This is a genomic window from Paenibacillus sp. J22P59 (genome assembly GCF_059383895.1).
Map to the genome: position 1 here is coordinate 115,343 of NZ_JBXENX010000006.1, position 115,343 is coordinate 230,685.

Annotated in this window: 108 protein-coding genes and 1 riboswitch (1 of these 109 cut by a window edge); of the genes, 78 read left to right on the forward strand and 30 right to left on the reverse strand. The window is 45.7% G+C overall.

All coding sequences use genetic code 11. The features are described 5' to 3' along the window. Window positions 1-477: 477 nt before the first annotated feature. The 7 genes from AC50YO_RS12030 to AC50YO_RS12060 all read left to right on the forward strand — a co-directional run bounded on the left by AC50YO_RS12030 (window position 478) and on the right by AC50YO_RS12060 (window position 6,174). On the forward strand, window positions 478-654 hold the full coding sequence (locus AC50YO_RS12030; RefSeq protein ID WP_494847090.1) for a hypothetical protein: 177 nt from the start codon (window positions 478-480) through the stop codon (window positions 652-654). Between the two features lie 42 nt (window positions 655-696). Then, the gene (locus AC50YO_RS12035; protein ID WP_494847091.1) at window positions 697-1,566 is read left to right on the forward strand and encodes a hypothetical protein; all 870 of its coding nucleotides are present in this window, start codon (window positions 697-699) and stop codon (window positions 1,564-1,566) included. A 177-nt stretch (window positions 1,567-1,743) separates the two neighbouring features. Further along, a complete protein-coding gene (locus tag AC50YO_RS12040; protein WP_494847093.1) occupies window positions 1,744-2,769 on the forward strand; it encodes an ABC transporter ATP-binding protein in 1,026 nt (341 codons plus the stop codon). 4 nt (window positions 2,770-2,773) lie between these two features. Continuing rightward, window positions 2,774-3,562 carry an ABC transporter permease gene (locus tag AC50YO_RS12045; protein WP_494847095.1) on the forward strand — a complete coding sequence of 263 codons (789 nt, stop codon included), beginning with the start codon at window positions 2,774-2,776 and terminating at the stop codon, window positions 3,560-3,562. Between the two features lie 25 nt (window positions 3,563-3,587). Next, the gene (locus AC50YO_RS12050) at window positions 3,588-4,379 is read left to right on the forward strand and encodes an ABC transporter permease (protein ID WP_494847098.1); all 792 of its coding nucleotides are present in this window, start codon (window positions 3,588-3,590) and stop codon (window positions 4,377-4,379) included. 190 nt (window positions 4,380-4,569) lie between these two features. Continuing rightward, window positions 4,570-5,421: a helix-turn-helix domain-containing protein gene (locus AC50YO_RS12055; RefSeq protein ID WP_494847099.1), complete on the forward strand. Its 852-nt coding sequence runs from the start codon at window positions 4,570-4,572 to the stop codon at window positions 5,419-5,421. 81 nt (window positions 5,422-5,502) lie between these two features. After that, entirely contained in the window at window positions 5,503-6,174 is a 672-nt protein-coding gene (locus AC50YO_RS12060) for an SOS response-associated peptidase (RefSeq protein ID WP_494847102.1), read from the forward strand. 69 nt (window positions 6,175-6,243) lie between these two features. Here the strand turns inward: AC50YO_RS12060 and AC50YO_RS12065 are convergent, their stop codons facing one another. Together AC50YO_RS12065 and AC50YO_RS12070 are read right to left on the reverse strand one after the other, a co-directional pair. Then, window positions 6,244-7,239, reverse strand: coding sequence for an electron transfer flavoprotein subunit alpha/FixB family protein (locus AC50YO_RS12065; protein ID WP_494847105.1), 996 nt, complete (start codon window positions 7,237-7,239; stop codon window positions 6,244-6,246). A 101-nt stretch (window positions 7,240-7,340) separates the two neighbouring features. Next, window positions 7,341-8,159 (reverse strand): electron transfer flavoprotein subunit beta/FixA family protein, encoded by an 819-nt coding sequence (locus AC50YO_RS12070; protein WP_494847549.1) that lies wholly within the window; start codon window positions 8,157-8,159, stop codon window positions 7,341-7,343. 253 nt (window positions 8,160-8,412) lie between these two features. On the opposite strand from AC50YO_RS12070, the gene AC50YO_RS12075 reads away from it, so the two are divergent. The 8 genes from AC50YO_RS12075 (at window position 8,413) to AC50YO_RS12110 (ending at window position 20,153) form a co-directional block, all read left to right on the forward strand. Then, complete coding sequence (locus tag AC50YO_RS12075) at window positions 8,413-10,704, forward strand: (Fe-S)-binding protein (RefSeq protein ID WP_494847551.1); 2,292 nt, start codon at window positions 8,413-8,415, stop codon at window positions 10,702-10,704. A gap of 110 nt (window positions 10,705-10,814) precedes the next feature. Further along, window positions 10,815-13,226, forward strand: a complete 2,412-nt coding sequence (locus AC50YO_RS12080; RefSeq protein WP_494847107.1) for a 3-hydroxyacyl-CoA dehydrogenase/enoyl-CoA hydratase family protein — start codon at window positions 10,815-10,817, stop codon at window positions 13,224-13,226. 576 nt (window positions 13,227-13,802) lie between these two features. Then, window positions 13,803-15,017 (forward strand): acetyl-CoA C-acyltransferase, encoded by a 1,215-nt coding sequence (locus tag AC50YO_RS12085; RefSeq protein ID WP_494847108.1) that lies wholly within the window; start codon window positions 13,803-13,805, stop codon window positions 15,015-15,017. Between the two features lie 23 nt (window positions 15,018-15,040). Beyond that, window positions 15,041-16,834 carry an acyl-CoA dehydrogenase FadE gene (locus tag AC50YO_RS12090; protein ID WP_494847109.1) on the forward strand — a complete coding sequence of 598 codons (1,794 nt, stop codon included), beginning with the start codon at window positions 15,041-15,043 and terminating at the stop codon, window positions 16,832-16,834. A gap of 14 nt (window positions 16,835-16,848) precedes the next feature. Continuing rightward, the gene (locus tag AC50YO_RS12095) at window positions 16,849-18,993 is read left to right on the forward strand and encodes a long-chain-fatty-acid--CoA ligase (RefSeq protein ID WP_494847111.1); all 2,145 of its coding nucleotides are present in this window, start codon (window positions 16,849-16,851) and stop codon (window positions 18,991-18,993) included. Window positions 18,994-18,999: 6 nt separating this feature from the next. After that, window positions 19,000-19,437 carry a PaaI family thioesterase gene (locus AC50YO_RS12100; RefSeq protein WP_494847112.1) on the forward strand — a complete coding sequence of 146 codons (438 nt, stop codon included), beginning with the start codon at window positions 19,000-19,002 and terminating at the stop codon, window positions 19,435-19,437. A 134-nt stretch (window positions 19,438-19,571) separates the two neighbouring features. Next, window positions 19,572-19,775: a hypothetical protein gene (locus tag AC50YO_RS12105; RefSeq protein WP_494847113.1), complete on the forward strand. Its 204-nt coding sequence runs from the start codon at window positions 19,572-19,574 to the stop codon at window positions 19,773-19,775. 189 nt (window positions 19,776-19,964) lie between these two features. Further along, complete coding sequence (locus tag AC50YO_RS12110) at window positions 19,965-20,153, forward strand: hypothetical protein (RefSeq protein WP_494847114.1); 189 nt, start codon at window positions 19,965-19,967, stop codon at window positions 20,151-20,153. Window positions 20,154-20,298: 145 nt separating this feature from the next. Here AC50YO_RS12110 and AC50YO_RS12115 read toward each other — a convergent pair whose 3' ends face one another. Next, a complete protein-coding gene (locus tag AC50YO_RS12115; RefSeq protein WP_494847116.1) occupies window positions 20,299-21,177 on the reverse strand; it encodes a cation diffusion facilitator family transporter in 879 nt (292 codons plus the stop codon). A gap of 247 nt (window positions 21,178-21,424) precedes the next feature. Here AC50YO_RS12115 and map point away from each other — a divergent pair, with 247 nt between their 5' ends. The 3 genes from map to AC50YO_RS12130 all read left to right on the forward strand — a co-directional run bounded on the left by map (window position 21,425) and on the right by AC50YO_RS12130 (window position 24,980). Further along, window positions 21,425-22,171, forward strand: a complete 747-nt coding sequence (gene map / locus AC50YO_RS12120; protein WP_494847118.1) for a type I methionyl aminopeptidase — start codon at window positions 21,425-21,427, stop codon at window positions 22,169-22,171. Between the two features lie 140 nt (window positions 22,172-22,311). Further along, entirely contained in the window at window positions 22,312-23,205 is an 894-nt protein-coding gene (locus tag AC50YO_RS12125; RefSeq protein ID WP_494847119.1) for a sulfurtransferase, read from the forward strand. Between the two features lie 656 nt (window positions 23,206-23,861). Continuing rightward, window positions 23,862-24,980, forward strand: coding sequence for a GTP pyrophosphokinase (locus AC50YO_RS12130; protein ID WP_494847120.1), 1,119 nt, complete (start codon window positions 23,862-23,864; stop codon window positions 24,978-24,980). Window positions 24,981-25,568: 588 nt separating this feature from the next. Here AC50YO_RS12130 and AC50YO_RS12135 read toward each other — a convergent pair. Further along, on the reverse strand, window positions 25,569-26,072 hold the full coding sequence (locus AC50YO_RS12135; protein WP_494847122.1) for a hypothetical protein: 504 nt from the start codon (window positions 26,070-26,072) through the stop codon (window positions 25,569-25,571). A 332-nt stretch (window positions 26,073-26,404) separates the two neighbouring features. On the opposite strand from AC50YO_RS12135, the gene AC50YO_RS12140 reads away from it, so the two are divergent. The 4 genes from AC50YO_RS12140 to AC50YO_RS12155 all read left to right on the forward strand — a co-directional run bounded on the left by AC50YO_RS12140 (window position 26,405) and on the right by AC50YO_RS12155 (window position 30,764). Continuing rightward, window positions 26,405-27,076 (forward strand): response regulator transcription factor, encoded by a 672-nt coding sequence (locus tag AC50YO_RS12140; protein WP_494847123.1) that lies wholly within the window; start codon window positions 26,405-26,407, stop codon window positions 27,074-27,076. A gap of 72 nt (window positions 27,077-27,148) precedes the next feature. Next, on the forward strand, window positions 27,149-28,885 hold the full coding sequence (locus tag AC50YO_RS12145; protein ID WP_494847126.1) for a DUF885 domain-containing protein: 1,737 nt from the start codon (window positions 27,149-27,151) through the stop codon (window positions 28,883-28,885). Between the two features lie 19 nt (window positions 28,886-28,904). Beyond that, on the forward strand, window positions 28,905-30,191 hold the full coding sequence (locus AC50YO_RS12150) for a sensor histidine kinase (protein WP_494847129.1): 1,287 nt from the start codon (window positions 28,905-28,907) through the stop codon (window positions 30,189-30,191). Window positions 30,192-30,407: 216 nt separating this feature from the next. Continuing rightward, the gene (locus tag AC50YO_RS12155; RefSeq protein ID WP_494847131.1) at window positions 30,408-30,764 is read left to right on the forward strand and encodes a hypothetical protein; all 357 of its coding nucleotides are present in this window, start codon (window positions 30,408-30,410) and stop codon (window positions 30,762-30,764) included. A gap of 290 nt (window positions 30,765-31,054) precedes the next feature. Here AC50YO_RS12155 and AC50YO_RS12160 read toward each other — a convergent pair whose 3' ends face one another. The 4 genes from AC50YO_RS12160 to AC50YO_RS12175 form a co-directional block, all read right to left on the reverse strand. Then, entirely contained in the window at window positions 31,055-33,340 is a 2,286-nt protein-coding gene (locus tag AC50YO_RS12160; protein WP_494847133.1) for a preprotein translocase subunit SecA, read from the reverse strand. 213 nt (window positions 33,341-33,553) lie between these two features. Next, window positions 33,554-34,594, reverse strand: a complete 1,041-nt coding sequence (locus AC50YO_RS12165) for an NAD(P)/FAD-dependent oxidoreductase (protein WP_494847135.1) — start codon at window positions 34,592-34,594, stop codon at window positions 33,554-33,556. 139 nt (window positions 34,595-34,733) lie between these two features. Further along, window positions 34,734-35,438 (reverse strand): purine-nucleoside phosphorylase, encoded by a 705-nt coding sequence (gene deoD / locus AC50YO_RS12170; protein WP_494847136.1) that lies wholly within the window; start codon window positions 35,436-35,438, stop codon window positions 34,734-34,736. A 185-nt stretch (window positions 35,439-35,623) separates the two neighbouring features. Next, window positions 35,624-36,340, reverse strand: a complete 717-nt coding sequence (locus AC50YO_RS12175; protein WP_494847138.1) for a Crp/Fnr family transcriptional regulator — start codon at window positions 36,338-36,340, stop codon at window positions 35,624-35,626. Window positions 36,341-36,482: 142 nt separating this feature from the next. Between AC50YO_RS12175 and deoB the strand changes: the two genes are divergently transcribed. From deoB to AC50YO_RS12205, 6 genes are all read left to right on the forward strand, one after another. Beyond that, entirely contained in the window at window positions 36,483-37,682 is a 1,200-nt protein-coding gene (gene deoB, locus AC50YO_RS12180) for a phosphopentomutase (RefSeq protein ID WP_494847139.1), read from the forward strand. A 20-nt stretch (window positions 37,683-37,702) separates the two neighbouring features. Further along, on the forward strand, window positions 37,703-38,749 hold the full coding sequence (locus AC50YO_RS12185) for a BMP family lipoprotein (protein ID WP_494847141.1): 1,047 nt from the start codon (window positions 37,703-37,705) through the stop codon (window positions 38,747-38,749). A 69-nt stretch (window positions 38,750-38,818) separates the two neighbouring features. Further along, window positions 38,819-40,354, forward strand: coding sequence for an ABC transporter ATP-binding protein (locus tag AC50YO_RS12190; RefSeq protein WP_494847142.1), 1,536 nt, complete (start codon window positions 38,819-38,821; stop codon window positions 40,352-40,354). After that, window positions 40,347-41,417, forward strand: coding sequence for an ABC transporter permease (locus AC50YO_RS12195; protein ID WP_494847143.1), 1,071 nt, complete (start codon window positions 40,347-40,349; stop codon window positions 41,415-41,417). The genes AC50YO_RS12190 and AC50YO_RS12195 overlap by 8 nt, the downstream gene beginning before the upstream one ends. A 3-nt stretch (window positions 41,418-41,420) precedes the next feature. After that, the gene (locus tag AC50YO_RS12200) at window positions 41,421-42,374 is read left to right on the forward strand and encodes an ABC transporter permease (RefSeq protein WP_494847145.1); all 954 of its coding nucleotides are present in this window, start codon (window positions 41,421-41,423) and stop codon (window positions 42,372-42,374) included. A 14-nt stretch (window positions 42,375-42,388) separates the two neighbouring features. Continuing rightward, entirely contained in the window at window positions 42,389-43,675 is a 1,287-nt protein-coding gene (locus AC50YO_RS12205; RefSeq protein ID WP_494847146.1) for an NCS2 family permease, read from the forward strand. A gap of 119 nt (window positions 43,676-43,794) precedes the next feature. Here AC50YO_RS12205 and AC50YO_RS12210 read toward each other — a convergent pair whose 3' ends face one another. The 3 genes from AC50YO_RS12210 to AC50YO_RS12220 all read right to left on the reverse strand — a co-directional run bounded on the left by AC50YO_RS12210 (window position 43,795) and on the right by AC50YO_RS12220 (window position 45,678). Further along, window positions 43,795-44,466 carry a DUF1129 family protein gene (locus tag AC50YO_RS12210; protein WP_494847148.1) on the reverse strand — a complete coding sequence of 224 codons (672 nt, stop codon included), beginning with the start codon at window positions 44,464-44,466 and terminating at the stop codon, window positions 43,795-43,797. Continuing rightward, window positions 44,435-44,782 carry a PadR family transcriptional regulator gene (locus AC50YO_RS12215; protein ID WP_494847150.1) on the reverse strand — a complete coding sequence of 116 codons (348 nt, stop codon included), beginning with the start codon at window positions 44,780-44,782 and terminating at the stop codon, window positions 44,435-44,437. Before AC50YO_RS12215 ends, AC50YO_RS12210 begins: the two co-directional genes overlap by 32 nt. 188 nt (window positions 44,783-44,970) lie before the next feature. Next, window positions 44,971-45,678 (reverse strand): pentapeptide repeat-containing protein, encoded by a 708-nt coding sequence (locus AC50YO_RS12220; protein ID WP_494847152.1) that lies wholly within the window; start codon window positions 45,676-45,678, stop codon window positions 44,971-44,973. A 163-nt stretch (window positions 45,679-45,841) separates the two neighbouring features. On the opposite strand from AC50YO_RS12220, the gene AC50YO_RS12225 reads away from it, so the two are divergent. Beyond that, window positions 45,842-46,015: an iron chelate uptake ABC transporter family permease subunit gene (locus AC50YO_RS12225; RefSeq protein WP_494847154.1), complete on the forward strand. Its 174-nt coding sequence runs from the start codon at window positions 45,842-45,844 to the stop codon at window positions 46,013-46,015. Window positions 46,016-46,114: 99 nt separating this feature from the next. Here AC50YO_RS12225 and AC50YO_RS12230 read toward each other — a convergent pair whose 3' ends face one another. Beyond that, window positions 46,115-46,447, reverse strand: a complete 333-nt coding sequence (locus AC50YO_RS12230) for a DUF1904 family protein (RefSeq protein ID WP_494847156.1) — start codon at window positions 46,445-46,447, stop codon at window positions 46,115-46,117. A 98-nt stretch (window positions 46,448-46,545) separates the two neighbouring features. Then, window positions 46,546-47,322, reverse strand: coding sequence for a DUF817 domain-containing protein (locus AC50YO_RS12235; protein WP_494847157.1), 777 nt, complete (start codon window positions 47,320-47,322; stop codon window positions 46,546-46,548). Here AC50YO_RS12235 and AC50YO_RS12240 point away from each other — a divergent pair. Beyond that, window positions 47,309-47,473, forward strand: coding sequence for a hypothetical protein (locus AC50YO_RS12240; RefSeq protein WP_494847158.1), 165 nt, complete (start codon window positions 47,309-47,311; stop codon window positions 47,471-47,473). The genes AC50YO_RS12235 and AC50YO_RS12240 overlap by 14 nt on opposite strands. Window positions 47,474-47,633: 160 nt before the next feature. Next, the gene (locus tag AC50YO_RS12245) at window positions 47,634-48,890 is read left to right on the forward strand and encodes an MFS transporter (RefSeq protein ID WP_494847160.1); all 1,257 of its coding nucleotides are present in this window, start codon (window positions 47,634-47,636) and stop codon (window positions 48,888-48,890) included. Window positions 48,891-49,054: 164 nt separating this feature from the next. On the opposite strand, the gene AC50YO_RS12250 is transcribed toward AC50YO_RS12245, so the two are convergent. Further along, the gene (locus AC50YO_RS12250) at window positions 49,055-49,687 is read right to left on the reverse strand and encodes a nitroreductase family protein (protein ID WP_494847162.1); all 633 of its coding nucleotides are present in this window, start codon (window positions 49,685-49,687) and stop codon (window positions 49,055-49,057) included. 34 nt (window positions 49,688-49,721) lie between these two features. Continuing rightward, window positions 49,722-50,669 (reverse strand): DMT family transporter, encoded by a 948-nt coding sequence (locus AC50YO_RS12255; RefSeq protein ID WP_494847164.1) that lies wholly within the window; start codon window positions 50,667-50,669, stop codon window positions 49,722-49,724. Between the two features lie 177 nt (window positions 50,670-50,846). Here AC50YO_RS12255 and AC50YO_RS12260 point away from each other — a divergent pair, with 177 nt between their 5' ends. The 3 genes from AC50YO_RS12260 to AC50YO_RS12270 all read left to right on the forward strand — a co-directional run bounded on the left by AC50YO_RS12260 (window position 50,847) and on the right by AC50YO_RS12270 (window position 54,092). After that, window positions 50,847-52,190, forward strand: a complete 1,344-nt coding sequence (locus AC50YO_RS12260) for an aminotransferase-like domain-containing protein (protein ID WP_494847166.1) — start codon at window positions 50,847-50,849, stop codon at window positions 52,188-52,190. Window positions 52,191-52,310: 120 nt separating this feature from the next. Continuing rightward, the gene (locus AC50YO_RS12265; RefSeq protein WP_494847552.1) at window positions 52,311-52,889 is read left to right on the forward strand and encodes a TMEM175 family protein; all 579 of its coding nucleotides are present in this window, start codon (window positions 52,311-52,313) and stop codon (window positions 52,887-52,889) included. 750 nt (window positions 52,890-53,639) lie between these two features. Beyond that, window positions 53,640-54,092, forward strand: coding sequence for a helix-turn-helix domain-containing protein (locus AC50YO_RS12270; RefSeq protein ID WP_494847554.1), 453 nt, complete (start codon window positions 53,640-53,642; stop codon window positions 54,090-54,092). 206 nt (window positions 54,093-54,298) lie between these two features. On the opposite strand, the gene AC50YO_RS12275 is transcribed toward AC50YO_RS12270, so the two are convergent. After that, on the reverse strand, window positions 54,299-54,739 hold the full coding sequence (locus AC50YO_RS12275; RefSeq protein ID WP_494847168.1) for a hypothetical protein: 441 nt from the start codon (window positions 54,737-54,739) through the stop codon (window positions 54,299-54,301). Next, complete coding sequence (locus tag AC50YO_RS12280) at window positions 54,739-54,945, reverse strand: helix-turn-helix transcriptional regulator (RefSeq protein WP_494847170.1); 207 nt, start codon at window positions 54,943-54,945, stop codon at window positions 54,739-54,741. The genes AC50YO_RS12275 and AC50YO_RS12280 overlap by 1 nt, the downstream gene beginning before the upstream one ends. Before the next feature lie 650 nt (window positions 54,946-55,595). Here AC50YO_RS12280 and AC50YO_RS12285 point away from each other — a divergent pair. Beyond that, window positions 55,596-55,844 (forward strand): M23 family metallopeptidase, encoded by a 249-nt coding sequence (locus AC50YO_RS12285; protein WP_494847172.1) that lies wholly within the window; start codon window positions 55,596-55,598, stop codon window positions 55,842-55,844. Window positions 55,845-56,005: 161 nt separating this feature from the next. Here the strand turns inward: AC50YO_RS12285 and AC50YO_RS12290 are convergent, their stop codons facing one another. Then, window positions 56,006-56,311 carry a hypothetical protein gene (locus tag AC50YO_RS12290; RefSeq protein WP_494847173.1) on the reverse strand — a complete coding sequence of 102 codons (306 nt, stop codon included), beginning with the start codon at window positions 56,309-56,311 and terminating at the stop codon, window positions 56,006-56,008. Window positions 56,312-56,582: 271 nt separating this feature from the next. Here AC50YO_RS12290 and AC50YO_RS12295 point away from each other — a divergent pair, with 271 nt between their 5' ends. From AC50YO_RS12295 to AC50YO_RS12315, 5 genes are all read left to right on the forward strand, one after another. Continuing rightward, the gene (locus AC50YO_RS12295; protein WP_494847175.1) at window positions 56,583-57,650 is read left to right on the forward strand and encodes a DUF4037 domain-containing protein; all 1,068 of its coding nucleotides are present in this window, start codon (window positions 56,583-56,585) and stop codon (window positions 57,648-57,650) included. Window positions 57,651-57,814: 164 nt separating this feature from the next. After that, window positions 57,815-57,894, forward strand: a riboswitch (ZMP/ZTP riboswitch). 58 nt (window positions 57,895-57,952) lie between these two features. Continuing rightward, a complete protein-coding gene (locus AC50YO_RS12300; RefSeq protein WP_494847181.1) occupies window positions 57,953-58,531 on the forward strand; it encodes a DJ-1/PfpI family protein in 579 nt (192 codons plus the stop codon). Window positions 58,532-58,703: 172 nt separating this feature from the next. After that, window positions 58,704-59,411: a DNA alkylation repair protein gene (locus AC50YO_RS12305; RefSeq protein ID WP_494847186.1), complete on the forward strand. Its 708-nt coding sequence runs from the start codon at window positions 58,704-58,706 to the stop codon at window positions 59,409-59,411. A gap of 231 nt (window positions 59,412-59,642) precedes the next feature. Continuing rightward, window positions 59,643-60,563 carry a methyl-accepting chemotaxis protein gene (locus tag AC50YO_RS12310; RefSeq protein WP_494847189.1) on the forward strand — a complete coding sequence of 307 codons (921 nt, stop codon included), beginning with the start codon at window positions 59,643-59,645 and terminating at the stop codon, window positions 60,561-60,563. 422 nt (window positions 60,564-60,985) lie between these two features. Continuing rightward, window positions 60,986-61,720, forward strand: coding sequence for a glucose 1-dehydrogenase (locus AC50YO_RS12315; protein WP_494847190.1), 735 nt, complete (start codon window positions 60,986-60,988; stop codon window positions 61,718-61,720). A gap of 56 nt (window positions 61,721-61,776) precedes the next feature. Here the strand turns inward: AC50YO_RS12315 and AC50YO_RS12320 are convergent, their stop codons facing one another. Beyond that, window positions 61,777-62,382 carry a TetR/AcrR family transcriptional regulator gene (locus tag AC50YO_RS12320; RefSeq protein ID WP_494847192.1) on the reverse strand — a complete coding sequence of 202 codons (606 nt, stop codon included), beginning with the start codon at window positions 62,380-62,382 and terminating at the stop codon, window positions 61,777-61,779. Window positions 62,383-62,685: 303 nt separating this feature from the next. Between AC50YO_RS12320 and AC50YO_RS12325 the strand changes: the two genes are divergently transcribed. The 11 genes from AC50YO_RS12325 (at window position 62,686) to AC50YO_RS12375 (ending at window position 74,039) form a co-directional block, all read left to right on the forward strand. After that, the gene (locus AC50YO_RS12325; protein WP_494847193.1) at window positions 62,686-63,960 is read left to right on the forward strand and encodes an MFS transporter; all 1,275 of its coding nucleotides are present in this window, start codon (window positions 62,686-62,688) and stop codon (window positions 63,958-63,960) included. Window positions 63,961-64,040: 80 nt separating this feature from the next. Continuing rightward, on the forward strand, window positions 64,041-65,099 hold the full coding sequence (locus AC50YO_RS12330; RefSeq protein WP_494847194.1) for an LLM class flavin-dependent oxidoreductase: 1,059 nt from the start codon (window positions 64,041-64,043) through the stop codon (window positions 65,097-65,099). An 87-nt stretch (window positions 65,100-65,186) separates the two neighbouring features. After that, on the forward strand, window positions 65,187-65,582 hold the full coding sequence (locus AC50YO_RS12335; protein WP_494847195.1) for a hypothetical protein: 396 nt from the start codon (window positions 65,187-65,189) through the stop codon (window positions 65,580-65,582). Between the two features lie 199 nt (window positions 65,583-65,781). Continuing rightward, a complete protein-coding gene (locus AC50YO_RS12340; protein ID WP_494847196.1) occupies window positions 65,782-66,663 on the forward strand; it encodes a hypothetical protein in 882 nt (293 codons plus the stop codon). 356 nt (window positions 66,664-67,019) lie between these two features. Beyond that, window positions 67,020-68,006, forward strand: coding sequence for an aldo/keto reductase (locus AC50YO_RS12345; RefSeq protein WP_494847556.1), 987 nt, complete (start codon window positions 67,020-67,022; stop codon window positions 68,004-68,006). Window positions 68,007-68,019: 13 nt separating this feature from the next. Further along, the gene (locus AC50YO_RS12350) at window positions 68,020-69,387 is read left to right on the forward strand and encodes an LLM class flavin-dependent oxidoreductase (RefSeq protein ID WP_494847198.1); all 1,368 of its coding nucleotides are present in this window, start codon (window positions 68,020-68,022) and stop codon (window positions 69,385-69,387) included. 46 nt (window positions 69,388-69,433) lie between these two features. Continuing rightward, window positions 69,434-70,210 carry an ABC transporter permease gene (locus tag AC50YO_RS12355; RefSeq protein WP_494847199.1) on the forward strand — a complete coding sequence of 259 codons (777 nt, stop codon included), beginning with the start codon at window positions 69,434-69,436 and terminating at the stop codon, window positions 70,208-70,210. A gap of 39 nt (window positions 70,211-70,249) precedes the next feature. Then, entirely contained in the window at window positions 70,250-71,263 is a 1,014-nt protein-coding gene (locus tag AC50YO_RS12360; protein ID WP_494847200.1) for an ABC transporter substrate-binding protein, read from the forward strand. Between the two features lie 18 nt (window positions 71,264-71,281). Next, entirely contained in the window at window positions 71,282-72,055 is a 774-nt protein-coding gene (locus AC50YO_RS12365; protein ID WP_494847202.1) for an ABC transporter ATP-binding protein, read from the forward strand. A gap of 34 nt (window positions 72,056-72,089) precedes the next feature. Further along, window positions 72,090-72,932 carry a sulfurtransferase gene (locus tag AC50YO_RS12370; protein WP_494847204.1) on the forward strand — a complete coding sequence of 281 codons (843 nt, stop codon included), beginning with the start codon at window positions 72,090-72,092 and terminating at the stop codon, window positions 72,930-72,932. Between the two features lie 528 nt (window positions 72,933-73,460). Further along, window positions 73,461-74,039, forward strand: a complete 579-nt coding sequence (locus AC50YO_RS12375) for a hypothetical protein (protein ID WP_494847206.1) — start codon at window positions 73,461-73,463, stop codon at window positions 74,037-74,039. A gap of 283 nt (window positions 74,040-74,322) precedes the next feature. On the opposite strand, the gene AC50YO_RS12380 is transcribed toward AC50YO_RS12375, so the two are convergent. Together AC50YO_RS12380 and AC50YO_RS12385 are read right to left on the reverse strand one after the other, a co-directional pair. Beyond that, window positions 74,323-76,653, reverse strand: coding sequence for a transglutaminase domain-containing protein (locus AC50YO_RS12380; protein WP_494847557.1), 2,331 nt, complete (start codon window positions 76,651-76,653; stop codon window positions 74,323-74,325). A gap of 260 nt (window positions 76,654-76,913) precedes the next feature. Then, the gene (locus AC50YO_RS12385; protein WP_494847207.1) at window positions 76,914-77,645 is read right to left on the reverse strand and encodes a suppressor of fused domain protein; all 732 of its coding nucleotides are present in this window, start codon (window positions 77,643-77,645) and stop codon (window positions 76,914-76,916) included. Between the two features lie 311 nt (window positions 77,646-77,956). Between AC50YO_RS12385 and AC50YO_RS12390 the strand changes: the two genes are divergently transcribed. The 3 genes from AC50YO_RS12390 (at window position 77,957) to AC50YO_RS12400 (ending at window position 80,089) form a co-directional block, all read left to right on the forward strand. Further along, complete coding sequence (locus tag AC50YO_RS12390; protein WP_494847209.1) at window positions 77,957-78,709, forward strand: MerR family transcriptional regulator; 753 nt, start codon at window positions 77,957-77,959, stop codon at window positions 78,707-78,709. Between the two features lie 162 nt (window positions 78,710-78,871). Next, entirely contained in the window at window positions 78,872-79,072 is a 201-nt protein-coding gene (locus tag AC50YO_RS12395) for a hypothetical protein (RefSeq protein WP_494847211.1), read from the forward strand. Between the two features lie 561 nt (window positions 79,073-79,633). Next, complete coding sequence (locus tag AC50YO_RS12400; RefSeq protein ID WP_494847212.1) at window positions 79,634-80,089, forward strand: hypothetical protein; 456 nt, start codon at window positions 79,634-79,636, stop codon at window positions 80,087-80,089. Window positions 80,090-80,152: 63 nt separating this feature from the next. Here the strand turns inward: AC50YO_RS12400 and AC50YO_RS12405 are convergent, their stop codons facing one another. Further along, window positions 80,153-81,067, reverse strand: a complete 915-nt coding sequence (locus AC50YO_RS12405) for a class I SAM-dependent methyltransferase (protein WP_494847213.1) — start codon at window positions 81,065-81,067, stop codon at window positions 80,153-80,155. Between the two features lie 203 nt (window positions 81,068-81,270). Here AC50YO_RS12405 and AC50YO_RS12410 point away from each other — a divergent pair, with 203 nt between their 5' ends. From AC50YO_RS12410 to AC50YO_RS12425, 4 genes are all read left to right on the forward strand, one after another. Next, window positions 81,271-82,044: an SDR family oxidoreductase gene (locus AC50YO_RS12410; RefSeq protein WP_494847215.1), complete on the forward strand. Its 774-nt coding sequence runs from the start codon at window positions 81,271-81,273 to the stop codon at window positions 82,042-82,044. Between the two features lie 117 nt (window positions 82,045-82,161). Further along, complete coding sequence (locus tag AC50YO_RS12415; RefSeq protein ID WP_494847559.1) at window positions 82,162-82,347, forward strand: CsbD family protein; 186 nt, start codon at window positions 82,162-82,164, stop codon at window positions 82,345-82,347. A gap of 270 nt (window positions 82,348-82,617) precedes the next feature. Further along, window positions 82,618-82,950 (forward strand): ArsR/SmtB family transcription factor, encoded by a 333-nt coding sequence (locus AC50YO_RS12420; RefSeq protein ID WP_494847217.1) that lies wholly within the window; start codon window positions 82,618-82,620, stop codon window positions 82,948-82,950. Between the two features lie 52 nt (window positions 82,951-83,002). Beyond that, a complete protein-coding gene (locus AC50YO_RS12425) occupies window positions 83,003-83,539 on the forward strand; it encodes an SRPBCC domain-containing protein (protein ID WP_494847218.1) in 537 nt (178 codons plus the stop codon). Window positions 83,540-83,639: 100 nt separating this feature from the next. Here the strand turns inward: AC50YO_RS12425 and AC50YO_RS12430 are convergent, their stop codons facing one another. Both AC50YO_RS12430 and AC50YO_RS12435 read right to left on the reverse strand, forming a co-directional pair. Continuing rightward, a complete protein-coding gene (locus tag AC50YO_RS12430; protein ID WP_494847220.1) occupies window positions 83,640-89,342 on the reverse strand; it encodes a carboxypeptidase regulatory-like domain-containing protein in 5,703 nt (1,900 codons plus the stop codon). 208 nt (window positions 89,343-89,550) lie between these two features. After that, complete coding sequence (locus tag AC50YO_RS12435; protein ID WP_494847222.1) at window positions 89,551-90,393, reverse strand: ROK family protein; 843 nt, start codon at window positions 90,391-90,393, stop codon at window positions 89,551-89,553. A gap of 211 nt (window positions 90,394-90,604) precedes the next feature. On the opposite strand from AC50YO_RS12435, the gene AC50YO_RS12440 reads away from it, so the two are divergent. Next, window positions 90,605-91,360: a YheC/YheD family protein gene (locus AC50YO_RS12440; protein ID WP_494847224.1), complete on the forward strand. Its 756-nt coding sequence runs from the start codon at window positions 90,605-90,607 to the stop codon at window positions 91,358-91,360. 81 nt (window positions 91,361-91,441) lie between these two features. Here the strand turns inward: AC50YO_RS12440 and AC50YO_RS12445 are convergent, their stop codons facing one another. Both AC50YO_RS12445 and AC50YO_RS12450 read right to left on the reverse strand, forming a co-directional pair. After that, entirely contained in the window at window positions 91,442-91,774 is a 333-nt protein-coding gene (locus tag AC50YO_RS12445) for a DeoR family transcriptional regulator (RefSeq protein ID WP_494847225.1), read from the reverse strand. 248 nt (window positions 91,775-92,022) lie between these two features. Then, window positions 92,023-92,763, reverse strand: a complete 741-nt coding sequence (locus AC50YO_RS12450; protein ID WP_494847227.1) for a LytR/AlgR family response regulator transcription factor — start codon at window positions 92,761-92,763, stop codon at window positions 92,023-92,025. A gap of 282 nt (window positions 92,764-93,045) precedes the next feature. Between AC50YO_RS12450 and AC50YO_RS12455 the strand changes: the two genes are divergently transcribed. The 11 genes from AC50YO_RS12455 to AC50YO_RS12505 all read left to right on the forward strand — a co-directional run bounded on the left by AC50YO_RS12455 (window position 93,046) and on the right by AC50YO_RS12505 (window position 100,453). After that, window positions 93,046-93,330: a PqqD family protein gene (locus tag AC50YO_RS12455; protein WP_494847228.1), complete on the forward strand. Its 285-nt coding sequence runs from the start codon at window positions 93,046-93,048 to the stop codon at window positions 93,328-93,330. Continuing rightward, a complete protein-coding gene (locus tag AC50YO_RS12460) occupies window positions 93,327-93,785 on the forward strand; it encodes a lasso peptide biosynthesis B2 protein (RefSeq protein ID WP_494847231.1) in 459 nt (152 codons plus the stop codon). The genes AC50YO_RS12455 and AC50YO_RS12460 overlap by 4 nt, the downstream gene beginning before the upstream one ends. Then, the gene (locus AC50YO_RS12465) at window positions 93,782-95,614 is read left to right on the forward strand and encodes an asparagine synthetase B family protein (protein WP_494847232.1); all 1,833 of its coding nucleotides are present in this window, start codon (window positions 93,782-93,784) and stop codon (window positions 95,612-95,614) included. Before AC50YO_RS12460 ends, AC50YO_RS12465 begins: the two co-directional genes overlap by 4 nt. After that, window positions 95,611-96,075 carry a hypothetical protein gene (locus AC50YO_RS12470; protein ID WP_494847233.1) on the forward strand — a complete coding sequence of 155 codons (465 nt, stop codon included), beginning with the start codon at window positions 95,611-95,613 and terminating at the stop codon, window positions 96,073-96,075. Before AC50YO_RS12465 ends, AC50YO_RS12470 begins: the two co-directional genes overlap by 4 nt. Before the next feature lie 9 nt (window positions 96,076-96,084). Further along, window positions 96,085-96,525 (forward strand): MauE/DoxX family redox-associated membrane protein, encoded by a 441-nt coding sequence (locus tag AC50YO_RS12475; RefSeq protein ID WP_494847234.1) that lies wholly within the window; start codon window positions 96,085-96,087, stop codon window positions 96,523-96,525. Further along, the gene (locus AC50YO_RS12480; RefSeq protein ID WP_494847236.1) at window positions 96,510-98,297 is read left to right on the forward strand and encodes an ABC transporter ATP-binding protein; all 1,788 of its coding nucleotides are present in this window, start codon (window positions 96,510-96,512) and stop codon (window positions 98,295-98,297) included. The genes AC50YO_RS12475 and AC50YO_RS12480 overlap by 16 nt, the downstream gene beginning before the upstream one ends. Before the next feature lie 15 nt (window positions 98,298-98,312). After that, window positions 98,313-98,618, forward strand: a complete 306-nt coding sequence (locus AC50YO_RS12485) for a hypothetical protein (protein ID WP_494847237.1) — start codon at window positions 98,313-98,315, stop codon at window positions 98,616-98,618. Further along, a complete protein-coding gene (locus AC50YO_RS12490) occupies window positions 98,618-99,301 on the forward strand; it encodes a DsbA family protein (protein WP_494847239.1) in 684 nt (227 codons plus the stop codon). The genes AC50YO_RS12485 and AC50YO_RS12490 overlap by 1 nt, the downstream gene beginning before the upstream one ends. Before the next feature lie 70 nt (window positions 99,302-99,371). After that, entirely contained in the window at window positions 99,372-99,560 is a 189-nt protein-coding gene (locus tag AC50YO_RS12495) for a hypothetical protein (protein WP_494847241.1), read from the forward strand. 198 nt (window positions 99,561-99,758) lie between these two features. Continuing rightward, window positions 99,759-99,938 carry a hypothetical protein gene (locus AC50YO_RS12500; protein ID WP_494847243.1) on the forward strand — a complete coding sequence of 60 codons (180 nt, stop codon included), beginning with the start codon at window positions 99,759-99,761 and terminating at the stop codon, window positions 99,936-99,938. 98 nt (window positions 99,939-100,036) lie between these two features. Then, complete coding sequence (locus AC50YO_RS12505; RefSeq protein ID WP_494847561.1) at window positions 100,037-100,453, forward strand: vitamin K epoxide reductase family protein; 417 nt, start codon at window positions 100,037-100,039, stop codon at window positions 100,451-100,453. Between the two features lie 13 nt (window positions 100,454-100,466). Here the strand turns inward: AC50YO_RS12505 and AC50YO_RS12510 are convergent, their stop codons facing one another. Both AC50YO_RS12510 and AC50YO_RS12515 read right to left on the reverse strand, forming a co-directional pair. Beyond that, window positions 100,467-103,043 (reverse strand): ABC transporter permease, encoded by a 2,577-nt coding sequence (locus AC50YO_RS12510; protein WP_494847244.1) that lies wholly within the window; start codon window positions 103,041-103,043, stop codon window positions 100,467-100,469. After that, entirely contained in the window at window positions 103,040-103,798 is a 759-nt protein-coding gene (locus tag AC50YO_RS12515) for an ABC transporter ATP-binding protein (protein WP_494847245.1), read from the reverse strand. The genes AC50YO_RS12510 and AC50YO_RS12515 overlap by 4 nt, the downstream gene beginning before the upstream one ends. Window positions 103,799-103,974: 176 nt before the next feature. Here AC50YO_RS12515 and AC50YO_RS12520 point away from each other — a divergent pair, with 176 nt between their 5' ends. Both AC50YO_RS12520 and AC50YO_RS12525 read left to right on the forward strand, forming a co-directional pair. Then, the gene (locus tag AC50YO_RS12520; protein ID WP_494847247.1) at window positions 103,975-104,673 is read left to right on the forward strand and encodes a response regulator transcription factor; all 699 of its coding nucleotides are present in this window, start codon (window positions 103,975-103,977) and stop codon (window positions 104,671-104,673) included. Next, window positions 104,654-106,102 carry a sensor histidine kinase gene (locus AC50YO_RS12525; protein WP_494847248.1) on the forward strand — a complete coding sequence of 483 codons (1,449 nt, stop codon included), beginning with the start codon at window positions 104,654-104,656 and terminating at the stop codon, window positions 106,100-106,102. The genes AC50YO_RS12520 and AC50YO_RS12525 overlap by 20 nt, the downstream gene beginning before the upstream one ends. Before the next feature lie 182 nt (window positions 106,103-106,284). On the opposite strand, the gene AC50YO_RS12530 is transcribed toward AC50YO_RS12525, so the two are convergent. Further along, a complete protein-coding gene (locus AC50YO_RS12530; protein ID WP_494847250.1) occupies window positions 106,285-106,944 on the reverse strand; it encodes a hypothetical protein in 660 nt (219 codons plus the stop codon). A gap of 138 nt (window positions 106,945-107,082) precedes the next feature. Next, window positions 107,083-108,408, reverse strand: a complete 1,326-nt coding sequence (locus AC50YO_RS12535) for a hypothetical protein (RefSeq protein ID WP_494847253.1) — start codon at window positions 108,406-108,408, stop codon at window positions 107,083-107,085. Window positions 108,409-108,768: 360 nt separating this feature from the next. Between AC50YO_RS12535 and AC50YO_RS12540 the strand changes: the two genes are divergently transcribed. The 6 genes from AC50YO_RS12540 to AC50YO_RS12565 form a co-directional block, all read left to right on the forward strand. Continuing rightward, window positions 108,769-108,963 (forward strand): DUF2188 domain-containing protein, encoded by a 195-nt coding sequence (locus AC50YO_RS12540; protein WP_494847257.1) that lies wholly within the window; start codon window positions 108,769-108,771, stop codon window positions 108,961-108,963. Between the two features lie 124 nt (window positions 108,964-109,087). Continuing rightward, window positions 109,088-110,089, forward strand: coding sequence for an ABC transporter substrate-binding protein (locus AC50YO_RS12545; protein ID WP_494847258.1), 1,002 nt, complete (start codon window positions 109,088-109,090; stop codon window positions 110,087-110,089). A gap of 124 nt (window positions 110,090-110,213) precedes the next feature. Then, window positions 110,214-111,836: an ABC transporter substrate-binding protein gene (locus AC50YO_RS12550; RefSeq protein WP_494847260.1), complete on the forward strand. Its 1,623-nt coding sequence runs from the start codon at window positions 110,214-110,216 to the stop codon at window positions 111,834-111,836. Window positions 111,837-112,025: 189 nt separating this feature from the next. Further along, a complete protein-coding gene (locus AC50YO_RS12555; protein WP_494847262.1) occupies window positions 112,026-113,063 on the forward strand; it encodes an NAD(P)/FAD-dependent oxidoreductase in 1,038 nt (345 codons plus the stop codon). A gap of 25 nt (window positions 113,064-113,088) precedes the next feature. Further along, window positions 113,089-114,804, forward strand: a complete 1,716-nt coding sequence (locus tag AC50YO_RS12560; RefSeq protein ID WP_494847264.1) for an ABC transporter ATP-binding protein — start codon at window positions 113,089-113,091, stop codon at window positions 114,802-114,804. Window positions 114,805-114,886: 82 nt separating this feature from the next. Beyond that, a protein-coding gene (locus tag AC50YO_RS12565; RefSeq protein WP_494847266.1) for a FecCD family ABC transporter permease crosses the window boundary here: on the forward strand, window positions 114,887-115,343 show its 5' portion. The gene runs 569 nt beyond the window's last position; only the first 457 of its 1,026 coding nucleotides appear in the window; it begins with the start codon at window positions 114,887-114,889; its stop codon lies off the right edge, out of view.

Here is a 115,343-nt window from a genome sequence, read left to right on the forward strand (position 1 = left end):
ACTAATGTGTGAGGCTATGCTCACTCATAAGAGCGCCTTATCATGAATGACAAGCATTCTATGATGCCAGACTCACAGCTCGGGAGGATAGCTTCCCGAAGGATGAGGTTCACCTCCTACATCCAAGCCATCTTTGCTAACCGCGACTATTATAGGAGCATATCCTCACATTGGTATGAGTATGCCGCATAAGAGCTCACATTTTCAGCATTGGGCTTTTTAAAACACCTGCTGGATAGTTGGAAATGGGCTAAGAAAAGAACGTAAGGATTAAAAGTTGACTTTATAGTTGAGAATCGTTATCATATACATATAATTGATAATGATTATCAGTGAAAATGAATAAAACATAACTGAAGTGACCGCAGCTAACTGTAATGATTGCAATGAAAGCCATAGTAGGATGACTAAAAAACTGTATTTTCGGTTATTAATGATAAGAGATTCTATCTATTATGAGGAGGAGATTTACTAGATATGGGCTTGTTATATGAGATGGTTATTAAGAAGAAGCAATCGTTAAGGAATAAGCATGAGAGTAGATTAGCGATCGAGTCTATCAAAAAAGGAGCTGCTGGAGCAGCGGTGGAGTCAAGAGCTGCTAGAGCACTGGCTACACGGCTTACTGCAGCCCAGCCACTAATAGAATCCTAACTAAAATAACAAATAACGTGGAGATATGGAGTTGATTAAGCTATGGGGGAAGGTTCATTCAATAAGCGAGAGGGCCAGCCTGAGGGCCAACTGGAGAAGAAGGAAGACAACGGAAGGCCATGGAACTGGCTGCTGTTCCCATTCTCATCCGTTAGGGTTGGAGAAGATTCTTTGTTTGCCTCGTCAGTTGGCCATGGTATTTATGAAATAACGAGCGATGGTCATTGGCACAAACTGGATAAAGGGATATCTGAAGCAGCTGGCGTTAATCGTCTGCAATTGCATAGCGGCATTCTACATGCTTGCACGAATGAAGGACTATTCCAATTCGAGGATGGACAATGGAAAGCCGTGCTGGATTCCCCCTGTTATCAGTATAGATTGCTTGGAGGCACAGGCTATGCAGCTACCGATTCAGGTCTGTGGTCGCAAACAAGAGGCAGATGGGAGATTACAGCCTCCGAGGGCCAGAAGGTATATGATTTCATCAACCTTCCGCAATATTTAATAGTAGGTCATGATAGCGGAATCTCGCTCTACGACCGATTCATGGATGACTGGGCAGAATTCAAGCTCAATCGGGTGATAACGAGCCTAGCCGTATACAAGGGTCATTTGCTTGGCGTATCGGATAAAGGCGAGCTGCTCGTAGGAGACAAACAAGGTAGATTTGATCGCATAAGATTCGGGAATCATTTCATCTTTTCCATAGTAACGATAGACAGAACGGTCTATGTCTGTACGGATCATGGCTTGTTCCGGTTAACCCATATGCGAGGACAGCTAACGCTCTTCTCCATTAAGCCTGGGCTTCCAGTTACGGATGTTGCAGCACAGGGAGATGACCTGTTTCTGGCAACCTTATTCCAAGGTGTAAAAAGGATTAGTACGAACGGGGATAGCCAGGAGTAGCATAGAGAATATGAAGTTGAATGGCTTCGCCCTATATACAGGGGCGAGGCCATTTGTTGTTAAAAAATGCTTCTTTTAGTAGGAAGAAGATGCTATTATGAGTTTCATATGTGTTGTAAAAGTTTGTAAGAAGAGTATTATTCCATCAAATATTTGATCTATAAGGAGTTGTAATAGATGATTCACGTCGAAGCCATCTCGAAGGAATATAAGCAATTCACAAGATCATCGGGCGTCTTTGGATCGATGAAAAATCTGTTTTCAAGAGAGCATACGTTAATTCAAGCGGTGAACCAGATCTCTTTTTCGCTAGAGAAGGGGGAGGCTGTCGGTTATTTGGGTCCTAATGGGGCGGGAAAATCTACGATGATCAAAATGCTTACAGGGATTCTAGTCCCCACCTCCGGGAGCATCACAGTCAATGGCCTTGTTCCGCATAAGCATCGCAAGGAAATTGCCAAAAAGGTCGGCATTGTCTTCGGCCAACGTAGTCAGCTATGGTGGGATCTTCCTGTACAAGATTCTTTCGAGCTGCATAGGCGTATTTATAAGGTTCATGATACGGACTTTCGGAAGAATATGAATATTTTTCTAGAACTGCTCAATTTGAAAGAATTCATTACTCAGCCAGTAAGGCAGCTAAGTCTAGGCCAACGGATGCGGGCAGAGATTGGGCTCGCGCTTCTGCACAATCCAGACATCGTATTTCTGGATGAGCCCACCATTGGATTAGATGTTATTGCAAAGGATAATATTCGAGCCTTCGTCAAGCAAATGAATCGTGACCGCAAAGTATCTATTCTATTAACCTCCCATGACCTAAAGGATATTGAAGAGATATGTCCTCGCATGCTTATTGTGAATAAAGGGGAGCTCATCTTTGATGGGACGGTAGATCACTTGAAGGCGAATCTATCAACGGGAAAAATTATAACGATTGAATTCGAGGATGATCCTGGCGATTATGTGAAATTAGACAATGCGGTGCAAATCGCGGATCACGGAATTAGAAAGACCTTCCGAATTGATAAAGGGCTGGACTCAGCTATAGATTTCATTCAAGGCGTGTCGCGCCGTTACCCTATTAAAGATTTTGTTCTGCAGGATGCGGATATCGAGGATATTATTCGCCTGTACTATAGAAGCTTGGAAGATCAGCCTCAGCCTGCATTAACCAAACAAGAGAGATTGAGCGTGATTTAATATGATGAGAACGTATTATACGATCACAAGTAAAGCTTTTTTCCGCAATACGGCTTATCGCTCTGAGGTATGGCTGCGGATTTTCGGCAATATTACGATCGTCTTTATGCAGATTGCCATATGGACTGCCTTGCTTGGCACAGGTTCGTTGAATGGGATTGATATAGGGACGATGATTACCTATGCCCTTATTAACACCTCGGTCTCGATGATTCTAATGAACAAGGTTGTCTATACCGTTGACGATAAGCTTAAGACCGGCAATATTACGTCAGATCTATTGAAGCCGATCAGTTATCCGCTGCTTTTGTTTTTTGATCAATTGGGCAATGTCGTGTTCCAGCTTATATTTACCGTTGTCCCGACGATTCTAATCGCATCGCTGCTATTCGGATTCAGCTTTCCTACAGAGCCGTATGCCATTGTCGCTTTTGCCGTCAGCCTGTTGCTGGCTCTAGTCCTTTCGTTTCTCGTTGGCTATCTCATCGCATTGATATCCTTCTGGTTTCTGACAACCTTTGCCTTGGATTGGATGGTATCAGCCCTAATCACCGTTTTCTCAGGCTCGTTCCTGCCCTTGTGGTTCTTCTCGGCCGAATGGCGATTCGTCGCAGAGCTGCTTCCCTTTCAATACTTAGGCTTCATTCCTGCTGCAATCTATATGGAGAAGCTGGATCTGAGTGAAATCGTATGGGTGCTTGGAAAAGGAAGCCTGTGGGTTCTGCTGCTGTGGCTTGCAGCTAGACTGCTGTGGTGGAGAGCAATCAAAAGATTAGTCATACAAGGCGGTTAAAGCGCTATAGTTGAGGTGGGAATTTATGAATATTTCGTTGTTCACATACTTTGTTAAATTGGTTATCAAGTCTCGTATGGAATACCGAGGAGCATTCCTGATTGGGGCAGTCGGTCAGATTGTAGGCTATGCTGCCAATTACCTCGTTATTTGGCTGCTACTGCAGCGCTTCGATACGATCAACGGCTGGAGCTGGTCGGAAATTGCTTTTCTATATAGCTTGAACTTACTTACCTATGCGATAGGAGCTTCCTTCACCTATACGCCAATGGTCGGGCTCGATCAAATCATTGTGAACGGCGATTTCGATAAATACTTAACGAAGCCGTTGTCTCCGTTTATTTATTTCATCGCGAACCTATTCAACATTGGCTATATTGCTCATATTGTCATTTCTATTCTGGTCCTATTCTGGTCGATCTCTCAGGCAGACATGAGCTGGACGGTTACTAAGGTAATCTACTTGTTTCTTGCCGTAATCAGCGGTTCTTTTCTGCAGGCAGCGGGCTTGATTGTAATCGGGTCGTTGTCCTTTATCTTTCTGCGGGTTCAATTTTTGTTCTCGATCTTTTTTAGGATGAAAGAATTTATTGCTTATCCCATATCCGTGTACGGAACGCTGCTGCAAATTATTTTAACGTGGATTGTTCCGCTTGCTATGATTAATTATTATCCAAGTCTGTTTCTGTTCGACGAGAGTGTGCTATCGAATAAAATTCTAGGAATTACAGCGCTAGTGATTGGACCGCTCAGCTTCTACCTTGCGTATAAGCTATGGATGTATGGGGCTAATAAATATCAAGGGGCTGGGGGCTAGTCATTTTCCTGTAATGATTGCTAACCATATCTTTTAATAGGCTGCTCTTAGCAGCTTTTTTTCTTTATGGTAGACAAATGATAGCGAGTTTTGTAACATGGCAATAGAATTGCGGTCTTTATATGGATGGTCGCGGAACTTTTTTTGCATACAAACACACCCAAACAGAATACCGCAAGGGGAGATTATCGTGCCTGAAGATTTATTGTTAACCTTTCGCTCACCGCCGCTGCCTTTTTTCATAGAATCGAATAGAAGGACTTATCAGGCTGGAGAAGAGCATCCGAATCGGACGAATCTGGGTGTCTTCGACCTGTTGTTTGTACAACAGGGAAAGCTGTATATAGCTGAGGAAGAGAACAAATGGGAGCTTGGAGCAGGGGATGTCCTTATCCTTCGGCCGGACAAATGGCATTATTCCTATGAGCCTTGCCAAGAGGAGACGGTATTCGATTGGATACATTTCCAGACGGTTGGGGCATGGGAGGAGACGGAGGGTAGCCAGACAGGCTCGCTGCGAGGCGATTATTATACATACGCCATCCGCTTGCCCAAAAAGATTCATTTGTCCTATCCGGATGAAGCCAAGCTGATCTTCTCTCAGCTGCATGATGCAGCGAGAAGCTCATCGCATGGCGCATTCTGGGAACGGCAGCAGCGCTTCCTTCATTTGCTGCAAATGCTGGATGAGGGCTGGCGCTCCGATGCTGCCCGTGCAGGGGTGTCCGTCGCAGAACGGGCTGCCGCTTATTTGAAATTAAATTATCGCAGCGTCATCACGAATACGATGCTAAGCGAAGCCTTGCAGCTTCATACGAATTACATCACTCGTTGCATGACCGAGGTGTTCGATTGTACGCCGCAGCAATATTTGCTGTATTATCGTCTGGATCAAGCGAAGCTGCTGCTTATCAAGACGGATTGGACGATTGCACGAATTGCAGAGGAGACGGGCTTCCGGCAAACGCCGCATTTCTCCAGGCTGTTCGCTGCCCAGACGGGCATGCCTCCGCTCAAATTCCGTAAACGCTTCACCCATTAATAGAATAGCTGGTGCATAGAATCCCCCTTTGTCTGCAAATACTTGGTAAATCCAGTATAGCGACATAAGGGGGATTTTTGCATGATTGAGCGTTATTCGATTACAGCCGATATCGGGGATATAGTGGATGCCTTTCAAATACAACAACTGATTCATTGTTATACGAACCGCTTCAATATCGTACCGATGCAAACTGTATCCATCATCCTTAATGGGGCCTCGGGCAAACGAACGATGGATGAAGCCAGGTGGGGACTGTTTCCATTCTGGGCGAAGGATTCGGTGAACGCAGATTGCGAGAGGCTGTCTGATAAGCGATTTTTTGCGCGGCAGCTTAAGCAGCAGCGCTGCATTGTGCCATGCAGTGGTTTTTTTGGCTGGCAGCCCTTCGGGCAAGAGAAGGACCCGCGGGCGATGCATATTGTGATTCCGAATTATCATGTGCTTGGCCTTGCGGGCTTCTATGATAGCTGGATGACTTATTCCGGTAAACAAATGCGAGCCTTTACGATTCTCACGGGCCCCTCTTCAGGCGCTATGTCGCAATGGCTGCCCCGGGTTCCGATTATTCTCGACGAGGATGGCATTGCCGATTGGCTGAATCCAGAGGTTCATGATTATCGCTCACTGCGCAAGCATTTGGAGCCGATGGAATCCTACAGGATGCACGCCTATCCCGTCACGAACGCAGTCAGCGATGATGCCTTTGAGTCACCTGACTGCATTCGGGAGATTAGGCCGGATTTTGCATGAGGAGACAGGGTCATGGGTGATAGAAACATTAATGTTATAGGTTATTGATGTCACTTAATATTCGGGTCATTAATCTGAAAGCACGCGCTGAAGCTCAGCAGTCAATAACGGTACAATCTCAAATAAGTCCCCGACGATGCCATAGTCAGCGATGCTGAAGATGGGGGCGTCGGGGTCTTTGTTGATCGCGACGATAACGCGCGACTGGCTCATGCCAGCCAGATGCTGGATGGCGCCGCTTATGCCGCATGCGATATAGAGCTGCGGCGTTACGACTTTGCCGGTCTGCCCGATCTGGAGGGCATAGCCGCAGTAGCCTGCGTCGCATGCGCCGCGAGAGGCGCCGACAGCTCCGCCGAGTACATCGGCGAGTGCTTGCAACGGCTCGAAGCCTGCTGCGCTGCGGACGCCTCTGCCGCCGGATACGACGACGTCGGCCTCGGCGAGATCTATCTGGCCGCCAGCTCTGCGGACGAGTGAGCGCACGGCGGTGTAGAGGGTTGGCACGGTGAAGGGCAGTGCCTGAACCGTGCCAGAGCTTGATCCGGCAGCGATAGGTTCTGCGGCCGGCAAGTTATTCGGGCGCACCGTGATCACCCACGGATGCCCCGGCACGAAGCTGCGCTGCTCGAACGCTTTGCCAGCGTAGAGCGGGCGAGTGAAGATGGCGCTGCCATCTGGCGAAGCTTCGATGGCAGTGACGTCGGCGACATGGCCGGCGCCGAAGGCCGCCGCGATGCGGGGAGCGAGATCGCGCCCGATAGCGGTATGGCCGAGCAGCAGCGCGTCCGGGCGCACCGCCTCCATTGCCGCGCGAAGGACGGCGATATACGCTTCGGGCGCGTACACGCTAAGTGCAGGGTCATCGGCGACATGCACGATATCCGCGCCATGCGCAAGGAGTGCAGCCGCTTCATCGGCAGCACCCGAGCTCGCAGCGATGACAGCTTGGACGGAGCCGTCATCGCCAGCAAGCTGCCGTGCTGCGCCAAGGGCTTCCAGCACAACGCGGCGCAGCTGGCCGTCTCTAGACTCGGCGAATACGAGTAAGGTCTTCTTAGCCATCTAATGGACATCTCCTTTTCGAGAATCGCTGTCCTGACAAGGACGACGAACCGTGTAATCAAACGGCGGTCAGTAATTAATAGCCTTAAATGCAGTGCAGCCTAGGGCCAGAGCAGCCGCACCAGCTCGGCAGCCTGCTCATTCGCAGTCCCCGTGAGCTTTTTGCCTGCTGCACGCGGTGCTGGAGGCAGCAGGGCACGACGAACGGTGCGTGCTTCTGTCTCTGCCTCTGCGAGCAGATTGCCATCGCCATTGATCTCTTCGAGTGTGGTTCGGGTCAGGGGCTTCCTTTTCGCTTTCATAATGCCGGGAAGCGACGGGTAACGAGGCTCATTCAGCCCTTGCTGAGCAGTGATGAGAGCAGGCAGCGGTATAACGACTGTCTCCGCATCTCCTTCAACATCTCGCTCAATAATTGCGAAGCGGGTAGCATCTACATGAAGCTTATCGCCGTCTGCTGTAATTCCGTCCCCATCGGTAATATCAATCTTGACCGCGGCTGAGGCATGGGGAAGACCTAGCCGCTGTGCTATTTGCAAGGCAACACTGCCAGATCCGCTGTCGACAGCGAATAGGCCAGCCAGCAGCAGATCCGGCTGCAAAGGCTGTATGATCGCCGTTAGCGCTGCGGCAATACGATAGCTGTCATCAGTCTCAATGCCTGCGCTGTCCAGTCGAATGGCTTCGTCTGCTCCCATTGCCAGTGCTGTTCGCAGCGCTTCCTCTGCTCGCTCGCTTCCACAGGTCACAACGCGTATTTGTCCACCATGAAGCTCTCGAAGCTTAAGCGCTTCTTCCAATGCGTACTCATCATAAGGATTAATGATTAGCTTCACCGCGTCCTCCGATATGCCGGAAGCTGTAACGATAATCTTTTCCTCCGTATCAAAGGTCTGCTTTATAAGAACGACAATATTCAGCATCCTCGCTCATCGCCTCCTTTTGTCATGATTTCAGGGCTCCTTACAAGCTTTATTCAACTCTTTTTGCGCTTCGTTCAACTTCCTGTCATCAGTGCTACGATATGTGTGAATGAAGCCAAATAGACCGTGCTCCTTCCTTAGAGAGGGGCGGCATGTTCACGTTGCAGGACTCATATACTGGAACAACGCAATTTTATGAAAGCGCTTTAAAGCTTGTCCGATCCGTGCAAATGAAGGAGGGTGAATGAGCATGTTGCTAGCGCTGGGGTGGTCGGTAGAGCAATGGACAGCTGTTGTGAGGTGGGGGTTGTTCGTAATCGTTGTCTTGCTGGCTGGGACCGCGTTCGTAACGGTTGTGCTGCGTCGTATCGGTTATATGAAGCTGGGCAGTCCGACGGTTTTTGCATGGAAGCCCCCGAGGCGAATGACGAGGCTGAAAGAGAAGTATACCTTCACTAGTCAGATACTGGGGCATCGCAAGCTGCTGCATGATGCTAGAAGCGGTGTCATGCATCTCGTTTACTTCTATGGCTTCATCGTTCTACAGTTCGGTGCGGCGGATCTTATTTGGAAAAAGCTTAGCGGTCATCCGATCCCCTTTCCTTTTTATAACGGCTTCGCCTGGAGTCAGGAATTAACGGTATCTCTCGTTCTGTTTGCTGTGCTGTACGGCGCTTACCGTCGTTACGGGGAACGGCTCGACCGATTGAAGCGAGGCTGGAAGCCGTCGCTGGTGCTGTGGTTCATTGGCAGCCTGATGCTGACCGTCTTATTAACGCTGGCATTCGAGAGAATTGCCATTAATGAGACTGAGGCGGCAGTTAGTATTGAAGCAAGTATTGGAGCTGGCAGCAGCATTCATCTGGTAGATGATCGTTATGCACCAGTATCAGTTCTGCTTGCTGAGGGGCTCAGCTGGGTCGGTGTGGATCAAGGGGGAACGGCAGCGGTGCTCGGATATGAGCTGTTCTGGTGGCTTCATTTGTTGGTGCTGTTATCCTTTGCGGTTTATGTGCCTCAATCGAAGCATTTTCATCTGTTGACGGCCCCAATTAATTTATGGCTCCGGAGACGAACGCCCGTCGGCAGATTATCCCCGCTTCATCTAGAGGACGAGGAGATTGAGACATTCGGCGCTGGCCGAGTGGAGGACTTCAATCAGAAGCAACTGCTTGATCTATACGCCTGTGTAGAATGTGGGCGCTGCACGAATGTATGCCCGGCTTCCAATACCGGCAAGCTGCTGTCACCCATGCATCTAATAACCAAGCTTCGTGACCATCTCACTGAGAAAGGGGCTGCCATTACTTCCCGTTCTCCATGGATTCCAGCTCGATTAGGAGGCATTGCCGCAGGTGCGCATGTCATGGGAGCCGTGATGCCGGTATGGGAGGAGGGCTTTGGAGGAAGTGCTACATCTATTAGGCCGACGATGGCTGCGCAGGCACAGGCATGGACAGTCCGTCATGAAGCGTTGGCGGAGGAGGTTCAACTGGTCGGTGAGGTGATGACAGAGGAAGAATTGTGGGCCTGTACGACATGCCGCAACTGCGAAGAGATGTGCCCCGTGGGAAATGAGCATGTCGATAAAATTATTGATATGAGGCGTTATCTGGTCCTCATGGAAGGCAAGCTGCCTGCAGATGGTCAACGGGCCTTGCAAAATATTGAGCGGCAAAGCAATCCATGGGGACTTCCCAGAGCGGAGCGGGCTGCATGGATAGAGGAATGCGAAATCCGCACAGGCGTAAGAGTGAAGACCATGCAGGAAATGAAAAAGCTTGGCACGAAGCCAGAGCTGTTGTTATGGGCAGGCTCGATGGGAGCCTATGATACGAGAAGCAGGCAGGTGCTTTATGATGTGGTGCGGCTGCTTAATCATGCTGGGGTCTCTTTTGCAACGCTCGGGGTGGAAGAAAAGAGCTCAGGGGATACAGCCCGCCGTATCGGCAATGAGCTGTTATTCCAGGAATTATGCCGCGAGAATGTGGAAACGCTGCAAAAATACGCCGTTTCAACTATTGTGACGGTCTGCCCTCATACGTACAATACGTTCAAAAATGAATATGTCGACTTCGGCCTTTCTCCCGATGTTCGAATCGAGCATCACACGGAGCTGCTCGCAAGGCTGCTCAAGGAAGGAAGGCTTCATCCTAAATATGCGGTGGAGGAACAAATTACATTCCATGATTCTTGCTACTTAGGCCGCTATAACGGCGTGTATGAAGCGCCAAGGGATGTGCTGAGGGCAATACCAGGCGTGCAGCTGAAAGAGATGGTCCGTTCACGCGAGAATGGGATGTGCTGCGGTGCTGGAGGGGGCCTGATGTGGATGGAGGAGAAGAGTGGCGTTAGGGTGAACCAGGCCAGAGTGGAGCAGGCTCTTGAAGTACAGCCATCCATTATAGGCTCTGCATGCCCCTATTGCTTAACGATGATGGAGGATGGTTTGAAGTCGCTGGAGGCCGATAACGTGATATTGGCTCGGGATGTAGCAGAGCTGCTTGCATTAAGCGTGCTCGGGGGGAGAGGAAGCCGTTGAGGGAGGGCAAGAGGCGGCGTTGTCGGGTATTCCAAGCAAGCTCCTTGCTTGGAATACCCGTTCCAATAGAGCAAGGGCATAAGGCATAACTATTTAGGAGGTGCTTGTACATGTCGATCCATCTATCGGGGGCAGTACGGCGTGCTGCCGTTATCGGCTCCGGCGTCATGGGCGCAGGAATCGCCGCTCATCTTGCGAATGCGGGCATCCGCGTTCTGCTGCTTGATGTTGTTCCACAATCGCTTACAGCAGAGGAAGAACAGCGGGGTTGGACGCTTGCCCATCCACAGGTGCGCAGCCGATTGGCGAAATCGGCTATTCAGCGATTGTCCAAGACGCAGCCGGCGCCGCTCTACGATACAGCTTTTGCTGAGCGAATTACGCCCGGCAATCTGGAGGATGATTTGCTGGAATTATCGAATGTGGACTGGATTATTGAGGCAGTGGTCGAAAGGCTCGATGTGAAGCAGGAGCTGCTTGCCAAAGTGGAGGCAGTATGGAAGCCCGGCACGCTCGTCAGCAGCAATACTTCAGGCTTGTCTGTGAATGAGATGACGGAGGGAAGGGGAGAAGCGTTCCGTCAGCATTTTGCAGCCACTCATTTTTTCAACCCGCCAAGGTATATGAAGCTTGTTGAGGTCGTGCCTACAGAGGTCACAGACCCGGCAGTGACAGCGAAGCTTACAGAGTTATGCGAGAAGAGGCTGGGCAAGGGAGTTGTGCCTGCTAAGGATACGCCGAATTTTATCGCCAATCGAATCGGCACTTATGGCATGCTGGTTACGCTGGAGGAGGTTATTCGATACGGGCTGACGGTGGAGGAGGCCGATGCGCTTACAGGACCTGCTATGGGCAGGCCCAGAACAGCTACGTTCCGTATGCTCGACCTCGTTGGTCTGGATACGCTGCTTCATGTTGTAGACAATGTGCGGAACAAAAGCAGTGATCCGGCAGAGATTGCCGTATTCACAAGACCTGCTCTGCTCGAGCAATTAGTCGGGGCAGGAAGGCTTGGGGAGAAATCCGGAAGTGGATTTTATCGCAAGGTTAAGGGGGAGAAAGGCGGCAGCGAGATTGAGTCGCTTCATTTGCAGACGCTGGCTTATATGCCTAAGAAACAGATCAGCTCGACCGTTATAGATGCTGTCAAAGCAGCCAAGGGCGTCACGGCCAAGGTACAGGCGCTTCTGGGTGCTGAGCCGGGCAATCGCTACTCTCTATTTGCGTGGCATTCGATTAAGAGAGTGCTGCTCTATTCCGCTAGCCTGCTCGGAGTTATTGCAGACTCGATCCTTGATATAGATCGGGCGATGAAATGGGGCTTCAATTGGGAGCTGGGCCCGTTCGAGCTATGGGATACAATCGGCTTGAAGCGCTCAGTGGAGCGAATGATTAAGGAAGGCGATGAAGTGCCCGAATGGGTGATTCATTGGCTGGAAGCGGGCAATGAGAGCTTTTACAAAATAGCCGATGGAAAGCGGGTGCACTTCTCAGAAGGTGCATATGCCTGTCAGGAGCAGGGGCAGGATGAGATCAGCTTAGCCTCGCTCAAAGCAAAGGGTCGTACAGTGCTTAGAAATTCGGGCGCGAGCTTGATTGATATAGGAGATGAGGTTGTCTGTCTTGAGTTTCATTCCCCAAATAATGCGATTGGCGGTGATATTCTAGCAGCTATTCGGGATAGTGCGGATGAGGTAAGCCGTAATTGGCGAGGGCTCGTCATTGCCAACGAAGGGCGTAATTTTTGTGTAGGCGCGAACCTGATGCTGCTTCTGATGGAAGCGCAGAATGGCGAGTGGGATGAGGTGGAGGCAATCATCCGTTTCTTCCAATCCAGCATGCTGCAGTTAAAAAAGCTGGATCGCCCCGTCGTCGCAGCTCCGCATCGCATGACATTGGGCGGCGGAGTAGAGGCCTGTCTGCCAGCCGATCTAATTATCTATTCGCCAGAAACATATTTCGGATTAGTGGAGACAGGAGTGGGCCTTATTCCGGCTGGAGGAGGTTCAAAAGAAGCCGCTGTTCTTGCGATGCAACGTGCGGCAGGAGGAGAAATTCAACCGCATCTGAACGCGCTGTTCGAGACCGTCGCGATGGCCAAAGCCTCCTCCAGCGGCTTCGACGTTGCGCGTCTTGGGCTGAAGCGCCCGCAGGACCGCGTGATTATGCAGCAGGATGCGCGTATGGCCGAGGCGAAGCGCGCTGTGCTTGAACTGGATCGGGCGGGTTACGTGCCTCCCGCAGAGATGCGCGTAAGGATTGCCGGACGCGAAGGCAAAGCCGTGCTGCGGATGGGCGTGCACAGCCTCTTGCTAGGAGGGCAGATCAGCGAGCATGATGTTTTGATCGGCAGCAAGCTGGCCCATGTTCTGGCTGGTGGGGATGCTGCGCCAGGAGCAGAGGTGAGCGAGCAATATTTGCTCGATCTGGAATGCGAGGCATTCCTGAGCCTTTGCGGGGAACCCAAGACGCAGGCGCGAATGAGCCATATGCTTGCTACCGGCAAGCCGCTGCGGAACTAATAGGCTGATTAATAACTAGCTTGCGATAAACCAAACAACCTACCAAACAACCCATCAACCAACCCATCAACCAACCCATCAACCAACCCATCAACCAACCCATCAACCAACCCATCAACCAACCCATCAACCAACCCATCAACCAACCCATCAACCAACCTACCCACTAACACATACTACTTTATCCTTATGGCAGACCTATCTATTTGTTCATTTAAACTAATTATCCACTGGATTCATCATCAAAAGAGACTTCTTCAATCCACAAGTGAGGCAATTGCTTAAAAGACGGAGTCTAGCCTCACAGAATTTGAAGATCTAACGAAATGTTTGGTGATGTGTGAGGCTAACTTCATAGCTGGGGAGGCTGGCTGCTCGAAGTGTGAGGCTAGCCTCATATAATGCGGCGGGTGGTCGGACGCCAGTGGAAATGAGTGAGGCTAGCCTCATCTAATAGTGAGTTATCCTCTTTCGTATCTCCCAAGCAAGATTGTCACAGGTGGCACATGAGTTGAGTAGCAGCACTCGGTATTTAAGCTGGTAGCTTCCGGCAGCACAAAAGGGAGGGAAAAATCTATGTCTATAGATTCAAGCAAGCGATTCGTGGAGGATGACCGCGATGCGGTTATTGTATCGGCGGTACGGACTGCGGTAGGCAAGGCGAAGCGAGGGAGCTTGGCAGAGACGAGGGCCGAGGATCTTGGGCGGGCAGTTCTGTGCGCAGCATTAGAGAGGGCACCCGGACTAAAGGTGGAAGAAATCGAAGATGTCATTATCGGATGTGCGATGCCTGAGGGCGAGCAAGGGCTGAACATGGCGAGGGTATTGTCGCTCTATGCGGGATTTCCCGTATCGACACCTGCGGTAACGATTAATCGGTTCTGTGCGTCAGGGCTGCAGGCAATAGCTTATGCGGCAGAACGAATTAGGCTGGGTGAAGCCGAGGTTATTGCTGCTGGCGGGGTGGAGAGCATGAGCCATGTGCCGATGACCGGCTTCAGGCTGTCCCCGCATCCCGGTATCGTAGATACGAGACCGAAAATCTATATGGGGATGGGCCATACGGCGGAGGAGGTGGCACGGCGCTTTCAAGTGACGAGGGCGGCACAGGACGCTTTTGCAGCAGCCAGTCACAAAAAAGCAGCAGATGCGATTGAAGCAGGCCGCTTCAAGGAAGAGATCGTTCCAATTACAGCCACTCGCTCGGGTGTGAATGATGCTGGACGGCCGTGGGAGAACACTTTCGTTTTCGACACGGATGAAGGGCTGCGAGCTGACACCACGCCTGAGACGTTGGCGCAGCTAAAGCCGTCCTTCGCTCGTGAAGGAACAGTCACGGCAGGGAATACCTCGCAGATGAGCGATGGCGCTGCAGCGGTTATAGTAATGAGCCGCGCTCGGGCAAGGCAGCTAGGGCTTCGCCCGCTAGCAGCCTTGCGCAGCTACAGCGTCGCGGGGGTGGCCCCCGAGGTCATGGGGATTGGACCGATTGAGGCGGTTCCGAAAGCATTGACCCGAGCAGGGATAGCTCTTGCTGATGTAGATATTTTTGAGATAAATGAAGCATTTGCTGCCCAGTGTATACCGATTATTGAACAGCTAGGCATCGATCCAGAGCGCGTGAATGTGAATGGGGGAGCGATCGCGCTTGGTCACCCATTAGGCTGTACGGGTACGAAGCTGTCAGTGTCGCTTATTCATGAGCTTCAGCGTCGCGGCGGCGGCATTGGTGTCGTAACGATGTGCGTAGGAGGCGGAATGGGAGCAGCGGGAGTATTCGAGGTTTACTAAGGCAAGGAAGGGAGCTGGCTTGCATGGCACAAAGCATTCGTTTTGGCGGAAGGTTTGTCGTAGAGGATGCACAGCCTTCGGAAACGGTAACCCCGGAGGATTTTACCGAGGAGCAACGGATGATGGCGGACGCTGCCAAGGGGTTTCTCGAAGGGGACGTTATTCCTCATGATGCACAGCTGGAAGGCTTGGATTATGACTTGACCGTTAAGCTGCTGCGGCAGGCAGGCGAGCTTGGCTTATTGGGTGCAGACGTGCCGGAGGCCTACGGGGGGCTTGGCCTGGATAAGGTGAGCACGACGCTGCTCGCAGAGACGCTATCCCGAGCTTCTTCCTTTGCTTTATCGGTTGGAGCACATACGGGGATCGGGACGCTGCCGATCGTATTCTTCGGCTCGACCGCGCAGAAGCGCAAATACTTGCCTAAGCTGGCAAGCGGTGAGCTGATTGCCGCCTATTGCCTGACGGAGCCCGCTTCTGGCTCGGATGCGCTTGGGGCGAAGACAACAGCGAAGCTGTCGAGTGATGGCAAGTATTATGTACTGAACGGCTCCAAGCTGTACATCACGAATGCAGGCTTTGCGGACGTATTCATTGTGTATGCCAAGGTAGACGGGCAAGCTTTTACCGCATTCATTGTGGAAAAGAATATGCCTGGCTTCAGCATTGGGCCAGAAGAGCACAAGATGGGGATCAAAGGCTCATCGACTTGCCCTTTATTTTTCGAGGATGTGGAGGTTCCAGTAGAGAATGTGCTTGGTCAGGTTGGAAAAGGGCATCGGATTGCTTTTAACATCCTGAATATTGGACGATTCAAGCTAGGGGCTGCATGTCTAGGCTCCTCAAAGGAAACGATTGAGCTCGCTGCCAAATATGCCAATACGAGAAAGCAATTCGGGCGTGCAATTGCCTCCTATCCCTTAATCGGTGCGAAGCTGGCGGATATGAATATTAGGACCTATGTGCTGGAAAGCATGGTATACCGGACGGCAGGCTGGATCGATGGAATGCTGAGCACGCCCGAGGTCGAGGATGAGGGTGATTCGGCGGATGCAGAAGCGCTGGCTGCAAAAGCAATCAGTGAATACGCGCTGGAATGTTCGATTGTAAAGGTGTTCGCATCGGAAGCTCTTGATTTCATCGCGGATGAAGGCGTCCAGATTCACGGCGGGTACGGCTATATTCGGGAATATAAAATCGAGCGAATCTATCGGGATTCACGAATTAATCGGATATTCGAAGGGACGAATGAGATTAATCGAATGCTTATTCCGAGTACTCTGCTGAAAAAAGCCATGAAAGGCGAGCTGCCGCTGATCGCCAAAGCGCAAGCTCTTCAAGCAGAGCTGGTTCTGCCTATGCCCTTGCCGGTATTTGATGCTCCACTTGCCAAAGAGGCCTACCGAGTGCAACAAGCCAAAAAAACATTTCTCGCCATTGGCGGTTTAGCTGTCCAAAAGCTTGGCGCAAATCTCGAGCAAGAGCAGGAGGTGCTATGTGCTCTCGCAGATGTCATGATCCAATTATTCGCAATGGAGAGTGCTCTGCTGCGTACCCAGAAGCGAATAGAAAGCAAGGAGGGTTCCTCTTCAAAGGCTGCGAATGCGATTCTAATGACTGAAGTTTTTGTTCAGGAGGCCATGGAGCGAATCGAATCGTATGCGAAGCGTACGCTGGTTGCATTGGAGCGAGGGGACGGACTGCAAATGCAGCTGTCTGTGCTCAAGAAGCTGATGCGTTCCCCGTTAATAGATACGATCGCAGCCAAAAGAGAGATCGCCGCGCGAGTTACGCAAGGTGAGCATTACATTGTGTAGGAGGGGGACGCCATATGGATCCGTCAAAACCGGAAGAACCGTTCGTACAAGGCGATGGGCAAAAACCAACCGAAGCCTTGCCTGCTGACTCTGCACCTGCACCTGAAGAGGAAAATGCACAGTCTGAGGAGCAAACAGTCTTCTCTATTGAAAAAGACCCCTCCTCAGCTGATGACTTGCCTGAATCGGACACGATCGTCTCAAATTGGTCGGAAGCGCCATCCGCTATTGCAGAGGAACCTCCAATAAACGAGGATTGGATAGCTGATTCTGAGCATGCTAGCACTGAAGCATCATCCGAGCTTATCGTAATAAATGATTTGGATGAACTCGAATCTGAGCCCGAGCCAGTCCCCGAACCTGAAACTGAACCCGAACCAGTATCAGAACCAGAACCAGTATCAGAACCAGAACCAGAACCAGAACGAGAACCGGAAAAGCAAGAGGTTAAGCTTACGAAGCCTTGGCTTGCGTACTACCCCGAAGAGGTTCCTGAGACACTGGATTATCCCAATCACGGTGTGGGCCAATTTTTGATCGCTGCAGCGGAAAAATTCCCTGGCCGGGAAGCGATTCACTTCCTAGGCAAGTCTGTGAGCTACCGCGAGCTGTATCAGGATGCTGTTCGGTTGGCTAACGGCCTGAGCTCGCTCGGAGTTGGCAAAGGCGACCGTGTAGCCATTATGCTGCCGAATTGCCCGCAAGCGGTAGCGTCTTATTTCGCTGTGCTTTTACTGGGTGCTATTGCCGTACAGACTAATCCGCTCTATGTCGAGCGTGAATTGGAGCATCAGCTCTCCGATAGTGGAGCTATGACAATCATTACAGTAGATCTGCTCTATTCACGTCTTGCGCGGGTAAGGGGCGAGGACCCCGAGGCAGGACCGCTGCCGCAGCTGCGCCATGTAATTGTAACGTCGATTAAAGACGGGCTCCCTTTTCCCAAAAACCTGCTTTACCCACTCAAGCAACGCAAAGAAGGCTTCAAGGCAGACATCCCCTATGGATACAAAGGGGTTATCGCCTATCGCCGTTTGCTCGCTGCCAGCTCCAAGCATCCCCTCACAGCCGAGATAAACGGAGAAGACCTGGCACTGCTTCAATATACAGGAGGCACGACGGGAACGCCTAAGGGCGTGATGCTGACACATCGCAACCTCGTCGCGAACACAATGCAGACATCTGCTTGGTGCTTCAAGGTGAAAGCAGGAGAGGAAAAATTTCTTGCTGCACTGCCCCTGTTTCATGTCTTCGGTTTGACGGTATTAATGAATATGGCTGTTTTGAATGCAGGCTCCCTTATTCTGCTGCCGAGATTCGAGACTGCGGCGGTGCTGCAGACGATCAGCAAGCAGAAGCCTACGATTTTTCCAGGCGCGCCTACTATGTATGTTGCCATAATTAATCATAAGGATGCACTGAGCAGTGATTTATCTTCTATTGAAGTTTGCATAAGCGGCTCAGCAGGCTTGCCTCTGGAGGTGCAGGATCAATTCGAGGCGCTGAGCGGCGGCCGATTAATTGAAGGCTTTGGGCTTACCGAGGCCTCCCCTGTCACACACGCCAATCCGATCTGGGGAAGACGCAAAATCGGCACCATCGGTCTTCCTTTTCCCGATACGGTTGCGGCAATCGTAGATCCGGATGGTCGGCTGCTTGCACCAGGAGCAATTGGTGAAGTTGTCATCCGCGGCCCGCAGGTGATGCGAGGCTATTGGAATCATCCTGAGGAAACTGCGTATACGTTAAGAGGGGGCTGGTTGCATACAGGCGATCTAGGGTTCATGGATGAAGAGGGCTATTTCACAATCGTCGATCGGATGAAGGACGTCATTATTGCAGGCGGCTTCAACATTTATCCGCGAGATGTGGAGGAAGTGCTGTTCGAGCATCCCGCTATCCGTGAAGCAGCGGTTGTCGGTGTGAAGGACCCTTATCGCGGTGAGACGGTTAAAGCCTTCATTGTATTCAAAGAAGGGGTTAGCGCTACACAGCAGCAGCTTGATCAATGGTGCAGGAAACGGCTCGCGGCGTATAAAGTTCCGCATTTGTATGAGTTCCGGGACACGCTTCCCAAGACCATGATCGGCAAGGTGCTCAGACGCAAGCTTATTGAAGAGGAGAAGGAGTCCAATAGCAAGCCTCGTGAAGGCGGGTGAGGAATCATGCCGGGTAACGATTGGCAGACCGAGCAGCTCGGATATATAGAAAGTCTGGCTCAGCAGGCAGAGTCGACTTTCTGGGGTGAACTGGGCTGTGAAATCATAAGTGTGCAAGCCGATAAGGTTAGCATTCGTCTGGAAGCTGGGCAGCGGCATATGAATCTGCTTCATATTGTTCATGGCGGCGTATTGATGTCTCTGATGGATAATGCGATGGGGCTGCTCGTTATACTTGCTTGTCGAGGTGAAAAGACGGTTACGGCCCATATGAATACACACTTTCTGGAGAGTGCGCAAGGCGGCGAGCTGACCTGTGAGGCGGAGCTGCTGCATCGGATCGGGAGGACGATCACCCTGCAAGCTTCTGTCCAAGATAGCGAAGGAAGACTCATTGCATGGGGAAGCGGGGCCTATCGGATCTTGTCGAAGGAGAGTAAATAAAAGTACTTTTAGCAGTTGTCGGGGCACTTCCAATTGGTTATAATACCCTATATATGGAATTTATGTTTGTTGGATTGAGTGTGAAATTTAATTCGCCTTAAACCGATAAAGTAAATAGGGATGGAGGCGTGGATATGGTAGACAACTGGGTGACCTTACTTTTGCTAGCGTTCGGGATTATAGTGGCTATTGTTGGCGTAGTCGCTTATTTACGAATGTTTAACAGAGAGAAAAGTATGTTGTCATCTCGCTCTACAGGAGATATCCCGCCTCCAATTGTACCGCCCGCGCCTGCTGACAGTCCAATCAACCACACTGACCAGATGCACAAGGATTAGGCAGTTCTAACATTTGTCTACTTTCGCATTTGATGCTTAAATGTTATAATAGTAAGAAAAATGCAAACATTGTGACTTATTGACCATGGAGATGCCTGCACCGATGGGGTTCTTGCGGAATAAGAGCCGTGTCCGTTCTCGGGATTTGTTGTTTAGGACGACCATCCAACGTATAGGGGAGGAGATTTCATGGCGAAGCATAGCCAGAATGAAGTCAAGGAAAGCCTGAAGGAACTTACGAGGATTTTTCAACCCAAGGACCCGCGCAAATTTGTTCGAGAATATATTCGGAAGTATCGGATTACCGGTGGCTATGAGGATGAATTGACGATTTTGGTTGAAGACGAGATGGGTAAGATCAACTCCTCGGTCGGATGAGTGCATGAATAAATGAATATTTGCTTTGCTCCTAACAGGCATGAAGGCGCAGAGCTTTTTTTGTGCCTATAAATAAACAAATAACCTCCGATTCCATCATGCTGATGGGGGCGGAGGTTATTTGTTTCACCTAGCTGCCTTGGAATCAAGGCGAGGCTACGAAGGGTTCTATATGAATGTGAACGTGAGTGATTCGATGCGATTCGTACATTATTTTCTCGACCTGCTCGGTAATATCGTGGCTTTCACTAACGGTAAGCTGATGGTCAACTCCGATCGTAACATCTACCAGCTTGTAGTTGCCATGGATTCGAGCCTTGATATCAATAATAGACATGACACCTGGACACTGGCGTATGGTCTTCTTGATGGTCTGCAATTCCTGAGGATCGAAGCCATCTGTGAGCGAGTGCGTAGCATCCCGGAATATTTGCCATGCGGTTATGCAAATAATGATACCAACAATAACGGCTGTTAAGGGGTCGAGCCACGGCAGGCCTAATTGTGAGCCAACGATCCCGATGAATGCGCCTATGCTGACGAAGGCGTCTGAGCGATTATCCTGTGCGGCAGCCATCATTGCTTGGCTATTGATGCGTTTGGCAAGACGTACGTTATATCTGTAGACGATATAAATCGCAATCGCACAAAATAAAGCGGTCCAAGCGGCAATCATATCTGGCGATTCGATAATAGGCGTTCTAAACTTCTGGAAGGATTGATACAACACCTGAAGGCCAACGGCGAACATAATAAATGAGGCAATTAGGGAAGCGATAGTCTCCGCACGATAATGTCCATAACGATGGTCCTTGTCAGGCGGCTTGCGGGAGATGCGTAATCCGATCAGAACAGCTATGGAAGCAATGATATCGGTGGAGTTATTCAGCCCGTCCGCAGATAGAGCTTCGGAGTTCATCGTGTAGCCGATGGTTAGCTTGATGGCAGCTAGAATGAGGTAGGCGATGATGCTTAACCAAGCGCCTTTTTCGCCTAGCTTGAGGTCGTTGTACGTTTCGTTCAAGGTTCTACACTTCACTTTCCTATTAGTCAACAGCTATCATACTAAACGAAAGCAGTGTGGGTCTAGAGAAACAGTGTTGTCGTTAACCTCAAAAACAGGCTTGGGCAAACTTTGTTGCCCCAGTCCAAATTTCCTTTAATGAAGGGTTGCCCCAAGCTGATGCAGGATTGTCGTAAAATTTACTATCCGTAATGCGTATGGATCTTCCTTTTCCTGAATAGTGTGACTATAAGGGGGGATGCCTGACATGGCGATGGGTTTGAAATCGAAGGAAGAGATTGCTTGTATTCGCAAAGCGGGACAAATTGTAGCGGATTGCCATCAAGCGATAGCCAAACGAATAGCTCCCGGCGTGACTACGCTTGAGATTGACCGGTTCGCAGAGCGCTTCATGCTGGAGCGAGGAGCGACTCCTGCCCAGAAGGGCTACAAGGGTTACCCGTTCGCCACCTGCGCATCCGTTAACGAGGTCGTATGCCACGGGTTCCCCAGTAGAGAGCCGCTCTCCTCTGGGGATATTGTCACGATTGATATGGTTGCAGACGTGGAAGGCTGGAAAGCAGACTCGGCTTGGACCTATGTGATCGGCATACCCTCGAAGGAGACGGGCAAGCTGCTTCGGGTGACGAAGCTGGCGCTGAGCAAGGGCATCGCAGAGGCGAAGGTGGGCAAGCGACTCGGAGATATTGGGCATGCGATCCAGATGTGTGCGGAGAAGGCCGGTTATCAGGTCATAACGAGCTTTGCAGGGCATGGAATTGGTCGGTTTATACATGAGCCTCCACAGGTCGATCACCGCGGAGCAGCAGGCGAAGGAGAGCTGCTGGAGGAAGGCATGGTCATTACGGTCGAACCCATTCTGACAACTGGTCAAGCGAATGTACACATCGGGTTAGACGGCTGGACGGCCCGTACGACAGACGGCAGCCTGTCCGCGCAGTTTGAACATACGGTTGCGATTACAAGAGAAGGTCCGATAATTTTGACGCGGTAAAGCCGCTTGGTGATAGGAAGGAAGATATGAAGGATGACAACTAGCCCTGCCTCTTGGCAGGGTTTTCGCGCTGTGGATGGAAGAAGTATAATAAGAGGATAGAAGAAATATAACGATGATGATTCGGCAAGAGGATAGGGATGGAAAATAACGCAGAGGAGATGGATGATATGATTAGCTTCATAAAGGCTAGTGAGTTGAAAGAGAAACTAGTGGATAGTAGGAAACGAGACTTTGTCCTCGCAGATTGCAGATTTTTGCTAAATGATCCGGCAGCAGGGGAAGCCGCTTACTTGGCAGGACATATTCCGAGTGCTTTCTATTTGGATCTGGAGCGTGATTTGTCTGGTCCTAAGCAGCCGGGCGGTGCTGGTGGTCGCCATCCATTGCCAGAAGCAGGTCAATTCGCGGACAAGCTCTCCTCTGTGGGGATTAGCAATACAACGACTGTGATTGCTTATGATGATCAGGGCGGTGCAATGGCTTCACGGTTGTTGTGGCTGTTGCAATGGCTTGGACATTCAGGAGAGAGTGTGATTGTTGCAGGCGGCTTCGCTGCATGGCAGGAGGCTGATGGGGCAATCTCTACAGAGGCGCCAGAGGTGAACGCAGAGAGGTTCGAACCGAAGGTGAACGAGTCGAGCGTAGTAGACGCTGCCTATGTACGAGAGCGTTTGGGCTCGGATAAGGTGACGCTTATTGATTCGCGTGAGGCTCCTCGCTATCGCGGTGAGGTGGAGCCAATTGATCCGGTAGCGGGTCATATTCCAGGCGCGGTTAACCGCTTCTGGAAGGATGGCTTGGAAGCGGACGGTACACTGAAGGATGCGGAAGCTCAGCGTGATCGCTTCCCTGGACTAGGGCAAGACGATGAGATCATCGTCTATTGCGGCTCTGGCGTTACGGCTACGCCGAACGTATTCGCGCTAGAGAAAGCAGGCTTTCGGAATGTAAAGCTGTATGCGGGTAGCTGGAGCGATTGGAGTTCGGTTGAGGGGAATCCGATTGCGGTGGGGGACGAGGAGAAAGCATAGGTAGACATATAGTATGCGTATCTTAAATACATCGCCAAGTGGGCCAAGTGTCTTGGGCGATGTATTTTTCATGCTCGAAGTCAACACGGAGTCAACGATTGCTATCTGTAAACACTTTTAGGAAATCCCGTACAAGCGCCTGTTTTATATACCTTCGATACATCGAATAGCACCGTTTGCGTACGTAAAGAAGGCTGGCAGTTACCGTATTAGAATGGGTTCCCGATTTTCTTTGCGTGCGGTGGCTACATGGAATTAATCAAGCCAAGTCAACAACTCAACAGCGAAAAGTGCTCATTCAACATGGAGTCAACAAAATGGTGTTTTAAGGTTATCCGAGCGTAAAGCAACCGTTTACCTGCTGTTGTTACCATTTGGACATGAATTGCTCCTTTCAAAGTGGATGCAAAAAGTCGCTAAAGACTGATTCATTCGACATAATTGTAAATTATAGGAATTTAAGAGACAAGGCATCTACATAGCACTTAAAGCAAGATCGTTAAAGGGAAAGGATAGCTCAATAATTTTACAAACCCTCTACATATGGAGTTATTTACGGAGTTCGTAAATAAGCAGTTAGCCGAAATGAATGTAGGTTGAAATAAACACAAAATATATTCTTATGGTATAATAATCCAAAAACAAGGGGTTAAAGAATGAAAAAAAATCTGGATGAAATAATGAATTGGTATGTTAAGCAAAGACCAGTCTATCAAAACCTCTCAAATAAAGTAGAATCTATTATCAGAGAAGTTCTTGATTCAACCAGCGTACCGTATTATACAATTAGCAGTAGAGCTAAAGAAATAGATAGCTTTATTAGTAAAGCATCAAAAGAAAAGTATAAGGATCCATTATTCGAAATAAAGGATTTCGCAGGCATTCGGATCATTACCTTTGTTAAGTCTGAAGTCTATGAATGTTCAGAAATCATAAAACCGTTATTTGATATCGATTTTGATCATAGTGTTGATAAGAGTAAAGAGCTTGGGGACAACAGAGTAGGGTATCGATCAGTACACTATGTAGCAAAGTTGACTCAAGAGAGATTAAACTTGCCTGAATATAATCTATTCAAAGATATGTATTTTGAAATTCAGATTAGAACAATACTTGAGCATGCTTGGGCTGATATATCTCACGATAGAAACTATAAATTTAATGGAGTCCTACCTCCAGAAAAAGACATTCAAAGGAGATTTTCTTTAGCTGCTGCAACTCTTGAACTTGTTGATAGAGAGTTTGACTCTATTTCCAAAGAAATTAGTCAATATGAAAAGCAAGTTGCACAAAAAACAAGCAGGTCAGAACTGGATATCGATATAAATACTACATCTTTAATTAACTTTCTATCGCATAGGTTTAGCAATTTTATTGAAGATTTTCAGCTTCAACCTGATTTAAATCAAAGTGATGAGATGATAATTTCTGAGCTTAATGCATACGGATTAAAATCACTTTCTGATTTAAATAATATAATCAATGAAAAACATCTCGATAATTATGTGAGATACACTACGAATTTTTTAGGGTTATTAAGAAACATCATGATAATTAATGATGCTGACAAGTATTTTGAGTATGCTTGGAATAATAATTGGCATGGAATACAAGAAGACTTTTTTAATTTCTTAAAGAGTCTGAACAATAATATCGAAAGCATATTAATACAATACAATGTACATGTATGGGATAAATATGACAATTTAGTCCTAGGTGACGAAGAAAATGATGAATATGATTTTGATGAAGACGATGATGAAGATATTGCATAGCAACATATTATTATGGTACTCGAGATTATAGATTTAAAAGTGTAACCTTAAAAAAAACTAGTAACTTCCGAGCCGCTGGCATCGGGCGGTCGGGTAGGCGTGGACGGCATATTCCTGTTTGTAGTCGAGGTTAGAGAATACATGCTCTTAGAGCCACCAAGCTCAGGGGGTATAAGAGGGTAAAGTTGGTTCAGGAGCAAAGTATAGAGGTTCGGCATCCACGGCGATCAGGCCACCAACAAAAGTTGGCGTAGGTCGGTTTCGACCCGCCCAGGGCAAGCAGGAGTGGCATTCAGGCTTGGTCGAGGAGTAGCAGTGTACGCCACGGCGTAAGCCGCTAGTCCTCGTGGGCAAAGGTACGACGCAAGAAGCGTAAAAAGCGTAAACTCTGAATACATGCCTTTGTGAAGCGATGTATGCTTGGATATATATATTTTTAGATATACATATTTATATTTACTCTTTTTACTCCTTTACGCGATCCTTTCTGGTGCGGTCTCTAGGGTATCTGTATGTTTTACGCTTCTTTACGCTCGTTTACTCTTAGCCGATGTATTCAGTTTGGTTGTGTCCTTTGTCAGCGCGGTTTCAGGCTATCTTGCTATTATTTATGCTTGGGGTAAGGGCGCTGTAGTCAAAGTCATTTGGTCGGCTTGCTGGCTTAAGTGATCTGCCGCCTGTGTGTTGCTGCTTGCTGTTTGCCGGTCCACTTGGTTGTCGTGGGGCTGTATTTTCTATTGTCTTAAGTTCTCTTTCGCTGGTCGGCAGCTTGAAGCTTCGCTCATGTTGGGGCTGGACCGTCATGCGCCGCTCACACCCCTTACTCTCCGAACTAATGACGCTGGCGTGCCAAAAGCTGAGCCTTTCGACCTCGCGGCGGAAACAACGTCTCATGATCGTCAGCTTCAACGACTCAATGAACCCAAGGGAATCCCGTTGCTCTGTACATGCCCAACGTCCCCACCTTGAAACCACGTCCAGCGCATAACCGACAGCTGGAGCGATTGGAGCTCTTATGCTGGAAATCCGGTTGCTACTGGCGACGAGGAGAAGGCTTAAGCGATAATATCGTATGCAAAGTTTTGAATGCATCGCCATGTGGGCTGAGGCCTTAGGCGATGTATTTTTTATGCCTCGAAGTCAATATAGAGTAAGCAAACGATCCTAGCAAATTCATAACACAATGATTCTAACAGAACGTATGCCCCTATCAATTAAAGCCCATGTATACAGACGAAGGGGGCGAGTTAGTCCTCCATAGCGAAGGTGTATTCCTCGTTAAAATCAATGATTTTAATGAACAAGAAATATTTAATATGAAATTTATCACAAATATTAAACTGGAAAAACTTTCTTTTGAGACACTCACAAAGCTACTTTAATATGTTAACCTTACCTCATATTGGTTCATAATGGAGGGATATATGAAGCTGCTGATAGTAGAGGATGATACAGCGATATCGTATACAATTGCTAGGGTTATGCGGGATGAAGGGTACGAGGTTATGGAATGCCATGACGGAGAAGAGGGCTTGCATCACGCAATGTGCGGTGAGTTCGATCTGATTATTTTGGATATTATGCTGCCCAAAATTGATGGATTTACGTTCATCCAAGAGCTCGGGAAGCAAAGAGTGGATACTCCGATTCTTTGTCTGACGGCGAAAGATGGATTGAATGACCGGGTAAAGGGGCTGACCATCGGGGCAGACGATTATGTGGTGAAGCCATTCGAAATTCCTGAGCTGACCGTCAGAGTCAAAGTACTGCTGCGTCGGTATGGCAAGGTTAATCAAGAGGAGCAGATTACCTATGGCTCGATCGCTATTCAAGTCAGAAACCGAGTGGCAACAGTTGCAGGAGAAGAGCTGACTTTAACGGAAAAGGAATATGATCTGCTTGAGTACCTGCTCATGAATAAAGAGCAGATTTTGACGAAGGAGCAAATCTATAACCGGATTTGGGGGCTTGATTCGGAAGCAGGGATCGGCATCGTCGAGCTTTATGTCCACTATCTTCGCAAGAAGCTGTCGCCCTGGGATGCAGGTCAATTTATTCAAACCGTAAGAGGATTGGGTTACAGACTCAGGATGTAGTGGTTTTTCAAAGGAAAATCAAAGGTTCATCCCTTATATTCCCTTTATACTTATATAAGGGGGATACGATTCATGAGCCATGTAAGACAGAGGATTAAGAACACCAGGCTGTTCATTTTATTGGCAGGCATTGTGTTGCTGATTGTAGGCGGTTTGTTATGGGGGGCTCAACACGAGTCCGAGGATTTCAGCACAATTATTCAAGAGATAGCAGTTGCCGCACTTAAAGATGATCCTGAGTCCCAGCTTTATTTTGGTGTGGAAGACGCAGATGGTATGAGTTGGGACCCTATTAAGCTTACAGACCTATCGAATGCCGATTATAAAGAAATAAACCAGAAGACTGAAGACTTTTTGAAAAAGCTGACTACATATGATGCTGCCAGGCTCTCTCCGGAAGACAAGCTTACCTATGATATCCTCGAATGGTATCTAAGCGCGGCACTACAACTGAATAAATATATGGATCTAAACACGAATGAATATACTTCCCTTTCTTATTTTCCACCATATTTTGCGAACAACTATCCGATCGGTAATCAAGATGACGCAGAAAATTATATTGCTGCGCTGAACGGATTTTCGGACAAAGTTGCACATTTTATAGACAGAATTCAAGACAAGCAGAAGAAGGGAATCGTCCCCTCTTCTGAATTTCTGAAGGGAATCATTGCCAATTACGAGGATTTGCGATATACAAAACCAGAGGATACGATATTGTACACGTTATATACAGAGAAGCTATCCAAGTTAAATCTTGAGCCCTCCAAAGAAGAGGAACTGAAAAAAGACCTGCTGCAGACTCTAACTGATCATGTACTGACTTCCTACGACAAACTTATCGACTTGATCAAGGATGATCTTATGAAGCAAGCATCTGTGAGTCAGGGGATCTGGAGCCAGCCCGGTGGCAGCGAGTTTTATTCCGCTCAGCTTAGATTTACCACGGGTACAGAGCTTACTCCTCTGGAAATTCATGAGATGGCCAAACGCAGAGTAGAAGAGATTGCCAAGGAACTAAGAAGTCAAGCTCCGGGAAAAGCACAGGAAGCTGCAGCTGCAGCCAAACTCCTGACAGGAGATGAATTGCTGCAAGCGATTAACGGCAGCCTGTCGGAAGCAACGTCCAAGCTGTCCGATTGGTTTGAAGAGGAGCTTATCCCGGATCATCCGGTGGATATGAGAATATATCAGAATTCAATCTTAGGCCCGTTCTATATTCCATTATCTATAGACGGAGATAGGGGCGGAAGGTTTTTACTTTCGCTTGATAATCCGATACCTGCAGGAATGGCCAAGCTTATTACGATGCATGAAGGCACTCCAGGGCATCATTTTCAATTTGCAATTCAATATAATCAACCGACAATTCCATTAGCCCGCAAAATATTCAGGACACCTGGATTCATGGAAGGATGGGCGGTTTATGCAGAAGCCTTGTACGTCGAGATGGGCTTCCTTGATCAAAGCACAATACAAAATCGTCTGCTTAGCAATTACGTAGGTACCGTGATAGACACGGGTATCAATGAGTTGAAATGGACAAGAGAACAAGCGAATGAATATCTAGTAAGCGTCATTGGAATGAAGAATAATGACTTGATCGATAGCGTTATTGCTTTTCCTGGGCTTAATACGAGCTATGCTATCGGATCAGATCAGTTCCAATCTCTTCGAGATAAAGCGGAAACCGAGCTCAATGATCGATTCGATATCAAAGCATTTCATTCCGTGCTCCTTCGGAACGGCAATATGCCATTCCCTATCCTAGAGCAGCTAGTAAATCAATACATTGAGTCCGCTAAATGAAAGGAGAGCAGCCCCCATCATGATCAAACGCACGCTCGTGCACATGACGATATGGAACAGCTTAATCGTATTTCTCTTGTTCGTCATGCTAGGGGGAGCGTTATATGGGCTGGCGCGTTATCAGATTTATTCAGACATTGACCGCCAACTGGTATTCAATATTGATCATATGCGACAAATTTCCCTGAGCACCGGAGAGCAAGTGATTAAAATTGATTCAGAAGAACCGGAACGTTTCATCTTAAACTATTATTGGGATTCCAACGATGATTTGATTGGACGCGTATATTATGAAAGACCATTTCTCGATATTAGTTTGATTCTTCGGGAGAAACAAAACCATATGGGACCCGAGTCGATACAGATGGGGGAGAAAATCTACCGGTTCGTTAGCAGGCCCTATCAGGGCAATGTACCAGAGGCCGAGAAGCTGTCGAACATACCCTTGAAAACGGTCCAAATCATTACGGAAATTTCAGCCGAGGTGTTTTATTTGAATCGGTTGTTATGGAGTATTGGTATCGGAATAGGTATCGGCGCGTTATTATCAATCATTGCTGGTTATATATTGGCAAGACGGGCGCTCATTCCCATTCAGAAGGCTTGGGACAAGCAACAGCAATTCATCGCAGATGCCTCGCACGAGTTAAGGAGCCCGCTTTCTGTCATCCGTGGGCAAGCGCAATTATTGCTGCGGCATCCCGACCATACGATTGAGGAAGAAAGCGTTCCGATCTCAGCCATTTTGAAAGAAACCAAAAGAATGAGCAGCATGGTAAGCGGGCTGCTTCTTCTGGCTAGAGGCGATTCACATGAGGAAGTAATTGCATGTAAGCCTGTGCGAGTGGATAGAATAATAAAAGAGCTTGCAACCAATATTGAACCGATCATGGATTACAAGCAGTTGCGTATACAGCTCCATGTTGAAGACGAGGAACTGCTCATTAATGGAGACGAGGATCGACTCGTGCAGTTGTTTATGATTGTCATGGACAATGCTATCAAATTTACACAGGAGCATGGGCAAATCGATCTTGCCTGCATTAGGCAGGGGAAATCCGTTCTTGTAACCGTCAAGGATAATGGTGCGGGGATATCGGAACGTGATTTGCCGCTCGTTTTTAACCGCTTTTACAAGGGAGATTCAGCTAGAGATAGAGGGAATTCTGGAGCGGGCTTAGGGCTATCTATCGCACGCTGGATTGTTGACCAACATGAGGGTATTATCCATATTAACAGCGAGACAGGACATGGCACGTCGGTTACGGTTCGTTTTCCGATGATGGGCTATTTGATAGAAAAATAGCTTGAACGATGGAAGTGCTGATCTGCGAAACGAGGTAAAGACATAAACAAGGGGTATCCAGACATTAAATTATCTCGGCTGTTAGTCCGGGGTGTTAATGTAGGGATCCCCTTTTTTCGTTTGCAGACATCTAACAGTGCCCAGATGATCAAAGAATATTAGTATTCTATCAGATTAGCTGACAACGCACCCTAAGGAAATAGAAGGAAATCAATTATGGAATCTAGAAGACATACAAACTACGTATATGTCGCGCTCAGGCTGCATAGAAAGGTACAGAACGGGGGGAGCTTGATGCGAAAGCAAGGCAGAGCTATATTTGTATGGTTTAATTATATTTTGTTAGGGATATGCGTGTTGTTCTATATTGTCCTCCTGCGTGCACCGAGCCCCTTTTTGAAGGGAGCTGCTGTTGGACTGATTGTGTACGGTGTAAGCTATGGATTGATCCGTATCGGGTGGTACAGGTTTGTCAGAGGGGTGTTTCTTACAGTGTTATTTTCCATATTTGCTTTAGCGCTGTACGCATTATGGTATATTATGCAGAACGGGGATATGGCATTAACTATTTAAGGGTACCGCTGGGGATGGAATAGCGTGCTGAAAGCTTGTGGAACTGATTTACGGATAAGACTGCGTGGATAAGATAAGCGTCTTGTTATTGATGAAGCCGGAGAGAAGCTATTCCAATACATGTGCAATCACGGAGGATCTTCTACGCAAATCCGGCATGTGATGAGTTCTCTAAGGGAACTGGTCACATGCCGGATTTTCTATTAATCAGATTTCTTTTTTGGTTTCGGTTCATTGCGATGATGGAGTATTATACAATATTCCCGTAATGACCCTCTTCGTAATCAGCATCAATATTTCGACAGCTTGAATAGCGGCCTCACAATCTTGCGTATCCAATAAGCCATCATCGTCGCTGGGGTCCATGAGCTGCGCTTGTTCTGGATGTATTGATCGCTGATAATATAAGTCCGAGTCGAAGGAGGGCTCTTCAGACCGAACTTTTCCCACATTGCCGGGTCATTCGAGCCTCCTAGCTTGACAAGCATATTCGCTGACTCACTATTTATTTTAGCCGGAATTTCCTCGTATGCTTGGGTAATTTGCGCATGAAACTCGTCGATCGGATTACGGCTGGCAAGGCTCTCCAAGTGAATGCCTTCGCGAATGTACGACACGTATGCCAGATGGTCAGCCCAAGCCTCGTCGATATAAAAAAGCCGTACCCGCTGCTCTGAAGGGCTCATCGGCTTTTCGCCTTTCAAAATTCCGAGCCGCTCCTCGTATAAAATTCGCCTCTGATCCTCCACCATATCCGAATAACCGTTCAGCTCCTGGCGCATATGGAAGTTTTGGCCCATAATAACGCGCTGAATATGCGCGATTTTGCTGCGGAGCACTGTCTCATCGAGAGCCTCATCCTGCCTAAGATTGCGAATCGCCTTATCAATGTTGAATTGAAGCAGCAGCTCGTCCTCCAAGCTTACGAAAAATACAGAAGCCCCCGGATCGCCTTGGCGGCCAGAACGCCCGCGCAACTGGTTGTCGATCCTAACACTTTCGTTCACATGCGTACCAATCACGTACAAACCGCCCAGCTTGTTGACAACTTCTGCTTGCGTGGGGTTACCGCCGCCTAGCCGAATATCAACGCCGCGCCCTGCCATATTCGTAGACACCGTCACGGCGCCAATTTCTCCTGCTTTGGCGATAATCTCGGCTTCTTTTGCGTCGTTTTTCGCATTCAGAACATGGCAAGGTACGTTGGCAGCCGCTAGCGCCTCCGCCAGCATATCCGACTCCTCGACGCTTGACGTACCAATAAGAATCGGACGTCCCGTCGCATGAACGGACGAGATCTCTTGTACAAGCGCCTTAAGCTTGGCTTCTTTATGGGTATAAATCCGATGAGGAAGGTCGATTCGTCTATTTGTTCGGTTCGGTGGAATTTGCAGAACCTGCAGGTCATAAATATGTTCGAACTCCATTGCAGATGCGTGCGCGGTAGCTGTCATTCCACAAGCCTTTGGATATAGGCTAAGGAAGTGCTGAAGGGTAATCGTACCGAGAATTTTTCCTCCAGCTTGTGACTGCAGTCCTTCTTTGGCGACAAGCGCATCCTGCAGCCCGTTCGGCAAATGCCTGTTCTCCGCTACACGGCCGGTATATTCGTCTATCAGCTCGATTTTACCGTCCCGAACGATGTAATCGACGTCTTTTTTCAGCAATACTTCCGCATGCAGCGCGCAATTTAATGATGATAGCAAATGATTATTATGGCTTTCGTATAAATTGCCGCATCTCAGCAGCGATTCCGCTTTTGCAGAGCCTGCTTCGTTCAAATATACATTCCGCTGGAATTCATCGAAGTCATAATGCTGGGCTTGCTCGAGCTGTCGAGCCACTTCTGCGAAACGAATGACGTCGCTCTTGGAAGGGCCCGACTCGCCGGCAATGACTAGCGGTACCCGCGCTTCGTCGAGAAGCAGTGAATCCGCTTCGTCAACAATGACGTAGTGGAAAGGACGATGCACGGTATCGGCTTCGTGTAATGCGATCGTGTCGCGCAAAAAATCGAATCCCGCCTCTTTGGCCGTAACATAGGTTACATCTGCGGCGTACACTTCCCGTTTCTCGGAGAGGCTCATGCCTGATTGAACCGAGTGTACCGTTAACCCGAGAAAACGATAGATCGGGCCCATCCACTCTGCATCCCGACTTGCCAAATAATCGTTAAAAGTCAGCACATGAACGCCCTTGCCGGTTAGCGCATTTAGATAAGCAGGCATAACAGCAGAGAGCGTTTTTCCTTCGCCGGTATGCTGCTCAATCAAAAACCTCTCGTGCAGAGCAATGGCAGCCATGATCTGGACATCGTAAGGCTGTAATCCAAGCGTTCGCTTCGCCGCCTCACACACGAGTGCGTAGGCATCGACAAGCAGCTCATCCAAGGACGTGCCTGATTTTGCTTCTTTTTGCAGCCGGAGCGATTCCGCTTGAAGCTGTTGATCGTCCCATGCTTCCAAATTCCGTTGCCGGATGAGTTCCACCTTGTCCTGATAGGCTTTCAGCTTATGCTGGGTATGCTGAGTATCGAGGTCTTTGAACTTTTGCATCAACTTGACGGCTATATTCATAAGAATTTAATCTCCCCTCGGTAGATATACGTCTAGTTTTGAATACTATTTGCGCTGATCCGACACCCATCAAGTTCAAATCCACTTTATAAAAACAAAACCATATACCGTACCTACCGCTATCACCGGGTTCCAACATTAAGTATTTTCCACATAGGATTCTTGGGCAGATAAGAAGCTGAAGTAATTGGCTTCTTGTTGTCTCTAATGGTCCTAAAATCGGGAGAGCCGACAAGGGTCTAATTCGCTTCTGGACTCCCGTTCGATTAGTTCACTTGCAGCCAGACGCGCAATCAACGGCGCCAGCGTAATGGCAGAATGCATCACCACCAGATAAAGTCCTTTCATATGATCATGGAAGCCCACGATCGGGTAGCCGTCTTCAGGCATTGGTCTCATCCCAACCTTGATGCTTTCCAGTTCCAATTGCTCTCCGCCCTGTAGACTGCGACGCAATGTCTCAAACGCTCGCTTGCCGACCGCCTCTGGTCCGTTTTCCACCGACTCGTCGATATAATCTTCTGCAGCCAGCAGCGTATGATCCGTCAGTTGACGCGCTTCAAATTGCGCATTTGAGATTAATGTGTGTATTAGCCTATTTGGAGTTTTCATTCGAATCAGAATGGAAGGAGACGGCGTTATCGGAACGGGACAGCCTAACGGGTCGCAAAGTTCGGGTACCCCCGTGCCTGCGGCCAATACCACGACATCCGACTCCAGAAAACCTTTGGACGTATGGACGCCTACTATGCGGGAATTTTGTTGCTGCAGTTGTGTAACGTTGGTATCGAACTGAACCTTTGCTCCGTACTCACGCGCTTTGCTCAACAACTGCTCCGTCAGCCCTATCGGGTCCACCGCACCTTCTTCACTGGCAAACATCGCATAATCCGGGTATTCCTTCAGATTAGGTTCCAATTCCTCAAGCTGCTTCCGATTCAATTGTTGAAGCTGGAGTTGCTCCTCTAGGGGCGGATTACCCCAAGTCAGTGCCCCGTGCCAATGAATGTGCAATTCGGGCAGCTCTTGCTGAAGCGCATGATATTCTCTCAAAGCAGCATCGTATAAATGCCTGTACTGGGGAGCCACCCTATGAGTCGTATGTATCCAGGCAAAGGATTTGTCCGTGACTTCACGAGCAGCAGCGGGGTGTCGTTCAATTACGGTTACATCTTGATGTTGTTTTGCTAGATGATAGGCCATGGATGCCCCGACAATCCCTGCGCCAATAATCACGATTTTTTGTTTATTCAATAATGGCCCCTCCTTTTCACCCTAGTGTAACATAGGCAGGCAGAGAAGAGGGCTCGATTCCGAAGTGGAATCGAGCCCTTTTTTAATCAAATCTATAAGTTATCGAGCTGTGACAGGTTTCTGATGACAACAGCGCAAGCTATTTAGCTACGGTTTCTAATGCGACTTCAATCATATCGTTGAAGGTAGTTTGTCTCTCTTGTGCAGTCGTTTTTTCTCCAGTAAGAATATGATCACTTACCGTTAGGAGGCTGAGGCCTTTGGCACCCAATTTAACCGTTAAATAATAAAGTGCGGCTGTTTCCATTTCTACTGCCAATACGCCATGTCGGCCAAGCTTTGTAACTATATCTTTATCTTCTGTGTAGAAAATATCAGAGGAAAGCACGTTCCCTACGCGAAGGTTAAGGCCTTTGCCCTCACCAATTTCATAAGCGGTTTTGATTAAATCAAAGCTCCCAATCTGAGGAAAGTCAAATCCAGGGAACTGGTTGCGAATAATAGCCGAATCGGTAGCCGCTGCTTGCGCAATAAGAACATCGCGGAGATTAACATCATGTTGAATAGCGCCGCATGTACCGATACGAACGAGATTTTTTGCACCATAATCGTTGATTAATTCATGAATATATATGGCTGCAGAAGGCATGCCCATTCCTGTACCTTGAATCGATACTCGGTTACCTTTGTAGGTTCCTGTAAAGCCTAACATGCCACGGACATTGTTGTAACAGATTACATCTTCGAGGAAGGTCTCCGCAATATACTTTGCACGCAGCGGATCTCCAGGTAATAAGACGGATTCTGCAATTTCGCCAATCTTTGCTTCGATATGAAAACTCATGTGAATTCCCTCCAATGGTTCTTCTCGTGTATTACAAAATAGAATGCACGAGAATCATAGCATGATTCATATTCACATGATGTTAAAGGGATTACGTTACTTTTGTGAACTGGTTCACAGAATAACTGTTAGCGCAGTAACGGAAATAAAGCGCTGTCATTTGTAATATTAAGTACACGGCATCGCTAGATGTTATGCCACTTACGCATTGTAGGTAGCTCTTCTGTTACGTTACAGATCGATTCTATCATTTCCTTATCAAGGAGGTAGAGGTACTTATCACGAATGTCGATCAGCCCTTCGGCTTGAAACTCACCCAGCGTTTTGGATATAGATTCTCGCGTGACTCCAAGCATGTTGGCGAACAAGGATTGATTAATTTTGAAATCAATTTTGTATGCGTTATCACTGGCGACTCCATAGTTGTAATAGAGATCCATAATGAGATTAACTACTTTTCCACGTACGTCATGGAAGGTCAAATAACGAATCATGCGATTGAGCATACGAGTTCGCACTACAAGAATTTTATAAGCGTTTCGCAGGATAGAAGGATGTTGATCTACAAGCTGTAGGAAATCTCGCTTTGACAGCAGCCAAACGTTGACGTCTTCTAAGGCTTCTATGGATGAGATCCGATGATTGTCGCTGGAGAGGGCTTCTACTTCTCCAATGATATCGCCGGCACTAGTAATGCTTAGAACGACTTCTTTTCCTTCGTACATGCGATAAATCTTGATCATACCTGATCGAATAAGAAAAACTTCGTCACTTTGGTCATTTTCAAACATGAGAACATGATTCTTTTTGAATCGCCGTTCCTTAAGCAATGGGGTTATTTTTTGTAATTCATCCTTAGGAATGTCCGAGAAAATCGAGATGTCTGCGATGTTGTCGATCATAAGCAGTTGTCCTTTCCCATTACAGTATTTAGGCAGCTCAAAGGTAAGAGATTACGAAATGGCTAGAAATGTATTGTAGCATGGATGACGTGGATTATAGAAATGCCATATTATAGCTTTTTTTGAGAATGGAGGACTATAAATGAAATTCGAGCGAATAAACGTGATTGTGCTAGATAGTGTTGGGATTGGCGCATTACCAGATGCTCCAGACTTCGGAGATGAAGGCAGCCATACATTAGGACATATTTGCACGCAAGTACCGGACATGAAATTGCCGAATCTAACAGCACTGGGTCTAGGTAATATTGTACCGCTAGCCTCAATTGCTCAAGCGGATAATCCTCTAGCATGTTATGGCAAGATGGCGGAGGTATCGGTAGGCAAAGATACAATGACGGGTCATTGGGAACTGATGGGGCTCGAGGTAAAGGTGCCTTTTCAAGTATATCCCGACGGATTTCCAGAGGAACTGATTGGGAAGTTTGAAGCAATGACAGGTCGCAAGGTGATTGGAAACAAGCCAGCTTCTGGAACTGAGATTCTGGACGAGTATGGAGAAGAGCAGCTCCGAACGGGCGCATGGATTGTTTATACTTCCGGAGACAGCGTATTCCAGATCGCAGCTCATGAGGATGTTATTCCATTAAATGAGCTGTATCACGCATGTGAAATTGCAAGGGAGCTAACCTTGAATGATCCTTACGTGGTTGGCCGAATCATAGCGAGGCCTTATATCGGTGAGCCAGGCGCTTATAAGCGTACACCTAATCGGCATGATTATGCCCTCGAACCTTTTGGAGAAACCGTACTTAATCATCTCAAGAATGAAGGTCTCGATGTTATTTCAGTCGGGAAGATCAACGATATTTTCTCAGGACAAGGAATTAGTGAATCCTATCCAACAAAGAGTAATTTGGATGGTATCACAGCAACGATTAACCTGCTGAATCGACCTTTTAACGGATTGTTATTCACAAACTTAGTTGATTTTGATTCTTTATACGGTCATCGTCGCGATCCTAAAGGATATGCTGCCTGCCTTGAAGAGTTCGATCAGTATGTACCAGAGCTTATGCAGCAAATCGGAGACAAAGACTTGCTTATCATTACGGCTGATCATGGTAACGATCCTACTGCGCCAGGAACCGACCATACCCGGGAATACGTGCCCATTTTGATTTACAACCCATTATTAGCGACGAACGCCATTTCTATCGGGACAAGAAGCACATTTGCTGATTTGGCGGCAACGATTGCAGAAAATTTCATGGTCACTAAACCAGCTATCGGGGAAAGCTTCTTGGCATTGTTGATAAATCAAATCAATAACGAGGAATAAAACATTAGGGGGAATTCACAATGAGAAAAACAATGAAAGCATTATTGCCTTTAATACTGATTTTCACACTAGTCATAACAGCATGTGGTCAAAATGGCAGCAAAAGCGAAGCCGATAACGCAGGCGCTGCAGGTACGGATAATAAACAAGAGCTCAAAAAGCTGAAAGTCGGAATGGTTACCGATCTTGGCAGTGTAAATGATAAATCCTTTAACCAAAGTGCGTGGGAAGCGTTGCAGAAATTAAATAAGGATTTTGGCTTTGAAGTGAAATACCTGGAACCAAAAACAGATAGCGATGTTGTACCTAACTTAAATCAATTTGTCAAAGCAAACTATGATTTAACATGGGCAACTGCTTTTACTTTAGCCGATGCAGTAACCCAGCTATCCAAAGAAAATCCAGATAAGATGTTTGGAATTATCGATTCTGACCTCGTGCTGCCGAATGTAGCAGCTATCTCTTTTAAGGAGCAAGAAGGTTCGTTCCTTGTCGGTGTTATCGCAGGTCTAACGACCACAACAAATAAAATTGGCTTTGTAGGCGGCATGGATATTCCTGTTATTAAACGATTTGAGGCGGGCTTCCGTGAAGGAATAAAAGCTGTAAATCCAGATGCGAAATTAATCGTTAATTATACAGGGCTATTCAACCGGGTAGATATGGGCAAATCTGCAGCTTCTACAATCTATAACGATGGTGCAGATATCATATTCCATGCAGCAGGACTAACAGGTAACGGTATATTTAACGAAGCGAAGGAACGCAATAGCAAGGGCGGAAAAGTATGGGTCATTGGTGTGGATAAAGATCAATCTTTAACGTTCGGAGATGATGTGACATTAACTTCAATGATCAAAAAAGTAGATGAGGCTGTTTACCAAGCTTCAAAAAAATTAGCTGAGGGTGATTTCCCGGCGGGGAAAGTAACAGTAATGGGCCTCAAAGAAAATGGAGTCGATATTGCTCCCAATTCGAAAGTTAATGTAGCGCCAGAAGTTCTTGCTAAGGTCGAGGAATATCGCACGAAAATAATCAATGGTGAAATCGTCGTGCCGGAAAAATAATGCGATTTCGTCCCCTCCTCTATTATTGTCTTTACTAGAGAGGGGACGAATATTCGGGGAGGGTCTTATATGACTAAGGCAGATGTCGTGTTAGAGCTGAAAGGGATAACCAAAAGATTCCCCGGCGTTGTCGCTAACGATTCGATTAGCTTGCAATTAAAGCGTGGAGAAATTCATGCTTTGCTCGGGGAAAATGGATCAGGGAAATCCACCCTAATGAGTATCGTATTCGGTTTATATCAGCCAGACGAAGGCGAAATTCATGTGAATGGGAAGCATGAGCTGATGGATAGTCCAAACAAGGCGATTGAGCTCGGGATTGGGATGGTGCATCAGCATTTTAAACTGGTAGAGCCCTTTACGGTAACGGAAAATATCATTCTCGGTATGGAACCCAAAAAGGGTATGAAGATTGATATTAAAGGAGCAAGCCAAAGGGTCAAGGAACTTTCGGAACGTTATAAGCTAGATGTCGATTCAATGGCAACCATTGAATCGATCAGCGTAGGGATGCAGCAGCGTGTAGAAATATTAAAAACACTATACCGTGGAGCAGATATTCTAATCTTCGATGAGCCGACTGCGGTGTTAACTCCACAAGAGATTACAGAATTACTGGCTATTATGAAGCGTCTTGTCGCTGAGGGCAAATCTATTATCCTCATTACACATAAGCTTAAGGAAATTATGGAGATAGCAGATACCTGCACCATTATTCGGCGCGGTAAGCGGATTGAAAGCGTGGAAGTAGCTAAGAGCAATGCGCAGCAATTAGCAGAAAAGATGGTGGGTAAAGAAGTTAATTTTAAGACTGCAAAAAGTGCAGCTAACCCTGGAACAGCATTATTGGAAATAAAAGATTTGATGGTTCAAGGCAGCAGCGGCAAGGCTGCTGTTAATAATCTCAGCTTCTCTGTGCGGGCGGGTGAGATTGTCGGTATTGCTGGTGTAGACGGCAATGGTCAATCAGAGCTAATCGAAGCGTTAACGGGTATGCGAAGCATACGTTCAGGTGAAATTTGGTTGCAAGGCAAAAGCATCGCCAATCTTGCTCCACGTACGATTGCTGAAGCGGGAATGTCACATATTCCGCAGGATCGACATAAACATGGACTCGTTCTGGACTTTTCTGTCAGTGAGAATACAATTTTACAAACCTATTATCAACCAGAAATAAGCAAGCATGGGTTCATTAATAAGAAAACGATGGATGACATGGCAGCACGTTTAGTGAACGAGTTTGATATACGCACACCAGGCATTGATACATCCGTTCGTTCGATGTCAGGAGGCAACCAACAAAAAATCATTATCGCACGCGAAATTGATAAAAACCCACAGGTCTTAATAGCGGCACAACCTACGCGAGGGCTGGACGTAGGCGCGATTGAATTTGTGCATCAACAATTAATTGCAGAACGTGATCAAGGCAAGGCTGTTTTGCTGATATCGTTTGAGCTGGATGAAATACTCAATGTGGCAGATCGTATTCTGGTCCTATTCGGCGGACAACTGGTTGGAGAAACAACGCCAGAAACAACGAATGATCAGCAATTAGGAATGATGATGGCAGGCAAGCATGAAGGAGAAGGCATTCATGAATAAAATAATGAGTATTTTCAGGCGAGAATCAGCACTTCTCCCTCTTGTTGCTATTATTATGGGTTTACTATTAGGTGCCCTTATTATGTGGATCGGCGGCTACGATCCAGTGCTGGCCTATAAATCCCTAATCGATAAAATAGTTGGCAGCCGTTACGATTTCGGAGAGGCCTTGCGTACAATTGTACCGCTTATAATGAGCGGCTTAGCCGTAGCGATCGCTTTTCGTTCTGGGATGTTTAATATTGGTGTAGACGGTCAGATTATTATGGGATCGTTGGGTGCCTTAATTGTAGGCACACAGTTTAGCCTTCCACCTCTGCTGCATGCGCTGCTGGCTGTCCTGGTTGGTGCCTTGCTTGGCGGGATGTGGGGAGCGCTTGTGGGTTATATCAAGGCCAAACGTGGCATTAATGAAGTAATTACCAGCATCATGCTTAATTTTATTGCGCTTTATTTGGCGAATTACATTATTCGAACGTTCATTCCGCAAGCAGGAACACAACGATCCGCATTGATCCATGACTCTGCCAGTATTCAGATTAGCTGGCTCTCTGAGCTGATGGATGGCGCACGTATCCATTGGGGATTTTTGATTGCGATCCTAGCGGTTGTTTTCTATCACATCTATTTAACCAAGACCACATGGGGCTATGAGCTGCGAGCGGTTGGACTTAATTCTGATGCTGCTAAATATGCAGGAATGAAGGTCTCGAATGTTATGGTTCGTACCATGTTTATTTCTGGCGTATTTGGCGGTTTGATTGGTACCTTTGAAGTGTTAGGTGTGTTTAACTATGTGGCGATCAACTCGGTTTCATCTGGCCTCGGTTTTGATGGTATAGCGGTAGCTTTGCTTGGCGGCAATAGTGCACTTGGTGTATTCCTCTCTGCGTCTCTGATAGGAGGCCTTACCTATGGTTCACAAGGCATGAGCTTTGGCGCAGAGGTGCCAGGCGAAATCATTCGGATGATTATTGCATTTATTATCTTTTTTGTTGCTGCACCAGGCATTGTTAAACTGCTTTCCCGGATGATTAAACTAAAATCAAAGAAGAAGGTGTGACAGATGGAGATAATTGGCAATTTACTGAATGGGACGCTCGTATTCTCAACTGCCCTTATCTTTGCTGCACTCGGTGGACTCATTTCCGAACGCTCAGGAGTCATTAATATTGGACTAGAAGGGTTTATGGTATCTGGAGCCTTTTTCTCGGCAATAACGGCCCATTATGCAGAAATAGCAGGCTTTGGCGGTTTCTCACCTTGGTTAGGCTTACTCGGAGCCTTCCTATTTACAATTATTTTTTCTAGCATTCATGCGGTTGCCTCCATTACGTTCAAGGCGAATCAGGTTGTGAGCGGGGTTGTCATCAATATTCTTGCAGCAAGCTCAACGTTCTTTTTCGTCAAATTACTTTTTGACGGATCAGCGGAAACACCGCTTCTAACATCAGTTTTTCATAAGGTGACCATTCCTTATTTAAGCGATATTCCATTCATAGGCAATGTATTCTTCAATGCTTATCCGACGACGTATATTGCGATTGCGCTAGTCATTGTCCTATTCTTTTATTTGTTTAAGACCTCAGGCGGGCTCAGGCTTCGCTCTGTTGGCGAGCATCCAAGTGCTGCAGATACGGTTGGCATAAAAGTAAATCGCACGCGTTACCTCGCTGTTATTCTAAGCGGATCGCTTGCCGCGCTCGGCGGAGCAACGATTGTACTTACGTCGAATGGCAACTTTGCTTTTAATACCATTTCAGGACAAGGCTATATTGCGCTTGCGGCTGTTATTTTTGGAAAATGGAATCCTATTGGTGTGATGCTTGCTTCATTATTTTTTGGGTTAGCCCAGGCAGCAAAGGACCAATTGCAAATCTTTGAGTTTGCTGCTAGCATTCCAAATGAGTTCTTCTATATGCTTCCATATGTTCTAACATTACTCGTATTAATTGGAGCAGTAGGGAAAGCTCGTTCACCGAAAGCATTAGGCGAGCCTTATGATGTTGGGAAACGATAAAAGGTGGTTATACATTGGAAAGCCGATTACAGAAACTGTTCCATATAAAAAAAGAAAATTCGACGGTTCGTACGGAATTAGTTGCAGGAACGACTTCATTTATGACGGTTGCCTATATCATTGCGGTGAATGGAGCCATCTTGCAGCTAGCCGGCATGCCCTATGAAGCAGCAACGATTGTTACGGTCATCTGCTCTTTTATCGGTTGTATGCTGATGGCTCTTTGGGCGAATTCACCGTTAATTCTCGTCCCTGGGATGGGGGACAATGCATTTTTTGTTTTTACATTAGTATTCTCCTTAGGACTTACGTGGCAGCAAGCACTTGCAGCTGTATTTTTGGCGGGTATTGTATTTATGTTAACTGCGGTAACGAAAGGGGCAGACTATTTATCGCGTTCGATCCCGGCGTCCATGATTAACGCTATGACCGCAGGAATTGGTCTTTTTATTGCTTTCCTAGGATTGAAAAATGGGGGAATCATCGTTGCAAGCGAAGGAACTTTCGTTACCTTGGCGAAGCTTAGTGACCCCCATGCTCTAACGACTATATTGACTTTATTGATCGCGATACCGCTTTTCATGCGAAATGTAAAAGGCAGCTTCTTAATTGCTATTATCGCAGGCACAGGCATTGGTGCGCTGCTTGGTATCGTTGATTTTTCAACTTTGCGTGATTTTAGCATTTCCTTTAACGGGTACGGAGAGCTGTTTTTTGCCATGGATTTTAGTGGGATCGGTACGCTTAATTTCTGGATAGCTGTTTTTTCTTTATCAATGGTCATTATTTTTCAGAATATGGGAGCGCAGCTAGGGATGCTTCCAGACAAAGCGAAGTTTCGTAAGTCCTTTCAGGCTAACTCCGTTTCGGTTGTAAGTGCAGGGCTATTGGGCTGCAGTCCGATGACGACAGCAGCCGAGGCTGCAACAGGCATTGCATCAGGCGGGAGAACGGGACTAACCTCTTTTACAACGGGAATTCTGTTTATTCCTGCATTGTTTCTCATTCCGCTTTTCAAAATAATCCCGAATAGTGCGATTGCTACTGTGCTCATCATTGTTGGCTGCCTTATGTTTCAGAGCATCAAGGAGATTCCATTCAATGATTTCACAGAAGCTTTTCCAGCTTATCTAATGATGGCGATTATGCCGCTATCCTTTAGTATTGCGAATGGGATTGCGTTTGGGTTCATTGCTTACCCGATTATGAAGCTGGTCACGGGTCGAAGGAAAGAAGTATCTATAACGATGTACGTCATCGCATTTTTTTTCATGCTTTATTTCATATTAGGTTCGATTTAAGAGGTCTTCATAGCGGGGTCAATATGACACTGGACACGTAATCGCATGTGACTCCGCAGATGGAAGGGATATTATTGGCGAAAAAAGATCCCCAAGCGGCTGCTTGAGGATGACGGTGATCAGGAACGGGTCAGTGTTTGGTCAGCTTTGCTGGATAGCTGCTTGAACAGCCACGATAAGGCGAACATGACAGCCGTGAAAGCCAAACTGGACCAGAAGCTGATGGGTACTGTCCAGACATCCTTAAACAGAAAGGTTGAATATACATAGATGGCGATTGCTAAGATATAAGTGACGCCGCCGAGAATAAGCCAGGATTTGGGCCCGAAGACAGTAGTCTTAAGTGCATACAACAGCACAAGTATAACAATTCCGCCTAAAGCGACTATGATCAGAATGGGCACCATACTGATTTGCTCCACTTTAAGAGAGGGAATGAAATAAGAGAGCAGTTGAACGATCGTTTGTACGGCAAATAGCGAACCTAGCAGAATGGCCGTGTAATTGAGCACATCAAGCACCCAGGACTGCTTGCTTTGATGAGGGATGTTGGCAATTAGTGTATCGCAGTAAGCTTGAAGATCATCGCCAAAAACATCCTGAGCGTTTTTTCCATGCTGCTGTGCTTCAATTAAATGCTCAAGCAGCTCAAGCAAGACGCTTTCCGTAATATATTCGGATCGGGCATTCAGTCGGATGTAAACCATAGCATTCTCATAAGCGGCCAAATTCTCGTCGCTCAAAAGCTTGCGGCGTTCATTATTCAACAGAATCATTTGCTTGGTGTTCATCGCGATTCCTCCTTAAATAAGCGATAGCCATGTATAACTGTGCCCAGCTTTCATCGAACAACTGCAAGGCGCGTTCACCCTTGGCAGTAAGACGATAATATTTTCGGTCAGGACCAGTTGCAGAGGGCTTCATCGTTCCTACAATGAGCTCATTTTTTTGCATGCGCAGCAGTAGCGGGTAAATGCTTCCTTCCTTGACCATTGTCAGTCCTGCCTCATGCAGCTTCTCGCTCAGCTCATATCCGTATACCTCCTTCTCCCAAATAATTGAAAGTATGCAGCCCTCCAGCAAGCCCTTCAGCATCTGACTATCCAAGTCATAATCCCTCCTTGCTATTTGCATTTCAAACTACTTGTGCTATAAAAAGGAGGCTATATTGCAATACAAGGTAGCTGATATTGGAAGTATAACATGAGCTATGTTGCAATGCAAGTTAGCGAATCTACGGCTATCGGATTCTTCCCATAGGAAATCCAATCCAATTGCTCCAGCTTCCCGCAAAATTAATTTTTATCATCACGTCTTTCTAAAGTCTCTCTGATGTAATCGGGCGAAGCATGGACTTCGCGATCAACAGCAAGAACTGCTCCATTAACCTTGACGTGGTCAATGATCATGGTTCCCCAATCGGGGAGATGTTGTGCCTCTCCTATAAACCTGCTGCCGGCTAAAGATCCGTTATTCATCTTTGCTCCTGCAAAGAGACATTCCTCGAATGTACAATACATGAGATGAGCACCGCGAAAGTTAGCGTCCAAGAAACGGCAACGGATAAACAATACGTCTCTTCCTTTCGTATGGCTCAAATTGCTGCCTGCAAAATCGCAATCTTCAAACCGCTCGCCAAATGCAGCATTCTTGAGAATTGCTTTATGAAATGAACAATATTTGAATATCTTCGTAATGAATCTGCCATCCAGTTTGACCCCATCAAAACGGCAATTTATAAAAGTAGAGTAGATCAGACCGCTGTCTGGCTTGAAAAGTGCGTAGGATAGATCGAGGTTTTGTACGGTGATATACTGCATGGACTCAGTCAAAACAACCCCTCGAAAATCCTCTAATCCGGTAGAGGTTTGGCCGAAAGGGGAAGAAGGAAACGAGCGGTCTTTTTTGTGCAAGTTTTGTTTTCCTGATACGGCAGCCAATGCCTCGTTGACGGCAGTGATCTGCTCTGGCTTCCACCTGGAAATCAATTGATTCTTATTCACTAAGTTAGCCTCCTCATAGCTTATTTTATTTTGACGGAGTGTAATATGAAGTGCGACAGCTAATACAAAGAAACTGTTGAGCGCACGCCAATAAGCACCGTCGCAGCTTGGTCGTCTGAGGTTAATTTTAACGGGGGTGGCGCTCGGAAGTGGGTATGGCGCCATGACACTTATGCTAACGCTGAAGATGGATCAGAATCAGATGAACTTTGTGCTGATCGCTCCCCATATGGCGCGCAGGCTGGTGGGGAGCAATCACAAGTGGGTGTTGCCGACATCAGGGCTGATCGGTGTTTTTTATATTTATTATCCAGATCCAAATAATGAGCCGCCATAGTCAGCTTGTATACGTAACAAAGTACATCGTTCATGAAGCGATGTACTTTGTTTGTTTGTGGAGAATCGAGTGTAACTTCCCCGAACCTGCCCTTTTCAGCTAGGTATTATAACGGCGGCCATTCATATAGAAATTATCCTCGCGGCCAACTCTGAAGGATATTTCCAGATCGGGTATACCAAGCGACCGGACATGCCTATCAATCGCCTCGCCCATCTTATCGCGCACTTCATCCCCCCGCTCAAACCACCATACGTCGATGACAGGGTACGAGTCGGTATATTTCCCATCGAATATAGCGGTGACATGCAGGCACTCTAAAGTGAAATTATCCGTTCCACAGTTGCATATGGCAGCCATCTCCTCTACAAGCGGTATGCTAATTGCACGTATGCCCTCGGCTGGGATTCCTCTGAAAATTAATTGCGGCATCTAATATCCTCCTGTCGATATGAAACTTGTCAGAATCTGTTCTTATTGTATATGTACAAGTCTGTTTGTGGCAATTCGGAAGGCTAAGCTTCACAGGATCAAGAATCGCTCTTTGTTCGACTGGCCTTTACATGCTTAAGCTGGGCGACGATGATGACGCTAATGATGGCTAACAGGAACCAGGAGCTGATCTTACTGAAACTAACGAGCTGCCAGGTTTGCTGTTGGTTAGGATATTTCCAAGCATCAAAAAATGTGGCGATATTCTCAGCAAGCCAAATAAAGAAGCCTACAATAATAAAGGCGAGCGCTAAGGGCATTCGATAAGTTGTAGCTCTCACCCGATAGATGATCCATGTCCTCCAAAAAACAATAAAGACAAGCCCCGTCAGCCACCAACGGAAATCAGGAATAAAGTGATGGGTGAAAAAGTTGAAGTAGATCGCGCCGCCCAGCAGGAGCGAAGGTGTAAATCCAGGCCAGCCGGTCATGTCCATTTTCAGTCTCCGCCATATTTGGCACATAAAGCTTGCTACGCTTGCATACATGAATCCGCTGTAGAGTGGGACACCCAGCAGCTTCGTATATCCGAACTCAGGGTATGACCACGATCCCATCCTCACTTTATATAGCTCGAGAGCCAAGCCAATAAGGTGAAATAGGCAGATGACTTTGATTTCATCGCGCGTTTCTAGTCCGCTGCGGTACATCATATATTGTATGCCAAGCAAGATAAGCAGGATAGCATCATAACGAGGAATGAAAGATAGCTCTATGGCGTTAGAGAGAGCTAACGTTATGAATATCGCAACAGGAAATAGGCAGCTCATCGCCTGATGATAGCCAAAATGCAACAGTTGAATGATTGATTTCAATTCGGCTTCTCCCCCGGAACTCTTTTTGGATTGCTTTTGTACTAATGATAAAGGTGTATTGGGCTTAGAAAAAGAGAAATTAGCTGATGATAAATTGCTTATTTTCAGCTTTTATACCCACCTCTTAAGAGGAGTTATCGGGCTTAATTGAAAGCACACCCGTATTGAAATGCTCTGTAATGTTTAATATTTCTAATTCTTAGGCTCCATATGTTACAATTAGCCGGTTGGGATTCTAGAAGATTTCACTGTGAATAGAAGTCTGTTATTGTTTCCATAAAAAAGGATAAGAAGCAGAAGGGAGTAAGGCCATGACACAAGCTGAAGACCATAAAAGAAAAAATTGGAAAAGAGATATTATTCTCTTTCTAACTAGTCAAACCCTCTCGTTATTTGGCTCCGCATTAGTTCAATATGCCATCATGTGGCATATTACACTTACTACAAAGTCGGGTATGATGATGACGCTATTTATTATTTGTGGATTCATTCCTACTTTTCTATTGTCGCCATTCGCAGGGGTGTGGGCGGACCGTTTCAACCGCAAATACCTGATCATGATAGCCGATGCCATGATTGCTATTGTTACGTTATTGCTTGCTATTACGTTTTTAGTCGGCTATGACGAGATTTGGCTGTTATTTGCCATTGCCGCCGTTCGTGCGCTGGGGGCGGGTATTCAGACGCCTGCAGTTGGAGCAATATTGCCCCAAATCTTACCAGAGGACAAACTTACGAAAGTAAATGGAATAAACGGAAGCCTTCAAGCACTCATGATGTTCGTTGCGCCCATCGTTAGCGCGACGCTGCTCACAATGGCGACGATTGAAGTTATATTCTTTATCGATGTTGTAACGGCGGCGATCGCGATCTTTACTTTATTTTTCTTTTTGAAAATCCCATTGCATCAAAAGGCGACTGATGCACAAACGACGAGTTATTTGGATGATTTCAAACTCGGAATAAGCTATATAAAGAATCATAGCTTTCTGAAAACCTTCTTTGTCTTTTTCGCTTTTTTCTTTGTATTAATGGCACCCGCTGCGTTTTTAACGCCTCTGCAAGTGACCCGCAGCTTCGGAGATGATTATTGGCGATTGACGGCCATTGAGATTGCTTTCTCGATCGGTATGATGGCTGGCGGAGCGGTTATCGCATCATGGGGCGGCTTCCGCAACAAGGTATATACGATGACATTCGCCAACCTGATAATGGGAGTGTGTACGTTAGCTTTGGGCATTGTGCCGATCTTCTGGATCTATTTAATAGTCATGGGCCTCTTCGGTGTTGCTATGCCTGTCTTTAATACACCGACGACTGTCTTGCTGCAGGAGAGGGTCGACCCGAATTACATGGGACGAATATTCGGCGTATTCGGTATGATATCGACTTCGATGATGCCAATCGGAATGCTGATATTCGGACCGCTGTCGGATGTGATGGACATTGAATGGCTGCTGATTGGAACGGGGATATTGATTGTCCTGCTGTCCATTATCTTTGTTCGGAACAGACGTCTGGTTGAAGCTGGTATGCCATTAATTAAGGAACCATCATCGCAGGGATAATCATAAGTTACAAGCAGGCTTCTAGTAACCACTTCACTATATTTCGAAAACAAATGCCCCCTAGAATGAATATCGGATAAGTTTATCCAATGTTCATTTCTAGGGGGTATTTTACAAAAAAAGGATGTTCAGCTGAATCTCCAGCCGAACATCCTTTCACTATTTTAGAAACCATTCCAGACGATTGTCTTATCAATTGGGAATCGGGAGGATGGGCGAGCAGGAACGGTTGCCTTGCCAATTGCGATCAACATGACGGGTATATATCGCGGCGGTACGTTAAATGCTTGAATAAATTGATCAGCATCGAAACCGCCCATAGGGCAAGAATCGAGGCCCTTCCCCTTCACCGCGAGCATGAGCTGCATTGCAGCCAGCGATGCGCTGCGGATCGCTTCATCACGTGGATAGTTCGGCCCGCCTTTGTATGCCGCTTCAATTTGGGCGATCAGGCCTGACATGATATGTTCCGGAAGCAGCCCGGCTTGTACGTCCGGTCCAAAGACGTCCTCGGTGTTCAGATTGGCTTGAAGGTCTCCTAATATGGCGACGACGACGGAAGCTTCAACTACTTGCTTTTGCCCGTTAGCGATAGGAAGCAGCTTCTCTTTTGCCGACTGGTCATTGAAGGCGAGGAACCTCCAATGCTGAAGATTCCAGGCCGATGGCGCGCTGCTTGCAACTTCTAGCAGTTCTCTAACCTCTTGTTCTCTTATTTCGTAGGAATCGTCAAAATGTTTGACGGAATGACGTTCCCGACTGATGGTAAAGAAATCGCTTTGTGCAGCAGATGACATTTACACTCAACTCCTTCATTTGGTTAATTAGGTTTCATGATTCTGCACGTTCAGCTTGCAACAGTTGCTTCACTGCTTTTTTTCGCCCCAGTCGTTGCGTTCCAATAACCCCAGCTATAATCAGCACAGAGCCGATCAAATGGTACACCGTAACGTCTTCTCCGAGAACTATCGCTCCGGCCGCTAGGGAGACGATCGTAGAAAGATTAGCAAATACGCTCATTTTCGATGCTTCCATTCTGGACAGGATATAGTTGGCTAACAATGCTGTGATCAACGAGGATATAATGCCCAAGAAAACAATAGATATGACAAAGGTACTGCTCGATAGCGGTGCAAAAAAGCGATCAAGCGTACCAGTCGCAGCATGACTGGTGAACGAAAGGATTAGGAAAACGGCAAATCCAATAGCCATCATCATATAAGTGAGTTCCGCCGGGCTGAACTGTTTGGTAAGCGACCGGGCCATTACGGTATATCCGGCAAAAACGACGCAAGTCAACAGCAACAAAGAGATCCCCATAATGTTGGACCAATCAATGCCGCCGCCTTTCATAATGAAGATGAATACAACACCGAACACCGACACAAAGATCGACAGCTTCTGTAATAGGGTGGTCGCTTCTTTTAAAAAGACGGAGGCGACGATCATCGTTATGATCGGGGTGAACGCGTACAATATGCCCCCTTCTGCTGATGTAGCATGCTGCAGCCCGTACGCTTGAAGGGTGAAAAAACCAAGCGGGTACATGGCTGCGAGCAACAGCACTTTATGCCACGGCTTGCCGCGGTAGACGAGCTTGACCCAGCCGAACGCTACTGGGACGGACATGACGAGGAATGAAGCGGTGAAACGAAAGGCCAGCGTGTCGAGCGGACTGGCGTAATCGAGCGCTTTTTTGGCAAACAAAAAAGACAATCCGATAATGATCGCGTTAAGCACGGCGAAGAAATAGGGAAGCTTTAATTCTTTTGCATTCAAAATGGCATCATCCTCTACAAATAATGTGAGCGTGTTCGCGATCGTCTCAAGCTATGAGTTGATAATATGGCAAACGGACTACTCGAACAATATCATTTTGATCAATCTGTACCGATACAGTTGGTGGTGTATTGTATAATGACAAGAGAAGATTAGGATACGGACGGGGGAAGCGGCATGAAAAAGTATTTTATGATTCTATCCGATATGGAGAATAAGATCAGGCAGGAATTATACACTCCTGGCCAAAAACTGCCTTCCGTTCGACGTTCAGCGGAAACCTATGGCTGCAGCATCAGCACGATTACGAGGGCATACGCGGAATTGGAGAAGCGTCACACCATTTATTCGGTTCCACAAAGCGGCTTTTATATGGTTGAGAAGCCGGGAGAATGGCGTGACAATAGAGACAGCCAAATAATCAATTTCGCTACGGTGCTGCCGGATTTGGATGCGTTCCCATTTCTGGACTTTCAACATTGTTTGAACAAAGCGATCGATACCTACAAGTACGACCTGTTTACTTATGGCGAACCGCAAGGGCTGGAATCCTTTCGCCACACGCTTGTTTCCCATTTGGCTAATGACCAAGTGTTCGCCACCGCGCAGCGGATCATTGTCACCTCAGGAGCGCAGCAAGCGCTTGAAATATTGGCAAAAATGCCGTTTCCAAACGGAAAAAAAGCGATTTTGGTAGAACAGCCGACTTACGATATCTATTTGCGATTTCTGGAGAGGGAGGGTATACCGGTATATGGCATCCCTCGTACGGCGGCAGGTATTGATTTACGGGAATTAGAACAGAGGTTCAAAAGCGGCGAAATCAAATTTTTCTATACAATGTCAAGATATCATAACCCGCTCGGCACAACCTATAGCGTAGAAGAGAGAAGGGCCATCGCCAGATTGGCTGGCAAATACGATGTATTCATCTTGGAGGACGATTACATGGCCGACTTGGGTATAGAGCGGCAATTCGATCCCATCTACGCTTACGATGGAGGCTCGAATGTCATTTATTTGAAGAGCTTCTCCAAAATTATCTTTCCGGGCCTAAGGGTGGGCGCAATTGTATTGCCGGAACGGCTGCTTAAGACATTTCATGCCTACAAAATATACCCCGACACTTCGCTGTTGTCTCAGGCAGCGCTCGAAGTGTATATCAAGAATGGCATGTATGAACGGCACAAGCACAAAATAGTCAGCTTGTACGATTCGCGAATGCGGGCTTTGAACGAGTCAGTGGAACGGTACAATGTACAAGGGTTAATTGAAGTGCCCCACATTCGTTCAGGCATTTATACGCATTTCAAGCTGAGTTCGAAGATTAACATAGAACGTCTCATAAAGCGGCTTGTTGGGAGGAAAATTAGTGTCGTGTCTGGCAAAGGATTCTATTTATCAAATTACCTGGAGCGAGAAAAGTTCTTGCGGATCAGCATCTCCCAGACACAGCCGGAGCAGATAAATGAAGGGGTTAAGGTGATCATTGAGGAAATAGGGAAGGAAAGCAAGTGGTAATCTTTATTTTATGATCGAATACGTAAAAGTTTTGCTTGACGAGAGGAAGCATTTTATGCAAAGTTACTGTGGTGTAGAGAAGGTTAAAAGAGCGCGAAAAGCGAGAAAAGGTGAAATATGATGAAAGCCAATCGAATGGAAGCATTCAGCGATGGCGTACTGGCGATTATCATTACGATCATGGTGTTGGAATTCAAAGTGCCGGAAGGCCATGACTGGCAAGCACTGATAGGGATCGGTCCAAAGATTCTTAGTTATATCTTCAGTTTCATATATGTCGGCATCTACTGGAACAATCATCATCATCTGCTGCACATGGTTAGAACGATGAACGGGCGGTTGATGTGGCTTAACTTGCTGCTTCTCTTCTGGTTATCCCTTATTCCGTTCACAACAGCTTGGATGGGGGAAAGCCATTTTGCCGCTACTCCAACGGCGCTGTATGGTATTATTCTTCTACTCGCGGCACTCTCATACTGGCTGCTTCAGCGTGCGATTACTAACCAGCATTCCGGCGATTCCTCCTTCGTAGCAGCGATAGGAAAAGACTGGAAGGGGAGGTTGTCTCCTTTGCTCTACTTGATCGCGAGCTTGACCGCATATGTGAGTCCTTGGATATCTGGCTTCTTTTTCGTACTCGTTGCCGTAATCTGGTTCGTGCCAGATAAGCGAATCGAGCATGCTCTGAGAGGCCGCTAAGAAATGCGCTGCATTTGGTAAGAAAACGGCGACATAGTAATGAAGCTGGGGTGGCTATACGAAAACTTTGTCCTCCTAAGGTCTGGGGGACGAAGTTTTCTGATTTTGGATTGATATATTTTAGCAAATGAGAAGGGGCTGCCCCAAAAGTCATGAAGATGATTTTTGGGACAGCCTCTTTCCTTAACTTCTAAGCGCTCTATCCCTTACGCTGTAGACGGCATATGAAGAGCTTACCTTATTTTAGGAAGCGTTTTTCGTAAAAATAGGTTTAATCTCGAGGTGTATTAGAAATAAAGTAAGCTATCTTCAGTAGTCGGAAACCAAGCTTCTCCACTACTGAAGATAGCTTCACTGTTGCTCCTTTTTATCTGTCTGAGCCTTGGAATAGAGCAAATGTGTTCATTAAATTGTACATGACATTCCTTCACCACCTTGGGAGCCAGCCATTTTTTTTAGAATGGCCATGGGATGGGAACAGCTGCAGTACAGGAAGACCGGTGTGGATGCCACCTTTCATGTGAATGAAAGAAGATCACATGCGTAACGGTCAACTTAAGCCTAGCAACACTGCGCAGATCGGATCTGAAAATCAGCCCATTATTATTAGCTGCGGCGGGGAAAGTGGTCAATATACTAGGGGTATTATAGGTGGCAACTAGAGGTTGCGCCTTGATGCACCTAGAACTAGCTTTACTTCATTTACACACTTCTTTAATACTGAAATTGTAGGGAGAGGCGATGAGAACTATGATTTTTAGTGAACGTTTAAAAAGAGAAAGAGAGAAAAAAGGCTGGTCACAAACAGAGCTCGCTGAAAAGATCCATGTTAGTCGCCAGTCCGTTTCTAAATGGGAGACAGGAAAAAACTATCCAAGTATTGAGGTAATCATCGATTTGAGTGATTTATTTGGTATTACAATTGACGAACTATTAAGGAGTGATGCAGAGTTGAAAGAGAAAGTAATTCAAGATAGTAAGCAATTGGCATATCCAAAGTGGAAAGTTTTGTTTGATAGTATGTTCTTATTAGGTGTTTTGTTATTAGTGTCAAAAATAATCATTGTCGCTTTAAATCATTTTGTAGGAACAAATATTCTTATACTAGAGGGATTACCGAAAGCAGTAACCAATTTTGCTCCACTCATTTTAATGGTGATTGGTGGAGTTGGCAGCGATCAATTGAAAAATAAATATATTTGATTTTAACCTGAAAAAATGTGCTTTGCTGGACTCAGGCTGCGATGGTCGGAATGGCTGCATGTACGGATGGAGCTTCGCTGTCGGTTAAATTGGATAAGAAGGAGCTTCGTAAACATTTAGGCTACCTTATGAAACTTATTTAATTGAAGAAGTCGAGGATACCAATATGTCAGCCATGAAAAGCGGACCGTAACGGCCCGCCGGTGTTAAAGCTTTTTGGCATAATAGACCCACAGGCCATAGAACACAATTAAAGCAAACAACAGGCTGCCTACTAAAGTAAAGAAGACTGTGGAGCTAAAGAAGCCGGAGACGATGGCGGCAACGCCAAGTACGATGAAGATAACGCTTATACCGAGCGTACTTGCATTGCGGATAATCAGTCCGGTTCGCTCATCGTTTTCCGCAATGTACATCTTTTTCATCGCAGCCTCGTCATTTCTGATCCTCATACATTTGCCTAAATAAAAGGCTGCTATTACCTCAAGGCCGATGAAAGCCCCGGTGTGAAAGCCTTTGATAAAGCTGGGGAGAACGGGCAGATGGTCACGGTAGAGCGTCAGCACCACATAAATTAACGCAGCAGCTATTGCTACAAGTGATACCAGGTTTGTGCGGATTCGCATTTTTTCTTTATACGTATTCATTACATTTCCTCCGTTTCGCTGAAATCAAATACCTCTTCAATTGTCAGTCCGAAATACTTAGCGATTTTGTATGCAAGCACAAGTGAGGCTGTGTACTTTCCCACTTCAAGCGAAGTGATCGTCTGTCGAGTCACGCCGACGGCTAACCCCAATTCTTCCTGAGAAAGCTTGTGCTGCTTGCGTAGTTCGGGAATTCGTGTTTTCAATTTACCACACCTTTGCAATGTTTGCTTTGCATATTTAGTATAGTTTGCTTTGCACAAAATGTAAAGCCTACTTTGCAAAAAAAAGTCTACTCCACACGTAATATGGATTAAATTTATACTAAAGTAATTTAAAAATCATTTTGGAAGTATTATACTGATAGGTAACAATTGAGAAGGGAAGGTTTTTATGTGCGGAAGCATAGCCTTTCGGAGAATTCGAGCAGTTTTGCTAGATCTTATTTATATGTAACAAACTGCAATGTGAAATCGAGGTGAGTAGGGGATATGGGCAAAAGGATGAAAAGCATAGGCATATTCAATTTGGTTACTGCGTTATTTATAAGCATATTGTGGATTTCTGTGTTCTTTATTCAAGGTTTATCTGGTGCTGTCTCATGGAGTCTGCTAAAGATGTTTTTGCCGTTTGTCGGCTTAGTAGGGGCAATTTCTAGCATCATATTTATTATTATTCGACTTATAAAAAAGAAAACGATTTTTCGCAATCTCATATCGTTTGCATTAAGTGCTGTTTTGATTTTTCCGATTCTCCTTACCTTAAATATTATAAAGTTCGCTTATCCTTCAAGCATAGATAAAAGCTCTCCATCTGTAACTGTAATATGGCCGCTTCAAGAAAAGAGCGTTGTAGGTTGCTTCTCAACCATTTGAAAAAGGATAGTATAACCGTTAAAGCAGGCGATCGTGTGAAGCCCGGCGACTTGATTGGACGTGTAGGTAATAGTGGGTCAACCTCTGAACCGCATTTACATATTCATCATCAGCGTCAAGACCCAACCCAAACGTTAATGCCTATTTTCGCTGAAGGTCTGCCACTATATTTTAAAGATATGGATGGGAGGACTATGCCGGAGAAAGATCAAATCATTGTGCCCGAGTAGGTTACAAACTGGAGGATATGGGATGTGATTTACAGTGAATGGCTGCTGATCTGTTCATTCAACTCATTCTCGTATATCCACAAAAAGAAGAGCTAAAAAAACCGAAACGAAGGTTCGTTTCGGCTGTTATTAAAGTATAGCTATGTGATTTGTTATTAAAATTATGGAGTGAAAGACAAAAGGATGCTGTTAATACCCGTCCATGCATTAGTAGTTACATAAATGGTATAAGTGTCATAAGGAAGGTTGTTCACGCTTCCACTTGGAGTGCCACCATTATAACCAGAATAGACTACAACTCCTGAACTGTTCTTCACTTGGAACTGATACCATAAAACAGGACCATATTCAGAATCTGATACGGCGTCGATATGAATATTTAGTTTGCCTGAACCTGTGATGGATTGACTCGCATTGGCAGATGCCACCGACAACGGAATAACCAATGCAATTACCATTACTAACATAAGAGATAGCCATTTTTTTCTCACTTTTCTCTCAATCCTTTCTTCCTATGAATTTGTTAAATCCTTAACACAAGCACTTCCGTTGCTTTTGATGCAGCGACTGCTCAAACGGAAGTTACAATCAAAATGTAACATAATGTAATATTTGGATTCAATAGAGCTTTATGCTCATTATATTCATTTTGATATAATCTAACTGATAAATGGATTTTGTTGTAGTGAGTTTACATTATGTATTTTTGAAAATGAAATAGGATAGGAGCTATGATGAATGTCCTTTATTACAGGGATGGAATTATGTCGGCGATTTCATACGGAGGTTGTTGAGCCTATACTCTCAGATGCTTTTCCGGATTTACGATATTCCTCTGCTTTGCTTGGTCCGGGGAGTGAAGTGCTGGGCTATGATACAGAAATGTCAACCGATCATGATTGGGGGCCAAGAGTATATCTTTTTCTTAGTAATGAAGATATTGATTGCTCCGAACAGATAAGACAATCTCTGAGTGAGCGAGTGCCCAAATCGTTTTATGGCTTTCTGGTTGATATAAGAAAGAGCGTTATTACAACGTTGCCGGAGTTTATCGAAAATTACTTAGGTGTTAACATAAATGAATCTTTGGGATTAGAGGATTGGCTATCACTCCCCTCGCAGTCGCTCCTCGAGATAACAAAAGGGGCAATTTATAGGGATGATAGGGGTCTGCTCTCATCATTACGCAAGCAATTCAGCTATTATCCCCATGATATTTGGTTATACCTAATGGCATCCAATTGGCAACGAATCGGGCAAGAAGAACACTTGATGCTTCGTGCGGGTTTTGCAGGCGATGAACTTGGCTCTGCTATTATTGCTTCACGTATTGTCCGCGATATCATCAATCTCTGTTTTCTAATGGAACGTCAGTATGCTCCATACCCAAAATGGTTTGGCACCGCATTTAAACAGTTGAAATGCTCGGATCAATTGCTGCCTTATCTTTGGGAAGCTCAGACGGCGACTGCTTGGAGAGAACGTGAGGGCGCATTTAATAATGCTTATAAGCTTTTATCAAGCATGCATAATGGATTAGAAATTACCGAGCTCATCTCTAATGAGGTGTCATACTTCTATGATCGTCCCTTCAAAGTCATGCATGGAGAAGAAATCGCAGGAATGATTTTGGAGCAGGTTGTAGATGAGAATATCCGCCAGTTTGCTGACAGACGCTTAATCGGCAACATTGATCAAATTACAGATAATACCGATTTCAGAAATATCGTTCGTGGAGCTGGTGAAGAAGGGGAATATGCGAGAAATGCGCTCAAGGGACTTTTCCGAATATCCCATAGGGGCTAGTCCTGAATTATTACAAAGTAGAAATGAATTATCTGAATATAGAGTTATTCTAATGTTTCGTGATTAAATGGGAATCCGGTCTTTTTGTGTTGGATGATCCATGTTGTATATATGCAAATTTTTGCTTGATTTACATAGTCCTTCGGAATACAATATAGTAAATATTTGGTATGTACAACTGGCGTAAACGTGGATAACCACGAGGGAGTACATATTCATAGCGTCGTACGCCTGGGCAAAGTATTTGATCTTAGATCAGATGCTTTTTTTTATTTCACACGAGGAAAGGTTAGGTGTATGGGATGAAAATGGCTTATATTTTGTTCGATGAGATGACAACGTTAGATTTTGTAGGTTTTTATGAAGCTGTAACATGGTTGGGTATTCTGAAGATAAAAGAAAATGTGTCATGGGATTTCTGTTCAAACAAAGAGCAAGTCACCGATGATAGAGGATTGACGATAAGAATTGACCATGTCTGTCCTGATCTGTCGGTCTATGATCTGATCTTTATTCCCGGAGGATTAGCTACTAGGCGGCTTAGATTTGATAACGAGTTTATAGCATGGATTCAGACTGCACGAGAGGTGGAGTATAAAATATCGGTTTGTACAGGTGCTTTAATTCTGGGAGCTGCAGGGTTTCTAGCTGGGAAAACAGCAACTACAAATCCTTCTGCTTATGAGCTGTTAACTCCTTATTGTGGAGAAGTAGTCAAGCAGCGCTTTGTTAGAGACGGTAATATTTTCACAGGCGGTGGAGTGTCGGCTTCTATTGATCTGGGGCTGTATTTCATAGAATCACTTACAAATGAAGCGGTAGTGCAGCAGGTTCAAGAAAAGATGGATTACCCATACTACACTTCGATTTCGACAAATTGAAACTACATAAAAAATTCGAAACTGTTTGTGTAGAGAGCTGTTAAACACAAGCATTGTGAATAGAAGAATATGCTATTGCGGTCTTGATCCCGATTTCATTTCATTGGATTACTTATGCTATATTTGAAGTAGAGTCCCTGTAAGGGAAATTCAGCATGAGGGAAGTGGAACAATGAATCTGGAAGCGGTTATGCAGGAGCTTGAAGCCCTAGGAAAGGAACGCACTAAGAAGATATATCAGTCTAATGGTGCGCATGAGCCGCTTTTTGGGGTGGCTACAGGTGCAATGAAGCCGATCTTAAGGAAAACTAAGCTGAATCAACCATTGGCTGAGCAACTCTATGCTACAGGGAATTATGATGCCATGTATTTTGCCGGAGTGATCGCAGAGCCACAGGCAATGACTGAGGCGGATTTTGAACGATGGATAGATGGAGCTTATTTTTATATGCTATCGGATTTTGTCGTTGCAGTCACTTTGGCAGAAGCGGATATTGCACAAGAGGTTTCTGATAAATGGATTGCAAGCGATATAGAGCTGCGAATGTCGGCGGGCTGGAGCTGTTATTGCTGGCTGCTCGGCAATCGTCCAGATAGTGAATTTTCCGAAGAGAAGCTTGCTAATATGCTGGAACAAGTTAAAAATACGATCCACAATGCGCCCGAACGCGCGAAATATGCAATGAATAGTTTCATTTACACGGTCGGAGTATCCTATCAGCCTCTCCATGATAAAGCGGTCGAGATCGCTAAGGAGGTCGGCCCGGTAGAGGTCAATAGCGGCACTGCCAAGAGCAAGCTCTTGAACGCCTCTGCTAATATTCAAAAGGCAATAGATAAAGGGCAGATTGGCTTCAAACGAAAGCATGTAAGGTGTTAGACTTTATTACGTCTTTGCCTTCTCCTTCTTAGTAAATCACCCCCATTAGTGTTGAACAAAGAAGGAGAAGGATTAATAAGTTTTATTATTGTTGCACACGCTGCATTCGCATTATTCAACATCTATAATTATATGGAAATTAATTGTTGTGCTGATTGCAAAAATCGTATATAGTTCCGTTGTAATACTATGCAAAATTGTACAATTACAATTATAAGGTGGAACCTCAGCATGATAACGAATAGCGGATATGCCAGCACTCAGGTATTGGATGGGAATGCAGTATTAGCGGCAATCGAGCATACATTGGCCATGATTGAATTCGATATCCATGGAAAGGTGTTATGGGCTAATGACAATTTTGCTAAGGCTATGGAATATGAACCAGTAGAAATGTCAGGGCTTACTCATCGACAGTTTTGCACTGCGGAGTATGTGAATAGTCCTGAGTATGTGAAGCTGTGGAATGATTTGAAGAGCGGCAATCCCTTCCAGGAGAAAATAATGCGTATCACGAAGAATCAGCATATCCGATGGTTAGAGGCGACCTATACCCCAATTGCGAATTCAGAAGGCCAAATCGTGGCAGTTCTTAAGATCGCAACGGATATTACGAGCCGAGAAAATACGGCCGCTGCATTCACCAAAGAACTGAAGCAAATGGCAGAGGATCTCTTGAAGCGTGCGGATGAAGGGGTTTTAAGCAGCCACCGAATAACTTCAGCAATTGATAAGATCGTTAAGGAATCGGATGATAATATGCATGTTCTCCAATTGATGGAGCATAAAGCCGGCGCTATCCAGAAAACGACAAAAGCCATCTCAGAGATTGCTTCGCAAACCAAGCTGCTTGCTCTGAATGCAGCAATAGAGGCTGCACATGCTGGAGAGTATGGTCTCGGATTTAACGTGGTGGCAAGCGAGGTTCGCAAGCTGGCTAATCAGACAGAAGAAGCTACGAAGGAAGTAAACGCTACGCTTCAGGATATTGCTGCTCAGGTGCTGGAAATCTCCAAAGGACTAAAGCGGACACGAATAGTCATATCAGATAGCGAGATGAGTACCCAGCAAGCTGTTGATGAATTTACGGGAATTGGCCAAGCTGCACGTGAGCTGGACAAGCAAGCCAAACTCGTAGGAGACTTGCTTTAAAATAATTAAATTTTAGAAAAATGACATCCTTCAAGCGAAGAGGGCAGATATACATAAATGAAAAGCATCAGAGCCTCTTCGTACTATCCATCTTCCCTTCCCCCTGTATCACCCCTACAAAAAAGCCTGCACTACACCAAAGCTTTTATTCATCTCCCGATTAAATCCTTTTGAATCGTTGTTCTCACTGAAATGTTTAATGATTATTTATGAATGCTTACGACTATCATTGCGCATAATAATTAAAGACGGGCATATGTATGAGTTGTGCTTATTAATTTCCAAATATATGAATAAATGTTTTTAATTATCCCTGATTAATTGATGATTAATCTATACACAAGGATAATGTTTTGATATCATATTGTTTTGTAGTATAATATATTATATTAAAAATTTTAACGTTAAAGGAGTTAGATGAAATGGATCGTTTAGCAGGTAAAGTAGTCATTATTACAGGTGGCGCTCGCGGTATGGGCGAATCTCATGTTCGTAAATTCGCAAGCGAAGGTGCAAAAGTTGTTTTCACCGATTTGAATGAAGAGGGCGGACAAGCTTTGGCAGCAGAGCTTGGAGAAAATGTTAAGTTCGTGAAGCAAGATGTAACAAAAGCAGCTGATTGGGAGACTGTTGTTGCAGAAACAGAAAAGGCATTTGGTCCTGTTAACGTACTCGTGAACAATGCAGGCATTAGCATGAGCAAATCGATTTTTGACATGACAGAAGCAGACTACAGAAAAATTGTTGAAATCAATCAAGTTTCTGTATTCCTGGGCATTAAAGCAACGGCTGATTCTATGAAAAAGACAGGAAATGGATCTATCGTTAATATTTCTTCCATGAATGGTCTTGTTGGTGGAGCAGTTGGTTACACGGATACGAAATTTGCGGTTCGTGGACTAACAAAAGCAGCAGCTCTTCAATTAGCTTCCTTCAATATTCGCGTAAACTCCGTGCATCCAGGTGTTATCGAAACACCAATGGTTACACAAGGCGATGCAGTTGAAGTTATCAAAGAATTTGCAAAACATATTCCTCTTAAGCGTCTGGCTCAATCCGAAGAAGTATCTGATCTGGTGCTCTTCCTTGCCTCTGACGAGTCAAGCTATTCGACTGGCTCTGAGTTCGTTATCGACGGTGGCTTAACAGCAATGTAGTTTCAAACAAATAAAAGGGGCACCCAATTGGGTGCCCCTTTTATTTGTTATAACGTCTACTTAACGGAGGAAGCTTCACTCGAATTGAGCAATGAAAGTGTAACGGCAATTGCCTGATCAATAAATGATGGCTCTGGTCGAGATTTCAACATTACGGTTAGTCCGATTAACGACAGGATGAGCGCTTGTGCTAAAGGCTTGGCCTGAGTATGTCCGTTCAATTCTCCTGATTGCATGCCTCGTTCAATCGTTTCTTGGAATATGACCGCCAAGTACATTTGGTGTTCTCTCGTGAGAATTTCGAATTTCTCATCATGAGGCGCTAGCTCAACCATGGTATTGATGCAGAAGCAGCCCCGACTGCGATCACCTGCATATTCCTCTTCAACTACGCTTTTGAAAAAAGCGGAGAAGGCTTCTTTTACAGAAGAATGGCTCTGCAGCCTAGTTCGTATATCTGAAGCGCGGGACATCGTATAACGGCGCAGTGCAGCTTCGAATAATTCTTTCTTGTCTCCAAAGGCTGAGTAAATACTAGGACGTTGAATTCCCATTCTAGAGGTCAAATCACTCAATGAGGTAGCCTCGTATCCTTTTTCCCAAAAAAGCTCCATCGCTGCTTCTAATACGGTTCCTTCGTCAAATTCACGGGATCTTGCCATGATGAATACCTCTCATTCACCTTTAATTTTTGATTATAGCTTATAAAAAGAACTGCTATAACGATCGAAATTTGTGTACCGATCAATATGTTATTATTCTATCTTTTGCCGAATTATATGTCAAATGCCGAGATGAGTCAGGAGATAGGTTATAGCGTTAGAATCAAATATAAAATAAGTATATGCTTAATTATTCTCATTTTTTTTGGTTGACAATACGAATAATTGTGAGCTATATTCACTAGGTGAAATAACATACCGATCAGTACGTTATTTGTAATATAGAAATGGGGGAGAAGAGGAATGTTCAATAAGGAGGATGCAAGCAAGGGAATAGTCATCGCAGGCAGCAGGGCAGAGCCGTTATCTGCACGGCTAATCGAAGCAGGCACAGAGCAATCTGCTGAAATGTCTCGCTATGTGACGCTATTGTTTGCAGTTGCTTGCGGGATGTCAGTTGCGAATATCTACTTCGCACAGCCGTTGCTTGATCGTCTATCGGGCGAGTTCGGAATCGACTATTCAATCATTGGCATCGTGGTTACTGTTACGCAAATTTTTTATGGGTTGGGACTGCTGCTATTGGTGCCGCTTGGAGATTTGCTTAGTCAACGAAGCTTGATTATCGGTCAAATGCTATTGTCTGTTCTTGCGCTAATGATGGTTGGAACGGCGGCCAACAGCATTCTATTATTTGCAGGCATGGCTATGGTCGGCTTGCTAGCCGTGGTGACACAGACACTTGTAGCATTCGCAGCAACTATGGCGTCGCCTGCTGAACGAGGCCGTGTTGTTGGGGTGGTTACAAGCGGGATTGTCATCGGCATACTTCTGGCAAGATCGATTTCGGGAATACTGACAGACCTCGCAGGCTGGCGATCCGTGTATTTTGTTTCGGCAGGATTGATGCTGGTGATGGTTGGCATGTTTTATAAGATATTGCCCCGTGTTGAACGGAAGGTGAAAAAACTATCTTACTCTAAGCTGCTAGAATCGATGGTCAGGTTGTTTATTCAAGAACGACTATTGCGTATTCGCTCTATTATTGCTCTGTTCATTTTTGCTGATTTCAGTATTCTATGGACCTCTCTCGTACTGCCTCTTAGCTCTGCGCCTTTATCGCTTTCTCCTAGTGCAATTGGAGCCTTTGGTTTGGTCGGAGTAGCAGGCGCGCTGGCTGCCGCGAGAGCGGGAAGACTTGCTGATCGAGGCTATGGGCAGAGGACGACGGGCACTGCTCTGGTGCTGCTGTTGGTGTCCTGGTTTTTTATCCGTTATACCGAACAATCCCTGTTCGCATTGGTGATTGGCATCGTGCTTCTCGATTTGGCTGTGCAGGCCGTACATGTTACCAATCAGACGATGATCCTTCCACTACGGACTGATGCTCGGAGTCGAATCACTGCCGGGTATATGATCTTCTATTCGATTGGCAGCGCAGTCGGTTCCATTGCTTCGACTCAGATCTATGCGCATTATGGCTGGAATGGAGTATGTGTGTTAGGAGCTTCTGTTAGCGCTGCGGCGCTGCTGTTCTGGATAGTGACTCTCCGCAGTGACGCTACTAGTATGAAATGACAGATCTGAGTCTGAATTAGTCTGTGGATTTGAAACACTGATGAAAATGCAAGAAAACATAATATAAAGGAGCGATTGTTATGGAAATAGGGGTAACTTCGTTTGTAGAAACAAAGCCGGATGTTCACACAGGAGACGTAATAAGTCACGCACAGCGGTTGCGTGAGGTTGTGGAGGAAATTGTTCTTGCTGATCAAGTGGGACTTGATGTGTTTGGCGTTGGTGAGCACCATAGAGCGGATTATGCAGCATCTTCCCCGGCTATCGTACTGGCTGCGGCTGCCGCTCAGACGAAAAAAATCCGGCTGACCAGCGCTGTGACCGTATTATCTTCCTTAGATCCGGTACGCGTTTTTCAGGATTTTGCTACGCTTGACGGCATTTCGAATGGACGGGCAGAGATCATGGCGGGACGAGGCTCTTTTATCGAGTCCTTCCCTCTGTTCGGATATGATTTGGATGATTATGCGGAGCTGTACGAAGAACATTTGGGATTGCTTTTAAAAATACGTGAGTCTGAAAAAGTTACCTGGGAGGGCAAGCATCGTCCTGCGATTAATAACTTGGGCATATATCCAAGGCCTGTTCAGGCTTCTATGCCGATATGGGTTGGCAGCGGGGGCCGAGAGGAGTCCGCTGTTCGTGCAGGCCTGTTAGGGCTGCCTCTAATGCTGGCTATTATCGGTGGAAGACCGACGGATTACGCTCCGCTCGTACAGTTGTATAAGAAAGCAGCGGCGTATGCCGGCCATGATGAATCTCAGCTTCAAGTTGGGTCGCATTCGATAGGGTTTGTTGGAGACAGTACGGAGCAGGCAGCAGATCTCTTTTTTCCATCAACTATGGCAGGCATGAATAGATTGGGCAAGGAACGGGGATGGGGGCATTATGACCGCTCCAGCTACGATGCTGCGCGCAGCTTTGAAGGTGCTCTATATGTTGGGGACCCTGAGATGGTTGCCCGAAAAATCATTCACCTTCGTAAACATGTAGGGGTTACCCGTTTTATGCTGTACGTACCTTTAAGCACGATGCCGCATTCCGAAGTTATGAGGGCTATTGAGCTGCTTGGAACTGAGGTGGCGCCAAGAGTTCGGGAGGAAGTAGCCAAGTGGGAAGCGGAGAAGCACAATTTATAAGCCTATTGAACTGCCGGATACACACCAAAAACTATTTATCTCCATAAGATAGAGTGAATCTACTAAATTGGTAAGGAGATGATAGGAATGTCGAGAAAAGGGGGACACGGATGCGGGGGAGACCGAAGCTCAGGCTCCAAAAGCAGAGGTCGTAAAAGTGGAGGAAACAAAAGCGGCGGCAATAAAAACAATGGCAACAAAAGCAGCGGCAATAAAAACAAATGGAACAAAAGTGATGGAGGCAAAAGCAGTATTTTAATTATTCTTCTACGAATTGGTGTAGGAACGCCCAATATTCGAATTCATTTTGATGGGACATCTCATGTAGGCATCTATCTAGGTATTACAGATGGCTTCGTTCTTCTTAATGTAAGAGGCGTCGTTATTTATATTAAGCTGACATCTATATCGGCTGTTGAGGTTGGTGTCAAAGAAAATAGAAATCGGAATAAAAAGCACCCGTGGAAATGTAAGAAAGTATAGGCTCTCTATTTAATTGGACAAGGCCTTATTAGTTTGACGTGAAAGAACGGACGTTATGTGCACATAACGTCCGTTCTTTCGTTTTGTATATCCTATTCCTGAGAGGCTCTTTTTCCCCTTCGCGAATCTTATAGAATGAAACAAATAGCTGAGTAAATACGTTCAATAAATAGAATGATTTGTAAGGGGAGGGGCTATCGTGTATTTATCCGTAGCTGGCATTAAATATTTAATTCGAGCTTCAGCCTTGTTATCTATTTTAATTGGCTTAATGTATGCTCCAGCTGTATTCCATTTTTCGTTGCCTTTCGAACGTCTTGGTTCTGAATTGGGACAAGGTCAGTATGCCATACAATTATGGGCTAAGTATGCTACAATCGGCGGCCTTGTGGTTATGGTCGGTTCTTTTTTTATAAACGCCTTTCAATCTGCCCGTGTTAGAATTTTCTTCGGGGTATTAGCACTATTATCCATGCTGCTGTTTTTTGCTGCTCAGGTCCCCGCTCTATTCTGGTGGTCATGGGGTGGATTATTCGCTTATTCTTGGTCGACATTACTGGCCTTTGTGCTTCATCTTGCTTTGCTCGCTCTGTCTTCTTGGTCCGGTATTGCTGCCGTACTCTCTATTAAGAAAGAAGCAGCAAGAAGCGGCGCTAACCTGTCCAGATTTAATGGTTTTACTATTATTCGAGCATCTGCCGCTATGTCTATACTATTAGGCGCTGTGTACGTATCCACATTGATTAATGGAATTGACAGTTTGAAGCTGTGGGGAATCTATTCTATATTGGGAGGAGCCTTAATTTTGGTTAGCTCCTACTTGGTCAAGACTGCTCAATTCGATTCGGCAAAGAGATTAGTGATGATGCTAGTAGCAATGCTGCTTCTAATTACCGCTCAATTTCCTCCGTTATTCTGGTGGACAGATTTTTTCAGGGAGACCAGCTCATGGTCCAATTCAGTCTTGTTTTTCCTGCATTTAGGGATGATCGCTCTACCTTACTGGGGTGGATTGATTGCGATACGAACATTGAAGAAATCACAAAGCATCTTGAATATAACGAAGGAGAGCATTCAATGAATGTACAAGATCTGACTGAATGGTCGGAAAATCACCGAATCATGTTTCTTTATTTTTCCTATCGTATCTTAATAGAATGAGTTAACTCGAGTTAATTTCTTGGTTTTTAATACAAATGACTTTATCACACAATATTTTACCTAATATATAGAAAATAATTATTCAATCGAAAAGTTATTGCAAAAAGAAATAGTCAATGCTAAAATACAACTTATTACATCGGAATAATATGAATATAAATCGTATCTACTGGACAACCGGAGAAACGCTAAGGCAACACTAGCGTTTTTACAGCTGTCCTTTTTTTGTTTTCGTTTAACGTCGCTTATGGACGAAATTGAAGGAGTGTGCGAATGATGCAATATAGAAAACTAGGCAGAACGGGCCTCAAAGTATCGCAAGTAAGTCTTGGGACGATGTCCTTCGGCAGATGGATTGACGAGAAAACATCAGCGGCAGTACTGGATGTAGCTCTGGATGCAGGAATAAATCTGATTGATACAGCGGATGTCTATGGCAGGGGAATGGATCTAGGTGATCCAAGCCAGACGGGCGAGGCTGAGGCTATATTAGGGCGGACCCTCAAGGCAAGACGGCATGATATTATTCTCGGAACGAAGGTAATGCCTCCGGTAGGGAAAGGCGTTAATGATTCTGGATTAAGTCGTTATCATATATTCCGGGCCGTGGAGAATAGTCTGCGCCGGTTGCAGACCGACTATATTGACCTTTATCAGGTGCATGGCTTCGATCAGAATACGCCTCTGGAGGAGACACTGCGTGCGTTGGACGATTTGGTCAGGCAAGGCAAGGTTCGTTATATTGGATGCTCTAATTATGCGGCTTGGCAGTTGGCCAAGGCTCATGGCATAAGCGCATTGCAGAGCCTGAATCGTTATGAGAGTGTTCAGCCTGAATACAGCTTAATTACTCGTGATATCGAGAGGGAACTGGTTCCGTATGTGAAATCGGAGCCGACCGGAGTGATTGTGTATAGTCCCCTAGGACGCGGAATTTTGACGGGCAAGTATCGGCAGGGTGAAGCTCCACAGAGTGGAACAAGGCTAGCTGCCGGAGAGAAACGGCTGGAGCTGTTGCTGGAAGGGAACCCCGTGTACAAGCTTGTTGAACAGCTGACTCCGTTAGCGGAAGCTCGGGGCTGGACACTAGCACAGCTTGCGCTGGCTTGGGTGCTTAGCCAATCGTTCGTTTCTTCTGCAATACTGGGCGCTTCCAAGCCAGAGCAGCTGCAAGAATCGTTGAAATTCGCGGATGAACGATTAACGAAGGAAGAATTAATAGAGATTGATCAGCTATCACGCCACTTATCCATCATTCGCTAGGAGGAACACAGACATGAGTACAAACCACACTAACCGTAAGCTTCACCTAGGATTATTTTTATTCTCGACGGGCTATCATCCTGCGGGCTGGAGGCTGCCTGAGGCATTAACAGATGGGGCATTCGATCCGAAGTTTCTGCAACAGGTCGCACGGAAGCTAGAAGAAGCCAAGTTCGATTTTTTCTTCCTCGGTGATGCACTGGCTTCAAGTGCAGATATGCAATATCAGTTCCCTTCCCAGATGGTACGTCTGGAGCCGTTCACAATGATTGCCTATTTGGCAGCCGTAACGGAGAAGATCGGCTTAATCGTCACGGCTAACACGACGTATGCTGAGCCTTATCATATTGCTAGATTAACAGCATCGCTAGATTATTTGAGCAACGGACGCACAGCGTGGAATGTCGTTACGGGTGCGGATACGAGGGCAGCTTTGAATTTCAGCCGCGAGAAGCATTGGGATAATACGAAGCGCTACGATTACGCCGATGAGTTTGTTCAGATCGTTAAGGACCTATGGGATACATGGGAGGACGATGCTTTTGTAAGAGATAAGACGTCAGGCGTATTCGTTGATGCAGATAAGGTGCATGCGATTCACCATAAAGGCGAGCATTTCTCAGTAGCTGGACCATTGAATGTTGCTCGCCCACCACAGGGGCAATTGCCGCTATTGTCCGCGGGTACCTCTGAACGCAGTCAGGAGCTCGGTGCCCAATTCTCGAACGCGATTTTTACAGGTCAAATTCTGCTAGAGGATGCACGCAAGTTTTATGCCGGAATCAAAAGCAAATTAGTGAAATATGGACGGAAGCCCGAGGAGCTGTTCATTATGCCCGGGCTTGTCCCCCTTGTAGGTCGAACGGAAGAAGAAGCAAGGGCCAAATATGAGGAACTGAACTCTTTGTTAGTAACGGATTATGATGTGAAGCCGTTATCCGCACGAATCGGTATTGATCTAGGAAATTATCCGCTTGATGGTCCGCTTCCCGAATTATCGCTATCTACGTTAGAAGGGGATAGTGTAAGCCAGCTTGTTAGGCTGGCTCAGAATGCGGCTGGACATGAGGACATTACCATTCGAGAGCTGTTCCATTACTTTACGGCAACCTGCAGAGGCCATCTGCTCATCGTCGGAGATCCGGAGCAGATTGCAGATACGATTGAGGAATGGTTCGTGAAGGAGGCTGCGGACGGCTTCAATATTTGCCCGCCTTATATGAACGGAGGTCTGGACTTGTTCGTAGAGCTTGTCGTTCCCATTCTGCAGCGTCGCGGCTTGTTCCGTACAGAATATGAAGGAAGTACGTTTAGGGATCATTTTGGCTTACAGCGTCCTTCCAATAAATTCGCTAAGTCGGAGTCCTTGCAGGGAAGCTAGTCCTAACGGTCAGCAACAGGCATAAGGGAGAGCGGGAGGGATTAGCATGAATCATTCAAAATCCGGCAAGCGCGGCGGCATTCTGATCGGACAGCTCGCATTGTTGGCTGTAATACTGGGAGCTATCGAATTTGTCGTCAGACGAGGGATTGTAGGCAAGCTCTACTTGTCAGAGCCGACAGAGGTTGTGAAGGAAATCATTCAGCTGCTCGGGCAGAGCGAGGTCTATATTAGCTTATGGATTACACTGCAGGAGTTTTTGATCGGGTATGTGCTTGCTGCATTGCTGGGAATAGCTACGGGGATGTTCCTTGTGCTCGTGAAGCAGGCGGAAGCATTCTTTCGTCCCTTTCTGTCTGCCTTCATGGCGGTGCCAAAGGTTACGATAATCCCTTTGTTAATGATTTGGTTAGGGATTGGAATGACGCATAAGGTGGCTATTGTGTTCTTATTCTGTTATTTCACAATTGCATTCAATACAATAACGGGCATTAAGCAGACAGCAGACAATCATCTCAAGGTAGCAAGGGTATTCCAAGCATCACGGTTCCAGACCATTACGAAGGTCATCCTGCCATCGGCGGCCCCTACCATATTCGCAGGCTTGCGGATTTCGGCTGCTACTGGTCTTGTCGGGGCATTGTTCGGGGAAATGATCGCATCCGAGGATGGGTTGGGCAACATGCTGGTGAAAGCAACATCATTGTACGATACAGCTCTCGCTTTTGCTGTTATTACGATTGTGACAGTTGTATCTGTACTGATCATCGCCATTATTGATTTATTAGAGAAGAAGGTTTTCTTAAAATGGAAATCACATTAATGATACTTTGGGCCGCGAAGGAAAGGGAGAAGGAAAGCTATGACTAAACAATCCAGACAACGAATTAGTGCAGTAATAATGAGTTTACTATTGTTATCCCTAGTAACCGCTTGCGGAGCGGGTGGGGGAGAGGACCCTAAGAAGGGTGACAAGCAGAATGCCTCACAGGGGGAAGAGCAAAAGCTGGTTAAGGTGAAATATGCAGCCTTCAACGGTGTAAGCGGACTTGTTGCCCATTTTGGCGCAGAAAAGGGATTTTTCGCAGAGGAAGGCCTTGAGGTTGAATTTGTTGCTTCACAAAATGCGGTAGCCGCTCTTACGAGTAAGGATGTCGATATTGCGGATATTGCAACGACGCAGGCAATCGTAGCAGCAGGCAAAGGGGCGCCGATCAAGATCGTATCCTCCATGTTCCGTACGAAGGGTGCCTTCTATTTGATTGGTGGGAAGGATATTAACAAGGTTGAGGATTTAAAGGGGAAAAGAATCGGAGCAGCCGTATTCGGCTCTGGTCTGGACGTCTATACCCAAGTGATTCTCAAAGAGCATGGTCTTAGCAAAGACGATGTGACCCTAGTGGCTAATGGTACGAATGAAGCGGCTTACGCCAGCCTTACCTCCGGGCAAGTAGATGCGACTATTATTCACGAGCCTTTTGTATCCTTGGGTGAAGTGAACGGTGATGTGAAGCTGTTAGCGAAGGGCTGGGATTATCTCCCTAACTTCCATACAGGCGTGCTGGCCTCGAACAATGAGTTTATCGAGAAGCATCCTGAGGTGATTGAGAAGCTGTTGCGAGCTTATTTCAAGTCCCAAGACTATGCGAAGAATAACCTTGAGGAATATAAGGCTTATTTTCTAACTCAGGTGAAAGCAGATCCGAAGGCGATTGATCTTGCTTTTGAACGCGAAAATGTACTGTGGGAAAACAATCCCGATGTAGATAAGCAATCGTTGCTTGAGACACAACAGATTCAGCTAGAGCTCGGCTTCCAAGATCAAATCTATGAAGTCGATGATATTGTTGATTTGCGGTTCATTCCTAAAAAATAGCGTAGAGGGGGAGAAAGCATGGCGGGATTCTCCATTAATAATGTATCTATGGTCTATGGCGGGGCCGCGCCAACCGAGACGCTGTCTGACGTAAGCTTGCAGATCCAGGACGGGGAGTTCCTCTGCATTCTCGGACCTAGCGGCTGCGGCAAGAGTACGCTGCTTGAAATATTGGCAGGGCTGCAGCTGCCGACGACAGGTGAGGTGTGGTTTGACAATAGCAAGCTGGAAGGACCGGATAAGCGCAGAGGAGTAGTCTTTCAGGACCCCTCTCTCTACCCATGGCGCACCGTCTTCCAGAACGTCGAGCTGGGACTTGAAATTCGAGGGACAGCAAAGGCGGAGCGCAAAGCACAGGTGCTGAAATATTTGGAGATGGTGGGGCTTGCCGGATTCGAGCATAAATATCCTCATCATCTGTCTGGCGGTATGCGTCAACGGGCGGGATTAGCTAGAGCTTTGGCGAATCATCCGGAGGTGCTATTAATGGATGAGCCATTTGGAGCGGTCGATCACTTAACTCGGCTGCAATTACAGGATGATCTGCTGAACATTTGGCATGCAGAGAAGAAGACGGTCGTCTTCGTCACGCACGATGTGTCAGAGGCGGTATTCTTGGGAGACAGGGTCGTATTGCTGTCGCCTAGACCGGGGAGGATCAACAAGATCTTTACGGTTTCTCAGCCGAGGCCCCGCAAGCGCGATGATGTGGCATTACTGAAAATCCAGAATGATATTTATGCGGCTATTCACGAGGTGAAGACGCAAGAGAGCTTGGAATTTACGATCTAATTGTTTAATAGGAGAAAGAGGAGGAATGCATCTTATGGCTTTTATAAATATTGTCGATACAGAATGGGTTTCAGCTAGACTTCCAGAGGGAAATCTCGTTCTATTAGATGTGCGGTTCTCTCCGAAAGAAGCGAATTATGGTAAAGCGGCGTATGAGAAGGATCACTTGCCCGGTGCTGTGTTCGTTGATTTCAAGGCGGCACTTACGGATACTCCGCGTGAGCATGGAGGACGAAGCCCGCTGCCTTCTTCGGAGAATCTGGCTAAGCTGTTTGGTGAGCTCGGCATAGATCATTCAACAACGGTAGTTATCTATGAAGATGTAAACGGACCTGCTGCTTCAAGGCTGTGGTGGCTGCTGAAATATGTGGGTCACGATAACGTTCGTATACTGGACGGAGGTTATGAAGCTTGGAAGAAGGCAGGCCTGCCATTGACTAGTGAGGTTCCTGTTATTCGTCCGACAGTGTTCATTCCAACTGTACAAGAGAATCGAATTGTTGATATTAATCAAGTGAAGGCCTCGTTAGGCAAGGATACAGTTAAGCTTGTAGATGCTAGAGACGCCAAGCAGTATCGCGGCGAGGAAGCGCCATTCGATCCGGTGGCTGGTCATATACCTGGGGCAGCTAATTATTTCTGGAAGGATGGCCTGCAAGCAGACGGCAGCTGGCAGACTTCAGACGCTCAGCGTGAACGATTCGCGGCTCTATCCCCAAGCGATGAGATCATTGTCTACTGTGGCTCCGGCATCTCGGCAACGCCGAATGTGTTAGCCTTGGAAGAAGCGGGCTTCGCGAATGTGAAGCTGTATCCGGGCAGTTGGAGCGATTGGATTTCGTATAGCGAGAACCCGATTGCGACGGGAGAGGAATAAGAGCCGAGAGGCGTATAGCAGTATGAGAGGTATGGATACATCGCCATGTGGGCTGAGTGCCTGGGGCGATGTATTTTTATGCTCTAAGTCAACAAGGCGACAACGCTCGCTCTTTGAAAGTACTTTCAGGAAGTTCTAAACCGAGCACTTGCTAGTATGTGCACTTACGAAATTAGGCTGGTAGCTTAATTCTTTAGAGTGGCTGTCTGCCCTTTTGATATAGAATTAAATTGTTTCCTACAATAACTCATAAAATTGATGCGGATTAGAAGTCAACAACTTTCTCTAATCAAAAAACAATCAACAGAAAATCAACAAATCACTATGTAAAATGTGTATAATAAAGGTAAAAAGAGGACCGCTATGTCGGAGGAATTTAAGCTACCCGCGTAGCAAAGAAACATATTCAGCGTGGAAACCCTGTACTGACTAAGACCTTCGGATCCTGCTCTAGTTGGTCTCCTTAAGACAAGGAGGGTTCGTGATTACAAGAACGTAAGCTGAAACTGTCAAAGGAAGAGTGAAAATATGTCCGAAAGATCATCTTCAAAAACTTTAACTATCGTAGGAATTATTTTTATTTTTATTATTTTAAGCGGAGCAGTATTTTCGATTGTTTATCTATTCAATTTATTTGCATCGCTTCAGAAAGAAGTAGTTGCTGCAATTGTAGCAGCAACTGGAACAATACTAGTATCTGTTTTTTCTGTGATTTTCACAAAATATCTTGAAAGAAAAAGAAGTATCGAACAGGAGTTAAGGGATAGAAAGATACCTATGTATGAATCTTTTGTAGAGTTCTGGTTCGATGTACTCTATAAAAAGAGGATAACGGGGGAAGCAATGACAGAAAAGGAAATGTTGGATTTTTATAAAGAGTTTACGCAGCAAATTTTAGTTTGGGGATCAGACGGAGTAATTAAAAAATGGTCTCAATATAGAAGTAAAATTGTAAATATTGAAGATCAGGGATTTAATCAAGAGTTGCTATTTGAATTTGAAGGTCTGTTACTTGAAATTAGGAAGGATACAGGTCACAAAAACAAATATATTAATAAAGGAGATTTATTGGGGCTTTTTATTAACGATATTAGAAATCATCTATAGTGGGAAGAGCCGCCGCACCACTAATATTTCTGGCTCATTGAGCTATTAGTACTGCGATACAAAAGATTTGATCCTAGCGATGGCGAAGTTCCTGATCCCGTAACATTCTCATAGCATAAACGACAGTTGGAGCGATTGGATTTCGTATAGCGGGAACCCGATTGCGACGGGAGAGGAATAAGAATTGAGCTAGAAGTAGCAGTAAACGTATCAGCTAGCAGAGAAAAAAGGCTGCAACAGGTCACTTGTTCATGACCCGTTGCAGCCTTAAGTTTGGGGAATATTACAGGCCGACTATTATATAATTGCTTAGGCTGCCCATGGTAGCCTTTTCCTGCTTGTCCTCTGGAAGTTCGCTTATTACTTTTTGTGCCTCTTCCATTAGATCGTTTTGATCGATCTTAGTTGTCATTCGAATAACGATTTGAGTGCCGCCTGCCTTAACTTGCTTAGATAGCGCAGAGCCGAAATCGGAAGGGGAGGTGGCTTCCAGACCGTTCATGACATAATAATCTTTGGAGCCATCCGTAGAAACAAAGTTCGAAAGCTCTTCATCCGCCCAGAACTCCTTGGACAGCGTGAAGTTCATAGACTCTGCGATCTCATCGCTGGAGTAGAAGAGAAGGTAAGGAACACCGCTATTCGTCGCATTGTTCGTAGAATCAATATGAACCCAGCCGTTAGCGAGCTTAACCTTATTCCAAGCATGAGGAACACCATTCATATCGCCAGTTACGACGATGGCTTCTAGTCCTGCCAAATCGCTTAAAATCTTATACACGGAAGCATAAGAAGCGCATACTCCTATCTTTTTAACCATAATACCGTAGGTCGTGAATGAGTCGTTAAATTCAGGGTCTACGTTCTGAAAATTATTGGACTCAGCATTTTCAAGTGCAGCATCGTCATATTTGGTATTGTCATTCAAGTAATCGTAAATGGCTTTATACTTCTGTTCTTCCGACATATCCGTTTTAATGATATCAGCAACAATTTTGTTGGCTTCCGAAATAACTTCCTTTTGCTTTTGCCTGATATTATCCGCGGATTCCTCGTACTCCAGCTCTAGTGTCAGGGAAGTGTAGTTATATCTCCAGCCCTGCAGACCAATGACAAGTGGATTTTGATACATCACTTCTTGTAAAACATCGGTGATGGTCTCAAAATTTTGAGCCTCGGGAAAAGCTTTTAAAGAAATGCTTTCTTGCACATCTATCATGCTGGTTGCCAAATACTCTTCCAGAGCCGTGTCCGCATTAATCTTAACATCAGAGATCACTTCGGGTGCGGGTACTGCTAGTTGATTGCCCTCTTCGACTTTTTGCTCCGTGTTTTCTTTCTGTGCCTCTTCTACGCCCTTTTCTTGTTCTGCGGTAGAGGAAGAAGCTTCAATAATGGTAGGGACATCAGGGGTAGGTACATAGTCGGTAGAATTCTCGGGTGTGACTAAGCCGGCAGAGCTGTCTTTAGGTCTGATATCGGCAAGCACTTTAAGATCAGTTTCTGTTAGTTTTTCGACATAGACGATGCCATTCATCGCCGTGCCTTTGATCGTGACAGGAATTTCAGTGCGGCCGTATTCTGCGATGCTTACATTAGTATCATAAATAATGTCTCTAGGAGAAATGGACCCATCAACAAAGGTGACATCGGCTTTTGAAGGTAACGCGGAGATATCTTCAAAAGTGTTACTAAAAAAATTGTTGTCTCCTTTAAGTTCTTTAGGCAGTTGTGAAGATAAAGGTACTGTGCTAGCAGCATTGCTGAAAATAGATTCTTTGCCGTCTTTAACCGCAGTAACGTAATACTCGCCATTAACGCCTTGGTTTTGTGCTGATACTCTACCATCGTCGATGGTTTGAACTAAACCCCCGCTACCGTTATCCAGAAAGTCATCAAACTCGGTCTCTGTAACTGTAGCTTGGAGTAATGGACTTGGTCCGATATATGCTTCTTCGGCCCCCGTTACTGGGAGGTTCGTCGTCTCCAGTAATACGATTTTACTGCGCTTATAGACTTTATATTCGGTAGCGCCCTCTACTTTGTTCCAGGTCAATTTGAATAGGCCTTCATTACTGACGTTAGCTTTAAGACTAGGAACCTCCACTTCGGATTTTATGGTAAAAGGAACAATAATAGGCTTATCCAGCTTGGTAGGAGTTGTTGCCTCCATATCATAGTTGATTCGAATATAATAGATCGGCGCATTTCCCCAACCCTCGTTTCCATTCAGGTGCTGGGAAGTAGATAAAATCGCTCCGTTTGGCTTTATTTCGAGCGTATTCTTGTTTTCTTGAAAATCTTTAGGAAAGACCGAGGTTAAAATACGGCTCTTATCTTCTGCTTTAATATCCGTATGAACGGTGATGGCGTCAAAATCGCCCCATACGTCGCTGTTAAACTTAAATTCAAACACTTTGTCCCGGGGAACGTTGTACAATGGCATTAATGCTTTGTCCTTATCGGAACCGTACTTTTTCTTGAGGTCAAAAACCGTAGTCCCACTGGTATTAATGATAGTTTCCTTTGGTGCCTTTGAAGGTTGTACCTCTGCTTCATTACTGCCTGTACAAGCAGTAAGCAGCATACTTACAAGTAAGATTGCTACTAACACTTTTTTCAAAACTGTACACCTCTCCTTAACTAATAATTCCTAAGTCTTATAAACTATTTATGAATCGGCAAAAAGTAACAATATTATATAATACTATGGTTGGAATTGATAGTAAAAAATACCTAGTAGAGTATCTGATCTGTTCAAACAGACCAGATACTTAAAGGACCGGTAAGCAGCCCTCCTCTGTAGAGTTGCTTACCGGTCCTTTGTTCGGTGAGATATGGGTAGAGAACCTAGTGAAAGAAGAGATGATTAAATCAGAACAGGCCGAACAGCTTTTTACAAGTATTTTTGCGTGATGGATCGACGATCTGGGTTGCGCCTGCTTTATCGAGCTTCTCTAATAATGCATCTGGCCCATGCTTGAGCTTAAAGTCCATCTCTTCACTATAAAGAGGCATTAAGCTGAAGAAATGCACTTCTTTCTCCGGTGACACCGTAAGCGTGAAGAACTCTTTAAGCGATTGAACGGTAGAGGGAATGGTAACCATCATGCCGGACAGCTTAGTATTATTTGCATAGGCCTCTGCAGGATCGCCATTTGGAATTGTGTGTGCAGCATAGAGCCATGTGCTGTATTCATGAGGAAGACGGGCGAGCATCTTCAGGCATCTAATAGGCCAATAGTTTTCTTCATTATTGAAGCCTTCTTCAGTTATTGTCCAAGTGGCAGGGAGACAGATCATGAGTTCGGCATAACGGAACGCTTCGGCTCCCTCGGGAACTGTCATAGGCAGATTGCTCATCCCGCATGTAATCAGGGTAATGTAATTTCTCTCTTTGGTCGGAGCAACGAACAAAATATCGAGATGGACAAGATCGGAGATGACTTCATGGAAAACAGCTTCAATTGGCCCGATATGCTGTTCGACATGCTGAGAAATAAGATCAATGGAAGCAGCATCCCCATGAGCGTGAGTGATAGACCGGTCCAATGATTTATGGTTATAAATGATACTTCCAGCGGGCGAGCGTTCTTCTGTGTTCATAAGGGCTCCTTTGGAATAAAAATATATTTATTTAAATCATACAAGGTTGTGTTCTTTTTGGAAACATTTAGTTTTATAGCTTATATTAATAGTCGCCGTTGATGCTCATACCATTACGAAGTGAATTTATTTTACTGTATGCAAGAAACTTCTTATAAGAATAAAAACTATTTATGAGGAGTATCATTTATATTCATGCATTAGAGATTTAAAGGTGGGTATAATCTAACCACTTATATTTCCTTAAGAATTCGTCTTGACTCTCCTCTCAGGTAAGACCTTAAGCTACATATGGAAAGGAGGAATGCGTAATGCTGTACATGGTAAAAGAATTGTCGGAGCTGTCGAAGATAACAATTAAAACTCTGCATCATTATCACAAGATCGGCCTTCTCGTGCCAAGTGCGATAAGTGAAGCTGGCTACCGTCTGTATGGCGCGAAGGAGCTGGAACGGCTGCAAGAGATTCTCTTTTACAAAGAATTGGAGTTTCCCTTGGATCAAATTAAGGAGATGCTGGAGCATCATTCTGACAGGCTATCCATCCTTTCGCAACAGGAGGAGTTGCTTCTTAGCCGCAGACAGAGGCTGGATGCCATCGTTCAAACGTTGCATAAATCCATTGTATGTATAAAAGGAGGAGAGACCATGGATAACAAGGAGATGTTCAAAGGCTTTGCCAATGAGGAAGAATGGAACATAGCGTTGACCGAGCAAAATCAATATTTGAAGGAAACGTATGGGATGCAGGCTCTTGAGGTTGCCCCTGCAGATATTCAGGAAATAAATGAACAAGCGGCTGAAGCCGCGGCATTCATGACTAATATGGCGAGCTCATTAAGAGCGGGCATAATGCATAACGATGAGCAAATAGAAAATCTTATTCGCAACCATCTTGCGTTCATGAATCAGCATGGGAATAAAATTTCGGCGGATGATTTTGCTGCTCAGAATCGATTTTTCCTGAGTGATGACTTTCATCTTAAGATGCTCGAGAGCCAGCAAACCGGTTTAGCGTATTATTTATCAGCAGCGGCAGAGTCTTTCGTGGCAAGGAATCAATAAGCAAAATCAGATTCGCCACTAGCTAATTACGATAATTATATATCGTAGCAAATTCCAATTTCACCTATTAGGCTATGGCGCTGAAGCAGGTATGAACGAGTCCACTGCTGATATAATAGAATATACGGAGCAATAAAGGGTTAGTTGGAGGTGACTTATGATATGGCCATTATTACTTTTCTCCTTATCGGCTGGATTTTAAGCTGGTTTAAATTTGAACGGTTATTTATTCAAGCCTTTAAAGAGCTGTTTAGTAAAGAGGTATCATCGGCAACTTACTATTTTCTGTTTCTTTGTATCGGGATTTTTGGTGAGATCGTATTACTCTTTCAAGGTGCTTACTACGAGTACTTTTTGCATTGAAAATAGAGTGAGAGCTTTACCTGCTATTACTTATAAGATTTCTTGTAATCGGTAAAAGGGGCTATCCCAAAAGTCATGAAGATGATTTTTGAGACAGCCCTTTTCTTTTTATTTTATAGGTAGAAGGGCTAAAAGCACGTAGCCCCCTGACCCTCTAGGAGCTTTACCCCTTTTCGCTATAGATGGCGCATATGAAGAGCTTACCTTATTTTATGAAGCGTTTTTCGTGAAAACAGGCTTAATCTAGGGGTATATCGGAGATAAGGTCAGCTATATTCGGTAGTCGGAAACCGATCTGCTCCACTAATGAACATAACTTCACTGTTGCTCCTTTTTACCCGTATGAGCAGAGAGATAGAGCAAATGTATTCATTAAAGTGCGCATCACATTCCTTCTCTAGCTTGAAAGCCTGCCTCTTGGGGCAGCCTCTTAATAATGTCCATAATCTTTTGAAAAAATGACATAAATAAGGTTGTTTATGATACATTAAGATGGCGTGCTGAATGGGCAGTACAGCTTAATAATGCTGATATAGCTATCTTTGGAGAAAGGAGTGTAGCGTGAGAAAACTATTTATTATTATGGTATTGATGTTTTTGATCGGATGTTCCAAGGCCCAAGAAAAACCAAGTACAGCTGTTCTAAATACGATAAATATTTCGTTATATTCCACTGTGCATCCAGCAAAAGCTCAACCGATGCTAGTTGATGTAGTCTACGATACGAATGATCTCATGGAATATGAATCCAAGCTACAAACGAATCAAGATGTAGAGCTTCCCAGCCAATATGCTGATAGAGTGTATTATTTGCAGCTGGAATATGTGGAAAATGGGATGTCTGAGTATAAAGATTTTTTGTATGTGAGCACCTCTGAGAACAAAACCTACTTTAAAGAATTTAAGATAGCCCCAAAGTATCATTACGATCATTTTGATGACAATTCAAAAGCATCACTGTTTGAGTCCATTGGGACAACAGGGTGGACTATGTTAACTGAGAAATTACCTATGTAGTCCTTTCCTTTTGTTAAGCTAATCAAGCATAGAAATTAAACGCGTATGGCGAGGTGTATAAGCCTAAGCTTTAACTGCCAGGCAATAGTTCACATTGTCGAATGCCGTTATTATAGTTTCAGATTGGCTGTCATTGTAAGCTTGGAACAGCTGTTTGGTAATTTCCGAAGGAGTCAGATGTTGATAGATAAGCAGGTTAACCTCTTCTAGCATTTGCTCCAGCTCCGAATAGGAATAGCAGGCTTGCATAGGCTCGCCCGCCTGAGCAGCCATCATTACCTGCTTTTTCGCCCGCTCGCCTGCTTTGGGAGTGAATGTCTGCTCATCGGGATAGTCAAAAACGATGCTGCTGCCGCTCGGCACCATAGAAACAATACTAGACAGTAATTGTTTAAACACAGCCTTAGGCAAATAATAGCTGATTCCTAGTAGACTGCTGAAGCTGAGTAGATTCGAGTTATAAGCAGGGCAATTTAGCACATTGTTCTGCCAATTGGATTCGCGAAAATCAGCAGAGATGCAATGCAGATTGGACGGTGCATCCTTATGCAGATCTGATACACGTCTGCGCTTATCAGTTGCAGTAGCGGGATGATCAATTTCGAAGATTTGCAGCTTCGCAGCCCACTCTGGCTGACGGTAGGCGAAGGTATCATATCCTGCAGCAAAAATGAGATATTGTCTGGCACCCAGCGCAGCGGCAAGCGCAAGTGCCTGCTCGGTGAATGCAGCTCTGCCAAGCGGGGATGGAGACAGCTGATGGTCAACGATTCTGCGCAGCGCTTCCTCCTGTGAGCCAATAAAGTGTGGCTGGAAGAAAGCAATCGCCTGAGACATATTGCTCGCGATATTGTGGTACTCTTCGTCGGTCAGCAGCTGTCTGGCAAGCTGATCATCAAAAATTTTAGTTTGATTCTGCTCAGCATGATACGCTCTTGAGAATGCACTGACTAGCGCTGTTAAACTGGCATTGTCCATTTATCTATCACCTCCTTTCAGTTGTAGCATGGGTGTATTGAACGATACAATCCTTGATTTTTCTGCTATTTTATGGTATAATGAACGTGTTAATTTTATTAAATTCACATTATCGCCATAATTGAGGGCGATTTTTTTTATTTTAAGCCTACAATTGCTGCGTCTGCTGCACTATATCACTCTATTAGAAGGAGGAACGATAAATGGATCGATTACTGGGGAAAGTTGCTATTATTACCGGTGTGAGTCGCAGTAAAGGAATAGGGAGCGCCATAGCACGTGCTCTTGCCAGTGAAGGAGCGAATATCTTTTTCACGTATTGGTGCAATTATGATCATGATCAGCCATACGGCGCTGAACTTGATTGGCCGGCATTGTTATCAGACGAGCTTCGTTCATATGGGGTCAGGGTTGCATCTATGGAGTTGGATTTATCCGTTCCTTCTTCTCCAGAGCAGTTGTTGAATGAGGTGCAGGGACTCATCGGATTGCCCGATATATTAATAAATAATGCCACCTATTGCCAAGAGGTAGACTACCAGACGTTGAGCGCAGAAATTCTTAATACTCATTGTGCTGTAAATATTACAGGTACCTGCATGCTGTCCGTTCAGTTTGCGCGGAGGCTCGAAGCAGGCAGTGGAGGGAGAATCATTAACTTAGTTTCGGGACAAGACAAGGGGCCTATGCCGGGCAATCTGGCATACGTTGCTACCAAGGGAGCGATCTCTGCATTTACGGTCTCATTAGCAGCGGAGCTTGCTCCATTAAAGATTACAGTTAATGCCGTCGACCCCGGACCAACAGATTCCGGATGGATGGATGATAGCTTAAAGCAGATCCTGCTTCCGAAGTTCCCGATGGGCAGAATTGGGCAGCCAAATGATGCGGCGAAGCTGATCAGCTTTCTGGCCAGTGATGATGCGCAGTGGATCACAGGGCAAATTATTCATTCAGACGGCGGTTTTTGGGACTGATCTTAGAGTAGCTTGATTTTATCAAAACGTACTTATGTTGCCATCTTCCAGTATCCCCCTGTTTCAGAACATCGCTCTGGAGGTAAGTAAGAGCATACAAGTACAGAGGAGATGACAATCATGAAAACAGACGGATTGAAGGATCAAGCAAAGGGTATTGCGAATCAGACCAAAGGTGAAATTAAGGATAACTACGGCAAAGCAACCGACAATAAGAAGCTGCAGGCCGAAGGTAAAATGGATAAGCTCAAAGGCTCCGCACAGGAGAAATTGGGCGAGCTGAAGGAAAAAATCAGCAAGTAGTGTATAAGTAATTTATCCTTAATTGCGATAGGTTACCGAAGAGCAGTTGGCTTTCCCGCATAGGGAGAGCCAACTGCTCTTTTTATTGAAATCTTTTAAAGTGCTTCGAAAGGCGAGTTAGAATAAAGAACTTTAAATATTCCTTTACAGGAATATTCCCTAGATGGTATATTATTTTTAACAAAAGGAAATACAATTAAGGGGGTGCGTTGGGTTCTATAGTTACCCGTTTGGAGGGTATGACGAAATATAACGAATGGATGATTGTTTATGAATGCTAACGTTATGAGTGCCTTAGCTGAGCCTAACCGACTGCAGATTGTTGAACTATTGCGCGAAAGCCCTTTAACCGTAGGGGAGATTGCCGAGAGGCTCCAGATACGTCAACCTCAAGCGTCCAAGCATTTGCGTGTTCTTAGCGAGGCTGGCATTGTTGAAGTGCAAGCCGTTGCTAATCGGCGTATTTGCAGGCTGCGTCCCGATCCGTTCAAAGAATTGGATGCTTGGCTGGAATCGTATCGTCGTATGTGGGAGGAGCGTTACGATCGGCTGGATGATTATTTGCACATGATGCAAAGCAAGGAAGCAGAAAAGGAAGATTAGCCACAGGCTGTAATCGCTTGAGAGGCAAATAATAATGAGGAGGATATTTCATATGCCGAATTCTAACTTATCTAACCAATTGGTATCCAAGGTTGAAGGCAATACGCTTGTGCTGGAACGCATTTTTAACGCGCCTCGGGAGCTTGTGTTCAAGGCTTATACAGAGGGGGAGCATTTGAAGCAGTGGTGGGGGCCTAAAGGCTGGTCTGTTCCCGTATGCAACGTAGATTTCCGTCCGGGCGGGATATGGCATTATTGCATGAAATGCGAGGATAAGAACCAAGGCGACTTCTACGGTATGGAGTCGTGGGGCAAAGCGATTTATAAGGAAATTACAGCACCCAATCAAATTGTTTACACGGATTATTTCTCCGATGCGGAAGGTAACGCTGCTGAGAATATGCCTTCCACGCAGGTTATACTTGATTTTGTCGAGCTGGAGAATGGGAAGACAAAGCTGATTAATACAGCTAAATATGATTCACCAGAAGCGTTGCAGACGGTACTTGATATGGGCATGCTTCCAGGCATGGCGCAAACGTTGGATAATCTGGATGCTCATTTGGAGAATTTACAGAAGCGCAGCTAAAGATTGGATTATCTATTGTAAATAAACAATACCGGCAGTCTCTCTATGAGGAGGCTGCCGGTATTTGTTTGTCTATATGCCAGGCACTGCTGGATGGCTGCTACTCTTCATCTTCGTCTGACAATACGACATCAAGCACGGTTGTTTGCCCATTTATAATAAGAGGCCTTAAAATTTTTGTTTCTTTACCAGGATAAGAGAAGCGGGCATAAGACTGGCCAGCAGTGACATTTGCAAGTGCATATTGACCGCTTGGGTTGCTTATTGATTGGCGGATAAGCATCCCCTCTTGGGTAATAATCTCGGCAAGGGCCAGATAAAGTGGATTACCGGAAGTATCGCGGATCGTTCCGCGTAGCGTCCCGAACATAACGGGTAGGCGTATGCTTACGTCCTTTGCTCCTCCATTAACGATGATTCCTAGTGAAACCGAACCGAAATCAGGGTTGGAGGCTGATAACGTATAGGTGCCATTCGTGAAGCTCTGTGCTAAGAACCGCCCGGTACCGTCCGTAAAGACGGTACCGGCGACGATGTTCGAGCCATTAGTCAGCACATGAATAATTGTCCCGGCTACCGGTGAACTGTTCACTTCATCGACTACCAGTCCTGTTATGGGGAAGACAGGAGTGGATAATACTACGTCTGCTTTCTGCTGACCCTGCGTCTGATTAATAAATAAGGATTGAGCTCCGTTTGCTCCTGCGTTTGCAATAATCGTCTGCTCACCGCCAGAAAAGCTTGGAATAACGAAGCGCCCATCCTCTGAAGTAATTCCTTCACCATTCGTTACTCCATTGTGATCGACGGCAACAACGGATGTATTAGGTACACCAATGCCAGAAGAATTATGAACGGTTCCCACAATAGAAGTCTGTACAGGACGGAGCAAGAGCTCGATTGTAACCGTTTCGCCACGGGCGATAAGTACCGATGTCTGGTAAGATGCGAATCCAGCAAGAGATGCGGTGACAACATAGTTGGCAGCTGCTGCGTTCGGGATTTCGAAGCGTCCAGAAGGATCAGATACAGTAGCATCTAGCAACGGACCAAAATTGTCGAATTGCAGCAGTCGTACAGAGCTGCCTGACAGCACAACGCCTGAAAGAGAGTTGCGTACAAAGCCAATTAGCTTACCCGGCAGTGGTTGGAGAGCAAAGCTGAATCGGGTTTCCTGATTGGCTAAGATGGCGACACTTCCAAACTCACTTGCATAGCCGTCTGTAGAAATAGTTAAGGAATAGTTCCCTGGTGATAAAGTATTCACGCTATATTTTCCGCCGACTCCACTTACTATCGTTGCAATAACAGAAGAGCTCAAAGCCTTATTTATGCGTATGACTGCGCCTTGGATATTGTCCCCGGTTGTCAAATCGCTGATAAATCCAGTAAGTGTGCCGGGATTGGGAGACAGCTCCAGCACTATTCTTGTTGTAAGGTTGCTGTCTGCTACAACCGCCACGGTATTACTTCCGTAATTCAAGGCGGTTCCAGTTACGACATAATTGCCGATTGGAATGCCTGGCAGCGCAAAAAATCCGGTTTCATCTGAATAAGTTAAATCGACAGGCAAACCAAGAACATCAGTCAATTGAATCAATGCCCCTGTTATTCCAACTCTCGATGACGCATTAATGATGCGCCCTTCCAAGGAAGAGGACCGGAGCCTCAGCGTGATCATTAAGGAAACAGATACACCGGGCATGATGCTTACGCTCGTTTGTGAAGATTCGAAATTCGGTGAATTGATAATAATCAAATACTGTCCAGGCTTTATATTTGGAATGAAAAAGCTGCCATTATTGTTTATGAATACGGTTTGGGTGAGTACCCCTGTATCCGTATAGAGTTTGATCTCGGTTTGACCAGACGGCAGCAGGTTCCCTGCGCTATCTGTCACAATGCCTTTAACACTGCCTGCAAGTGGCGACAGCGCAATATTTGCAACCGCTTCGCCATTGCTGACTATAGTGGCACCCACGGTGTCCAAGCCATAACCGTCTGCTTTTGCAATAATGACGTACGTGCCTGGCTGAAGTCCAAAAAATTGATAGGTGCCGAACATAGTTGCTGCCGTACCGTTAACGATGATGCCTGTTGCGTCTGCGAATCTGATTTCTACATCTGCGCCAGCAATCGGAAGCCCGGTAGATTCATTCGTTATTACGCCTGTTACAGTACCGGGATTAGGCTGGAGAATGAATGTTAAGCCTGTGACTGCACCTCCCGGACTTACTGTCACGCCGATGATTTGGCTGCTGAAGTCAGGAGCTGTTGCGATAGCCGTTTCAATGCCTGCGGGCAGGCTGTTAACGAGGAAGCGTCCATCTGCTTGGACTGCACTTACACCGCGCAGCGTTTCGTTGCCGTTGTATACCCGGACAAATGCTGTTGCTATTGGATTGCCGTCGGTATCTACAACAATGCCGGATATGCTGCCCGGATTCTCTGTCAGTGGAATAATGACGTTTGTCGTCTGGCCGGATGCAATGGTTGCTGCCGTTACCTGCGAGGAGAACCCATCTGCAAGAGCGGTTAAGTAATAGGAGCCTGGTTTTTCGCCAAGAAACGAAAACATGCCATTAATGTCTGTGATAGTAGAAGAAATGAGAACATTATTGTTGTTGTAATATTCGATTAGCACGCCGTTTACGATCGGAGACACTTGGCCAGTTAAGATGCCTGGCTCAGGCAATAAATTGAAGGTAACGGTAGATGTTGAATTGGGACTAATGATAACTCCGAGCAAGGCGCTCTGATAGTTTAATGTTCGAACGGTAACGGTGTAGCTCCCAGGGTTAAGGCCATCAAATTGAAAGACGCTTTCATTGCTTGCCAGCTGGGCATTAACAATAAAATTACTATCGTTTGTAATAGTTGCAATGATGCCGAATAAGGGAAGGCCGGTTTCTGCATCCACGACCCTTCCTTGAATAGATCCGGGGTTAGGGATAAGCACGATAGTTGCATCCGACTGTCTATCTGGCAGCACCTGCAAGGTTGCAAATCCAGATTGGAAAAGCGCAGCAGAAGCGCTGACTGTATATAAATCAGAGGCTAGATTAGGACTGGAGAACAGCCCATTCTCATCTGTGAAGGAATTTGCTATGGTCAGACCGCTGCCCCCTGTTGCTTTCACCTCGATAGCTGCCCCCGCAATTGGAGTACCGTCCTCACTAATAACCACGCCAACTATAGAACCGGGATTTTTGAGCAATGCAAAATTAACTAGAGACTGCTCGTTGTCATTCACGGTTATGCCTTGAAAGGCATTCTGGTAGCCAGTTAAAGAAACATTGACCAAATAAGGCCCTGGAAATAGGTCTTTAATCAAATAAGTGCCATCCACTTGTGTAATGTAGCGCGTGATAATTAGTCCTCCACTTGCTACATTGACATTAAGCGTAATGGCAGCTCCGGGAAGAGGCTTGCCTGCTTCGTCTGTCACTATGCCTGATATGGAGCCTGCTTCCCTAATTAAGGAGAAATTGACGACTGTCGTCTCTCCGGGAATGACTAATGCGCTGAATGACTGACCGCCATATCCGCTTGCTCTCGTTGTTACAGAGTATAGATTAGGGCTTAGACTGCCCAAAAAGTACGAGCCGTCTGCTGCTGTTGCTACTCGACCTACAACAATATTGTTAAGAAACAGTCGAATTGTAGCGTCGAGAATAGGATTGCCTTGCGTATCGGTCACGATTCCTGAGATTGCGCCTGCAAGCTGCTCCAGCATTATATTTAGAGAGATCACATTGCCCGCAGTAACGGTAACTCCGACGATCTGGCTGGCATAGCCATCGTTGGATACTACAACGGTCAAGCTGCCAGGATTGAGAGAGTCGAGTATAAAGGAACCATTCGCCGTAGTCTGGGTCAATTTCAGTGTAATTGATTCCGAGTTGAAAATTCGTAAGCTTACACCAGACAGTAGTGCTCCTGTTGCACTATCCGTTACGGTCCCAGTAACAGTGCCAGCGAGTGGCGAGAGTGAAAAATTTACTGTTTTGGTTTCACCAGCCGAAATACTAAATCCGATGACTTGTGTAACATAGGTCGGTGCTGAAAGGCGTATACGGTCGTTGGTTGCAGGAAATAAGCTGTTAAAGGAGTAAGCGCCGGCAGCATTAGTGAAGGCTGTAACCAACACATTGTTACGATTATCAAGTACTTCGACGAGGGCGTCAGCAATCGGAAGACCTGTCTGGCTATCTGTAATCAATCCATTCAGGGAGCCTGGGTTGGGCTGAAGAGCCGCATTGACGGTGCGTGTCTCTCCGGCAGCCAAAGTAAGCGGCAGATTGAGTAATTGATAGCTGTCTGCGGACAAGCTGATTCGGTAATAGGCTGGAGTCAGACTCAGTGAATATAAGCCGGCGGAATCCGTAGTCGTCTGCGTAACATGTACGCCAAGCTGATCGGTTACATTAATGGCAGCTCCTGCTATAGCATCGGAGGATAAAGCATCGGTAACGGTTCCTTGAACGAGAGCAGGGAAGGGATTAAGAAATAAATTGCGTGTTGCAGTTTGTCCGGCATCAATTGTGACCGGAACGACTGCGGGAGCATAGCTCGGGAAGGTGAAGAGCAGAGAATACGAACCAGTGGGCAACGCTACAAAACTATAAATACCCTCTTTGCTGGTTTGAACGGTTCCAACGACTGCATTGGTTTGTAGGTTGGATATTTGAACAGTTACAGAGGATAATGGCAGCCCTGTCGATTTATCCAGAACTGTGCCAGTGACGCCTCCGACTGCAACGATTTCCAATGAAGCGGAGTTGGACGCGCGAATGCTTCCGCCTGAGAACAAATCGATACCCGACGCGGATTTTACATCCACGATTCGACTGCCTGCGGACGTAAATACAGCAATAGCGGTAAATTTCAGGAGGACAGCTTCTCCAGGCTTTAAATTTCCGATATTCCACGTAAGGGAAGAGGCGAGTTTATTAAATACAGCTTGGCCGTTCGATACGCTTGTAATAGTCAAAGAGGCGAGCTTGTCGATGGGAAAGGAGCTGTTCACGACTACGAGCGAGGCTTCACTTCGACCATCATTGCTCACTGTTATGTTTCCTGTAATCGTAAGCTGCTGTCCAGCAAGGAGAAGCCCATTGCCGCCTGCGACCATTTGCATGATAGAAAGTCTGGCTCGTACGTCTCCTCTGGAAATAGTGAGCGGATCGGAAAAAAGCTCGCTCAGCGTCTGTCCTGGACCGATGAAGTCTTTATTTAGATTGTTATTATTGGTTGCGGTAAAAAATAAGAAACGCAGCACAGATTGCTCGGTGATGCCAGTCAAGGAGAAGAGGAGGGAAGCAGGGAGGAGGAAATCGAGAAAATAGTTCCTTGAGCCGCCAAGCTGAGAGTTGTCATCCGTTGCTTGTGCGCGGGCAATATCAAAGTTGATAATAGGTGTCGAAAGGCTGGGAGTCCCTTTTCCGTCTGTACCTTCTGCTGAATCACCAAGGCTGTCAGGTATGGACACTGTGTTGCGAATAAGCTCAAGGCGGTTGTCCAAACCATTCACAACGAGCTGCCATTCATATGTGCTTGGACTGCCTCCCGTATCTAGGAGTACGCCCCAAGCAAAGTTTTTAAAGCCCGTTTTGAATCGAGGGTCAGCTTTCAAACGCATGCGAAAATATACATTTACCCCATCATAGGCATAATAGGCTGCAGGAAACTGAGCGTCTCCGACAATATCCGTCTCTTCAGGGGATACGTCTTGAATCGGATCCGTTAATGCAATGTTATTCTTTGTAACTGGTGTATATTGAATGCTGTTGGGAAAAGGCATGGCGGGCCTCCTGAATTCCTTTTTAAGACAGTGTATTCACACCTATTGCTGCGCATGCAAAGTAAGGCATGTTTGGAATGCGGGATTTGTAGGAAAGTGCTGAAGAGGGTTTAGAGTCACAAGTTAGCAGTTGAAATTAAATACAGAGCAAGGAAGAATATCTCCTTTGCTCTGAATATCGTGAATATTGATGATTTGAAGTGTTTTATCAGCGCTGCGAAGATTTGCGAATCCATTCCCGAGCGCCAAAAGCGATGACTCGGTTCTGTGTTTTTGGTGTCGTTATTGTACAACATTTGAGCAGCTCTGGCAGTGCATGCGTTTCAAGGGCAGCATGCGCTGCTTCCATGTAGCCTTTATAGGCAGGAGTGGTGCCGCCAATTATGATCACATCCGGGTTATATAGGTGCAGCAGATTGGTAAGAGCGTAACCGAAGTACTGCCCTGCTTGACGTACTGCTTCAGTGATCTGTTCATCACCTGCTTCGAGTCGCTGATTGATTGCAGCAACATCCAGCTCTGTTTGCTTTGTAATGGCGTAACCGCTGGCGAGAAGGTCGAGCAAGACAGGTTCTCCATTCACAGACAGGATCATATAGCCCAGTTCTCCGCTCCAGCCCTTCGAGCCAAGCAGCAATTCACCGGATGCTACAACCCCTGAAGCGATAAAGGCATCCGACATGATCACAATAATGGTATCATGGTCTGGGCAATGGGCAGCTTCCGCCATCGTTGCCGCCTTCATATCATTAACAAAAGCTACGGGAATGTTAGCTTCCGTCGCGAACATATCTGCTGTAACGCCGTTGAGTGCAGGCAAGACATGGCTTAGCTCTACTTTATTGCCGCCTACGACCAGCCCCGGCATACCCATGCCTATACCGCTTGGCGTAAAGGGAAGCTTGGCTATAAAGCTCTCAATCTCCTGTTGAAGATAAGCCGCCGTACAGTCTGTGCCCGTAGGAACGGTATGCTCTAAGCAGCCGTCTGCGGTGTCCGCCATCATATACATCTGCCCGCCATCTATCTCAATACCCACATATGAATTCATATTCGTTGTCTCTCCCATAATCATAATTGTGATAGAATGCCAGTTTACAAATGATAGAGCTTCTGGTCTTAGGTTCCAGTCACATATCCATATTATATATATTATGAAAATAACTACAATGATAATAATTTTGGGTAAAGGTACTGGACAGGAGCACGGGCAGACTTTATCACCCCTTCATATCTTAAGAGGGAGGGGGGAATTGTACATTATGAGTTATCGAAGTACTACGATTAAGAGTAAATGGGTAAAAACGAAGTGGCTGCTTAGCAGTGCAAGCTCACGATCTTACGTCCCGAAAACGTTGCCCTTTAGCCGAAGCAATCTTGGAACTTTGGTCTCTCAATATTCAACGGTCTATTTCAAGCCTACCGGTGGCACGGGCGGCTTTAATATTATACGGATCAAAAATCTAAGCAACGGTTATCAAATCCAACATAACGCAACGAAAAACCATTGTTCAACGCTGGATGTCCTCTATGAGCAGTTGAAAAAACGCGCGAAGCAGCGCTCTTATTTGCTGCAGAAAGGCATCAAGCTCGCCGCTGTGAATGGGAGTTCCTTTGACATTCGTGTCATGGTTCAAAAGCCAAACAATGGGGTGTGGAAGAGTACAGCGCTCTTCACCAAAATAGGAAAGCCGGGGAAGGTCACAACCAACTACCATCAAGGCGGCAAGCTCGGATATTTCCGGAATACCTTATCTAGAGCAGGCTTCAGTCAGGGCAGCATTGAACGGAAGGAAGCAGAGCTGAAGAGGCTAGGCGAATCTGTGGGACGGATATTTGATAGGCATAGCAATGGTTTTCGGGAGCTGGGACTCGATGTAGCACTGGACAATAAGGGGAATACGTGGATTCTTGAGGTGAATACAAGACCGCAGTTCTATCCGCTGAAGCATCTGAAGGACAAAAGCATGTATTACCGCATTATGTCCTATGCCAAGCAATATGGAAGGAAAAAATAGATTTATACCTATCCAAGCAAATAACAAAGGCCAACTGTCAAGGCGACAGTTGGCCTTTGCCATTATGTTCAGTAAGTATTGTTAAACGATAGCATACACATTCACGATGAAGGAAGCTTGAGCACCGCTTGGATTGGCAATATATAGGGATCTTGCTGATACGACCCTGGAGGCATTGCCACTAATGACACCTTGTAATTCAACAGGATCAGTTCCTGCTGATACATCTCTCATTACATTGAATGTGATGTCATAAGGATCTACGCCGCCGCCTTCTACTTCCCACAATAATCTTTTTGTCCCAGCAGGGAGCACCTCTGTGCTGAAATTTCCGCTCGAACGATTTTTCTGGCCACTTAATGGTGCCTTTTCCGATCGAATGCTGGCCACTAATTCTCTTGTCTGTACAGTCATTACAGTATCCCTCCATTTGCAACTCTTTTTTCTGCTGCATTATCAAGTGTATGGAGTAGGTACATCAGGTAGAACTTATTATTTCATCCGATCATACGGCTTGGAAGTTGACGAATGGATTATCCGATATTTTATATGAGGCAATTTTGGATTCAAAGTATCCTGAAATTGGGATGGCGGCTATAACTGGGGGGGAGGGAGGTCGGGGGGCTGCAGCCCCTCCTATTCGAATAGGTAGCAGGTTATAATTATAAGACACGATTACTTATGTTGAGACGTTCATAGAAGCTGTTGGTGTAGTTTTTGCTTAATTGAGCCATGTGTGAGCCGTGCTTGAAATAGATTAAAAAGGTTTGTCCAGAGGCTTCAATTCGATTGATATGCTGTAAGTTAATGATATAGCTGCGATGAGTTCGAATAAATACTTCGGGATTTAATCTATGCTCAAGTGATTTCAGCGTTTCCAGCGTAGATGATATTTTGATTTTGTTGGCAACTAGATGATATAAATACGTCGATCTGGACTCAGAAGCGATATAGAGTATCGTATTCTGATCAATAAGATCGTAGCCCCTTTGATTCTTAACTGCGAGAAAAGGCAGCTGAGGAATGTTCTTGTATTGGCTGTACAAATGTGATTTCACCCTGCAAATACACTTCTGCAGTCGATTCAAGCAGATCGGCCGGACGATATAATCCAGAACCCCGATTTCAAAGGCCCGTAGGGCAAGTTGATCATGATTCGTTATTAATATGACAGCGGCTGCTGGATTATTGTAGATGATCTGTTCTACTAATAGTAGACTGTTCGAGTCAAGATGATTAGTTCCAAGAAAAACGATGTCGGGATTGTAAGTAGGAATGTAGGATTGCGCCTCTAGTACATTAGATGGAGTTCCTACAATCGGAATTCCGCTTAGGTGCAACAGCTCGGATAATGCAGCTATGACTTCGGTCTCATGTTCAATAATAAGCGCTGATAGATTCATAAATCTCTCCTCGATATCAAATTTCCCTATCCTTTAGGAACCTGGAGCTGTAACACTCCCCTCTCTCTATATTTCATTAAGTAGATTACCCCGTCATTTTAACACACATGCAAATAAAGTCAATTATGTAATTAATTTGTAATTTAGTCGTCTTATTATAATCCCCTGTTTTTAATCCGCGATATCTTTCCATTCGTCTGTTTTTTTTGTCCTTTCGTTCCAGTTTTGTAGCTAATCCCTGATTCGGATGTTGTAATGGTAAAAAACAAAAAGGTGATAAGGATGAATCCATATAGTCTTGCATCACTAACCATTCAAATTCGCGATGGAATTGTGTTAACGGAAGTAGACGGTGAGGCGTTGCTGTTGTCACTGAGCCAAGATATGTATTATGGCCTCGATGAAGTTGGCATTCTCATCTGGAAACGCTTAACGGAAGGTAAAAGCATCCTTGCTATTAAAGACGAGATTCAGTCGAAATATCAAGTTGATGATCTAACGGTCGAGGAGGATTTGCAAACCTTCTTAGCGTCACTATCCTCTAAAGGAGTGATCGAGATCCGATGACACTGCTAACGAAATGCACTTCATGGGTGTGGTATTTGCGCATATACAGGCTAGTCCGCCGCTTGGATCGGGAGCTCAAATCAGAAGGCATTAAGCTGGTCTATGAGCGGTATTACGACAGCAAGTCAAGTGTGCCGGATATTCGTCCTTTATCCCAGCAAGAGGTCTTGTTCGTTCAGCGAACAGGACAGATTATCGAGAGAGTCTGCTTTCATTTTCTAGGACAAGCCCGATGTTTGCATCGTTCGCTTGCAGGCTACCATCTCTTTTTACAAAGAGGGCTGCCTATTGATCTGGTTGTTGGCGTTATGAAGAAGCCTTTTATGGCGCATGCTTGGCTTGAATATAATGGGAACGTTATCAACGATCATCCCGATGTCGTGAAAGATTTAACGGTACAGCTCCATACTGGAAAACTCCGTTACTCGGATACTAAAGGGGAAGTCGCCAAATGAGCATGATCTGCGCGATTTACAATCAGGAGGCACAGGATGTTGGCGTTGATTATTGGAAGGAGTCCTGGAGGCAAAGCGGGAGCCTTGCTGTAGGCCTTGAGACAACCTGGCATGGTCATTCGATTGCGCTGGCGAAAGTGTCTCAGTCTACAGACAGAGAAACGATGGACAGCTATTTGTCCAGAATTTCGAGAAATGAGCCGAGAGCGATAGCTTCGCTTCAGATTGTGGCGGATTGCCGGCTTGATAATAGGCAGGAGCTTATGACACTGGTGGAGTATGCCGAGGGCGCTCTGCTAACAGATGAGCAATTAATAAAACTGGCTTATCTCAAATGGGGCACCTCATGTGTAGAGCATCTTGTCGGGGATTTTGCTTTCGTCCTGTGGGATGAATTGCGCTCTACCCTATTATGCGCGCGGGATCCGATGGGGCTGAGGCCGTTATTTTATAAAGTGGATGGATCGGTTATTTATATTGCCTCACGTATAAGGGATATTCATCGTACAGATGGGATTCAGCGCTTCAATATGAGCTATTTGACTGATTTTTTATATCGGAAGGGCGTTCCTCCCGAGGAGGACACGCCATATCCGGAAGTGAAGCGCCTGCCGAAAGGTGCGTATATGACGGTAGTCTTGGGAGTCGTTAAAATAACGAAGTATTGGGAGCTGAAGTATGAGCCGATTCGGTACAAGCAGGACACGGATTATGTGGAGCAGTTTCGTTCTCTTTTCTCTACAGCTGTCAAAGACAGGGCAAGAGGGAGCAGCGAGAGCCCCATAACGGTCTCTATGAGTGGAGGGCTTGACTCAACCTCTATTTATGGAGTGGCCAAGCAGTATTGCTCCGACCGCTCCATTGTTCCAATCTCTTGTGTATTTGAACACGATACTGCTGCGGATGAGAGACCGTATATTCAATTAATTCTTGATCAATATCAGGAGACAAATGCCGAGTTCGTCATCAGCGACGACTATTGGATGTTGAAGGGCTTTCCTCATTATTCGCCAAATACGGATGAGCCTAACAGGAATCAAATGTCATATGCGCTGCTGGCTTCGACATTCGCAAGGGCTAGCCAGCATGGATCTAAGCTGCTCTTTAGCGGTTATGGCGGAGATCAGGTATTCGGATTTAGCCCTTATTACATTTCTGATTATTTAAAAACAGGCAGGCTATTGCGACTACTGCAGGAATCGCGCAAATTAGCCAAAGCATACAATGATCCGCTGTTATGGACAATTAAAGAGTATGCGGTAGGAGCTCTCAAAGGAAAGCATGAAGAGGCTACAGTATTGAATCCGATGATGCATAAGGAAGCGCAGGAGCGGTTCGACAATGAGAATGCGATACGCAATCCCGGGCTTCGTATGCAGTATCAATACATTCAACGCTCGCAAGGCTTCGGCTTTGCACAGGATGTTGCCCGTTCTTATGGCATAGAGATGGCATATCCTTTCCTGGATGCTCGCCTTGTCCAGTTTCTATTCAATATTCCTGTGGAACAGAAAATTAAGCAAGCTCAAACAAAGGTGCTGCTCAGGCGAAGCATGAAGGGGATTGTGCCGGACGGTATCCTTTCCCAGCAGGGAAAAGCAGCCACCCATCAGATGATATTCGAGGGGCTTAAGCAAGGCTGGCAGCAGATTTACCCTCTGCTTAAGCGTCCTGTTCTTGAAGAGCTTGGCCTGCTTGACGGCAGTCAGTTCCAAGATCAGATTCAGCGTTATCGCCAAGGAGAAATGAGCAGAGGAATGGACTATTTCACAGCACTGCTGTTGGAGCTTTGGCTCAGAGAACATATGGCGAAGGGGGCTGTGAATTGAATATGTATATAGCAGCGACAGCGACAGCCTTCTTCTTTTTCTTATTGATCAGGTTAACGTGGAAGAAGCAAAAGCATACGAGAAGTATGCTGCATACCGCTGTCACTCCGATTAACGAGCTGCCGGAGCTGCTAGCCAAGCACTCGCGCGGATTTCTTTTATTAATAGACGAATATACGTGTGCACGTACGATTGCCCAACTGCCGCTAATCATTCATCTGCTGGAAAAAGGGCAAATGCCATGGATGATTGCGAATGCTGCAGAGCAGTTTGATCAGCAAAAGGGTATTTGTCCGATCTGTCCGTATTTGCAAAACTATCAGGTCAGCTCAATACCGACTCTCATCTATTACGAGGGTGAATTCGCGGAGAAGAAGCTGGTCTTCGCAGGAGACCGCCCAGATCTGAAGGAAATCGAGCAATTCCTCCGCGAGGTTACGGCGTTGAAGAATGTTTCTTAGGAGAGAGCTATGGAAGCGATAAATATTGTGGGCAATGTGATTGGCGTTGGTGCCGGATTTCTTTACGTGAAAAGTAGTATGGGAAAGCTGAAAAATCCCCATGCCTTCGCCCGCGTGCTTGAGAGCTACAGATTGGGCATCAACGGTCGACTGGCAGCAAGCTCTGCTGTCCTTATAGGACCGCTTGAATGCACAATTGGCGTCATGCTCATCCTCCAGCTGTTCGTACAGGGTGCGGCTGCGATTGGTTTACTGCTTCAGCTTGTGTTCAGCCTTTGTATGATAGCTCGCTATAATCAAGTATTGCCGTTTGGCTGCGGCTGCTTCGGGATGCATGGTCCGGAGAAAGTGACGGCTGGCAAGCTGGCCTTCAATCTTTCCTTCGCTGCTGTGCTCATGTTGTACTTTATCTTTCCGAAGGCTGCTGAAGGAGGATGGATAATAGGATGATAGGCAGCGAGCCGGTCAGTAAATTTTCTTGGAAAAGAGCACTATCACTAACAGGGAAACAGCGCTGGAAGCTTCCGGCGATAGTGGGCAGTATGCTTCTCCAGGCTGCTCTTGCCCCATGTACACCATTGGTTATCGCTGAGATTATAGATAATGGCTTCGCGGATACAAGCCGCTTTTCATTCTCGACGTTGCTTTTTTTCCTGCTGGCCATTTCTTTACTGCAAGTATTCTTGCATACCGTGCAAGACCTTCTGATTGCTTCTTACAGCAGCTGGAATATTCATACGATCCGCTCCAAGCTGTTTGATAAGCTGCAGAAGCAGTCTCTCCGCTTCTTCACAGACCGCAAACAAGGTGAGGTGATGTCAAGGCTCACGACGGAAGCGAATATGATCGGGGAAAGCGCCATCAAGCCGATTATATACAGCTTTCAGAGCAGCCTCGGCCTTATTGTAACCATTACGATGATGTTTGTTCTGAACTGGAAGCTGGCAGGACTCATTCTGCTGCTTACGCCTTTGCTATTCGTGCCGCTTCCCCTAATCGGACGGTTTACTTATCGAATAAGCAAGAAGCTTATAGAGAACACTGCCGATTTGAATACATTCATTGGCGAGCATTTAAGCGTGAATGGCATTATGCTCAATAAACTGCATGGACGGAAAAATAAAGTTAATGAGATGTTCACAGGATTAATTGAAACGATCCGCAAGCTGACGATGTCTCAAGCCTATTTGGGCGGCATATTCAATATGGTTTTTACCTTGGGCACGGCCTGCGCACCGATCTTTATCTATTGGTTCGGCAAGCCTGGCGGCGCCATATCGATCACTGCGGGGACAGCGGTCGCCTTCTCTTCTTATATCAGTGCCCTGTTTAATCCTTTGCAGGGGATCGGAAGAATTGGCATGATCATGCAATCCGTCAAGGTGAACTTCGAACGTCTGATGGCTTATCTAGATGAAGGAGTCGATTCACCGATACCTGATAAGCCCGTTACGATTAGCCCAGTGAGAGGCCGTGTATCCTTCGAGCAGGTATCTTACTCCTATTCGATTCAGGATCCCGTTCTCCAGAATGTCTCGTTTTCTATTGAACCGCATGAGAGATTCGCGATCGTTGGCTACAGCGGCTCCGGCAAAACAACCATTGCCTATCTGCTGACGAAACTGGTGGAGCCAACGAACGGCACTGTCAGCATTGACGGCGTAAATATTAGTGATATCCATCCTGATGATATTCCCTCGTATGTTGGCCTGGTGTCTCAAGACATCTATTTGTTCCATACGACTATTCGTGAGAACATTCTTCTGGCCAAGCCTGATGCAAGCGAGGAAGAATTGATCGCAGCGGCAAAAAGTGCCTTCATCCATGATAAAATCTGCGCTCTTCCGGAGGGGTATGACACCATGGTTGGAGAGAGAGGCTACAAGTTCTCTGGCGGGGAGAAGCAGCGGATTGCTATTGCCCGTGTGTTGCTGCAAAACCCGCCTATTCTTATTCTGGATGAAGCGACCTCTGCACTTGATACCCAATCCGAAGCCTATGTTCATCAAGCGATAAAGCGTCTCTCACAGGATCGGACGGTCATTGTGATTACGCACCGAATTGCAGCATTAGAAGGATGCAGCCGTACGATGGTTATGGATAGAGGCAGGCTGGTAGAGCTAGGGACAGAGCAGGAGCTGCTCGCCAAGGACGGTCTATTCGCTCGTTTGTATCGTTCTTCAGCTGTTAGCGAAGATTTATTGCAAGCTCAAATGGGCTGAAAGGGGAGGGGAAATATGAAGCGAGTGTTATCCATAGCGGTAATCATAAGCCTGCTGTCTTTCGTCGTGTTTCTCACCTTATTTGTACGTGAGAAGAATGAGGCGATTAGGCAAATTCATAGTATTGTTGAGCAAAGCCAGTCCATTGCGCCTCCGGCCTCTCTTGGAGCAGAGATGCCGCCAGAGATTACGGAGAGCTCAAGCGGTTCTTCTGGCGAGGGCTCCTTCTATGCTCAGATTGCAGCTACCTCATTACTGCTTAGTCTCGTGCTGCTGGTCGCATTATTGATCACAAGGCGCAAGCAGAAGGTGATTGTATAATGAATGCGATTCGCCGCACTGTCTTTTGGTTGAGTACGGTATGTGTAGTTGCTGCTCTGTTCTACCAATTTGCCTTCCAGGTATCAAGTGAGCCTGTTCAAAGCGTACGCACCTTGTCCGATGTGTCGCTTGTTCGTAGAGACACAGGGACGACAGTAGGAAGCGGGAACGCAAAGCTGACTATAGTAGAATATTCGGATTATGGCTGCGGAGCTTGTCAGCTGCTATATGAAGAGATGGAGGACATGCAATTTTTCGAGAGGTATGTCAATACCGGGATGATCCAATTCATATTCAAAGACGTTCCTGCAAAAGGACATAAGAATGCCTATGAGGCCTCCCTCGCTGCTCAGGCTGCGGCACGGCAGAACGCCTTCCGCGGCATGTACAAGCTACTCTACGAGAATAGCAAGGAGTGGAGTCGGGCTTCTGATTATAAGCAAGTATTCGAAAAATATGCGGAGCAATTGAAATTGAATATGGAGCAATATCGAATTGATTTTGACGATTCTGAGCTTCGGGACAACATTAAGCAGACGCAAAAGGAATTTAAGCAGCTTGATTTTCCCGGAACGCCAGTTCTTATTATAGGCAATCTTCAGATTAACGGGACACCGTCCTTGCAAAAACTAATGGCCCATATTGAAGAGCAGCTTACGTTAGCGGATTCCAACCCGAATTAGTGTCTGATGCTGTCCACTATGGTCAGCTTTACTAATAAATAATCTGAAAATTGAAGGGAGCTAATTAACGATGAAAAAAGTATATGCAAATCCGTCTATTGTTGAATTTGGCAAGGCAAGTGCAATGATTCAAGGCTGTGGAGGCTGGGGAACAGAGGGCTGGTCGTTTGACGATTCCGACTCTGAATACAAATGGCTCTATACAAGCACGAATGGCTGGATGTGCATCTGTACAAGCTTAAACGGCAGAGACTGCTAGAAAAAACCTTCCACACTTCTTTTGAGAGGGAAAGTGTGAAAGGCTAGGATTGCTGAATAGGCAAGGGTTGCAGTCGTCAAGCTTTAGCGTAATGATTTCATCTGTTATGAGGGTGGAAGCATCAGACACATTGCGAATCTGAAGCGGGTAGACTGCAGGAATAATAAATTTATCAATAAGAATAGAGGAGGAAGTACAATGAAAAACTATACATCTCCATCTGTTGTTGAATTTGGTAAAGCAAGTGAAGTGGTTCAAGGTTGTGGAGGCTGGGGCCTCGAAGGCTGGACAGCTGACGATTCCGATAGACAGAATCGTTGGGTTTATACGAATGGTTGGTATTGCATCTGCACAACCTTGAACGGCAGCAAGTGCTAGTTTAGTTCTAACATAGAAGTTTGTCGCAAGTGTCAGGCTTGCGGCAAGCTTTTCTTTTATTTTACCTGTTACGTTAGGGGGAAGCAAGCTTGTTAAGAGTGTTGTCATCATTAGGCGGATTACTGGTATCTGCTTATTTATTAGTGAATAATTGGGCCAACGGAGCGATAATGATCTGCCCCGATAATGGCTGCGATATTGTTAATCAAAGCACCTATTCGGAGATTGTTGGTATTCCCGTCGCCTTATTTGGTTTTATCGGGTACATCGTTATCCTCAACCTATGTTTAATGCCGTCGAAATATTCATTCCAGCCCTTATTATTATGGGGAACAACGGCAGTTGGATTTTTATTCTCCATCTATTTGGTCGGTACCTCCATTTTCGTTATTCAAAGCGTATGCCTATGGTGCACGATATCCTTCGCCGCCATTACATTACTATTTATAAGTGCAACCTTGGAAGTATGGCGGCGAAGAGCTGAGCTGCGTATGAGCAATCGTATTAGTTCCTAATGGATCGGTCTCATTACTCCCGATATAGACTTCGAATTAAGTGAACGCGTGATACCCACATCGCCGGCGATAGAGCCGCAAGCAAGCCTATTATAGGACTCACCGCTACAGCAATAAGCGTAATCAGCAACGGGAACGAATAGATCTGTGCTTCGAGACCCGCCAGTGCATGGTAACCGAAGGCGAGACCGGCGATAATTCCGACTGCGCCGCCAGCACAAGTAATCATTATGCCTTCAAGCAGAGCAAGTCGTATAATTTGCCGTGGCAGGCCGCCCATAGCGCGAAGAACAGCGAATTCACTATTACGCTCGCGCATGCTGCCTGCCATATTGTTCATAAGCCCGACTAAGGAGACTAACGTCATGAGAATGACGGTGCCAAATAAGATCCATAATCGCTGTTGACCTTGCAGATACATGGCGGCCAGCTCTTTCTGGCGATCATAGAGAATGACATTGGCATATTCGGGTTCACTCAGCCATTGGCTAATCTCATTGTTAACACTATCTTGATTTGCGGTAAGTGGAATGTTGAATAAAATTTGTTTGTAGGTGTCGATTCCATAATGCGCGGTCATCGACGATACATCTGTATAGACTTTGAATTCGCCGCCCGGGTCAATTGGGAGCTGATCCACTACGCCTACAATTGTAAAGGTATGGCCGGTTGAATTGTCCTGCATAATTTCATCAAATCGGCCGATTTGTATTTCTCCTCCGACTGCGTACCCTAGCCGTTTCATCCCCTCTGTAATAATAACACCATTGTTTTGCAAGGCCGCTGTGTCCGCACTCCCCTCCAGTAGCCGGAAATCTCCCAGTTCTTTGATCTGCTCGATATCGACGGCTTTTAAGTCGATAGGAATTTGCTTGGTGCCATTAACCGTAAATACTTGACCGTCCCATTCTTCCAGATAAGATGAATTCATATTAAGGGTAAGACCGAATAGTGCTGTGGAGACTGGAAAGGCTTGAACGCCGTCTAAACGGCTTATTCTTTCATACAGCTCAGTTGAAAATCCAGGCTCCAGTACTTTATCGGCTGCTTGAAGAATATAGTCTGCAGGGTATTTGTTCTGAATATCTTCTTGAGCCTGCCGCTGAATGGACTCGAACAGCATGTAGCCGCTGATAGCAATGATTCCAGCCAACATCATAATACTTGCTATTTGTATGCTCCTGCGGGATTGATTCAAAGCGTTCTGCCCAGCAATAACGCCATCTGCTTTCAATAATGGCTTTACCAGCCGGCTTAACGCCCCTACAACGGCGCGAAGTACAAGCGGCAAGCTGAAAAATAAAGAAATAATGAATAGCATGCCTGTCAGGAGCAGCATCCACGTTGGGCCCCATTGGAAGAAAACCTGGGAGGCTGACAGCAGAATGGCAACGAACAAGAGAGTGACAGAGAGCAGGGCGGTGCGCGATGTTTTATTGTCGACCGCCAGTTGGTCCTGCCGGAAGGCCGCGATAGGAGGCAGCTTCCCTGCTGCTCGTGCTGGTATAAGACCTACGGCCAGAATGAATAATAGGCAGCCTGCGGCATATAGGGCCAATGTGCCCCAAGGAATAGCCAGTGCAAGTATGGGGTAATCCATGAGCTGGCCGATCATGTTCTTTGAGAGCAAGGATACGCCAATGCCCAGACCGATTCCGACTAATGAAGCAAGTATGCCAATCATGAAAGATTCAAGCAGCACGATGAAAGATAATTGGCGCGGGCGTGCGCCTAGAAGGCGAAGCGTAGCCAGCTCGCGCTGCCGTTCTTTCACCGCCATTTGCAAAGTGCTGACTACAATAAGTGCGCTGCCTATAAAAGAAGCAATGGTTAAGCCTTGGACGAAGGGCTTCAATCCTCCAATATTATTGCGCTCTTGTGCCATCTCGCTTCGCGTATCAATGGTTAATTCGGGATACAGGCGCTTCAATTGATCAGCAATTTCGCCTTTGGAGGCTTCAGTCGATAGTTGGAGCATAAGGACGGTCGCTTTATCAGCATTTCCTGTGACGGAAGCAAGCCAGTCATATTGAAATAAGGCGATCTGATCAAAGCTCTCGCTCTGCGGGAAGATGCCAGATATCGTAACGGTGCGCTTGCCTCCAGGAGGAAAGGGGAGTTCGATCTGATCACCAAGGGAAAGCTTGTTGGATTTCATATAACTTACGGAGAGCACAACCTCGTCTTTATTGGGAAGCTTTCCTTCGCCCAATTTCATGAAAGAATGCTCTCTTCCAAGGCTATCATCGCTAATGCCAACATACATAGGGAATCCTAGGAGCTCGCGGTGTGAAGCCTTCTCTCCTATATAAGGATAAAGTATGGGTGAGACCTGTGCGATATCCTTCATCTCTGCGAGCTTGCCTATAGCTGCAGCATCCCATATATTGGCCTCGTCTCTATAACCAGCGAGCATGTCATAATTCCCATATTTCTGCTGGATGCTCGCATCATTGGATCGCTCAATCGTTTGAATAAACAGCTGGCCAATGACCAGCAGCATAATGCCAAGAGCTACGCCAAGCGTTGAGAAAAAGGCACGGCCTTTACGCGAGGAGAAGAACCGCCAGGCAAGTACAGTTATACTCATGCATACGCCTCCTCGACCCGCTTGGTAATTTCCCAGATGAGCTGCTGTGGAGGCAAGGCAGCGAATTGGCTCATATCCATTTCATCCCGCACTCTGCCATCCTCCATGAATAGAATCCGATGGGCATACGAGGCCACTCTGGCGTCATGTGTGACCATAACCATAGAATGATTCTTCTCATCACAGAACCTGCGCATAATCGTAAGAATCTCTTTACTCGTCTTGGAATCAAGGCTTCCCGTCGGCTCATCTGCCAAAATAATTTTGGGAGCACTAATTAGCGCCCGTGCAATAGCCACACGCTGCTGCTGGCCTCCAGACATAGAAGAAGGCCTTGTGTCCGCTAGATGGCCAATTCCAAGCGTATCCAGCAGCTGCAATGCTGTGGCCTTGACGGAGTCATTATAGTTGTGGGAGAGCAGCAGGGGAACACAGACATTCTCCACAGCGGTAAGAACGGGAATCAGATTGAAGAATTGAAACACAAAGCCGATTCGTTCGCCGCGGATTCGAGTCAGCTCCGCTTCAGTTGCCCCCTTCAATGGAGTTCCTTCAAGCAGCACTTCTCCTGACGTAGGGGTATCTAGTCCTGACAGCATATTCAGCAAGGTGGATTTTCCGGAGCCGCTCGTACCCATCACAGCAACAAATTCGCCAGCCTGAACAGTCAGGTCGACCTGATCAAGCGCATGGACAGTCGTATCTCCGGTGCCGTATTTTTTGGATAAGGATTTTGCAATTAGAATAGGGTTCATAAGGATCTTCCTTTCTATCTTCAATTTCTATTAGACTAACAGCAAGCTTTCAAATGAAGATCATCAGCGCCTCTCATTCTTATCATTCAAATATCAAATTTTTGTGATAAACGCTGTGAGTCTTTTTAATATTTGGTACAATAAGGTAACTATTTCAGGGCAAGGGGATCGATGGAATGAAAACGATACTGCTCGTGGATGATGAACGTGAGATTATGGAGTTAATGCGGGACTTTCTCGAGGCGGATTCCTTCCAACTATTGCTCGCTTCCAGTGGAGAAGAGGCCTTGGCGCTATTCGCCTCGCATGAGGTCGATTGTGTGCTGCTGGATCTTATGATGCCGGGGATGAACGGGTTTGCGGTATGCAAGAAGATTAGGGAGACAAGTGATGTCCCCTTATTATTTTTGACAGCAGTACAGGAGGATACCGACAAAATTCGCGGACTCCAAATTGGTGCGGACGACTTTATTGTGAAATCAGCGACGCCAGGAGAGATTGTTGCGCGGATAAAAGCGGTATTGCGGCGAAGCAGCCTGACGAATGCCTTGGCGAATGGTGCCAACTCCACTGTCTATCGCAATGGAGAGTTGGTTGTTAATATTTCGACTAGGGAAGTGAGTATCGGCGGTCGGCCGCTCTCTCTAACGCCATTGGAATTTAATTTATTGCAGCTGTTTGTAGAGCATCCGAGACAGGTCTTCTCACACGAGCATGTGTACGAGAAAGTATGGGGCGACCAGTTATTTGATCCCCATTCTGTAAGAGTCGTCGTTGCCAGGCTGCGAGAGAAGCTGGAGCCTAATCCGTCTGAGCCGCAGTGGATTCATACGGTATGGGGAGTGGGTTATAAATTTGAATATAAACCTTCTTAGTCGCGGCTCTATTAAGCTGTGGCTGATTATACTGGCGCTGTTCATCCTCCTGAGCCAGATTGGCACCGCCGTCATGATCCAAAGGTGGTCGTCTGACAAGCAGCTCTCCGGCAGAGATAATATGCAGTATGAGCAAGTGAAGGCAATGATTGTAGACAATATGGAGCAATGGAGCAATCCCCTATGGCAGAGCGAGCTTGAGCAGCAGGCTTCGAAGCTGGGAGGGAAGATCACGCTATTTGATGCGGAAGGGCGATTGGTTTTTACATACGGGGGAGCGGGATCGTCTGCAATTGAACCAGAGGGAATGCCATATTCCCCATCAAACAGGAGCAATTCTAACAGTCTGTATACGGTATGGCCCTGTGAGGAGCTGCGTATCGTACCAAGCGAAAGGCTGGGACGGCCAGCAGGAACCGCCTCCGTATGTATGGGAGCACCAAATGCTCCGGAGCACCGAGAGGGGCATTTGGTGAAGCGGGACTGGGGACGTGCTCTAATCTGGATAATCTCTTTAGCCATAACGATGATAATCTCAAGCCTTGTGATTAGTCGTTTGCTCATACGTCCGCTCTCCCTTCTTGAAGATGCTGCCAGACAAGTTGCGGAGGGACGATTGGATGTTCATCTGCCTCGTTCCCATGTGAGGGAGATTCAGAAGGTATCGGGGTCCTTTGAGCGAATGGGTATGGAATTGAATGCTTCCTTGAAGCAATTGCATGTGCTGGAGGAAAACCGCAAGCGGTTTATAGGCTCTATCGTCCATGATCTGCGAACGCCGTTGTTCTCCATACGCGGTTATTTGGAGGGGATCCGTACTGGAGTGGCAGACTCGCCAGAGAAGGTGAAGCAATATGTAGAAGTATGCGAGCGTAAAGCGAATGCGTTGGAGACGCTGATCAGTGAGCTGTATGCCTATACGAAATTGGATCTGTTCGAGGAGCGTGTGAACAAAGAAAGCTTTGATCTGACCGTATTTATAGATCATATCGTGAAGGACTTTGAGGTTAGCGCGGCTGCCAAGGAGCTCCAAATGACTGTCGGTCTTCCGTCAGGTTCAATTCCAATATGGGGAGATAGCCATTTGCTTAACAGAGCAATCGGGAATTTACTTAGCAATGCCATCCGCTACACGCCAGCGAAAGGAATGATTCGAGTCGATGTTCGCCAGCAAGAAGATGCGGTGAGCATTATAGTTGGGGACAGCGGTCCGGGAATCGCTCCAAAGGATATTCCTCATATCTTCCTGCCTTTATATCGAGGGGATCAATCGCGGAATCGCCAGACAGGCGGAATTGGACTTGGATTATCCATTGCCTCCAAGGTATTCGAATTGCATGGCGGAACGTTAACGGTTGAGAATGGAGCTGATGGCGGAGCTGTATTTACGGGAGTCATCCGATTGGATAATGGTTATGCGGACAGCTAAAAGGAGGGCGTAATGGATATTGTGATCAAGAAGCTGCTTCAAAGGACCTGAATAACGATGAATATAGAGTGTGAATTGTTTTACCGATTAGAAAAAACAAGACGGAATAAGCCAGTTACAATATACCTGGTATAAAGATCAGGGCCTATTGTAACTGGCTTATTTTTTCATTATATCTCAAACTAAGGATTCATAAGAATCGTAACATAATTACTAGGGAGTTCTAATCCATACTCCTCCAAATCTTTTACGATGTTCTTTAAATAATCCTTTTTAACAAATGAATGATGATACTTTTCTTTAAACTGGTTGTAAGAGGCCTCGTTAGAGCTTGAAGAAATATGTGCGACAATAATTTCATTTATTTTTTTTACAATTTTCTGCATATCCTTTAAGCGCGTAATGTCCTTTGCATCAAGAGCAATCGTCTCTTTGTTATCTAACAAAACAAAATTGCCAATAGGCTGCTTCAAATATTGCTGATTGATATAATTACTCAACGTATACATCAAAGCATCCATTCGATTTTGATCAGATATTTTTATTTTTTTAATAGGGATGGTCACTTCATGATATTTAGCAATGGCTTTACTTGTTGTCAGGAAGCAGTATCCTAATTGATTACCGTCTCCAATAGAGAGTTTCTTGTTCTGTATCGTCTTTTCTAGAAGAGAATCACTTACGGAAGTACAAGTTTCTAGCTCATTCGTTGTGACAAGCAGTTCTTTTGAAAGAATCGAGCTTAATGCCCTGTTTTCCTGAACAAGAATTACAGCATAGATGATAGCTGTCAAAAGTATTATTACCAGAAGCGACAAAGAAGCTTTCAATTTTAAATGCATACGGCTTCAGCCTCCTATTAATATGATTTCTATATTAAGGTGAAGATTTATTGATGGTTGTTAAGTATGAGGGGTAAATGATTTGTAGCGGTGATGGAAAGGGACAAGATATTATTATCTTGTCCCTCATAATGTAAACTATGAAACATTAACCAAATAAGTATCGCTTGGTCCGAAATCGGTATAGCTAGCTGATGCAGTTGACTCAGAGTAATAGTAGACATCAAAAGTCCAACCAAATAGAACTGTAGTAGAATATTTTTTTGTAAGAGAGGAATCAATTGTAGAGATTACAGCTTCTAGGTTGAAATAATCCCCGTTGTCCTCCAAATAAACCTTATCTGTTTTCGCAACTTTCATCATACCGGTTTTTGAATACTGATTATTATTTTGGTTCATATAATAGCTAACACTAGTTAAGTTCTCTGATTTCGTATCTTGCAATGTGAAAGAGTAGGTAAGACTTGCACTGAGTAATTTGCCAGCAATACCAGCACCTAGGTTGAAAGCTGCAGCCCCACTAATTCCATATTTAGTATATGTCCCTGTCCATTTGGTAGTATTTACCGTAGTATTATATCCAAGAGCTATTTTACCATAAAGATCCCGATTGGAAACTGCTCCATTATGGATTTGAAAATTTGAAGTGTTGTTAAAAAATACATCATTAATATATGTGCTTTCTACTAATTGCAACTTTGTATATGCTAGAGATGTTGAAGCAGTACCGACATCAATGATATTTCCATAAATTTCACCACGGATATTTTCTTTATACTTATCCCCATAAGCATAAGTAATCCGATAAGTAACATCTGTTGATTTATAGACGGGGTTATTGGACATTGGCTGAATATCAATGTAAGGCTCTTGACCAACTTCGGTTGGTTCAATAATTTTAGTAAACCATAAGAAATCATTGTGAGGTTGTGCTGTTTCTGTAATGTTATCTAGATTAGCAGGTTGTAATTTACTCAATTCTTCTTCAAATAACAGTACATTATTTTCTTTATCCAAAAGGTATATTTGAAAAATTCTTTCTGAAGATAAATCTTCATTTAATGCATATTTATATGTTTTATTATCATCCTTAATGGAAAAGTACAATACTTCAAACTGATCGGTTGTATCTACCAATTTCCCGACATAAGTGTTATACCCCTTCTTTTGGGTTTGGCTATTAAATAATTCTCCTTCAAGATTGAAGGCTACCTGTTTACCTGAACTGTAGTTTACTTCTCCTTTCAAATTAGCCTTTGCATCCATTATATGCTGACTTTCTATTTTTATTGTTACTTTTTCATTATTGCTTCTGGCTTGTTTAGTATTAAAAAAAGCACTTGAATTTTTTTTCTCAATTAGCTGTCCCTCAATAAGTGAAGAATCATTTTCTGCGTATACAGGTGAGATTAAAAGCAATAACAGCATTACAGATACCAAATTCCCAATTAAAAACTTTTTCATGTATTCAACTCCTCATATTTTAATATTACTTAGAATGATTACAAGTGAGCAATTATTTCACTTAAACGTAGCTATTTAAGTTTCTCACCTCCTTTATCTATCATGACTCTAATATTTTCAAATTTATTCAATAGTTTCCAGTATATTACCATTTTATAAATTACCAGTCAAGTCTGTTTTTGTTATTTTTAAATTTGAAACTGCCTAGACATTAGAATCTAGCAGCTGTTTAGCAACAACAGCTTTAGGTGAATTAATAGTGAAGCTTTATTAGAAAATAGCTACGCAATCGTTATAGCAGACATCTACTAATAATAAAGACAGGGTAGAACAAAAAAGTATTACAAGGAGGGCTGCGTTATGCCATGGACAAAGGAGGATTACCCGGATTCTCTCAAAAACTTTATGGCGCCAATTCGCAATAAAGCGATCGAGATTGCCAATGCGTTGTTGGAGGATGGTTATGAGGAAGGCAGGGCAATTGCGATTGCAACGGCGCAAGCGAAGGAATGGGGAGAGAATAGGGATAAGCAAATAAGAAAAAAATCAGTATGATTTGTACAAAAAGATAACGCTATTTTATTTTGTCCATTGATCCGCGAGAGAAAATTGCTTACCATTCTAAGTGATAATGATAAACATTATCACAACACCGAGAAATGAATTGGAGGATAATAGAATGGTACAAGCAAGGAAGGCAAGCATGCTTTTGGCTGTTATTGCGCTTATGGGAGCTTTATTAATAGCATGCGGCAACAATACGAGCAATTCGGGCGATCAAACTCCCGCTAATCATGCGGAATCATCTGCATCACCGACCGCTTCTGCTGAACCGCAGGAGCCGGCGAAGACAACACGCGTATTCACTGACTGGACAGGCCATGAGGTGGAAATACCTGTTCAGCCACAGCGTGTTATCTATCATGGCGAGGTAACGGGAGACGTGCTGGCGCTTGGCGTAACACCAGTAGGTGTGATCAAATCGGCTGATGGCGGTACTGTATATGATGACAAGCTGGCTTCTTCAGAGGATGTTGGCTTTCCTATAAGTCTGGAGAAAACATTATCCCTTCAGCCTGACCTGATCATTTTCTCGAATAGCGATGCTGCTCAGTACGACAAGATCTCCAAGGTCGCACCGACAGTAACGTTTGATTCCTTCGCGTCTCTACAAGATAGAATGCGTACGCTGGGCGACATGCTGGGCAAGAAGGATGAGGCAGAGGCATGGCTGACCAAGCATGAAGCGGATGTAGAGAAAATGTGGACGATGCTTCATGAGAATGGGATAAAGGATAATGAGACGGCTACTGTCTTCACAATGTATCCGGGCAATCGCTTGTTCGTTATGGCGGGTGCGGGTCTTCCACAGTTCTTGTATGAGGAACAGGGCTTCAAGCCTGGAGATAAGATTCAGGGGCTTATTGATCAACAGGTAGGGTTCGTAGAGATTTCTGCTGAGTTGATGGAAGAATACGCAGGCGATCGTATTTTCATCTTAAATCCGGTAGACCCTGCGGCTCAGGAATCTACGAATGAGCTAATGAAGAGTAAAGTATGGAATAACCTTCCTGCTGTTAAGAATGGCTATGTGTATGAGTTTGATATTCTAAAAGCAGGCAGCGATGCCCTTTCGAGAGAATGGATGATTCAGGAGCTTCCGAAAGCTTTGATTAAATAGTTGGTCGCGCCATCTTAGCGTATATAAGATTAAAGAAGCTTATCAGCCACGGTTGATAAGCTTCTTTTTTTCATATATAATAACGTAAATGATAATCATTATCACATGGAATAGGAGGTTCGGCATGCACTTTCCACCTGTATCACCAGTGCATTTGCGGTTTCTGTCCTTTCATTTGTTGGATATAGAGCTGTTAACTTGCGATTCAGATACCGTGCCAGAAGAGGAACAAATAGAAGCATATACGCTCCTCATAGGGAAGAGCGGCTCTGGCACAATAGATAAGAACAATAATGAAATGGCTTTCTCGGCGCCCAGCGCTTTTCTGTGTATCCCTGGCGAAGCCTATCAGATCAAGAGTGATGTCAATCAAAGCATCGACTATTATCGAATAACGTTCCTGATTACTCGTGTCAGCCAATCCTCTACTGCTCCGGAATGGTATAAGGATGATTTGTTTCCGGATAGGAACGGGCTGCGTGTCTATCCATCGTCCCAGCTAATGGATATGGCTGATCAATTGTATGGGAGTAGAGAAGATCAGGATGGTATTGAATCATTCCAGCATAATCTCCGCTTCTTGAAGCTGATAGGCTTTGTATTGGAGCATAATATGATATCTGAGAGAAAGCCGAGCTCCATTCAAGCTGTGGAACGTACGATTCAATATTTGCAGGATCATTATACGGACAAAATAACTGTAGGGCTCCTTTCACAAATTGCAGGATTGCCTAACGGGCAATACTCTGCGATTTTTAAGGAGCTGACAGGAAAAAGGCCGCTTGATTATTTGACTGAGCTTCGAATAAAGCAATCGAAGGATTGGCTGCTTCAATCGAATGAATCTTTACGTTATATTGCCGAGCGGGTAGGCTTTACGGATGAATATTACTTCAATCGCCGATTCCGCCAAATGACGGGGATGTCTCCCAGACAATATGGTCTAGCTATGAGACAGAGAGTCAGCGTAACCGATTGGGCTGGCCATAAGGTCGCAATTCCCGCGAAGCCTGCCCGCATTATCTTTTATGGAAATACAATAGATGATTTGCTGACTTTGGGTATTCAGCCTATTGGAGGCGACCTATGGGGAGGTGGGCGTCCATTTGATAAAGACCGAGCTTCCTCGCTCAAGCCGGATCTCATTATTTTTGATAGGGAAGATGAAAGGCAGTATGCGCAAATTTCTCAAATCGCTCCGACACTGACCTATAACTCATTCGGCTCGCTTGAGGAGAGGTTATTAATGTTAGGGGAATGGCTTGGAAAGGAGCAGGAAGCCCAGCACTGGCTTAACCATCATAACAGCAATACTGATCGAATGTGGCAGCAGCTTCAGCCTTATATTCGACCCGGGGAGACGGCAACGGTATTCGTCCATCATCGGGGCAAGCGTTTTTTTGCAATGGGCAATATTGGCCTAACATCTGTTCTTTATCATCCATGCGGTTTCCGTCCGACACAGGCCGTGCAGGATATGCTGAGTGAAGAGAAGGCCTATATGGAGATTACGCTGGAGATGGTTCATGAGTACGCAGGGGACCGCTTATTCATGCTGCTTCCAAGCAGCCCCGTATCGCGAAGAGCAATGGAAGAGACAATCAGGAGTGCAGCTTGGCAGAGTCTTCCCGCGGTGCGCAACGGGCTGGTTTATCTAATAGATGAGATTACGTGGAACTGTTATGACGCTAATACGATTAGCAAGCTGCTGAGTATGCTGCCCGGTCTGTTACAGCATAGTTCATAGAAATCATCATGCATGAACGTCAATGATATCGTTAATTTCGGAGCGACAGCTAGAGCTGTTGCTTTTTTTTGTGCAAAATAATTGAACGTTTTGTCCATTGTTTTTATAAGAGAGAGGAGCCTACAATTATATTGATAATCATTCTCATGAAAAATGGTGTTTGGGAAGTCAGCAAGAGGAGGAAAAACATTGACAGAGCAGCTCGAATTATATGATGTGACGATTATTGGCGGGGGCCCTGCGGGGATGTACACCGCTTTTTATAGTGGAATGCGCGATTTGAAGACGAAGCTTATTGAAGCCAAGGACGAGCTTGGCGGACGCATGCTGATTTATCCGGAAAAAATGATATGGGATGTGGGCGGGGTTCCCCCGATTCTGTGCGGCAAGCTGATTACCCAATTGGAGCAGCAGGCTAGAACCTTTGATCCGACGCTCGTATTCGGCCAGCAGATTACTAAACTTGAGAAGCAGGAGGATTCCACCTATATTCTGGAGGCTGCCAGTGGAGAGAAGCACTGGACGCGTACAGTTGTGCTCGCAATCGGGCGCGGCATTCTGAAGATGGCGAAGCTTGCGCTGGAAGGAGCCGAGCGTTACGAGGTGACCAACCTGCATTATACCGTCCAAGAGCTGGAGCCGTTCCGAGGGAAGCGAGTATTGATCTCAGGAGGAGGCAATTCTGCAGTAGACTGGGCGAATGAGCTGGAGTCCATTGCTAGCCATGTCACTGTCGTACATCGCCGCCATCAATTCGGCGGGCATGAGAGCAATATCGCCCGAATGAATAATTCGTCTGTAGATGTTCTTACTCCTTATGAGGTCAGCCAACTGTATAGCGGCAATGGGGAGGCAATCGAGCGAGTGACGCTCCGTAATTTGGAGACAGGCGACACCCATCAGCTTGAGATTGATGAGGTCATTGTGAATCATGGGCTTCAATCCGATTTTAGTGGAATCAAGGATTGGGGTCTTGATATGGATGACTGGAATGTATTCGTTAATCCGAAGCTGGAGACCAATCTGCCTGGTATTTTTGGCGCAGGTGATTTTGTCTACTATGACAGTAAAGTGAATCTGATTGCCGGGGCGTTCACGGATGCAGCGCTGGCTCTTAATAGCGCCAAGCTGTATTTGGACCCAGAGGCTCCAAAAACGGCATATGTATCCTCGCATAATGATCGTTTTAAGGAGAAGAACAAGGCGCTTGGTGTAGTGACAGAGTAGAGGCGCATCGAAAAAGGAGGACCTTATGGTTCGTTATTTTTTTAGTTATTATCGTCCGTATAAAGGTTTGTTTATGCTTGATTTTGGCTGTGCGATTATTGCAGGCCTTCTGGAATTGGCTTTCCCTATGGCTGTCAATGTATTCATTGATGACCTGCTGCCGGGCAACAAATGGGATTTGATTGTCTGGGCATCCCTTGGCCTGATCGCGCTCTATGCGCTGAATACCGGGCTTATGTATATTGTGAATTATTGGGGCCATATGCTCGGCATTAATATAGAGACAGATATGAGGCGCAAGCTGTTCGCGCATATACAGAAGCTGTCCTTCCGCTTCTTCGATAATACGAAGACGGGCCATTTGATCGGCAGATTGACTAATGATATGAACATGATTGGCGAGATGGCGCATCACGGGCCTGAAGATTTAATTATTGCACTGATGACATTGGCGGGTTCTTTCACACTCATGATGTTCATCAACTGGAAGCTTGCTGTCCTGACCTTTATCGTCGTTCCCGCTATTATTTGGGTAGTTGTATTTTTCAACAAAAAAATGACGAAAGCCATTCATCAGCTGTTCAGCGATATCGGTGATTTCAACGCACGAATCGAGGATAATGTAGGCGGAATTCGCGTCGTTAAAGCCTTCTCTAATGAGCCGTATGAGGAGGCGCAATTTGCGGTGAACAACGATCGCTTCCGGTTAACCAAGCTGCGTTCGTATAAGCTGATCGCCAGTAACGGAGCTATCAGTTATATGATGATGCGATTCGTTACTTTGTTTGTAATGGTATGCGGTACCTGGTTTGTTATTCGGGGACAGCTCTCTTATGGTGAGTTTGTCAGCTTCCTGCTGCTGACGAATGTCTTCTTCCGTCCTATTGAAAAGATAAATGCCATCGTGGAAAGCTACCCGCAGGGCTTCGCCGGCTTCAAGCGTTATGTGGAATTAATGAAGACGGAGCCGGATGTAGCGGATGCACCGGATGCAACTGAGCTCGCTGCTTTTCACAAAGAGATAACCTTCGACAGCGTATCCTTCAGTTATGAAGAAGGCCGGCAGGTGCTCAGTAAGGTGGATTTGGTTATTCGCAAGGGAGAGACTGTAGCCTTCGTCGGCCCATCCGGTGCGGGCAAAACGACGCTATGCAGTCTAGTCCCGCGTTTCTATGAGGTCGAGAGCGGAGCGATTCGCATTGATGGAGTCGATATTCGCCAGGTGACGCAGGAATCACTCCGTAAGCAGCTTGGTATCGTGCAGCAAGATGTGTTCTTGTTCGCCGGGACGATTCGCGAGAACATCCTGTACGGCAAGCTGGATGCGAGTGAAGAGGAAATATGGGAGTCTGCAAGACGAGCGCGACTAGATGAATTTATACGATCGCAAGAGAGAGGGATGGATACGGTTATTGGAGAACGGGGAGTGAAGCTGTCAGGCGGGCAGAAGCAGCGTCTGGCAATTGCACGCATGTTCCTTAAAAATCCGCCAATTCTCATTCTCGACGAAGCGACCTCGGCATTAGATACAGAGACGGAGCTAGCCATCCAGCAATCGTTGGCAGAGCTGTCGAAGGGGCGGACAACGTTAGTCATTGCCCATCGCCTTGCTACAATTAAAGATGCGGATCGGATTGTGGTAGTGACTGAGCAAGGAATTGCAGAACAGGGCCATCATGAGCAATTGGTAGCCTCAGGCGGGGCATACAGCCGTCTGCATCAAGCGCAGTTCGGAGCTTAATTGCTCTTATATTAATACATTTTCCGTATTCATTAGCAGTCTCAAATACACATTTATTCCGGTCATCCTAAAGGTGGGGCAAATGAATCAGGCATTAGTTACTAAGCAATCAAAATCAAAGTGGCCAGCCGCATTTATTCTGACTGGCGGTTTGGTTATACTGGCGTTTTGTATGATCTTATCTATTTCATTCGGAGCAGCGAACATTCCGTTTCTCGTGGTATGGAAAGCTATTTTTCAGTTTAATCCTGATGTTACTCAGCATCAGATTATACAAGAGCTTCGCCTGCCAAGGGTGCTGGGAGGAGCGATGGTAGGCGCCAGCTTCTCCGTGGCTGGAGCGATTATGCAAGGAATGACTCGGAATCCGCTGGCGGATTCCGGTCTGCTCGGTTTAAATGCGGGGGCAGGTCTAATGCTCACGCTTTGCTTTGCCTTTTTTCCGGGACTGCCTTATATGTACCTAATTATGTTCTCCTTCTTGGGCGCAGCTGTCAGTGTTGCGCTCGTATACGGCATCGGTTCGCTGGCAAAAGGCG

Excerpts from the sequence above, each read along its gene's own strand:
- AC50YO_RS12030 (WP_494847090.1), top strand. The coding sequence starts at position 478 with ATGGGCTTGTTATATGAGATGGTTATTAAGAAGAAGCAATCGTTAAGG.
- AC50YO_RS12035 (WP_494847091.1), top strand. The coding sequence starts at position 697 with ATGGGGGAAGGTTCATTCAATAAGCGAGAGGGCCAGCCTGAGGGCCAA.
- AC50YO_RS12040 (WP_494847093.1), top strand. The coding sequence starts at position 1,744 with ATGATTCACGTCGAAGCCATCTCGAAGGAATATAAGCAATTCACAAGA.
- AC50YO_RS12045 (WP_494847095.1), top strand. The coding sequence starts at position 2,774 with ATGAGAACGTATTATACGATCACAAGTAAAGCTTTTTTCCGCAATACG.
- AC50YO_RS12050 (WP_494847098.1), top strand. The coding sequence starts at position 3,588 with ATGAATATTTCGTTGTTCACATACTTTGTTAAATTGGTTATCAAGTCT.
- AC50YO_RS12060 (WP_494847102.1), top strand. The coding sequence starts at position 5,503 with ATGATTGAGCGTTATTCGATTACAGCCGATATCGGGGATATAGTGGAT.
- AC50YO_RS12065 (WP_494847105.1), bottom strand. The coding sequence starts at position 7,239 with ATGGCTAAGAAGACCTTACTCGTATTCGCCGAGTCTAGAGACGGCCAG.
- AC50YO_RS12075 (WP_494847551.1), top strand. The coding sequence starts at position 8,413 with ATGTTGCTAGCGCTGGGGTGGTCGGTAGAGCAATGGACAGCTGTTGTG.
- AC50YO_RS12080 (WP_494847107.1), top strand. The coding sequence starts at position 10,815 with ATGTCGATCCATCTATCGGGGGCAGTACGGCGTGCTGCCGTTATCGGC.
- AC50YO_RS12085 (WP_494847108.1), top strand. The coding sequence starts at position 13,803 with ATGTCTATAGATTCAAGCAAGCGATTCGTGGAGGATGACCGCGATGCG.
- AC50YO_RS12090 (WP_494847109.1), top strand. The coding sequence starts at position 15,041 with ATGGCACAAAGCATTCGTTTTGGCGGAAGGTTTGTCGTAGAGGATGCA.
- AC50YO_RS12095 (WP_494847111.1), top strand. The coding sequence starts at position 16,849 with ATGGATCCGTCAAAACCGGAAGAACCGTTCGTACAAGGCGATGGGCAA.
- AC50YO_RS12100 (WP_494847112.1), top strand. The coding sequence starts at position 19,000 with ATGCCGGGTAACGATTGGCAGACCGAGCAGCTCGGATATATAGAAAGT.
- AC50YO_RS12105 (WP_494847113.1), top strand. The coding sequence starts at position 19,572 with ATGGTAGACAACTGGGTGACCTTACTTTTGCTAGCGTTCGGGATTATA.
- AC50YO_RS12110 (WP_494847114.1), top strand. The coding sequence starts at position 19,965 with ATGGCGAAGCATAGCCAGAATGAAGTCAAGGAAAGCCTGAAGGAACTT.
- map (WP_494847118.1), top strand. The coding sequence starts at position 21,425 with ATGGCGATGGGTTTGAAATCGAAGGAAGAGATTGCTTGTATTCGCAAA.
- AC50YO_RS12125 (WP_494847119.1), top strand. The coding sequence starts at position 22,312 with ATGGAAAATAACGCAGAGGAGATGGATGATATGATTAGCTTCATAAAG.
- AC50YO_RS12130 (WP_494847120.1), top strand. The coding sequence starts at position 23,862 with ATGAAAAAAAATCTGGATGAAATAATGAATTGGTATGTTAAGCAAAGA.
- AC50YO_RS12135 (WP_494847122.1), bottom strand. The coding sequence starts at position 26,072 with ATGCATTCAAAACTTTGCATACGATATTATCGCTTAAGCCTTCTCCTC.
- AC50YO_RS12140 (WP_494847123.1), top strand. The coding sequence starts at position 26,405 with ATGAAGCTGCTGATAGTAGAGGATGATACAGCGATATCGTATACAATT.
- AC50YO_RS12145 (WP_494847126.1), top strand. The coding sequence starts at position 27,149 with ATGAGCCATGTAAGACAGAGGATTAAGAACACCAGGCTGTTCATTTTA.
- AC50YO_RS12150 (WP_494847129.1), top strand. The coding sequence starts at position 28,905 with ATGATCAAACGCACGCTCGTGCACATGACGATATGGAACAGCTTAATC.
- AC50YO_RS12155 (WP_494847131.1), top strand. The coding sequence starts at position 30,408 with ATGGAATCTAGAAGACATACAAACTACGTATATGTCGCGCTCAGGCTG.
- AC50YO_RS12160 (WP_494847133.1), bottom strand. The coding sequence starts at position 33,340 with ATGAATATAGCCGTCAAGTTGATGCAAAAGTTCAAAGACCTCGATACT.
- deoD (WP_494847136.1), bottom strand. The coding sequence starts at position 35,438 with ATGAGTTTTCATATCGAAGCAAAGATTGGCGAAATTGCAGAATCCGTC.
- AC50YO_RS12175 (WP_494847138.1), bottom strand. The coding sequence starts at position 36,340 with ATGATCGACAACATCGCAGACATCTCGATTTTCTCGGACATTCCTAAG.
- deoB (WP_494847139.1), top strand. The coding sequence starts at position 36,483 with ATGAAATTCGAGCGAATAAACGTGATTGTGCTAGATAGTGTTGGGATT.
- AC50YO_RS12185 (WP_494847141.1), top strand. The coding sequence starts at position 37,703 with ATGAGAAAAACAATGAAAGCATTATTGCCTTTAATACTGATTTTCACA.
- AC50YO_RS12190 (WP_494847142.1), top strand. The coding sequence starts at position 38,819 with ATGACTAAGGCAGATGTCGTGTTAGAGCTGAAAGGGATAACCAAAAGA.
- AC50YO_RS12195 (WP_494847143.1), top strand. The coding sequence starts at position 40,347 with ATGAATAAAATAATGAGTATTTTCAGGCGAGAATCAGCACTTCTCCCT.
- AC50YO_RS12200 (WP_494847145.1), top strand. The coding sequence starts at position 41,421 with ATGGAGATAATTGGCAATTTACTGAATGGGACGCTCGTATTCTCAACT.
- AC50YO_RS12210 (WP_494847148.1), bottom strand. The coding sequence starts at position 44,466 with ATGAACACCAAGCAAATGATTCTGTTGAATAATGAACGCCGCAAGCTT.
- AC50YO_RS12225 (WP_494847154.1), top strand. The coding sequence starts at position 45,842 with ATGACACTTATGCTAACGCTGAAGATGGATCAGAATCAGATGAACTTT.
- AC50YO_RS12230 (WP_494847156.1), bottom strand. The coding sequence starts at position 46,447 with ATGCCGCAATTAATTTTCAGAGGAATCCCAGCCGAGGGCATACGTGCA.
- AC50YO_RS12240 (WP_494847158.1), top strand. The coding sequence starts at position 47,309 with ATGATTGATTTCAATTCGGCTTCTCCCCCGGAACTCTTTTTGGATTGC.
- AC50YO_RS12245 (WP_494847160.1), top strand. The coding sequence starts at position 47,634 with ATGACACAAGCTGAAGACCATAAAAGAAAAAATTGGAAAAGAGATATT.
- AC50YO_RS12250 (WP_494847162.1), bottom strand. The coding sequence starts at position 49,687 with ATGTCATCTGCTGCACAAAGCGATTTCTTTACCATCAGTCGGGAACGT.
- AC50YO_RS12260 (WP_494847166.1), top strand. The coding sequence starts at position 50,847 with ATGAAAAAGTATTTTATGATTCTATCCGATATGGAGAATAAGATCAGG.
- AC50YO_RS12265 (WP_494847552.1), top strand. The coding sequence starts at position 52,311 with ATGAAAGCCAATCGAATGGAAGCATTCAGCGATGGCGTACTGGCGATT.
- AC50YO_RS12270 (WP_494847554.1), top strand. The coding sequence starts at position 53,640 with ATGATTTTTAGTGAACGTTTAAAAAGAGAAAGAGAGAAAAAAGGCTGG.
- AC50YO_RS12275 (WP_494847168.1), bottom strand. The coding sequence starts at position 54,739 with ATGAATACGTATAAAGAAAAAATGCGAATCCGCACAAACCTGGTATCA.
- AC50YO_RS12290 (WP_494847173.1), bottom strand. The coding sequence starts at position 56,311 with ATGTTAGTAATGGTAATTGCATTGGTTATTCCGTTGTCGGTGGCATCT.
- AC50YO_RS12295 (WP_494847175.1), top strand. The coding sequence starts at position 56,583 with ATGTCCTTTATTACAGGGATGGAATTATGTCGGCGATTTCATACGGAG.
- AC50YO_RS12300 (WP_494847181.1), top strand. The coding sequence starts at position 57,953 with ATGAAAATGGCTTATATTTTGTTCGATGAGATGACAACGTTAGATTTT.
- AC50YO_RS12305 (WP_494847186.1), top strand. The coding sequence starts at position 58,704 with ATGAATCTGGAAGCGGTTATGCAGGAGCTTGAAGCCCTAGGAAAGGAA.
- AC50YO_RS12310 (WP_494847189.1), top strand. The coding sequence starts at position 59,643 with ATGATAACGAATAGCGGATATGCCAGCACTCAGGTATTGGATGGGAAT.
- AC50YO_RS12315 (WP_494847190.1), top strand. The coding sequence starts at position 60,986 with ATGGATCGTTTAGCAGGTAAAGTAGTCATTATTACAGGTGGCGCTCGC.
- AC50YO_RS12320 (WP_494847192.1), bottom strand. The coding sequence starts at position 62,382 with ATGGCAAGATCCCGTGAATTTGACGAAGGAACCGTATTAGAAGCAGCG.
- AC50YO_RS12325 (WP_494847193.1), top strand. The coding sequence starts at position 62,686 with ATGTTCAATAAGGAGGATGCAAGCAAGGGAATAGTCATCGCAGGCAGC.
- AC50YO_RS12330 (WP_494847194.1), top strand. The coding sequence starts at position 64,041 with ATGGAAATAGGGGTAACTTCGTTTGTAGAAACAAAGCCGGATGTTCAC.
- AC50YO_RS12335 (WP_494847195.1), top strand. The coding sequence starts at position 65,187 with ATGTCGAGAAAAGGGGGACACGGATGCGGGGGAGACCGAAGCTCAGGC.
- AC50YO_RS12345 (WP_494847556.1), top strand. The coding sequence starts at position 67,020 with ATGCAATATAGAAAACTAGGCAGAACGGGCCTCAAAGTATCGCAAGTA.
- AC50YO_RS12350 (WP_494847198.1), top strand. The coding sequence starts at position 68,020 with ATGAGTACAAACCACACTAACCGTAAGCTTCACCTAGGATTATTTTTA.
- AC50YO_RS12355 (WP_494847199.1), top strand. The coding sequence starts at position 69,434 with ATGAATCATTCAAAATCCGGCAAGCGCGGCGGCATTCTGATCGGACAG.
- AC50YO_RS12360 (WP_494847200.1), top strand. The coding sequence starts at position 70,250 with ATGACTAAACAATCCAGACAACGAATTAGTGCAGTAATAATGAGTTTA.
- AC50YO_RS12365 (WP_494847202.1), top strand. The coding sequence starts at position 71,282 with ATGGCGGGATTCTCCATTAATAATGTATCTATGGTCTATGGCGGGGCC.
- AC50YO_RS12370 (WP_494847204.1), top strand. The coding sequence starts at position 72,090 with ATGGCTTTTATAAATATTGTCGATACAGAATGGGTTTCAGCTAGACTT.
- AC50YO_RS12375 (WP_494847206.1), top strand. The coding sequence starts at position 73,461 with ATGTCCGAAAGATCATCTTCAAAAACTTTAACTATCGTAGGAATTATT.
- AC50YO_RS12385 (WP_494847207.1), bottom strand. The coding sequence starts at position 77,645 with ATGAACACAGAAGAACGCTCGCCCGCTGGAAGTATCATTTATAACCAT.
- AC50YO_RS12390 (WP_494847209.1), top strand. The coding sequence starts at position 77,957 with ATGCTGTACATGGTAAAAGAATTGTCGGAGCTGTCGAAGATAACAATT.
- AC50YO_RS12395 (WP_494847211.1), top strand. The coding sequence starts at position 78,872 with ATGGCCATTATTACTTTTCTCCTTATCGGCTGGATTTTAAGCTGGTTT.
- AC50YO_RS12405 (WP_494847213.1), bottom strand. The coding sequence starts at position 81,067 with ATGGACAATGCCAGTTTAACAGCGCTAGTCAGTGCATTCTCAAGAGCG.
- AC50YO_RS12410 (WP_494847215.1), top strand. The coding sequence starts at position 81,271 with ATGGATCGATTACTGGGGAAAGTTGCTATTATTACCGGTGTGAGTCGC.
- AC50YO_RS12420 (WP_494847217.1), top strand. The coding sequence starts at position 82,618 with ATGAATGCTAACGTTATGAGTGCCTTAGCTGAGCCTAACCGACTGCAG.
- AC50YO_RS12425 (WP_494847218.1), top strand. The coding sequence starts at position 83,003 with ATGCCGAATTCTAACTTATCTAACCAATTGGTATCCAAGGTTGAAGGC.
- AC50YO_RS12430 (WP_494847220.1), bottom strand. The coding sequence starts at position 89,342 with ATGCCTTTTCCCAACAGCATTCAATATACACCAGTTACAAAGAATAAC.
- AC50YO_RS12435 (WP_494847222.1), bottom strand. The coding sequence starts at position 90,393 with ATGAATTCATATGTGGGTATTGAGATAGATGGCGGGCAGATGTATATG.
- AC50YO_RS12440 (WP_494847224.1), top strand. The coding sequence starts at position 90,605 with ATGAGTTATCGAAGTACTACGATTAAGAGTAAATGGGTAAAAACGAAG.
- AC50YO_RS12445 (WP_494847225.1), bottom strand. The coding sequence starts at position 91,774 with ATGACTGTACAGACAAGAGAATTAGTGGCCAGCATTCGATCGGAAAAG.
- AC50YO_RS12450 (WP_494847227.1), bottom strand. The coding sequence starts at position 92,763 with ATGAATCTATCAGCGCTTATTATTGAACATGAGACCGAAGTCATAGCT.
- AC50YO_RS12455 (WP_494847228.1), top strand. The coding sequence starts at position 93,046 with ATGAATCCATATAGTCTTGCATCACTAACCATTCAAATTCGCGATGGA.
- AC50YO_RS12460 (WP_494847231.1), top strand. The coding sequence starts at position 93,327 with ATGACACTGCTAACGAAATGCACTTCATGGGTGTGGTATTTGCGCATA.
- AC50YO_RS12465 (WP_494847232.1), top strand. The coding sequence starts at position 93,782 with ATGAGCATGATCTGCGCGATTTACAATCAGGAGGCACAGGATGTTGGC.
- AC50YO_RS12475 (WP_494847234.1), top strand. The coding sequence starts at position 96,085 with ATGGAAGCGATAAATATTGTGGGCAATGTGATTGGCGTTGGTGCCGGA.
- AC50YO_RS12480 (WP_494847236.1), top strand. The coding sequence starts at position 96,510 with ATGGATAATAGGATGATAGGCAGCGAGCCGGTCAGTAAATTTTCTTGG.
- AC50YO_RS12485 (WP_494847237.1), top strand. The coding sequence starts at position 98,313 with ATGAAGCGAGTGTTATCCATAGCGGTAATCATAAGCCTGCTGTCTTTC.
- AC50YO_RS12490 (WP_494847239.1), top strand. The coding sequence starts at position 98,618 with ATGAATGCGATTCGCCGCACTGTCTTTTGGTTGAGTACGGTATGTGTA.
- AC50YO_RS12495 (WP_494847241.1), top strand. The coding sequence starts at position 99,372 with ATGAAAAAAGTATATGCAAATCCGTCTATTGTTGAATTTGGCAAGGCA.
- AC50YO_RS12500 (WP_494847243.1), top strand. The coding sequence starts at position 99,759 with ATGAAAAACTATACATCTCCATCTGTTGTTGAATTTGGTAAAGCAAGT.
- AC50YO_RS12510 (WP_494847244.1), bottom strand. The coding sequence starts at position 103,043 with ATGAGTATAACTGTACTTGCCTGGCGGTTCTTCTCCTCGCGTAAAGGC.
- AC50YO_RS12515 (WP_494847245.1), bottom strand. The coding sequence starts at position 103,798 with ATGAACCCTATTCTAATTGCAAAATCCTTATCCAAAAAATACGGCACC.
- AC50YO_RS12520 (WP_494847247.1), top strand. The coding sequence starts at position 103,975 with ATGAAAACGATACTGCTCGTGGATGATGAACGTGAGATTATGGAGTTA.
- AC50YO_RS12530 (WP_494847250.1), bottom strand. The coding sequence starts at position 106,944 with ATGCATTTAAAATTGAAAGCTTCTTTGTCGCTTCTGGTAATAATACTT.
- AC50YO_RS12535 (WP_494847253.1), bottom strand. The coding sequence starts at position 108,408 with ATGAAAAAGTTTTTAATTGGGAATTTGGTATCTGTAATGCTGTTATTG.
- AC50YO_RS12540 (WP_494847257.1), top strand. The coding sequence starts at position 108,769 with ATGCCATGGACAAAGGAGGATTACCCGGATTCTCTCAAAAACTTTATG.
- AC50YO_RS12545 (WP_494847258.1), top strand. The coding sequence starts at position 109,088 with ATGGTACAAGCAAGGAAGGCAAGCATGCTTTTGGCTGTTATTGCGCTT.
- AC50YO_RS12550 (WP_494847260.1), top strand. The coding sequence starts at position 110,214 with ATGCACTTTCCACCTGTATCACCAGTGCATTTGCGGTTTCTGTCCTTT.
- AC50YO_RS12560 (WP_494847264.1), top strand. The coding sequence starts at position 113,089 with ATGGTTCGTTATTTTTTTAGTTATTATCGTCCGTATAAAGGTTTGTTT.